This is a genomic window from Bacillus sp. JJ1562 (assembly GCF_036962705.1).
Lineage (GTDB): Bacteria > Bacillota > Bacilli > Bacillales > Bacillaceae_L > Ferdinandcohnia.
Genome location: NZ_JBALOQ010000002.1, coordinates 54,218 through 135,194 on the forward strand (window position 1 = coordinate 54,218; position 80,977 = coordinate 135,194).

An 80,977-nucleotide genomic window follows, 5' to 3' on the forward strand; every position below is an offset into this window, starting at 1 on the left:
TCACTCGGGCTAAGGCAAGTAAGTGAGGGTACGAAAAAGTGTTAATCATACCTTCACTCGGGCTAAGGCAAGCAGGTGAGGGTACGAAAAAGTGTTAATCATACCCTCACTCGGGCTAAGGCAAGTAAGTGAGGGTATGAAAAAGCAATATTCATACCCTCGCTAAGGCTAAGACAAACGAATGAAGGTACAAATAAGAGCCTCTAGTAGGGTCTTACGATACATGAAGCAGAGAATAGCGTAAGCCTGTCCTCCAACTCAACCCCAAAATTATATTTCGAACGGCAAAATAGTTTGTCAAATTTAGGTGAAACGGCTTATAATTCGAAATAGGTATATGTCATAAGGAGAGAGTAGGATGATTCAACGTTTTTTTACATATTACAGGCCGCACCGGACGCTGTTCCTAATTGATTTTAGCTGTGCGGTGATTGTTGCTCTTTTAGAGCTTGCCTTTCCGCTTGCGGTGCAATGGTTTATCGATGAACTCTTGCCAACCAATAACTGGTCCACAATCGTATGGGTGAGCATCGGGTTGTTAGTTTTATATATTGTCAGCTCAGGTCTTCAATTTATCGTGGGCTATTGGGGCCACAAGCTTGGAATCAATATTGAAACCGATATGAGGCAGCAGCTGTTCCAGCATGTGCAACGGCAATCGTTTCGCTTTTTCGATAACACAAAAACGGGTCATGTTATGAGCCGGATTACGAATGATTTGTTTGATATCGGGGAGCTTGCCCATCATGGTCCTGAGGATTTGTTCATTGCCATCATGACCTTTGTCGGGGCGTTTTGGATTATGCTCACGATCAATGTGAAGCTAGCTTTAATCGCGATTATTGTTGTGCCATTTTTAATTTGGCTGATTGCATTTTCGAATGTTCGTATGAATCGTGCGTGGAAGGCGATGTATGGCAATATCGCCGATGTCAATGCACGGGTGGAGGACAGTGTTGCAGGTGCGCGTGTTGTCCAATCCTTCACAAATGAAGAATTTGAAATTTCTAGGTTCAAGGTAGACAATCGCAAATTCCGTCGCTCTAAGCTAAGTGCTTATAAGGTAATGGGATCAACATCTGCAGGTATTTATTTCATGACACGCTTGTTTGTGCTAATCGTTCTAGTTGTCGGTGCATGGCTAAGCTTTAACAACCAGCTTACCTACGGGGAACTAGTTGGATTTGTCCTTTATGTCAATGTTCTTTTTAAACCGATTGACAAAATAAGTGCCTTATTGGAGCTTTATCCAAAGGGTATGGCAGGCTTCAAGCGCTTTACAGAGCTGCTCGATATGGAACCAGAGGTGGAGGATGCAAAGGATGCAGTGGCAGTTCCATCCCTCCGTGGCGATATCGTGTTTGACCATGTAACATTTGGTTATGATGAAAAGCAGGGATCTGTCTTAAAGGATATTAATCTAAAGGTTCATGCAGGAGAAACGGTCGCTTTTGTCGGACCATCTGGAGCGGGGAAAACAACGATTTGCTCATTAATTCCGCGTTTCTACGATGTTAATGGCGGTGCCATATCAATTGACGGCATGGATATTCGTAAAATGACCAAACAATCATTGCGTTCGCAGATTGGAATTGTGCAGCAGGATGTTTTCCTTTTTACAGGAACATTAAAAGAAAATATTGCTTACGGGATGCTAGGAGCAACCGATGAACAAATAGAGGAAGCTGCAAAGCGCGCCCATTTAGAAGACTTTATTGCTGGACTACCAGATGGCTATGAAACACAGGTTGGAGAACGGGGACTTAAGCTTTCAGGTGGCCAAAAACAACGGATTGCGATTGCCCGAATGTTTTTGAAGAACCCACCAATCTTAATCTTGGATGAAGCCACTTCTGCATTAGATACAGAAACTGAACAAATCATCCAAAAAGCACTTACAGAGCTTTCGAAAAATCGCACTACTCTTGTCATTGCTCACCGTTTGGCAACCATCCGTAATGCAGACCGCATTGTAGTGGTAACGGAAGACGGTATTGCTGAACAAGGTGGACATGATGAACTGCTTGAAAAAGGCGGTATCTTTGCGAATCTACATCAGGTTCAATATCAATCTTAAATTTGGGACGAGGGACCTGTCCCCTTGACCCAAAAAGAAGACTCGTGCAACATCCAATTGGGGTGCACGAGTCTTTTTTCTATAATTTAAATGAACTTTTTAATGAAACAACTCGGTTAAAGACGAGATGGTCTTCAGTTGTGTGTTTAGGGTCCACATTGAAGTAGCCATGTCTAAAGAATTGGAATTTATCCTGCGGTTTCACATCTTTCATGTTAGGTTCAACGAATCCATTCAAAATCGCAAGTGAATTTGGATTGACATAATCGAGGAATGTTTTGTCTTCTGCTTCCTCATTTTCTTCTGCATCTAAAATAAGCGGCTCATAGAGACGGAATTCAGCAGGAACCGCTTGAGTTGCTTCAACCCAGTGAATCGTACCCTTTACCTTACGACCGGTAAAGCCAGTACCACTCTTTGTTTCAGGGTCATAGGTGCAACGAAGCTCAACCACATTTCCTTCCTCATCCTTAATCACTTCTTCACATTTGATGAAGTACGCATGCTTTAGACGAACCTCATTACCAGGGAAGAGACGGAAATACTTTTTCGGTGGATTTTCCATGAAATCCTCTTGTTCAATATAAATTTCACGAGAAAAGGGAATTCGTCTGATTCCCATATCCGGATTTTCTGGGTTAATTTCAGCATCCAGCATTTCCACTTGTCCTTCTGGATAGTTCGTAATCACGACTTTAAGCGGATTAATGATACCCATTGTACGTGGTACCTTTAGCTTTAAATCCTCACGAACGAAATGCTCGAGCATTTGTGTATCAACCGTTCCGTTATTTTTCGCTACCCCTAATTCACGGCAGAATGTACGAATTGCTTCAGGCGTATAGCCCTTTCTTCTAAGCCCTGAAATAGTAGGCATGCGAGGGTCGTCCCAGCCGTCCACAAAGTTTTCCTCAACAAGCTGCTTCAATTTTCGCTTACTCATTACGGTATTTGTTAAATTGATGCGGCCGAATTCAATTTGCTGTGGTGTATTTTCCATTTCACAATGCTCAACAACCCAATTGTAAAAAGGACGTTGATCCTCGAATTCAATCGTACAAACAGAATGGGTTACACCTTCAATCGCATCCTCAAGAGGGTGAGCAAAAGCATATAAAGGATAGATACACCATTTATCACCTGTGTTATGATGAGTCGTATGCGAAATTCGGTAAATAACTGGGTCACGTAAATTGATGTTCGGCGACTTCATATCAATTTTTGCACGTAATACTTTTTCACCATTTTCGTACTTGCCCGCACGCATGTTTTCAAATAACTCAAGGCTTTCTTCGATTGTACGGTCACGATAAGGACTTTCTTTTCCAGGCTCTGTTAGGGTGCCGCGATATTCACGGATTTCATCTGCACTTAAATCGTCCACATACGCAAGGCCTTTTTTGATTAATAAAACAGCACGGTTGTACATTTCTTCAAAGTAATCCGAAGCAAAAAATAGACCTTCCCAATCATACCCAAGCCATTTTACATCCTCTTTAATCGAGTTTACAAATTCTATGTCCTCTTTCAAAGGGTTTGTATCATCGAAACGTAGGTTTGTTCTGCCCTTGAATTCGTCTGCAAGGTCAAAATTCAATACGATCGATTTAGCATGTCCGATATGTAAGTATCCATTTGGTTCTGGAGGAAAGCGGGTAACGACATGATCGCGTTTACCTGTTTCTAAATCGTCGATTATGATATTCCTAATAAAATTTGAAACGTTATTATTCTCCACGGCCATAACCTCTTTCGTTATCCTGTACTGAAGGCTCAAAAAAATCTGTTTCTTTCGTTTCTTTTTGAACATCCTCTATAATGGATGAATATATCATAAATCCAGAATAATTACCATTAATCTCATGTTTACCAAAGTTTAAGTTGATTATGAGGTTGTCTTTCATATAAGCTTTACTGTATGTGAATTTTTTAACCATCGGAGCGATGTTTTATGGAAAAAAAGAGTGAAATTGTGGAGATCTGTCTGTTAGCGGGTAAAATAATGCTTGAGGGTGGGGCCGAGACGTATCGAGTAGAGGATACGATGGACCGGATGGCCGCAGCATTTGGGATTGTAACGTCCCAAAGCTATGTAACACCAACTGCGATTATGTTTTCAACAAATGGCGCAGAACCGACTAATTTAATACGAATCAATGAGAGGTCTACAGATTTAGAAAAAGTAACCTTGGTAAATAGCATATCGCGCAGAATTAGCAGCGGGGATTTAACGCTTCAAGAGGCAAAACGGGAGTTAGATGGTCTTTCAAAAAAGGATCTTTCCTATCCAATTTGGATTCAAATTTTTTCAGCAGCCATAGCTAGTGGCTGTTTTACAATCATGTTCCTTGGGACTTGGACGGATTTTTTACCAGCGTGTGTTGCCGGTGGAGTGGGCTTTGCCTTTTTCATCTTTATTCACTCGTTAATTCGAATTAAATTTTTTTCTGAGATAATGGCGTCTTTTGTAATCGGAATCGTTGCCTATGTCTTTATCATTACTGGGGTAGGGGCAGAGCTTGATAAAATCATTATCGGTTCTGTGATGCCACTTGTACCTGGTTTGTTGATTACAAATGCAATCAGGGATTTGATTGCGGGTCACCTTATTTCAGGAATCTCCAAAGGCGCGGAAGCTTTTTTGACTGCTTTAGCGATTGGCACAGGGATAGCAGTCGTGCTTGCGATTTTCTAAGATGAAAGGAGTTTAAAATGCTTTCCCATTTGATTACAAGCTTAGTTGCTTCAAGTACATTTGGAATCATCTTCAATGTTCCGAAAAGGTCACTGATAAAATGTGGACTAGTCGGAATGATGAGTTGGGTGTTATATATATTCTTATTTTTTAGAGGTTTTGATGCAGTTTATGCAACGCTTGTTGCCTCACTTTTGGTTGGGATCATCAGCCATATCTTTGCTAAAGTTTATAAAAATCCAGTTATTATTTATAGTATCGTAGGAATCATCCCATTGGTGCCAGGTGGAATTGCATACAATTCGATGCGGAACTTTGTGGAAAATGACTATTCTACAGCTTTATCACTAGCAGCGAAGGCATTCATGATTTCAGGTGCGATAGCGTTTGGACTCGTTATATCAGAGGTGCTGAATCAGTTAATTTTCAAAAGAAAAAAGAAAGTTTAGTTTGAAGCTTCCGGGAATTGGTTTCCAGGGGGCTTTTTATTTTTTTCACGGGGTTACATTTTGGCTAAAATCGATAGAATCGAAATAAAACCGATAGAATTGGATTAAAATCGATAGAATCATAATAAAGTCGATAGAACTGAAATAAAATTGATAGAGCCAAGCTCCGGCAAAAAAATTCCTCAATTATAAAGGAGTTTTTGCATATTCATAGAAAATAAGGATTAGAAAATCAGTTACCATCTCTTCAATATAGAAAGGAGACGTGTATGAGTAAACACGACGGCATTTACGATGATTTATCAAAGGACATGACGTATGGAGATTATCTTAAGTTAGATACATTGCTTTCAAGCCAGCATCAGCTTTCAAAGCATCATGATGAGATGCTGTTTATCATTATTCACCAAACAAGTGAGCTTTGGATGAAGCTTATTTTACATGAGGTGAACGCGGCAAAAGCGTCTATTTTAAAAAATGATCTTGAACCTGCGTTTAAAATGCTATCAAGGGTCTCAAGAATTCAGCAACAATTGATTCAATCTTGGGATGTTCTCTCAACATTGACTCCATCTGAATATATGGAATTTCGAGGAGAACTTGGAAAGTCTTCGGGCTTCCAATCCTATCAAAATCGGTTAATCGAGTTTGCACTAGGACATAAAAAAACAAATGTGCTCGGCGTCTATAAGCATCAACCCAAAGTATACAAACAGGTTGAGGCTGCGCTTAAAGAAAAAAGCATGTATGATGCGGCAATTCTAGCACTTTCAAAGAGAGGCTTTAAAATTGACAAATCGTGCCTTGAACGGGATTGGACGGAGGATTATAAGGCCAACGAAAGCGTTGAACAGGCCTGGTTACAGGTCTATCAAAATATTGAAAAGTATTGGGATTTTTACGAGCTTGCAGAGAAGCTAGTGGATATTGAATCCCATCAACAAAAATGGCGCTACAATCACATGATTACCGTTGAAAGAATTATCGGGTACAAGAGGGGAACAGGTGGCTCGGCAGGCGTCGAGTATTTGAAGCAGGTTATAAACCACCGCTTTTTCCCAGAGTTGTGGAGTATACGGACGAAACTATAGAGGAGCACTTAAAAATGCACATTCAAATTCAAGCTGTTTCTAAAGAGGAAGAAGAGGTTTTACATAATCTCATGCAATTTTATATATATGAATTTACGAAGTATATGAGTAGTATAAGGATAAATGATAATGGCTATTTTGATAGGTTTAATCTTGATGTCTATTGGACGGAGCGTAACCATCATGCTTATTTTGTAAGAGTGGATGGTTTGCTTGCAGGCTTTGTTTTAATGCAAAGTCAAACGGAAGAGGAACCTAATTCGATAGAAGAATTTTTTATAATGAGGGGCTATGAGGGCAAAGGAATCGGTTCATCTGTTGCCGAGCAAATCTTTGCTATGTTTCCTGGAAATTGGTATGTCAAACAATCAGAGAAGAATGAGCGTGCCCGGGTATTTTGGAGAAATATTATTTCAAAAAGTACAAAGGGGAATTATGAGGAACGATTTGATGAAAGAAACTGCTCGATTCAGGAGTTTATTATATAAGAAGTATAGATAAAAAGGAGTTTCCCAAAAGGCGAACTCCTTATTTTATGACAAATTTCTCAAACGGCAAGTAATAAACTGGGTAATGATTTAGCTGCTCAAAGCCAACCTTCTTCGCAATTACAATGGAGTCTTTGCGAAATGATTCTGTTGTCCAATGCGGGTTTCCGCCTCGACTTAGACATTCCTTGATAAAGGCTCTTGCCATTGCAGTAGCTAGCCCTTTACCCCGATGGCTTGAATCATATGTGTTAATCCCAATCTCGTATTCATTTTTCGATACAAAAACAGACAGGCAGGTTCCGATAATAGTTGAACCTTGAACGACGGTATATCCAAAGCCTTTTTGAAAAAATGACTCCAGGGATTCGCCCCAAAACTTCATGATTTCATTTTTAACGATGTGACTTTCATCCCATTCAATTAGCTCCTTGTTAATTAGCTTTACCTCATAACCATCAGGGATTTCCTTCGGATCGTTTGGGTTAAACCATTCTTTATGAAAAATAAACGGAACACGTTCACCTGTCTGAAGAGAGACTCGTGTAAAAATTGATTCAACGGATCTATTCCATTCATGGTTTGGATAAATTTCGAGATTTAATGTATCTTCCTCAGGGAGTGCTTCGTCACGAATCACAGATGCAATATAATCTTCAAGCTCCGAGTTAAACTTCTGATCATCAACCTTCCCGCAAAGATAGAACATTTCATTTTTTGCCCAAATAAAAGCTGTTTTGGGCAGATTCTGGTTGTCCACATAAATCTCGCCAAGATTATTGCTATTGATGACCCCATTTATAACTGGATGGTTCTCTAATCCATGAAGAAGTGGTTTTACTTTATTAAAGTTAACTAGTTCAAGCTTTTCAATCATTTACCCCACGACCTTTTCCGATTCATATCCTTGTATATTTGAGCCTATTATAATGGATTCCGACATCCTGAAGAACAAATATTTTTCGAAATTAATAAATTTCCTATTGTCCCTGAAAGAATTGTGTAAAATAAAGAGGAATGAAATGTACTGGAGGAAATGTCATGGTGACGATGAAGGAAATAGCGAGACTGGCAAATGTGTCGAGTGCAACTGTTTCGCGTGTGCTGAACAATTCAGGGTATGTGAGTGACGATGTTCGGAAGCGAATTTTAAAAATTATAGAAGAAACAGGCTATATTCCAAGTGAGCACGCAAAAGCATTGCGGACTAAGCAATCCAATGTCATTGGTGTCATTTTACCAAAGCTAAGCACAGAAACAGCAAGTAGGCTTGTCAGTGGAATCAGTGAAGAATTGGCAAAGCATGGCTATCAAATTTTACTTACAAACACAAATCTTGATCCGGAAAAAGAAATCGAGTATGTGAAGCTTTTAAAAAGTAAACAGGTTGATGGGATCATTCTTCTTGCTACCAATCGTGGCGAGGACCTGTTAACGGAAATCAAAAAACTACGTATTCCATTTGTCGCGACTGGTCAAGAGATGGAGGGGGTAGCTTCTGTCATCAACAATAACTTCCAAGCTGCAAAGGACATCACCAATCTATTAATTGAAAAAGGTCATCGTAACATTGCTTTTATTGGTGTAGACGAGGCGGATTATGAGGTTGGATACAAGCGGAAAGCTGGTTACTTAGCGGCGTTGGAGGAAAACCAACTACCTGTTGTCAACAAGTGGATTGAAAAAGCAGAATTTACAATTGAATCAGGCTATTCGATGGCGAAGAAAATTTTTGAAGTTTCTTCGGAGAAACCGACTGCAATTGTTGCTGTTACAGATCGATTGGCGATTGGAGCGATGGAATATCTAAAAGAACAGGGCTTGGAGATTCCGAATGATGTTGCTTTAACAGGAATGGGGGCATCCGATTTATCCAAGTATGTTGTTCCAAAATTAACAACGGTAGACTTTCTGAGTGAGCATACGGGAGCAGAAGCGGCTAAGACTTTGCTACAGATTTTACAGGTAGGGATTTCCTCAGAAAAAAAACAAATCGACTATAGACTAATAATTCGAGATAGTATATAATCAATCTCGTGATGGGTGTGTAATCGATTACACATGAACCATCTTAATTTTTACGCAAATATGTAATCGATTACCTATGTATATGTAATCGATACCATACGGACACTATTTTTATAGGGGTGATCATAAATGTCAGAAAATCGTCGAATTGCTGAAGAAATTATCGAGGCAGTTGGTGGCAAAGAAAATATTCTCTCCGCTGCACACTGTGCAACAAGATTACGAATAATGGTTCAAGACAAAGAAAAAATCAACCAAGAAAAGATTGAAAATGTAGATAAAGTTAAAGGTGCATTCTTTAACTCAGGCCAATTCCAAGTCATCCTTGGTACAGGAACAGTAAACCGTATTTATGAAGAGGTTGAAAAGCTTGGAATTGACACATCGACAAAAGCCGATCAATCAAAAGAAGCTGCGAAAAGTGGAAATGCGTTTCAACGTGCGATTCGTTCATTCGGTGACGTGTTCGTCCCAATCATTCCAGCACTAGTTGCAACAGGTCTTTTCATGGGTGTTCGTGGTTTAGTGATGCAAGAGCAAATTCTTGCGTGGTTTGGCTTAACACCTGCTGATATTTCTCAAAACTTTATTTTATTTACACAAATTTTAACGGATACAGCCTTTATTTTCTTACCTGCTCTTGTCGCATGGTCAACATTCCGTGTGTTTGGCGGTAACCCAACCATCGGACTTATACTTGGATTAATGCTTGTTAGTCCATCCTTGCCAAACGCATGGGGAGTCGCAGGGGGTGAGGTTGACCCGATTATGTTCTTTGGATTCATACCAGTAGTCGGTTATCAAGGTTCCGTTATCCCAGCGTTTATCGCAGGTATTGTAGGTGCAAAGCTTGAAAAATGGATTCGCAAACGTGTTCCAGAAGCACTAGATTTAATAGTTACTCCATTTTTAACACTACTTATCATGATTGCTTTAGCCCTATTTGCAATCGGACCTGTTTTCCATACAGTTGAAAGTTGGATTCTAGATGCAACAGTGGCAGTACTTGAATGGCCATTTGGTTTAGCGGGAATAATCATTGGATTCCTTAACCAAATTATCGTTATTACAGGTGTTCACCACGTCTTTAACTTATTAGAAATTCAATTACTTGAAAACTTCGGCTTCAACCCGTATAACGCAATTGTGACATGTGCGGTGGCAGCACAAGGTGGAGCAGCTTTAGCAGTAGGATTAAAAACAAAATCAGCAAAATTAAAAGCTTTAGCATTACCATCTACATTATCTGCATTTTTGGGTATTACAGAGCCAGCTATTTTCGGGGTTAACCTTCGTTATGTGAAACCATTTATCATGGGACTTATCGGTGGTGGTGTCGGTGGCTTCTTAGCTTCAATCCTTGGCCTTAAAGGAACAGGGATGGCAATCACGGTAATCCCAGGAACATTGCTTTATTTAAACGGACAAATTTTACTCTATATCCTCGTGAACGTAGTAGCAATTGCGGTTGCTTTCATTCTTACTTGGATGTTCGGGTACTCAGATAAAATGCAAGAAAAATAAGAAATGTACAAGGCGCCCGCAAATCGGCGACAAGCATAAGACAAGCGCTGAAAGAAGGTGTAATTTACCTTCCGAAGCGATTGGCTTATGACCAGAGAGCCGATGGCGCCTGGAACTAGACAAAAACAGAAGGCAAGTAATAACTTGCCTTCTTTACGTAAGGAGTTCATCATGAATCAGCAAAAATTAATTGAAAAAGCAAATCAGGAAGTTGCGCAAAATAGGGAGAAGGTCGAAAACGACCCGTACCGTCTGAGATTTCACTTAATGCCTCCGGTTGGTTTGTTAAATGATCCAAATGGGTTCATACAATATAAAGGTGTTTACCATCTGTTTTACCAATGGAACCCCTTTGAAACAGCACACGGTTCGAAATTTTGGGGACACTATACCTCAAAAGACCTTGTAAATTGGGAGCACCAACCGATTGCCCTTGCTCCAAGTGAATGGTTTGAGAAAAATGGCTGTTATTCGGGAAGCGCAGTTGAACATGAAGAAAAAATGGTCCTATTTTATACAGGAAATGTGAAGAATGAAGAGGGTGAACGTGAGTCCTACCAGTGCATGGCAGTCTCAAATGATGGTTTAACCTTTGAGAAAAAGGGACCAGTCATCCATCTTCCAGAAGGCTATACAGCCCATTTTCGCGACCCAAAGGTTTGGGAAAAAGAGGGTACTTGGTATATGGTGCTAGGTGCGCAAGATCTTAAAGAACAAGGGAAGGTTGTTTTTTATTCCTCTAATAACCTAAAAGATTGGGATTTTCACGGTGCGATTACGGGTTCGGAAATGAACGAATTAGGTCCGTTTGGTTATATGTGGGAGTGTCCAGACTTATTTGAGTTGGGGGGAAAAGATATTCTTCTCGTTTCACCTCAGGGACTTGAGTCAGAGGGTGATTTGTATCATAATTTATTCCAAGCGGGCTATTTTGTGGGAGAGTTGGATTATGATAAGCCATTCTACAAGCATGGTGCTTTTACTGAACTAGATCGAGGCTTTGATTTCTATGCCCCTCAAACCACTATTGATGAAAAAGGAAGGAGACTTCTTTTTGCGTGGATGGGAATTACAGATGATTATGAAAAGTATCAGCCGACCATTGAAAACGGGTGGATTCATGCAATGACATTGCCACGTGTTCTTACCCTCAAAGCAGAAAAAATAGTTCAGCAGCCTGTAGAAGAACTGCAGCAATTACGAAAAAATGAAGTTTCGTATGAAAATGTTCAAGTCAATAGAGAGATTGTGACGCTCGATAAGATACAAGGAACAACAATGGAAATGCTCATTGACGGACTTTCATATGATACAGATTCCTTTGAAATCAAATTCAGAGGCGCTGCAAGCTTCTTTTATTCCGCAAAAGAAAACAAAATGAGTCTCCATCGGAAGAACTTTAAAGATGGGCGTGTGGAATCGCGGCATTGTCAGATTTATGGGATTAAAAAGCTACACGTGTTTTTGGATACTTCCTCAATTGAGATTTTTGTGAATGATGGAGAGGAAGTTTTTACAGCGCGATTTTTCCCGGGTGCGAAAAATGAGTCCGTTTCTTTTATAGCAGAAGGCAAGCTTCAATTTAATATTAAGAAATGGGATTTAGATTAGGAAGTGAAGAGATGAAACAGGGAGTTATTTGTTTAGGAGAGGCTTTAATTGATTTCATTCCACTTGACGAAGACAATATGCAATTTTTAAAAAGTCCTGGGGGTGCACCGGCCAATGTAGCGGTTGGAGCAGCGAGGCTTGGTGCGAAGTCCTCTTTCGTTGGTAAGGTAGGGGACGATGTTCTTGGCAACTTTTTAAAACAGACCTTAACAAACTTTAATGTTCAAACGGATACGATGTATCTTTCAAAGGAATTTCGTACTGCAATTGTGTTTGTTACATTGGGAGAAGATGGTGAGCGCGAGTTTTCATTTTATATTGAAAAAAGTGCGGATCGCTTTTTAACTCCAGAGGAGATTTCAGCGTCTCTTTTTGATGAGCATAATGTGTTCCATTTTGGTTCAATTTCATTAATAGACGACCCGGCGGAATCTGCGACGAAAAAGGCACTCCAACTGGCGAAGGAAAATGGCCTAGTTGTTTCCTATGATCCGAACCTACGACAGATGCTTTGGAAGGATTTAGACACAGCGAAACAGAAAATTACTTCAATGCTTAGTGAGGCAGATGTGGTTAAGCTCTCAGAGGTGGAATTAGAGTTCATTACAGGTGAAACAGATATTGAACGTGGTGTTGAAAAACTAGCTGAATATAATATTCCACTCTTATTTATCACACTTGGCAAGGATGGAGTGCATGCATTTTACAAGGGTGAGTCCATTTTTGTGGAAGCAAGAAAGGTAAAGAGCGTTGACACGACAGGTGCCGGAGATGCGTTTGTGTCTGGATTGCTATACCAGTTCAGTGAAAGAGATAAAAAGATAACTGAGTATACACTGGATGAAATCAAGGAAATCGCTGCTTTTGCAAGTGTGTCTGGTGCGCTTGCAGTCTCAAAAAAAGGAGCCATGAGCGCATTGCCAACCATTGGACAGGTTCAAGCATTTTTAGCTGGAAAATAAGGTTCTAAATATCATAACGACGTAACCTAATGAAAGAATAAGTTTTTCATCGGTGTGGTGAAGTCCCGAACGTAGCCGGAGCCCGCGCTGAAAGTCCTTCATCGGTACGATGAAGTCCCGAATGCATCTAGAGCCTGCGCTGAAAGTCCTTCATCGGTGTGATGAAGTCCCGAATGCATCTGGAGCCTGCACTGAAAGTCCTTCATCGGTACGCTGAAGTCCCGAACGGATCTGGAGCCCGCGCTAAAAGTCCATCATTAACTCTTATTTCAAAAAAGGTGGATCCCAACCCGGGAATCCACCTTTTTCCTATAACGACTTCTCCAATTCAAACCAGTATGTGCATAGAGTTTCCAAGCCTTTGTCAAAATTCTCAAGGTGGAAGTGCTCGTTAGGCGCATGGAAGTTTTCAGTCGGAAGCCCAAAGCCCATTAAAACAATTGGAGCATGAAGCACTTCGTCCAAGGTCGCAATAATCGGCAATGAACCACCACCGCGAGTAAATGATGTTGACACCTTATATACTTCTTCATACGCACGGCTTGCCGCTTGAATCGCTGGATGATCAAATGGCGTAACATATGGCGCACCTTTGTCAAAAAGCTGAAGGTTAACTTCAACGCCAGCTGGTTTGTTTTTCTCGATATGTTGTTTTAACTGTTCGACAATTACGTCGGGATCCTGGTTTGGAACTAGACGACATGTGATTTTGGCATGGGCTTCTGAAGGAATAACCGTCTTGATGCCATCGCCTTGGAATCCACCGTAAATCCCGTTTATGTCAAGGGTTGGACGGACCCATGTTCGTTCAAGATAACTATAGCCCTTTTCCCCGTATAGAGTAGGGACACCTAGCTCTTGACGCTGTTTCTCCTCATCAAAGTTTAAAGCTTCATATGCTTGCTTTTCTTCATCTGTTAATGGAAGTACATCATCATAGAAACCTTCAACAGTAACTTTTCCGTCCTCATTATGAAAGGAGTCCAATAATTGAACAAGTGCATTGATTGGATTATGTACGCCGCCACCGTAAAGTCCAGAGTGTAAGTCGCTGTTAGATCCTTTTACATCAATTTGAAGACCTGCAAGTCCGCGTACACCATAGCAAATTGTTGGTTTTCCGCGTTCGTTCATGCTTGTGTCAGAGATAACAATAACGTCAGCAGCAAGCAATTCTTTATTTTCCTTAACAAAAGCGGGGAGGTTCGGGCTACCTACTTCTTCTTCACCTTCAATACAGAATTTGAAGTTAAGCGGTAATGTCCCTTCCGTCTTAAAAATTGCTTCGAGTGCTTTAAGATGCATAAAGGTTTGTCCTTTATCATCACTTGCTCCACGCGCGAAGATTTTATCGTCACGAATTTCTGGCTCAAATGGAGGGCTGTCCCATAAATGAAGTGGGTCAACTGGCTGAACATCATAATGTCCATAAATTAATACTGTAGGCTTTCCTTCTGCATGAAGCCAGTCCGCATATACAACTGGATGGCCTTTAGTTGGGTGAATGCTGACATTTTCCATACCGATTTTACGGAGTGCCTCAGCAACCCATTCTGCAGTAGCGTTGACATCTCCTTTATGATCGGGTAATGCACTTATACTCGGGATTTTAAGAAATTCAAATAGTTCTTGTAGATGAGATTCTTTGTTTTCAGTTAAGTAGTTTTGGATATGTTGATTCAAAGTATGTTCCTCCTTATGTTGAATACAATATTTATTTCGAGATTAATCGTAAAAATCCTGCAAAGAAAACAATGCTAGTACGCTTGGATACAAGATATTGTGATGACTTTCACAAAATGTTTGTAGTTTTTTGTCGAAATATGCTATAGTCGACGTGTAAACAATTCGCCCATTTTATCCAAAAGTGGAAAGTTCCCCCAATCCCCCAAATTTCGAAAAGTCGAACCCAAATATTAAAAATTTAACGCTTGAAAAAACCTATTTTTCAAACCGTCACAAGTTCATACGTTTACCAAAATTCAAATCAGTATGGTTTGTTTTTTTATTACTTAAAAGGAGGTGAATTAATAAAACGTACCCAAGCCATTAATGGAAGAGGATTAAAATAATCTCTCGGAGTTTAAACTCCATGGCAATGGGAAAAATGAGGGAGGAAGTTTCTAACATTTTTTAAAAATCAGTTCTTTTCTTATATTCCCAAATAGGGCGTTTTTATGTTCGAAAATTTAATAGGGAGGTTTATGGTATGCATTTGTTACCTCGAGAAATTGACAAGCTCATGATTGTTGTGGCAGCAGATCTTGCGAAGCGCCGGAAGGAAAGAGGCTTAAAACTAAACTATCCGGAAGCGGTCTCATTAATTACCTATGAAGTCATTGAAGGAGCAAGAGACGGAAAAACCGTTGCGGAACTGATGGAGTATGGCACCACCATCTTGTCACGGGAAGATGTGATGGAGGGAATACCCGAAATGATTGACGATATTCAGGTTGAAGTGACTTTTCCTGATGGTACGAAATTAGTCACTGTCCATAGCCCAATACGCTAACTTTTTTCAGCAAAAGTCGCTCTCACCTATAAGTAGGGATAATGCAAAACAATATATCATTCAGTCTGGGGACAAACCTGGGCTGAAAAAAGTTAAGCCTCCGGCGGATGCCACGATTTTTCAAAGGAAGTTTTTCGAGCAGTAAGATCAAAGACTAAAAACGCCACTTCCTGTGGCAACGTCTTTATGCCCCACTTCCTGTGGGCCTAAAAATCGGGCGCAAATACGCCAAGACGCATTTGATTATACAAGGAGGGATTTCATTATGATACCTGGGCAATATGTTTTAAAAGAAGAAGAGATTATTTGCAACGAAGGAAGAGAGATTTATTCCATTTCTGTTACAAATACAGGCGACCGCCCTATTCAAGTAGGATCACATTTTCATTTTTTCGAAGTGAATGAAGCTCTTCTTTTTAATAGGGAAGAAGCATATGGAAAACGATTAAATATCCCTGCTGGTGCAGCTGTTCGATTTGAGCCAGGGGATGAAAAAGAGATTCAACTCATTTGTTTAGCTGGAGAACGCAGAGTATATGGTTTTAATAATAAAGTAGATGGCTCTCTAGAAGGTGGGTGTAAATAATGAGTTTCAAAATGTCTAGAAAACAATACGCAGAAATGTTTGGACCAACAACAGGCGATTCAATCCGGCTAGCAGACACGGATTTATTTATTCAAATTGAAAAGGATTACACCACTTACGGGGAAGAGGTTGTATTTGGTGGCGGGAAGGTTATCCGTGACGGTATGGGTCAGCATCCACTTGCGACTCGAGGAGAAGGCGTTGCTGATACGGTAATTACAAACGTTGTCATTCTTGATTACACAGGCATTGTTAAAGCAGACCTTGCCCTTCGAGATGGAAAAATCTATAAGATTGGAAAAAGTGGTAATCCATTGGTAATGGATAATGTGGATATTATTATTGGTGCATCGACAGAAATAATCGCGGGAGAAGGCTTAATTGTTACCGCTGGCGCGATTGATACACATGTTCATTTTATTAACCCAGAGCAGGTTCAAGTGGCACTCACTGCAGGTACAACGACATTAATAGGTGGTGGGACTGGTCCTGTTGCTGGTTCGAAGGCTACTACGGTTACGCCAGGTGAATGGAATATCCACCGTATGCTCCAAGCAGCAGAGGGTCTTCCAATCAATGTCGGATTTACAGGCAAAGGACATGCTGCTTCTATGGCCCCATTAGCGGAGCAAGTGAAAGCCGGAGTTATTGGGTTAAAGGTTCACGAGGATTGGGGAGCGACGGGTTCATCCCTTGATTATGCCTTGAGAGTGGCTGAAGAATATGATATTCAAGTTGCTCTTCACGCAGATACATTGAATGAAAGTGGATTTATGGAACGTACGATGGCAGCGGTAAAAGACCGGGTCCTTCACATGTATCATACTGAGGGAGCGGGTGGGGGTCATGCGCCTGACCTGATAAAATCGGCTGGATACCCAAATATTTTACCTTCATCAACTAATCCAACACTCCCTTACACGGTCAATACAGTTGATGAACACTTAGATATGGTCATGGTATGTCACCACTTAAACCCTTCAGTTCCTGAAGATATCGCTTTTGCAGATTCAAGAATTAGAAGGGAAACAATTGCAGCAGAGGACATTCTACAAGACATGGGCGTCTTCAGTATGGTTAGCTCTGACTCCCAGGCGATGGGGCGTGTTGGTGAGGTCATCATACGTACATGGCAAGTGGCCGATAAAATGAAAAAACAAAGAGGGGCTATGCAGGGTGATGCTAAGTTCGCGGATAATAACCGGGCAAAACGCTATATAGCCAAATACACGATTAACCCTGCAATTACACATGGTATTTCCAAACATGTCGGCTCAATTGAAGAAGGGAAAATGGCGGACCTTGTCTTGTGGTCACCCAAGTTTTTTGGAGTAAAACCGGAAATGGTGATTAAGAACGGACTTGTTGTCACCGGTTTGATGGGAGATGCGAATGCGTCCATCCCTACTCCACAGCCATATATATACCGTCCGATGTACGCGCAATACGGAAAAGCATTGTCCAAAAGCTCAGTCACATTTATTTCTCAAGCGGCTTACGACGAAGGGGTCCATGAAAAGCTTGGACTGGAAAAAATTATTCTTCCTGTTGGTGGCATCCGCACCCTATCGAAAAAAGATATGAAATTGAATTCTGAAACACCGGAAATTACGGTTGATCCACAAACATATGAAGTAAGAGTTAACGGGGAGCTGTTAACATGTGAACCGGTTGATGTGGTTCCGATGGGGCAGCGATATTTTCTATTTTGAGGTGAACGTGGTTGATTATTGAAAGAATTATTACGAATTTAGAAGAAATGGATCGCAGTGAAATTGAAAAGCGCCATATCGAAAAAGTGTATTTAGAAAGCGCACATTTAGTGAAAAGAATTCAAAGGGTTAAAACCGATCATGGCAAAGAAATAGGCATTCGACTAAAGGAAACCCGGGATCTAGAAACGGGCGATGTGTTATACATGGATGACAAAAATATCATTGTCATTGATGTGCTCTCAGATGACCTGCTTGTCATCAGCCCTCGGAATATAAAAGAAATGGGAACGATTGCTCATCAGCTCGGAAATCGTCACCTCCCTGCTCAATTCGAAGATGAAGATATGCTCGTGCAATATGATTACCTAATCGAGGAGCTGTTGCAACAGCTTGAAATTCCGTATAAACGGGAAGACAGAAAGGTAAAACAAGCGTTTAGACATATAGGTCATAGCCATGGATAAAAACATCCTGTCCTTATTTCAATTATGTGACTCTAATCTACCGACTGGAGCATTCAGCCATTCATTTGGGTTAGAGACTTATATACAAGAGAACCTTGTAACGGATAAGAATACATTTTACAAGTGGCTTCAAGTATATGTTCATGAGCAGCTCATCTATACAGATGGGCTTTCATGTCGTCTCGTTTATGAGGCATTACTAAATGAGGATATAGGACAAATATGGGAACTTGATCGAAAGCTAACTGTTCAGAATCTACCGCGAGAAACAAGAGAAGGAACACAAATGATTGGGGATCGCATGCTTAAGCTTGCTATAACCTTATACGACATACCATCACTCGTACAGTACAACGAACAGATTAGGCAGAAGCAGGCATACGGCCACCCATCTATCGTATTTACAATGGTTGCTTTCGGGCTAGGGATAACAAAACCAAATACCATCCTGTATTATTTATATTCCACAACTTCGAGCCTTGTTCAAAATGCTGTTCGAGCCATTCCTCTTGGTCAAACTGCTGGACAGCAGCTAATTCATGATTTTCAATCTGAATTAACCACGGCAGCTGAAAAGATTCTAGAATTGCCGGAAGAGGATTTTGGAATTGTATCTCCAGGCCTTGAGTTATCCCAAATGAAGCATGAAAGAGTCAATATTCGAATTTTTATGTCTTAAATAAAAGGAGAGTAATAAATGGAACCAGTTAAAATTGGAGTTGGAGGACCTGTTGGAGCAGGTAAAACAATGCTAGTAGAAAAATTAACACGCCGTCTTGAGGGTGAAGTAAAGATGGCCGTTGTCACCAATGACATCTATACGAAGGAAGACGCAAAGTTTCTTATCGAAAATGGTGTGCTTCCTGAAGATCGAATCATAGGTGTAGAGACAGGCGGGTGTCCACATACAGCTATACGTGAGGACGCCTCGATGAACTTTGCGGCGATTGATGAGTTAGTGAACCGTCATCCTGATGTTGAGGTTATTTTCGTTGAAAGTGGCGGAGACAATCTTGCAGCTACCTTTAGTCCGGAATTGGTTGATTTCTCGATTTACATCATCGATGTGGCTCAAGGGGAGAAGATACCTCGTAAAGGTGGACAAGGTATGATTAAATCCGATTTGTTTATTATTAACAAGACCGATCTTGCGCCACATGTAGGAGCTAGCTTGGAAGTGATGGCTGATGATACGAGAGTATTTCGAGGAGATAAACCATTTGTTTTTACGAACTTAAAAAATGAAGAAGGACTCGATGAGGTCATAGACTGGATAAAGAAGCATGTATTATTAAAAGGATTAGAGTAAGATGACAGCTTGGACAGGTGAATTATCCTTGAATCTAGAAGACCGTAACGGAAAGACTGTTGCAAAGAGGGTTTATTTTCAGGGTGCCTTCAAGGTGATGAGGCCGGTGTATCATGATGATTCAGGGCAGGTTTGTTACTACCTTTTAAATCCAGGTGGAGGATATTTAGATGGCGATCGCTATAGGATGGAGATAGCAGTTGAAGAAGGTGCAAAGGTTACCTTAACGACTCAAGGCGCAACGAAAGTATATAAAACACCCAAAGACTATGTGTATCAAGAAACAGAGATTTTACTTAAGAAAGGGAGTTATTTGGAATATCTCCCTGATCCATTAATCGCCTATGAAAATGCTCATTATAAGCAAAAAAATGTGATTCATATGGAAACAGGTGCTACATTTCTTTATACAGACATCATAACCCCGGGGTGGTCTCCGAGCGGTGATAAATTCAGTTACAATACTATTCAATTAGTGAATGAGATTTATATAGACGCCAAACTCGGTGTATTTGATCATATTAAACTAACTCCTTCGCAGCAAACTTTAACAGATATCGGGTTTATGGAAGGTTATACTCATCTAGGATCAATGATTGTGATTGGCAATCAAACTAGTAACCATCTACTAGACGAGTTGTATGAAAGAATTAAAGGAAACGAATCTGACTTTACCTTTGGGCTATCAAGGTTAGCTGTACCAGGATTTAGTATTCGAGTGCTTGCCAATTCGACGCAACTCATTGAACGTATATTCTCAAATGTCCATATGGAAATTACGCAAAGATGGTTTGGAACAGTACCGAGTTCATTACGAAAGTATTAAATTTATTTAACAGAGGCCTCCACTCTTTGAAATTGAAGAATATTTAAGATAAACTTGGATATTACTTTAATTAGTGAATAAATGAGGGGGCTTCAAATGTCCAAGGAAAACAATGAAGAAAAACCCGTAATCGAAAACTTTGCGGTTGAACCACTTTTGGAGGATCATGTTCATCATCAAAGACATGCCTTTACATTTAAAATTCAAGGTGATGAATTCAAGGGGCACTTTCATGATGACGAAATCAAATGGCTTCATCCACATCCGAAACAAATGATTGGTGAGGAAAAGGTAGAAGCGATCGAAGCGGCAATCTACGACTCGATGAAGGAACATGGAATTACTACTGGGATTAAGGACTTTGAAATAAAGCAAGCCTTTGAGGACCGCACATATGAACGTAAGCAATTCATCCTACAAGTGCAAGGCGAGGAATTCAAGGGATTTGTACACGAAGGAGAAATCCGGTGGTTTCATCCACAACCACACCAAAAGCTTGAAGAAAAGCATGTTGAAGCCATTGAAGCAGAGATTCATGAAAAAATAGTGGAACCAAAGGAAGATAAATAAATACTAGTATTCAAAAAAAGGCCAGATGGCCTTTTTTTTATGAAAAGATAAGAAACTAGGTGATATGGTATTTTAGTTTTAATTTATCTTATTCATTATGAAAATGAAAGTTTATCGGCTATAATAAAAAGATAAGACCATGAAATTTTATTTCATTAAAATACTGATCGTAAAATCTATACTAGAGGTGTAAATAGAGATGAGTTCGTTACTGTTAAGAATTGAGCAACATTTGAGCAGACTATCAGAAGCCGAAAGGAAAATAGGAGAATATATTTTGAAACATCCTGAATTGGTGCCTAATATGACAACTAAGGATTTGTCAAAGAACAGTGAAGTAGGTGAGTCGACTGTTATAAGATTTTGTAAATCTATCGGAATTGGAAGTTTCAAATCCTTTAAACTAGAGCTTGTAAAAGACATTACCTTAACAGATATGAACTTGACCGATTTTAATATATTGCATAAAAAAGATGAACCGTATGACTTGTTTCAAAAGGTAGCATATGTAAATAAGGCTGCTATAGAAGTAACATCAGCCTCATTAGATCGGAAGGAATTTGAAAAGGCAGTAGACGTTTTAGTAAATGCAGAAAAACTGATGTTTTATGGGGTAGGTGGTTCTGCAATTGCAGCCTTAGATGGTTATTATAAGTTCACAAAACTCGGTTATCCATGTACCAATCACCATGATTTTCATTTTTTGCTTTCAGCAATTCCGCATTTAAACTCTTCGTCTGTATTTATTGCCGTAAGCATGTCAGGAAAAACAAAGGATGTCTTAGACTTATCAAGGTTTGCTAAATCAAAAGGTGCAACTGTTATTGCGATTACCAATATCGATAAATCGCCACTTTATAAAGAGGCGGATATAATTTTAGGTACCCCGAAGGTAGAGCATGATTATCGAATCGGAAGCATTCCCTCCAGAATGACACAACTAACTATAATTGATGCATTATATTTAAGTGTTTTCCATTTAAAAGGAGAAAGTGTGATTAATCAATATCATGAGGCTAGGGATGAGGTAGTCCGTTTACGTCGGTAGAAGGACTCTTTCTTTCTAATCCATGAAATTTAATTTCATATATTCATATAATTATATTGACTTTTAATTCCTAAAAGTTATAATCAAAGTAAGAAGTAAAATTTCAACTAAGAAGGTGAGATAATGCTCGATAAATTAACTACAGAATTGAGAAACCCTAATAGCATGGATTTAGATAAAAAGTCTGTTAAAGAAATTTTAATGTTGATGAATGAAGAGGATTCAAAAGTTCCGTTAGCTGTAGGGAATCAGATTGACAAAATAGAAAGCGTTGTCAACCTAACTGTTCAAGCATTCAGAAATGGCGGTAGACTCATTTATGTTGGTGCAGGGACAAGTGGTCGTCTTGGTGTATTGGATGCCTCGGAATGTCCTCCAACTTTTGGAGTGGATTCTAGTTTAGTAGTTGGTATTATCGCGGGTGGAGAGAAAGCGATTACAACTGCTGTTGAAGGTGCGGAGGATAATGATATTTTAGGAAGTGATGACTTAAAGGCTATTTCGTTAACGGAAAAGGATGTAGTTGTCGGGATAGCTGCCAGTGGAAGAACTCCGTATGTTATAGGTGCATTAAATTATGCTAAACAAGTCGGTGCAGCCACTGCAAGCGTAAGCAATAATAAAGATTCAGTAATAGGTAATATTGCAGATGTAGCAATCGAGGTAGTAACAGGTCCAGAAGTTGTAACCGGTTCAACTAGATTAAAGGCTGGCACAGCACAGAAGCTTGTGTTGAATATGATTACAACAGCATCCATGATAGGGATTGGAAAAGTATATGAAAACTTAATGGTGGATGTCCAACCGACAAACAAGAAATTAATAGAGCGCTCTAAGAAAATCATAATGGAAGCAACTGGTGTTGATTATGAAGCGGCGCAATCCTATCTCGAAGAAGCGCACCAGCAAGTAAAACCTGCTATTGTCATGATCTTACTAAATTGTTCATATGAAGAAGCTTTAGTCAGATTAGAGACATCAAAAGGCTTTATTAGAAATACAAAATAGATAGTGTCAAAGTTTTATATAAAGTTTTGACAATAGAAAAAGATAGGGGGAGTAACGATGAAGAAGGAAGAATTACTGGCAAGAGGTATTTTGGAACGCATTGGTGGTGGAGAAAATATCGGTTCCTTCACCCATTGTATGACTAGGGTCCGAATTAATTTAAAGGATGAAGGCAAGGCGAGTATTAAAGAATTAAAAGAGCTGGACGGTGTCATGGGAGTCATTGAAGATGACACACTGCAAATTGTAGTCGGACCAGGTACTGTTAATAAAGTTTCTGATCACATTACTCAAATTACAGGTATTAAAATGGGCGAAGCAATAGATGCCAATGATGATGACCTTGTCAGTATGAAAAAGAATGATCTTAAAAAGAAAAATAACACTCCTGTTAAAAACTTATTAAGGAAAATTGGAAGCATTTTCATTCCGCTTATCCCAGGACTTGTTGCATCTGGTATTATTAACGGGGCTGCTGGTTTTGCAAAAAACGCAGGTGTTGATCCAACTTTAACTTGGATGCAAATCTTAACGGTTCTTGGTGGAAGTATTTTCGGATATTTGGCAATCGTTGTTGGTTGGAATACAGCGAAAGAATTTGGCGGCACACCTGTTCTAGGTGCTATCGCTGGTATCATTACTATGCACCCTGGTTTAGCAGAAATTGTTCTATTTGGACAAAACTTAATTCCAGGACGGGGCGGATTGTTTGGAGCGATGTTTGCCGCTTGGTTAATGGTATTTTTCGAGAAAAGGTACAGAAAGTTTGTTCCAAATGCAGTCGACATTATTATCACGCCATTATTAACAGTTTTAACAGTGGGTATTTTAACTATTGCAGCTGTTCAACCTTTTGCAGGATTACTTTCAGATCTTATTACAAGTGGAATTCATGTTGTTTTAGATGTTGGAGGAGTGGTAGCTGGTGGATTATTGGCAGGTTTCTTCCTACCACTAGTTATGCTAGGTCTTCACCACGGTTTGACACCAATTCATATGGAGTTAATTAACTCTGTTGGATCAACCGCTTTACTTCCGATTTTAGCAATGGCTGGTGCAGGTCAGGTTGGTGCTTCCATCGCTATTTTAGTAAAAACGAAAAATAAACGCATTAAGAACGTTATCAAAGGTGGTCTTCCTACAGGTTTCTTAGGAATTGGTGAACCGTTACTATACGGTGTTACATTACCATTAGGTCGTCCGTTCATTACAGCATGTTTAGGTGCTTCGGTCGGTGGTGCATTCCAGGCGGTTATGCATACTGCTGCAGGTGGAATTGGTGTATCTGGTATACCGTTGATTCCGTTAATTGTTGATAATAAATACTTGATCTACTTCTTAGGATTAGTGATCACTTATTCTGCTGGATTCTTATTCACTTACTTCTTTGGATATAAAAAGGAAATGGATGATAGCTTCTAAGAATTGGTAGTATCATAGATATAATGAAACAAATGGGGGGAGAGCATTAATTCTCCCCCTTTTAAATTTTGAGTAGATTTACACGAATAAGTATGGTCGAAAGGGGAAGAAAAATGCTTGGAATATCAATCTATTTAAACGAAGAATTATCGGAACAAAAAGAATTATATATTGAAAAAATGAGTAGACTCGGTTTTAAAAGTATTTTTACATCTCTTCATATTCCGGAGGATGACCCTAGTCTATATACGGACCGTTTAAAAGCACTTGGTTCATTCGCAAGAAAATATGATATGGAATTGTTTGCTGATATATCTCCTAAGTCACTAGAATATTTGGGATACACATGGGAAAATGCAGAGAAATTACAAGATTGGGGCTTATCAGGTTTAAGGGTCGATTATGGAGTTTCTGAGGAAGTGATTGCAAATCTTTCAAGAAAAATGAAGATTGCTTTAAATGCAAGTACCCTTACGAAAGAAAACATAAGCAAATTAAAAGAATATGGGGTCCAACTTGAATTTGTTGAGGCCTGGCATAATTTTTACCCTCGTCCAGAGACAGGTTTGGATATAGTTGAATTCAATCGTACGAATAAATGGCTGAAAGCTGAAGGGATCAAGGTTATGGCTTTTATTCCAGGTGACGGTGAAAAAAGAGGGCCACTTTTCAAAGGCCTGCCAACCATTGAGGACCATAGAGACTTTTCGACATTTGCAGCTTACCTCGATTTTCTGAATAATCCTTTTGTGGATAAAATCCTAATCGGTGACCCGACAATAAGTGAATGGTCAAAGAAACAATTTGAAAGCTTCCAAGGAGGAATAATAGAACTTAGAGCGATAAGCGTGACAACTGATCAAAAAATACTAGAGCAACTGACACGTGTACAATCCAATAGGCAAGATGCTGCAAGGGATGTGATTAGATCCGCAGAATCCAGATTATATGGGCTCATTGGAGATTTTCCTGTAAAACCTGAAAACACTGTTGAACGTTCAGCGGGATCCATTACTGTAGATAACTGTGAGTATGGAAGATATCAAGGAGAAATCCAAATTACAAAATATCATCTACCTACAGATCTAAAAGTGAATGTTATCGGAAGAGTAATTGATGAAGACTTGCCGTTATTGGATAATATAAGTGGTGGAACTAAGTTTAAGATCCATTGGGTTACGGATTAAGTTCAATATAGTTAAAGACAAATGCAGAGGTAAATTGCCCAAACGTTGCGCGGGAGACAATTTATGGCCTCTGCTTTTTTGTTTGAGTCGGAGGGACACCATCATGCTTGGAAGGTCATCAACCCCATAGAAATATTCAACCAGGGACGGTCCGACGGGTTTGGAGAGTAGCTAATCTCTTGGAAATATACAATTGAGTGCCCTCCAATGAGCTTTACGCTATATAATTCCATATTTATACCAAAAGTTATAACATATAATGCTTATATGCATGAAGGTTTTCCTAAAATATCCAAAAGTCAGGTAATATAATGATTTTATATCATATCATTTTCCTATTTTATCTAAATGTCCGATCATATCGCGCTTTTATATTAGAACTTTTACTTAAAATTAACAAAAGTCAATTCGTATCATGTTTATATCCTATAACATTTTACAAAATCCCCCAAAAATGTACTCAAGTCCTATTCTTATAAAATTAGTTTTCCTTTTTCGCCCAAAACCCAACGATAAAAACTCACTAATTGAATCACAAATCCGAAACAAACAAATAATATAATAATAGTAAGAAAAATTGTCCACTGGGTATAAACAATTGATGAATAATGTGGTAAAGTATGAAGTATAAATGTTGATATAAAAGGGTTTATGAAAGAAATTTTGTATTTCTGGAAAATACACTTGTGTTTTGTAAACATACAAAGGAGGATTCTAATGTCGAAGGTATTGGACTCATTTTTGCATGAAAATCTGGAGGATTTAAAGAAGAAAGGTCTCTATAATGTGATTGATCCTCTTCAAGGGGCAAACGGACCTATCATCAAAATCAATGGGAAAGAACTGATTAACCTTTCCTCTAACAACTACTTAGGCTTAGCGACAGATGAGCGTCTAAAAGAGGTAGCCAAAGAAGCAATCAATACGTATGGGGTTGGAGCGGGGGCGGTTCGAACCATCAACGGGACACTTGATCTTCATCTAAAACTAGAAGAAAAGCTTGCGGAGTTTAAGCATACGGAAGCAGCTATTTCCTATCAGTCTGGCTTTAATTGTAATATGGCAGCCATTTCTGCTGTTATGGATAAAAATGATGCGATTCTTTCTGATGAGCTCAATCATGCTTCAATCATCGATGGATGCCGTCTTTCAAAAGCAAAAATCATTCGTTTTAATCATTCTGACATGGATGATTTGAGAAATAAGGCAAAAGAAGCTACTGAATCGGGCTTATACAATAAAGTAATGGTCATCACAGATGGTGTTTTCTCCATGGATGGTGACATTGCAAAGCTACCTGAAATCGTACAAATTGCTGAGGAATTCGATCTCATTACATATGTAGACGATGCCCACGGTTCAGGTGTGTTAGGAAAAGGAGCGGGTACAGTTAAACATTTTGGTCTATCCGACAAGGTTGATTTCCAAATTGGTACTCTTTCAAAAGCTATCGGTGTTGTCGGTGGTTATGTAGCGGGTAAGAAAGAGCTTATTGACTGGCTAAAGGTTCGAAGCAGACCATTCCTATTCTCTACTGCTGTGACACCTGCTGATGTTACAGCTGCAACGAAAGCGATTGAAATTTTAATGAGTAGTACAGAACTCCACGATAAGCTATGGGAAAATGCCAACTACTTCAAAGAGCAGTTAAAGGAACGCGGCTTTGATATAGGCCACAGTGAAACGCCAATTACTCCAGTTATTGTTGGGGAAGAAGTGAAAACACAGGAATTCAGTAAGAGATTAATTGAAGAAGGCGTCTATGCGAAATCAATCGTATTCCCGACTGTCCCTCAAGGAACAGGAAGGGTGCGAAATATGCCGACTGCCGCTCATACGAAGGAAATGCTTGATCAGGCAGTAGCGATTTATGAAAAAGTAGGCAAGGAAATGAACATTATCTAAAAGCTAGTCAATTGACCACCTCGGGGGAATGAATAATGGAGAAAATTGTTGTAACTGGAGCGCTTGGCCAAATTGGGTCAGAGCTTGTCACAAAGCTACGTAAGGTTTATGGTGCTGATAATGTTGTTGCGACAGATATTCGAAAAACGGATTGTGAGATTATCCAATCTGGTCCGTTTGAGCTTTTAGATGTGACAGATGGAAAAGCAATGTATGACATTACAAGAAAATATAATGCTGATACTTTAATTCATTTAGCCGCATTGCTTTCTGCAACCGCAGAGGCTAAACCACTTTTAGCCTGGAACTTAAACATGGGTGGGCTAGTTAATGCATTAGAGGTTGCTCGTGAGTTGCGCTGTCAATTTTTCACGCCAAGCTCAATCGGAGCATTTGGTCCGTCTACGCCAAAGGACGGAACACCACAGGACACCATCCAGCGCCCCACGACAATGTACGGTGTGAACAAGGTTTCAGGTGAATTGCTCTGTGATTATTACAATCATAAATATTGTGTTGATACGAGAGGACTTCGCTTTCCTGGACTGATTTCGTATGTGACCCCACCTGGTGGTGGTACGACAGATTATGCTGTGGAAATTTATTATGAAGCTCTAAAAAATAAAAGCTATACCTCATATATTGCCGAAGGAACATATATGGATATGATGTATATGCCTGATGCACTTCAAGCAATTATTGATTTAATGGAGGCTGAGGAGTGCAAACTGAAGCATCGAAATGCCTTCAATGTGACGGCTATGAGCTTTGCGCCAGAGGAAATTGCGGCAGAAATCAAAAAACATATCCCTGAGTTTACGGTGAAGTATGAGGTGGACCCGGTTCGCCAAGCTATTGCTGAAAGCTGGCCAAATTCAATTGATGCCACTACTGCGAAAGAAGAATGGGGCTTTAAGGCTAAGTACAATCTTGAAACGATGACAAAGGATATGCTCGATCAATTAAGTATAAAATTCGTAAAAAACGCAGGATGAATAAGTGGGAGTATGAATGAGCAATTTAATTCATACTCCTTTTTTCTTTTAAAATCACTACCAGCTGACAATCCTGGTAATACGTCTTTGGTGATTCTGTACGTATTAGACACCCATTTTTCTGCGAGTATTGCTTGGTTTCTTTGTTTGTTGGCTTTTCAATTTTTTTGTTGATAGGTCAGCATTCATTTTTCCTTTGCTAGCAGAAGACTGGGCTTTTTTGTTTTCAAGCTGTTGCTTCATGGCCTCCTGCAGGCTAATCTTCTTTTTTGGTGTTTCAGATTGATTATTCTCGGTCATAGGGGATTCCTCCTTATTGAATATTTAGTTAGTACAGTATAATCTATTTTCTTACATTTGTGAAACCAGTCAATTGTGATTGTATGCACCTGACAAAAAGAGTATGAATTTGAGGGGGAATTCATACTCTTTTTATTGGAAAAAGAAGGTGAATCTATTTGTTGTACTGAATAATAACGGGTATAGGAGGTCATATTATGGAATTTTTTAAATTTGATAAAAGTAGTGGTAAACAAATATCACAGTTTAATTCTGATTTTATGATGTCTCGTATTATTCAAACGAGTAAACCAGCTCACATTGGTTGTATGCACCTCGGGGAAAATGGAATTGTTGGGTATCACCAAGCAGTAGTGCCACAACTACTTTTAGTTGTAAATGGCGAAGGCTACGTTCGTAATGAAAAAGAAGAATATTTTAAAGTAGAGTCTGGCGATGCCGTTTTTTGGGAAAAGGATGAATGGCATGAAACAAAAACAGATATAGGATTAACAGCGATTGTCATTGAAAGTGAGGAACTAAATCCATCATTGTTCATGTCGGTAAAAAAGTCGTGATCTAAATGAATTGGAATGCACCGAAGCAGAAAAGAAAAAACCACTCAAAGTGGTTTTTTAATCGCGCATTGCTCCGGCTTCTCGGGAAGTTATGTCACCTTGTCCTTGGCTCACATCTGTTTGAATTTCTTGTTTTACTTTTTGCGGATCAGTTCCGGCAACATTTGTCTGCGTATTATTCTTTTTAGGTTGTTTTTGTGGCATACAAATCCTCCTTAATAAATTTTACAAGCTTAGTATTAACAAAAAACCTTATAAAATCCTTTGGATTATATATTAAGAGTGGGTGTAACGAATTGAGTTCAGTGAATGTTTGGAATCCAAATATGTACGATGAAAAGTTTACTTTTGTTTCGAATTATGGAAAAGGCGTCGTTGAATTATTGAATCCTCAGAAAGGAGAAAGAATCCTTGATTGGGGCTGTGGAACAGGAGACCTTACCTATCAAATCTCTCAAACTGGTGCACTTGTGACAGGAATAGATGCATCATCAGAAATGATTACAATGGCCCGTGAAAAATATCCTTCCATCCCTTTCATAGTTGGGAATGGCGAAACTTTTAGAACAACGGGAACGTATGACGCCGTTTTTTCGAATGCGGCCCTTCACTGGATGAAAAACGCTGAGAAAGTGGTTGAATCCATTCAAGGTGCATTGCGTCCAGGTGGCAGACTGGTAGCGGAATTTGGTGGGAAAGGTAATGTTCAAACTGTCATAAGCGGGATTTCAGAGGTGCTTTATCAAGAATTCGGAGTAAGTGTAGAGTCAAGAAACCCTTGGTATTTTCCTAGTATTGGGGAATATAGTGAATTGTTAGAGCGATATGGATTTGAAGTTTCATATGCTTCTCATTTTAATCGCCCTACCAAACTACCGGACGGAGAAAATGGATTGTCTCGCTTTTTAGATAGCTTTGGAGATGATTTCTTTCCTGAGTTTTCTGAGGATGAAAAAGTAGGAATTTATGAAAAGATAAAAGAGAAGATACAACCAGTGTTATTTAAAAATGGCATATGGGAAGCAGATTATAGACGGATTCGTATTCAAGCCATAAAAATATAAAATAGTTCTAAATTAAGAAGCATTTCTCAGCCTGAGGAATGCTTTTTTTTTGTTATAAATTTCAATAATATTTTATTGCAAATCGATAAATTTTATATTAGAATCAATATGAAAATAAATTGTGGGGCCAGATTGGACAATGTACCTGTCCCTCTGACCCACCCATAAAAATGGGGGCATAATTGATGAGAGCAGTAAAGCAGCTTGTTCGTTTTGGTTGGGAGCAGGCCCTATCGTGTTTGTTTCCTGTTGTTATATTTGCCTCATTGGCTATTACTCAAGTGATCTCACTTCCCTTCCTACCAAGGTATGACTGGCTGCTTATCATCTGTCTTCTTATGCAGTGGTTAATGGTGCGATCTGGGCTTGAAACACGTGATGAGCTGAAGGTTATTACCTTATTCCACCTTATTGGTCTAGCGCTTGAAGTCTTCAAGACACATATGGGGTCCTGGTCATATCCGGAGGAAGGATTTTTCAAGATTTTTGGAGTGCCTTTGTATAGTGGATTCATGTACGCAAGTGTAGCAAGTTACCTCTGTCAGGCGTGGAGGAGGCTTAAGGTCGAGTTGGTCAAGTGGCCACCATTTTTGATAGTAGTAACTCTTGCAGCTGCGATTTATTTAAATTTTTTCACCCATCATTTTTGGGTTGATATTCGTTGGTGGTTATCCGCCCTTGTGATTATCGTCTTTTGGAGATCATGGGTCACATACGAGGTTGGTGGAACTCGTTACCGTATGCCACTCGCGCTTTCTTTTGTCCTCATCGGGTTTTTTATATGGGTAGCTGAAAACATCGCAACCTTCTTTGGGGCGTGGCAGTATCCAAACCAAACCGAGGCTTGGAGTTTCGTTCATTTAGGAAAGGTGAGTTCATGGCTCTTGTTAGTGATTGTTAGCTTTTTGATCGTAGCTACGTTAAAACTGGTTAAGGGGAAAAGTCCAATAAGGGTCGATACGGTTCAATCCGTTGGTCGAGGTTAAATGTGAAAATAAGAATCCTGTTATTTCTGTTAATAATAGCCCTGATAGCAATAAAGTTTACTTATTATCCAAGTCTAAGTGGTCTTTCATTAGAAGGAGTACAAAAAATTGGTGAAATACCATCTCTAGATAACCAATACAAACTCAATGTTTATTTATACGGAGGAGTTCTACTTAAATCAGATTACAGCTATGTATATGAGTTGGAGGATTTAATTAATTCTGGGGAGAAAAAGAATATTCTATGGCTTGGACCTGGTAGTCGCAGCGTAACATGGAATGATAATCACACTTTGTTAGTAGACGAAATGAATGTAAATATTCGCAAAGACACATATGATTATCGATGGGATTTCAATGGGAATTAATCCAGGTAGATTACGCATAGAACTAGTCCAATCGAGAATATTATGTAAAAATAAGGTGAATACGAATTGCCAAGCACATTAGAGGGAGCGAGTAAAATGATTGAGAGTTTAAAAAGAATCAACGAGTTAGCGAAAAAAGCACGTGAAGAAGGACTAACACCAGCGGAAAAGGTAGAGCAACAAGTGTTACGTGAAGACTATTTGCGTGAAATTCGCGGACAGGTGAAGGATACATTCTCATCATTAAAGGTGCTTGATCCACTTGGAAATGACGTGACGCCTGAAAAAGTTCGGAAATTAAAAGCTGACGAATAAACCGAGTCAACTTTTTACTAAATAAACAAGCTAGGGACCAAGCATCCCTAGCTTTTTTCATGCATTTTAATTCATTTCAAGTTGTACTTTTTCCTTCTTCATTTTCATGGCATAGTACCCAATTGTAATTGCCATAAAAGCAACCATATAGGTTAGCAGAATTAAGTTGTTGTGCCACATGTAGGCAAAATCGCCACTTGAAATAACAGCCTTAAAGGACTGAACGGAATATGTCATTGGCAACAATGCGTTGATTGGTTGTAGTGCGTTTGGAATTAACTCAAGTGGGAAGGTTCCAGCACTGGTAGTTAATTGTAAAATTAATATGATGATCGCAATGAAGCGACCAGGGTCACCCATCATCGTTACCAGCATTTGAATTAAAGTTAAAAAGACAAAGCTTGTAATCAATGATGTGACAAAGAATAACGGAATACATGCGACTTCAATTTTTAATCCCTCTAGTAAAATGACATCAACTAGAACTGCCTGGATGATACCGACAATTGCTAACACGCCAAATTTGCTAAAGAACCAGCGGAATGCATTCTTTGGTTGGAAAACAGGTTCTTTAAGTTTAAACACGATGGACATAAGCAATGCACCAACAAATAGACCGAGTGAGATAAAATATGGTGCAAATCCTGTTCCATAGTTAGGCACTGTGTTAACTTCTTGCTTTTTAACAGTAACAGGTTCACCCATCATGTCATAGGTTTCGTCATTCGCTTTAACGGAATTTGCATGCTCAGCACCCTCTGCTAGTTTCTTGGCAAGCTCAGTCGAACCGTCAGTTAGCTGTACTGTACCCTCTTTTAGTTCCTTCGAGCCATCCGCAAGCTGTCCGGCTCCATTTTGTAATTGACCTGCGCCGTTTGTTAGTTGTCCCATTCCGCCTGATAAATCATGTGCACCATTTTGAAGTGCAGCAGAGCCATTATATAATTGGCCAATTCCTTGTTGTAAGTTGATTTGACCTTCATTAACCTGTTGTAGCCCGGATAATAGTCGATCAAAGGCTGGACTAGTTTGTGTTTGTAATTGGTCTGCTAAGCCAACTGTTGCCGTACCGAATTGTTGATGTAGATTGGTTTTGAATTGTGTGAAGCCTTGGTTTAGTCCATTAGCGATTCCTGCTGAGACACTTGGTTCAAACTGTTGGGCCAATTGTTGTTCAAGTTGTTCTTGAAGTTCATCTTTCGTTGGTTGGCCTTTAGACATTTCACTAATAATATCAGGAACTTGTGCCTCGTTTATTATCCCTTTTTTGACTAAAGTTGCTAAAAGACCCCCTGTATTTTCTGTTTGAGACGCAATCATTTGATCTGCCAACTTTTCAGACAGATTAGCCGAAATCCCGTTTGTAAGCTGTGATGATAGTCCAGTGCTGAGCCTTGTTTCCAGCTCATCAAGGCCAATTTCTACCTTGCCTACACTATCATTAAGGTGATTAGTTATACCTTCCGCAATTTGTTTTGGAAGTTCTTCCTTCATTTGCGCAACCCCGTCTTGGACTTGATTTGTCCCATCAACTAAAGAAGGAAGCTTCTCGTTAATCTCGCCAATTCCAGCTTTAACTTGATCCGTTCCAGAAGCAAGGTTAGTTGCACCCGATGCTGCTTTTTCAACTCCGTTTGTAAATTCAATTGATTTAGAAGCTAATATGGCTAGATTTTCTTCTAGTGTTTTTGATCCGTCATTTACTTTCGCAACACCTTCAGCAAGCTGTCCAGACCCGTCACTTGCTTGTGTTAAACCGTCTGCCAAGTCCTGAACCTTGTCAAACATGTTTTCTGTGTAAGTAGCTGTGACGTTCTTAGAAACTTCAGCTTTGACTTTCTCGATGGCTGTTTCTCCAATTTGTGAAGATAAAAAGTTTGTGCTTTCGTTAGGCACATATTTAAGCTCTAATTTTTGTGGATGGTTATCAAGTAAAGTAGTTGCATTCGTTGAAAAATTTTCAGGAATTTCAACTAGTACATAATAATCCCTGTTTTCAAGCCCCTTATAGCCGTCTTCCTTTGACACAATTTGAAAATTAAATGTGTGGTTATCCGAAAGCTTATCGGTCAGCTCTTTTCCAAGCTGTAATTGGTCCCCTTCAAATGCAGCTCCAACATCCTCATTTACAATGGCGACCGGTAAATCCTCCATATGGTCATATGGGTCCCAAAATGCCCAAAGAAACATTCCGGCATATAAGACTGGAACAAAGGCAACTGCCAAAATTGGGATAAGGACCTTTCGGTTGGAAAGGATACTTTTTAATTCAGCAAAAATGGATGATCCCTTCATATAAAATTCCTCCTATTTAAATAATCGACTGTTTTGTTCAAATGGTCATTTTTGACCAAATAAGATGGGTACTCAATTTGAGGACCCTTGACATGGCTACTTTTCTAATCCGTTGAAGAAATACAGCTTAAACAAATTTGAGATTTCTTCTTTTTCAAGTGGTTCGTGATGTCGTTCCCAATCAAAAATTAACGAAACATACAGCTTTAACATCACAAAAGCAGTAATTTCAGGATTGCATGGCTTAATCTCATCGCGTTCGATTGCCTCTTGAATAATGACTTTCATATAGTTGACTATGGCCTGCTCGACACGTTGTACGACTTCAACAACAGCTTGCGTCCCGATATCTCTTTCTTCCTGAAAAAGCTTGATTGTTAACTGGTGGGACTTTCGAAATTCAAGTAATCGGAAGAGCACTCTGTGTGCATTTTCATAAAAGGTACTGTTTTTGTCCATCGCTTCTTCGGCTACTACCTTCATGTCACGTATGAGAGTACTGATGATCACATCGAATAATTCCTCTTTATTTTTAAAAAAGGTATAGATCGTGCCTTTTCCGACATTCGCAAGCTTGGCAACTTGGTCCATTGTTGTCGCTTTGTACCCGAATAAAGAGAATGATTTTGTAGCAGCCTCAATGATGAGTTGTCTTCTATCAATCGCCACCTTCGATCACCTCATTTTTTATAGTATGACCAATTGAGAAATTTAGTCATTTAATTCACAACGAAAAATATATCACATCAAAAACTCCATTGCAAGAATAAATTGTTTTTAACTGTAAACCGTAATTCAAATAAGGAGGGTTTAAGAGTAAATGAAAACGATTAAACTTTTTAGTTGTAATTCTGATTTGTCCATGCTAAGATAAATCTTGTAAAAGGAATGCAACCGTTTGCGCAAAGTTGCGCAAAATACAAAAACACCTAAAACACATTAATATCAATGATTTTAATGATTAAAACATGGTGGTCGCGCTTTGTATAATATTAATAATATCGACAGAACATCTAATATTATGCAAACGATTTCCTTAACTGAAGCAACGGTTCCTTCCTTTAAAAAATGAACAAATGGGGGTTTTACCATGAAATCAAAGAAACTGTTCCCTACATTAATGGCACTATTAATCTTAATTACTGTTGCCCTTGTAGGATGTTCTTCAAAAGATGAAGGCTCAAGTAAAAGTGAAAGCGGTTCAAAGACAACCGTGGACATCTTTCAATTTAAAGTAGAATTTAAGGACCAATTTGAAGCAGTTGCCAAACAGTACGAGGAATCACATGATGGTGTGAAAATCAATATCACAACTGTTGGTGGTGGAGAAGATTACGGTGCAGCACTTCGTTCAAAGTTTGCTTCTGGTGAAGAACCAACGATCTATAATATTGGTGGACCTCAAGATGTTGCAGACTGGGTTGATAGTTTAGCAGACCTTTCTGACACAGCAGCTGCTGACGCGGCATTAGAAGGCACTCTTGAAGGAGTTTCTCAAGACGGTAAAGTATTAGGACTTCCATTTAACCAAGAAGGATATGGACTCATCTACAATACAGCAGTATTCGAAGAAGCTGGAATTAATCCAGATGACATTACAACTTTCGCTGCTTTAGAAAAGGCAGTTAAAACATTAGACAGCAAAAAAGACGAATTAGGATTAGATGCAGTGTTTGCGCTGCCAGGTAAAGAAAAATGGGTAACTGGCTTACACTTATCAAACGCATTCTTATCTCCTGAGTTTGAAGGAAATGTATTAGGAACTTTCGATGCAAAATCTGTAGGTTTTAAATATGGCGATGCATTTAAGAAGGTTTTAGATTTGCAAAATGAGTATTCTGTTCAACCAACAGTAAGCTTAGACTATGCAATGCAAGTAGAAGAGTTATTCTCTACTGGTCGTGTAGCGATGATTCAACAAGGGAACTGGGTACATGGTTCAATCGCAGGTATCGATGAAGAGCTTGCAAATAACGGCGTAAGTATTTTACCTATTCCTGTTGAAGGCTACAAAGAAGATTCAATCCCAGTTGGTATCCCAATGTACTGGGCAGTAAACAGCAACAAAGATGATGCAGAAGTAAAAGCTGCAAAAGACTTCTTGGATTGGTTATACACATCTGAAGAAGGAAAAACAGCTGTATTAGAAGACTTTAAATTCATCCCTGCGTATGAAGGGTTTGACGCTACAAAAGTTTCTGATCCACTAGGAAAAGCAGTGTATGAGTATTCAACTGAAGGAAAAACAATTCCTTGGGTATTCATGGGCTACCCAACTGGTTGGGGAGAGCAACAGCTTGGTGTTAATATTCAAAAATACATCAGCGATGAAATGAGTTGGGATGACCTTGTGAAGGAATCTCAAAAGGCTTGGGAAGACACAAGAAAATAATAGTTAAACTTACAATAGAAAACAAGGCAGCACATGTTGCTTTGTTTTCTATTTTAACCGAGCTTTAGCTCCCATCAAAAAAGTTTCGGGATTTCGAGCAAATGGAGGAATAATACTATGCGAAACCGAAATCTATGGTATTGGTTATTTTTAGCTCCAACCTTGTTGGCGCTTGCGGTTGTTGTAATCGTACCATTAATTTTTGGAACTTATTACTCTTTTACAAACTGGAATGGAATCAAGATTACTGAATTTGTCGGACTTGAACACTATCAAAAGCTAATTCAGGATAAAGAATTCATGAATTCCCTATGGTTTACCGTGAAATTCTCAGTCGTGTCCATATTCCTAATTAACTTTTTCGGGCTTTCATTAGCCTTACTTGTTACACAAAAACTTAAAACAAATAATATTTTACGTACCATCTTTTTCATGCCGAACTTAATTGGTGGACTAATCCTCGGATTTATTTGGCAATTTATTTTCATGAAGGTATTTGCGAGTATTGGAGATTTAACAGGTATTGCTGCTTTCAAGGGTTGGTTATCTACGGATACAACTGGTTTTTGGGCATTGGTTATTCTCATGAGCTGGCAAATGTCAGGTTATATCATGATTATCTATATTTCTTACCTAGAAAGTGTTCCACAGGAATTACTAGAAGCAGCAGAAATCGATGGAGCAAACAGCTTCCAGCGTTTTAGAAATATCACTTTCCCTCTTGTAGCACCAGCTTTTACGGTTAGTTTGTTCTTAACTTTATCTAATACGTTTAAGCTTTATGACCAAAACCTTAGTTTAACAGGCGGTGGTCCATATAACTCAACACAAATGGTGGCAATGGATATCTTTAAAACAGCGTTCTCTGTCAACCAATATGCATACGGACAGGCAAAGGCGATTATTTTCTTCCTAATCGTGGCCGCTATTTCATTAACACAGGTTTATATTAATAAGAAACGGGAGGTCGAGATGTAATGAAGAGTAAAAAAAGAAATTTATACTTGCTTGAAATACTGGGCATTGTACTTGGCCTGATTTGGCTCTCCCCTTTCTATTTAATGATCGTAAACTCATTTAAAACAAAACGTGAAATCTTTACAGATACATTAAAACTACCTGATGTTTTCACATTTGATAACTATGTTCAAGCATTTGAAGAGCTTGATTTTATTCGCACCTTTTTTAACTCCGTCCTGATTACGGTTTTAGGTGTAGTGGTGATTGTCCTTTTTTCATCAATGGCAGCATATGCGTTAAATCGCCGTAAAGGAAAAATCAGCGGTCTGATTTTCTTCCTGTTTATCGCGGCCATGCTGATCCCATTCCAATCAGTCATGATTCCATTAGTTTCGCTGTTTGGTAAGTTTGATTTATTAAATCGCTTTGGCATTATTTTTATGTATCTTGGCTTTGGAAGTAGTTTATCGATTTTCTTATATCATGGTTCCCTTCAAGGAATTTCAAAATCATTAGATGAAGCCGCCACGATTGATGGCGCAAACAGATGGCAAATTTTCTGGCACATCATTTTCCCGATGTTAAAGCCAATTTCAGTAACTGTGGCCATTCTAAATATTATTTGGATTTGGAATGACTACCTATTACCATCCCTTGTGATTAACCAAGAGGGAATGCACACTATACCGTTGAAGATGTTCTTCTTCTTTGGTCAATATACGAAGCAATGGCATTTAGCTCTTGCAGGTTTAACGATTGCCATTATTCCGGTTATTCTTGTGTACTTCTTCATGCAAAAACACATTATCAAGGGAATTGCAGAAGGATCTGTCAAATAAACTGGAAAAACGAGGGGACTCACCCCTTTTTCATATAAATGGAGGGTATGTATGGCTATTACAATTAAAGATGTTGCGAAAGAGGCTAATGTATCGCCTTCCACTGTGTCAAGGGTCATTGCTGATAACCCTCGAATAAGTGAAGAAACGAAAATACGTGTACGAGAAGCGATGGAAAAACTCGGGTATCACCCTAATTTTACAGCTCGAAGCTTAGCGGTGAAGAGCACAGCAACTATTGGGATTGTGATGCCATTCTCAGCGTCTCATGTGCTTCAGGATCCCTTTTTCCCGGAAGTCATTAGAGGAATTAGCGTACAAGCTCGTGAAAATAAGTACGGGATGTATCTTTTGGCAGGTGGCACCGAGGATGAAATCTTTGAGGAAGTTGTAGGAATGGTGCAAGGACGTCGTGTCGATGGCTTGATCCTCCTTTATTCTCGGACGGACGATCGTTTGATTCAATATTTACAGAAAAACGATTTTCCTTTTACCGTCATTGGTCGTCCAATTCATGGCGCAGAACGTGTAATCCATGTGGATAATGACAATATTTACATTACAAAGGTTGTAACAGACTACTTAATTGGATTAGGTCATACGAAAATTGCGTTTATTGGTTTTGATGGTGACTTCGTGTTTATGCTGGACCGCCTTGAGGGTTATAAACAAGCTCTAAGTGAGTCTGGTATTCCTTTTCATGAGGATTATATCGTTCATAAAAGCACACTAAGCGAAGGGAAAAAGGCAATCAAGTCGTTTTTAAAATCTGTTGAGCCCCCTACTGCATTAGTATGTACGGATGATTTTATCGCAATTGAACTGATGAGTCACTTTGAGGAAATGAATATTCGAGTGCCAGAGGATGTTTCAATCGCAAGCTTCAACAATGTGTTGCTTGCACAGTATTCAAAGCCTCCCCTCACTTCAGTGGATATTGATATTTTTCAGCTTGGAATGGAAGCTGCAAGCTGTTTACTTGAAAAAATAAAAAATCCGAATGTCCTACCGAAACGGATTACAATACCGGCTAAGTTAATTGAGCGAAAGTCGTGTGCACGGATTTTGTAGAAAGTAGGTAAATAGGAAATGGAAAACAAAGCATGGTGGAAAGAAAGTGTTGTATATCAAATTTATCCAAGAAGCTTTAATGATACAAATGGTGATGGAATTGGAGATTTAAAAGGGATTACGGAAAAACTTGATTACTTAAAGGATCTCGGTGTTGATGTAATCTGGCTATCTCCTGTCTATGAATCTCCGAATGATGACAATGGGTATGACATAAGCAACTATCGTGAAATCATGAAGGAATTTGGTACGATGGCAGATTGGGATGAATTGCTATCACAAATGCATAAACGCGGGATGAAACTGATGATGGACTTGGTCGTAAATCATTCCTCCGATGAGCATGAATGGTTTAAGCAGTCACGAAAATCTAAGGACAATCCGTACCGAGATTACTATATTTGGCGCCCTGCCAAGGATGGAAAAGAACCGAATAATTGGGAATCAACTTTTAGCGGTTCAGCGTGGCAATATGATAAGCAAACTGATGAGTATTTTTTACATCTTTTTAGTAAAAAACAACCAGATTTGAATTGGGAGAATCCAAAGGTTCGTCAGGAAGTCTATGATCTGATGACATTCTGGCTGGAAAAAGGAATTGATGGCTTCCGAATGGACGTGATCAATTTTATTTCAAAAGCACCTGGATTACCAGATGGAGAGCTTCAGGAAGGAAAAAAATATGCTTCTGGTTCAGCCCATTATATGAATGGACCACGGATTCACGAGTTTTTACAGGAAATGAATCAACAGGTTTTATCAAAATATGACATCATGACTGTTGGTGAAATGCCGGGTGCTACGATCGATGAGGCGAAGGCGTATACAGGGGCTGACCGAAATGAACTCAATATGGTCTTCCAATTCGAGCATATGGATTTAGACTCTGGCCCAACTGGAAAATGGGATTTACGTCCATTGAATTTACTAGATTTGAAGCAAAATATTACGAAGTGGCAAAAGGGTCTTGAAGGCTCTGGCTGGAACAGTTTGTATTTAAACAACCATGATCAGCCGAGAATGGTGTCCAGGTTTGCAGATGACGGTGAGTATTGGCTTGAATCAGCAAAAATGCTCGGAACATTTTTGCATATGTTACAGGGAACCCCATATATATATCAAGGTGAAGAAATCGGGATGACGAATGTTCAGTTTGATTCGATTGACGATTACAAGGATATTGAAACCCTTAATATGTATAAGGAAAAAGTCGAGGCTGGTGTTGAACGGGAACAAATCATGCAGTCAATCTACGCAAAGGGAAGAGACAATGCGCGTACACCGATGCAGTGGGATAAAAGTGAGAACGCTGGGTTTACAACTGGAACACCTTGGATTTCCGTAAATTCAAATTATCGAGAGATTAACGCAGCAAAACAAGTTGGGGATCCAAATTCTATTTTTACCTATTATCAGAAATTAATTAAGCTACGTAAACAGCATGAGATTATGGTGTATGGCACCTATGATTTGCTGTTGCCGGAGCATCCAACGATTTATGCGTATACTAGAATACTAGATGATGAAAAGTTACTTGTAGTATCGAATTTTTCAAAAGAGAATTCATTATTTGAGTTACCGGTAGAATGTAGCTACAAAACACAAGAGTTATTGATTAGCAATTATGATGTAGACTGCAATGAATCTATTGAAATAATCGAACTAAAGCCATATGAGGCAAGAGTGTATCGGTTAACGACCTAAATAGAAAAGCAAAAGAAGAGAGGATAAAAAATGAAGCAGGTATGGTGGAAGGAAGCTGTCGCCTATCAGATTTATCCAAGAAGCTTTATGGATTCAAATGGTGACGGGATCGGTGATTTACAGGGAATTATTTCAAAATTGGATTATGTAAAAGACCTTGGCATTGATGTTATATGGATTTGCCCTGTCTATAAATCTCCAAATGACGATAATGGATATGATATTAGCGATTATCAGGACATTATGGCTGACTTTGGAAATATGGCCGATTTTGATGTGCTTCTCGAGGAAACCCATAAGCGTGGGATGAAGTTGATTATTGACTTGGTTATTAATCATACAAGTGATGAGCATCCTTGGTTTGTTGAATCCCGTTCTTCAAAGGATAATCCAAAGCGGGATTGGTATATTTGGTGTGACGGAAAAGACGGAAAAGAACCAAATAACTGGGAAAGTATTTTTAGTGGTCCAGCTTGGGAATTTGATGAGGAAACGGGTCAATATTACATGCACATTTTCTCAACAAAGCAGCCTGATTTGAATTGGGAAAATAAAGAGGTTCGTGATGAGCTATACAGCATGGTCAACTGGTGGCTAGACAAAGGAATCGACGGTTTCCGTGTCGATGCAATCAGCCATATTAAAAAACTTCCAGGCTTCCCAGACATGCCAAATCCAAAGGGATTAAAATATGTCCCATCTTATAAGGGGCATATGAATCGTCCGGGAATCCAAGAATTTTTACAGGAATTAAAAGAAGAAACCTTTGCGAAATACGATATTATGACCGTTGGTGAAGCAAATGGTGTAAGTGCGGATGACGCAGATGAATGGGTTGACGAGGAGCAAGGGAAGTTCAATATGGTCTTCCAATTTGAACACTTAGGACTTTGGGATATTTCAAGGCGTGAATTAGATCTGATTAGTCTTAAGAAGGTACTTACGAGATGGCAAAAAGGCCTTGAAAACAAGGGCTGGAATGCGTTGTTTATCGAGAACCATGACCAACCTCGTGTCGTTTCAACATGGGGAAATGACCAGGATTATTGGAAAGAAAGTGCTACAGCGCTCGGTGCAATGTATTTCTTCATGCAAGGAACTCCGTTTATTTATCAGGGTCAAGAACTTGGGATGACAAATGTTGAGTTTCAGTCGATTGACGAATATAACGACGTTGCGACGAAAAACCTTTATCGAGAAAAGCGAAATGAAGGCGTTTCACACAAAGAAATCATGAACACAATTTGGGCGACAAGCCGTGATAACTCACGGACGCCAATGCAATGGTCTAGTGCGGAAAATGCTGGTTTTACAACAGGTAAGCCATGGATGGGTGTAAATCCAAACTTTGAAGAAATTAACGTTGAAAAGCAGTTGGCTGATAAGGGTTCCGTGCTACATTTTTATAAAAAAATGATTGCACTCAAAAAGAACAATAAGGTATTCACATATGGTGTGTATGATTTGCTATTAGAGGAAGACCCTCAATTGTATGTGTACACACGAACTCTTGGTGATGAGAAAGTGATTGTGATCACAAACTTGTCTACCGATACTGCGGTATGTCGAGTGCCTAAGAGGGAGTTTAAGCATGATGGGCTGATGCTAGCTAATTATCATGTTGAAGCACACGAGAGTACAGATGAGATTCAATTAAGACCGTATGAAGCGAGAATGTATCGTTTGGGCTGATTTTGGTTTGGAGAACCTCTGTCGTTGAGGCGAACGGAGGTATTTGTAAGGTGAGTAACATGAAACATAAGGTAGTGCACAAGATTTTTCAAACTGATTTCACACTATATACACATTCAAGGGCTTAGAGGCATAAATTCTCTAAGCCCTACTTTTTTACAGTTTAATATTCGACTAAAGCACCTTTTTCGTGTAACTCTTCAAGAGAGGATCCATCATTTCAAAAAAGTCCTAATGATTATGTGCAGAAGGTCTTTAAATGTGATTTATTATTGATTCTTCTTCCTTATTAATTTATCTCTATCTGAAGCCATTGGAGGTTGTTCCAACCATCCATTTTTTATCATGATATTAGCTCCATCTTCAGAATACATCTGGACTTCTAAGGATAGCCTGTTATACATTACGGTAATATCACCTCTAGGACTTTGGCTTACAGCTGTACCGTAATAGCCTACGCTCAAAGAAATCAAACCAGATGTCAAGAACATCATCAGTTTATCTGAAAATGTGTGAGTGGTACTATTTGTTATTTCGGAATCCCACCCCATTGGTACAGGGAGTTTACTTTCCTCTAGCTTACCCCTAAATAATTTAATATGTTTATTCCCAATTTCTAATCCTTTTAAAAAGAATTGTTTTACATCTTTATCTTGTGCAACCTGACTAAATCCAGTAAGTACAGCAACTCCCAATGCGTTTCGTTGAAGATTCGCAAATAAATTAGCGATTTCAGCCGCCGTTAATGGTCTTTTCTCACCAACCACATCTAACATAAACCATTGCTTTTTCACAAATTCAACCTTTTCCAAATTAGGTAAGCTGGGTGGCCTGACAAGCAATCCTTTTGATAATAGTAGGTCTGTTGAATTTTTATATAATTGCATTGTTTCAGTGAGGCATTCCGAGTAATAGGTTCTAATGTCATCTCTAACAGATGCTGCTACACTACCAGCATATGATGTAAGTCCAATTTTAGCCATTTGGTTAATGAAATTAAGTGCAAAACTGTCTGAGTAAAGCCTAGAAGCAGTTAAGTCAACATCCTCTTTTAGACTAAAACCATATGGGACAACATTTTTTTCTTCCTGTAAAATTGCTGTAATTTTTTGAATGTGTGATTGAGACAAATCTAAAGCGAATTTAATGATAGGCTTAATTTCTTCATCCTCAGCTTTTTCTAAAAAATACGAAAGAACACAGATGCTTGCACTATCATTTAAGTATTGAATCCAAAGTTGAGCAATTTCACCTGCTGTTAGCCTGATCTGGCTTCCCTTTCCCTCCATAAGTGACCTCCAAAAAAGATATACTATAAACTAAATTTCCCATAAATTGCTTATAGTATGTATTTGTTCCATTAACCGTTTTTGAGAGGCTTAGGGGGTTTAGGCCCTTCTTATTTTCACGACTACCCCTTTACAGATCCTGCAAGGAGTCCGCGGACAAAGTATTTACCGAGGAAGATGTAAACGAGCAAGGTGGGTAGAGCTGCAAGTAAGGCTCCCGCCATTTGCACGTTCCATTGAACAATTTGACTTCCTGATAAATTTTGTAATGCGACCATGATTGGTTGTTGATCTGATGTCGTAATCGTAACCGCAAATAAGAACTCATTCCAAATATTTGTGAATTGCCAAATGGCAACGACAACAAAGCCTGAAATGGAGAGTGGGACCATAATATATCTAAAAATTCGCAGGAAGCCGGCGCCGTCTATTTTTGCTGATTCAATCATTTCATCAGGAATATTCGCATAAAAATTCCTGAACATGAGGGTGGTGATCGGAATCCCATACACCACATGGACAAAGACAAGTCCTGTAATCGTGTTATATAGTCCGACCTCTCGTAAAAATTGAATCATTGGTATTAAAATACTCTGGTATGGGATAAACATCCCGAATAAAATCAAAGTAAATAAAGTATTCGCCCCTTTAAAACGCCATTTTGATAAGACATATCCGTTCAATGCACCTAATAGGGCGGATAGCAACGTCGCAGGAACGACTAAATAAATGGAGTTAAGAAAATTAGGGACAAGCTTTTCAAAGGCGACCTGGTAGCTGCTAAAATCAAGAGTCGCAGGTAATGTCCACATCTCGCTTAATGAGATTTGATCAAGCGGCTTTAGGCTTGTCACAATAATCACGTAAATGGGCATTAAATAAAAAAGGCTGAGGCCAATTAAAACAAGATAAAGCAATGGTCGAGTGATTGTTTTAATGGTCATTAGGCTTCACCCTTTCGACTTGAGATTAAATACGGAACAATAAATATAGCAACAGAAATAAGCATAATAATCGCAATAGCAGCCCCGTTTGCATAATAATTACCGCGGAATGTTGTTTCAAACATGTATACTCCAGGAACGTCAGTGACAAAGTTTGCCCCTGGACCTGTCATCGCATAAATTAAATCAAATATTTTAAGAGAGATATGTGCCATGATAATCACGACACTCACCGTAATTGGACGTAGAATTGGCAGAATAATCTTTGTGTAGATTTGAAACTCCTTCGCTCCGTCCATGCGTGCAGCTTCTCTCACTTCTTCAGGTATTCCGCGAAGCCCCGCAAGGTACATTGCAAGCGAGAATCCCGTCATTTGCCACACCGCAGCAATGATCACAGCGATGATAGCGAAAGGAATCCCAAACTCAATTTTTCCCCAATTAAAACCAAATAGGATTTCGGTATTGGTATACCATTTTGAATCAAGCCCGATTTTTTCTAAAAATAAATTGACCCCAGTGGAGGGGTTTAATAGCCATTGCCATACGACTCCCGTTACAACAAAGGATAAGGCCATTGGGAAAAAGAAAATGTTTCGGAAGATGGACTCCCCTTTTAATAGACTTTGGTCTAGTAATATGGCTAAAAGCTGTCCAATCACGATAACTACTCCGATAAATAAAACGGTAAAAACAAGCGTATTTCGTAAGTCCGCTTGGAAGCGGAAGTCTCCGAATAAATAAAGATAGTTTTTTAATCCGGCAAACGTCATATCAGGAACAAGTGAATTCCAATTGCTAAGAGAAACGTACCCTGTCCATCCGATAAACCCGTAAACAAAAATGGTAATTAAGAGAATAGAGGGCAAAAGGAAGGCAATTGCCAATAATTGATCTGTATTGAACACACGTTTCTTTTTCGGAAGGATTTCTGCTTGTTTTTGGGTGGATTTCTTCGACGGTTTTGCTAGTTCCATTGATAATCCTCCTCTGCAATTTATAGTGAAAAAAGGGGGTGAGAGCTCTCATCCCCTTCATAAGCTTATTTCAATTCAGCTGCAGCCGATGTAAGTGATTCAGTAAATTGATCAACATCTAGCTGTGTGACGAAGATGTTAATGGCTTGGTTTACCTTTGTTAGGAAGCCCTCTGCAGCAGCAGACCCGTGTGCTAAGCTTGGTGCTAGCTTCGCAGATTTGAAGTCTTCCATTGTATCTTTTCCGTATTGGTCGTATTTGGATACATCAGCATCTACACGCGCTGGAATAGACCCTTTTAGCGGGTTAAATGCATCCTGTCCTTCCGTAGAACCTAAAACAGATAAGAATTTCTTCACATCTTCAGAGTTTGAGAGTCCCTTCGGTAATCCAAATGTATCTGTAATAACCATGAACATTCCATCTGTTTCTGGAGTTGGGATATACCCAAAGTCCTCATTGACTCCTAGCTTTAGGTCGTTTACGAAGTAACCCTTAGCCCAGTCACCCATGACATTCATTGCAGCATCCCCATTTGCCACTAACTGTGAAGCATCCTGCCAGTTACGAGAAGCATGGTCATCGTTAATATATTCAAGCATTTTCTTGAAAATCTCAGTAGCCTCAACTACCTTAGCATCATCAAAAGCTAAATCCCCTGTCCAAAGCTTGTTATAATCGTCTGTACCAAGAACTCCTAAAAGAACCGTTTCATATAGGTGAGTTGCTGTCCAAGGCTCTTTATCCCCTAATGCTAATGGTGTAATTCCTTTAGCTTTTAGGCTATCTGCAACCTCGAAAAATTCGTCAAAGGTTGTTGGCGCTTCAAGGCCATTTTCTTCAAAGACATGCTTGTTGTACCAGAGCACATTTCCGCGATGAATATTCACTGGGACTGAATAGATATCGCCATCTTTACTGACCATATCAATCAAGTCCTGTGGGAATTTATCATTCCAGCCTTCAGCTTCATAAAGGTCGTTTAGTGGTTCCATTTTTCCAGCTGCAACCCAGCCATCGTTAAGCTCAGCGCCACCGTGAACCTGGAATGTAGCCGGTGGGTCATCCCCTTGCATCCGGCTTGCGAGAACAGCCTTTGCGTTTGTGCCAGCCCCGCCAGCAACAGCTGCGTTTTCAATTGGCACATCTGGATATTTTTCTTCAAACAATGCTATTAAGGCCTTTAATCCATCTTCCTCACCAGCACCTGTCCACCAACTGAAGATATCTAGCTTTGCTTTGTCTCCATCATTTTTCTTTGAGCCTTGCTCAGAGCTACATGCGGTCATTGCAAAAACAAATACAAGCAATAGTGATATAAGAAAACCTTTTTTCATGAAAATCCCCCTTTGTTTTTATTGAAAGCGTTAACAAATAAAATGTATCATGAATAAGAGGGACGGAGAGAAAATACCATCTGCACTTTATTGCGAATACCTTCACTTTATTGTGATGGTCATACGAAAAGCGCAAGGCGCCTTGAGCTAGTTCAAAATCCCACAAAAAATCAGCTTAAACGTTAAGCTGATTGGATGGTTATACCTATGTGATACTTCGATATTCTGATGGTGACATACCAGTGTATTTTTTAAATACTCTGCTAAAATAATTGGGGTCCTTGTAACCAACGGAGTAGCAGATTTCCTTTAAGCTTTTACTTGGGTCACTCATTTCCTTTTTCGCATGATTGACCCTTACTGTTGTGACATAGTCAATGAATGTGATGCCCATTTTTTCTTTAAAAAGCTTACTAAAATGGTATGGACTAAGCTCCACATATTCGGCTACTTCCTCGAGTGTGAGAGATTCATAGTAACGTAAATCGATATATTTCTTGGCTTTTGTTAACAATCCATGGATTTGATTGTTCTTCCAGAGATCGGTTGAATGCGGATGCTCCTCACTAATCGATGTGATTCCTTCCTTTTGAGCAAGGGCAAGTAATTCCTTCATTCGGTTTTTGAGCTCGATTTGCGCTTCAGCCTGTCGTCTTTCTTCCTCAATTTCCGCTTTCACTCTACCAATTGCGGCTAAAATATCGGCTTTACGACTAGGCTTTAAAATATATTCCTTCACACCCAGCTGCATCACTTCTTGTGCATATTCGAACGTGTTAAAGGCGGATACCATAATGAATTTAATATCAGGGTGCAATTGTTTAATTTGCCGAACAGCTTCAACTCCATCAATACCGGGCATTTTAATGTCCATGAGCATCAAGTCTGGCTGGAGCTGTGTAGCCTTCTCAATCGCAACCCTTCCATTGGTAGCCTCACCGATAACTTCAACATCAGTACATTCCGTTTTAATAATTTTTGAAATTGCCTTCCGTTCAAATAATTCGTCATCGACAATAATAACTTTAATCATGGTAAGCCCCCTCCTTTATGGTCATAAGGAAGCAAAAGTCGAAAAGTGGTTCCACAATCTTTTATTGACTCAATCTCTACAATGTCAATTCGCTTATAAAATAGCTGAAGCCTTTGAATGACATTTTTTACCCCAATCCCAGTTGAATGGCCGGTTGATTTTTCAAGTTGGACAATATCCTCTTGTGAAGTTCCTTCTGCCATCCGTCTAAGCTTAATTAGCGTGTTCTCATCCATCCCGGCCCCATTATCCGAAATCTCCACGCATATCCGATCAGACTTCTTAAACACCCTTAGCTTGATGATGCCACCCTCCTCTTTTGATTCGATCCCATGAATAAAAGCATTTTCGATGATTGGCTGGAGGGAGAGTGATGGTATTTCAATGTCCAAGCAATCGGGGTCAACCTCCATTTTAAAATCAATCCGTTCACCAAATCGAGTACGTTGAATATAAAAATATTCTTTTACAATCTTGACTTCGTTTAAGAGTGTAGAAGATTTATGTAAATCACCTAGATTATAACGAAGTAATGCAGCAATGGCCTCGATTAACCGAGATGTGTTTTGTGCCTCTTCTAGGTACGCCATCTTTGAAACCGTATTAAGTGTATTGAACAGGAAGTGAGGGTTGATTTGGTTTTGAAGACTTTTTAATTCTAATTCCTTAAGCAGCTTATCAAGCTCAGATTGCTGCTTAATTTCACTTACCAACTGGCGAATATTGAGTCTCATTTGATTAAATGTGTTTGTTAACAATTTTAACTCATCATTGGTTGTGACCTTGATTTCATCACCAGAAAAGTTTCCTTCTGAGATTTCAGTAGCTGCCTCTGATAAATGGCGAATCGGTTTCGTAATGCCACCCGATAACCATAAGGCAAGCAGCAAACTCAATAAAAATGTTGAACCAAACAAAAACATCCCCATTAAATTAAAATAACGGTTTTGTTGTTCGATTTCTTCGTAAAATATTTGATAATCAGTAAGTTCGTTATTGACTAATGACAAAGTTGTCTCTTGAATAAAGCCCGCAAATTTAGTAGCTTCATTAAGGTGTGCAGAGTACCGATTAATCTCCTTTTTCTGGAACATGCCAATCGTTAAATCAGTAGCCTCAATGTAGCTACTAATCATATTTTTATAATTCGAAAGAGTGATGGTATTTTTTTCATTGGAAAGCACACTGATTAATTGTCCCTGATAGGATAAAAGCTGTTTTCTGGCTGAAAAATAATCTTTAAGGAAGATATCTTCTTCTTCCACGATATAGGATTGCACTTTTTCGTGGACGAGGTTAACCTGCTGTGAAATATCATTCAATAATAGAAATTTTTCAAAGCTATTATCATATTCTGAAACAATTTTCTCACTGCTTTTATAAAACAAAAAGGCAACTGCATTCAAAATCATAAAGACAATCATAAAATAGAGAAGTAATTTCGTACGGATTCGAATCATCATGATGGATCCATCCTTATAATGCTCTTTGAATCCAGTGGCAGATCTTGTACCCGAATGACCCTGGTCTCAGTATGTACCGTATCTGGAACATTTCGTCCTTCAATTAAGTCAATCATCATTTGAACGGATCGATAACCCATTTGATAAGGCTCCTGCATGATAGTAGCGTCTATCGTGCCTTTTTTCATATAGTGTATGGTGTCCTCGATGGTATCAAATCCAAGAATATAGACTTGGTCTTGTTTTTGATAATGTTCAACAACTTGCGCAATTCCGATACCATCTAAGGCACTTGTTCCATAAAAGGCTGTGACCTCTGGATGTTCTTTAAGAATTTTGTTAGCTGCCTCTGCAGCGCGAACTCTTGTGATATTTGATTCTTCAATCGCAATAATATGAATCCCTTCTTCATGCTGAATGGCATCTTTAAAGCCTTGAACACGTAGCTGTTGATGAGAAGCATAGAAATGTCCAGTGATAATCGCCACATTTGCTTTCCCGCCTGTATCTTGAATCAATGCTTGGCCTGCGATAAAACCTGAATAATAATTGTCAGTTCCGACATAAGATAACCGCTTACTTGAAGCTGCATCGGAATCAATGGTAATCAGGGGGATTCCTTTTTCGACAATTTGATTAATCAGTGGGGTAAATTGTTCTTCCTGAAGACCTTGTGTTAAAATGCCATCCACCCTTGAAGCAGTGGCCATTTCGAGAGTCTTAATATGCTCTTCTGTATTGGCTTGTTTAGGTCCGGTATATTCAAGGATAACATTAAAATGTTTAGCAGCTGCTTTTGCTCCATCTTCAACAAGTCGCCAATAATCATTATCAAGCTCCTGTGGAACGAGGATGAAATGATAGAGAGGCGCTTCTTTTGTTGCTGTTTCAGCTTTATGCCCAAAATAAAAAATTTGATAGGCAAAATAACACGTAAGCGAAAAGGTAATGAGTAATAACAATACCCCAATTCCATATAGGAATTTTGAAAGGTTAGACACTGTAAAAACCCACCTCCACATTGAAAGCGTTGTATACCCCATTTTAGCGATAATTGGTTGGGGTGTATATGCATTTCTTGGTAAAAAGAAAAACTGCCCATTATTTTGGACAGTTTATAGATGATTTATTTTTTCTATTTATTGGCGTTTATTTAAATTTTCCTGTGCCATGCGAATCATTTCTTTAACCATATTGCCACCAATATTTCCGCCTACTTTGCCGGCCTGTTTGGATGTAAGGTTGCCATTGTATTCATCATTTAATGGGATGCCTAATTCTTTTGCGACCTCATATTTTACCTTGTCGGGATTGGCAGGGTCTATTTTATACCCTTGTTTTCTCATGACGTTTGCTTTTAACTGGTCAAGTTCTTCTCTTGCTTCTGGAACGAGTGGTCGACGTTTTCTTCGAGCCATTTTGAGCTCTCCTTTCATATTGCATTTTTTCTAGTATTTCCAAGTATAAATACTAGAATTTCGGTAAAACTTGGTAGTAACAAAATATTTTTAAATATTTATTGAAAATTAGTTTGAAATGCTTGTTTTTTGGCTAATCTAGTGATGTAATAGCTTATACGTAAGTTTAATAGGACGAATTTAGCCGAAAATCTTGCGAACCAATGAAAAAAGTGGTAAAAAGAATATGTGCTTATTTGGAGAGGAGAATTGAACAATGAACAAAACAGAATTAGTCAGTGCAGTTGCTGAAAGTGCAGAACTATCTAAAAAGGATGCAACAAAAGCTGTAGACGCAGTATTTGAAGCAGTTCAAAATGCATTAAGTAGCGGAGATAAAGTACAATTAATCGGATTCGGTAACTTCGAGGTTCGTGAGCGTGCAGCTCGTAAAGGCCGCAACCCACAAACTGGTGAAGAAATCGAAATCGCAGCTAGCAAAGTACCTGCATTCAAACCAGGTAAAGCTCTTAAAGACGCAGTTGCTGGTAAGTAATTTTACATAATTCCTGCGTAAATGCCCCTCAGAGACGATCTGAGGGGTTTTTTTGTACCTTAAGATACAAATTGCTAGAATGTAAAAATGTGAGTTTGACGCTTTTCCTTCCTCATGGGAAAATAGGGTTATCAATTGTAAGGTAGTGAAGGGATGCAGAAGCGAGTCAATTGCTTAAAATGCAAACATTTTTACACGACATGGGATCCGAAATTTCCTCGCGGCTGTCGCGCCTTTAACTTCAAGACGCAGGCGATGCCTTCTGTTACGGTATTTCGTTCCTCTGGCGCTCATTGTATGAAATTTGAGGAAAAACAGCTGGAGACCACCCAAAAGCCTTCCTACAACGTAGATATTCGGGCATAGGAGCTGAAATTTGTGAATATATCAGTAAGTAAGATTTTAGATAAAATGCAGCAGGAATTGCAGTCGGCAAAGAGTGAAGCGAGTGAACAAAAGGTGAGAGAGCGATTAATGGCAATTCGGACTTTATGTGACCTTGTTTTAGATGAATCGCCTGTCGAGACGAGGCGCGTTGAGGCTGTGCAAGTACCGCCGATTCAGAAGGTTGTGCAGCCAATTCCGACGATACAGCCAACGACGATTCAAAATATAGTGAAATTAGAAGAAGAAGATGCGAATGGAGACTCTCTATTTGATTTTTAACTTTAATAAGCAGAAGTCAGCCACTTCCGCTTATTAAAGTTAAAGCCTCCGGCGGAGACATGCGATTTTCAAAGGAGACTTTTGGAGCATAGGATCAAAGACTAAATACGCCCCTTCCCGTGGCAACGCTTTGTGACCCACATCTTGTTTTGGCCTAAAAGATCTGGGCGCAAATACGTCAAGGCATATTTGATTTAGAGTGTCTTCTTTTTTTGTGTAAATTTTTGGCTTTGTCCGATATATTGTAAGTTTTTGGCGAAATCTGGTTTGGAATGTCCGATATTTTCAATGTTTTGTCCGATAAAAATGGAATAGTGTCCGATATAATTAGATTTACGTCCGATATCCTAAACAATAGCGCCCTCGACCGTACATGAATAAAAAATACCTCCAAGGCTAGTTACCCCTGAAGGTTTTCAAGAAACTTTTCTCTTTTATTATAGAGTTCATGGGCAGTTTTAATGCTGCAGCGTTCAAATTGGATCGTCCCACCTGGTGGCAGTTGGGCAATTTTATAAATATCAACAGAAATGACTGTCGCAATTCGGGGATAGCCCCCTGTAGTTTGCCGGTCGGCTAAAAGGATAATGGGTTCTCCGCTGCTTGGAACCTGGATACCACCAAGCGGGATGGCGTCAGATTCAATTTCTGCCTTATCCTTATGCTGTAACGGTATTGCCCCTTTTAATCGGTAACCCATTCGATCCCCTTGGACGACTCGATAACGGTCTGAGAAAAATTGATCGATGGCATCTTCGGAAAAGTAATCTTCATGCGGACCGGGGATGACACGGACTGTAACCTCTTTTTCAAACTTTGGAATAAGGTGCCGCGAGAGCCCTGTATTTTTTCGAAAATTACTAGTTCCGTAAAGTATATCTCCATCTTTGATTTCTGTACCGAGCTTTGCCTTCGCGTAATACGACTTACTTCCAAGTACTTCTTCAGCATTGAAACCACCGGCAACCGCTATGTATGCTCGTGTTCCCGAGACTGGTTTGCCAAACTGAATCATGTCCCCTTTTTTCACGACAAAGGATTTCCATAACGTCGCTTTATTTCCGTTCACGGTTATGCTTAAGTCAGCACCGCAAACAGCGATTGTAATCAAGTCTGCTTCTACTCGTAATGTTGGTCCCAGCATGGTGATTTCGACTACAGCCTCACCTCTCGGGTTGCCAACAAGAATATTTGCTATCTGGCTTGAATATGAATCCATCGTGCCGCTTGTGACGACGCCAAATTGTCGATATCCAAAGCGACCTAAGTCCTGAAATGTCGTATAGAGCCCTTTTTTAAGAACGGTAAAAAGTGGTTGTCCCATTTTAATCACCTAATTGCCTTAATTGTGATGCCTTCATTAGTTAATGCGTTACGTAATTCCTGTACGAATTGGAGTGCATGACTGTTGTCACCGTGAACGCAGATCGAGTCCGCTTTGATTGCAATAACTTCACCAGTGATTGCTTGAACGGTTTGTTCTTTTACCATTTGCAAAACTTGTTTGATGGCATCATTGCTGTCATGAATAACTGCGTTTGGCTGAGTCCTTGGTGTTAAGGTTCCGTTAGGTTGATAGGTTCGGTCAGCAAACACCTCGGAAACGGTTTTAAGGCCGTATTTTTCCCCTGCTTCTATTAGCTTGCTACCGGAAAGTCCATATATCGCAAGGGAGGAGTCAAAATTGGCGATTCCCCTTGCGATAGCCTCTGCAATGCTTGTGTCGACAGCAGCCATATTATAAAGGGCACCATGTGGTTTTACGTGTGTGAGCTTCACATCCTGCGCCTGGCAAAAGGCAGAAAGGGCGCCAATTTGATAGAGAAGGAGATCATAGACGTCTTTTGGCGAAACAGCCATGGCTCTCCTGCCGAACCCTACAAGATCCTGGAATCCAGGGTGGGCCCCGATGGCAACGTCATATTTTTTCGCAAGCTGAACGGTTTGATTCATTACATGAGGGTCGCCCGCATGAAACCCACAAGCGACATTTGCGCTTGAAATAAAGGAGAGGACCTGCTCATCATTTCCAATGTTGTAGGCGCCAAAGCTTTCTCCTAAATCACAATTTAAATCAATTGTTTTCAATTTTTTTCACCTCAATAATCAAATGCGCCTTGGCGTATTTGCGCTCAGATTTTTTCGTGCTTGCACGAAAAGATTCCTTTGAAAATCGCATGTCTACGCCGGAGGCTTTAACTTTATTCAGAAGAAGTGTGGAACTTCTGCTGAATAAAGTTATATTGATTTTCTTTTACTAGATTTTCAACTTCCTTATATTCTTTGACCGAGATCGGAGAAAAACGGAGGTAATCCCCTGCTTTAAGTAAAAATTGATTCGGTTCTTCTGGCTCGAAAATAGGTACTGGGGTTCGTCCGATGAGGTTCCACCCTCCCGGTGAATCGAGCGGGTAAATTCCTGTTTGGTCACCGCCGATGCCCACTGCCCCTTTTGGAACTTTGAGCCTTGGGCTTGATAGACGTGGTGTTGCGAGCTGCTTTGGGAGCCCTTTTAAATATGGAAAGCCCGGTAAAAACCCAATCATGTAGACAAGATAGTCGATGCTACTATGTATGGAAATAACCTCTTCGGTTGACAGCCTGTGCCCACGAGCGACATTTTCAAGGTCTTCACCATCGTAACAGGTTGGAATTACGATTACCTCTTTTGATGAGGATTTTTCTATTATGGAAATCCCTTTGCAAATCTCTGAAACCTTTGACATGAGATTTTTATAGGAAGTGAGAATAGGATTATAGTAAATTGTGATTGATTGAAAGGCAGGTACAAGCTCCACTACCCCTTGTATCTTCATTTTTTCAATTTGTTTCGTGGTATGCTGGATTTGGCGCTGCAGGGCGTCTGAAGCAGACTCTTTATAAAAAATTTGCAAGGCCATGTCACCGACTGGTAAAATCTCGTAGCTCATGATAAAACTCCTTTGTGGTATTGAGTCTTACTACTATCTTATAATGAATATGTTAAAATGAAATAGGAATTTTCAAAAAAGGATGGTGAACAAGTATGAAACTATTTTTAATATTGGGAGCGATTAATGCGTTTTTGGCAGTTGCGCTCGGTGCCTTTGGTGCACATGGATTAGAAGGAAAGATTTCAGAAAAATACTTAAAAACATGGAATACAGCTGTTCAATATCAAATGTTTCACGCGATCGGATTATTCGTTGTTGCATTTTTAGCTGACAAGTTTTCGCAAGTGAGCCTCATTACGACGGCTGGGTGGAGTTTGTTCGTTGGGATTATTTTATTCTCAGGAAGCTTGTACGTTTTAAGTATATCTGGAATCAAAATTCTTGGAGCTATCACACCACTTGGCGGTGTAGCCTTTTTACTTGGCTGGGTGTTATTGATGGTGGCGACTGCCAAACATCTATAAGGCGAGCATAAGACAAGCCCAAGGCTTATGAACTCGAACTGATGATGCTTGGAGCTAGATTCTAATGCAAAAAGGAGCCTCCATCGACACTAACAGGCCCCGTAATCTATCTTTTGCACAAAAAGAGTGAATCTCAAATGCACCGCCAAATGCGGTGCTCTTTGCATATACAAATAGCTCAGTGGCATTCATTGAGTGTAATAGTAATTGGTTATTAGAATAACTGTATTACCCCATTTTTATGGTAAGAACAATCTTCCCCTTTGTACGCCCACTTTCAATGTGCTGGTGAGCCTCTACAATCTGTTCTAAAGGATAGCATTTCTCAATAACGGGTCTTAATTTTTCTTCCTCAACAAGACTTCTTAAGAAATCTAGATCTCTATCGTTTGGTTTCGCAAGATGAGCCTTCGCTTTCTTGCGGCCTATTAATGTACTTATCATCAATTGAACAGGGTGGTACTTAGGGTAAAATAGGTGTTCTGTAATATAAATACCCATCTCCGTTAAAGATCGTAAACAACTGTAAAAGGTCCGTTTACCAACTGCATCCAGAATAACATCGTACTTATTTCCATTATCGGTGAAATCCTCCTTGGTGTAATCAATAACGTGATCTGCACCAAGTTCCTGAACCCAATCAAGATTGGAGGTGCTACAAACAGCAGTTACCTCGGCCCCAAAGTATTTTGCAAGTTGAACAGCAAAGTGCCCTACCCCGCCTGACGCACCATATATTAAGACTCTTTGTCCTTGTTTTACCTGTGCAACGTCTCGCAATGCTTGTAGCGCAGTTTGGCCCGCACACGGTATAGCAGCTGCCTCCTCAAAAGTTACGTTTTTCGGCATATGACTTAGGGAATTCTCACGTGGAGAGACATATTCAGAATGGGATCCGAAACAACTCCCGAAAACATGATCACCCACCTTAAATCTGTGTACGTTCTTACCGACTGCTTCAATCGTACCCGCAACATCTATGCCCAGTACGGAATTTTTGGGTTTTGTTAGTCCATTACCTAACCTTGTAGGCAAATAGCCCTTTCTGTACAAATAGTCTAAAGCATTGACCGACGCGCTGTGTACTCTAATCAGCACTCTATCATCTTCCTTGATGGATGGCTGTTCGACATCCTTTATCTCCATTACTTCAGGGGGACCATAGGTCGTATAAACAGCTGCCCTCACCTGTATTACCTCCTAAAAAATTCTTTTTTACTTTGGCACTATCGAAAATTAAAGCCCAAAAGGAATAATCCGATATATCAACAAAAAATGCCTATCAAATTTCCATACAATTTGATAGGCATTTTAACTTGCATTATTAATGTTTGCGAAAGGATACAAGAACCCGTTACGCTTACACCCCTTTGTTAATTATCTTGGTGGGTAATTTACTAGGCCTTGGCCTCCGCCTCCACCTCCACCAAATGGATATTGGTACTCGATTTCTTCGTCAAAAGTTATATATTGTAAGTAGACCATTAACAATAGATAGCGCATGCCTGTTTGTGGGTCGCTCAAAATAATATGGTCACGACCTGCAGCCTCAATTATACCTTTAAATACCTTTTCTTTGTTCGTGCTATCAAAGCCCATGTATACAGTCGCAAGCTTTCCTTTGTTCAGGCGAAGTATGTTTTCGATATAGGATTCTTCAAGCGGAAGCATCCCCGGTACATTTTGCGCGATACCACCCGTTTGAGGGAAGGTTGGCGGAACGAAAGTTGGCGTTTGTGGTGCCTGAAAGCCCCCTTGTTGTTGCTGATACGGATTGGTCATGCCGAATTGGCGTGGATCATAGTAGCCTCCAAACTGCTCATAGCTTTGAGGGATATACCCATAAGCTGCATATGGATTTTGCATTTGTTGATTGTCTTTACTCAATGTAAGCCCTCCTCAGAATGTGTGTTTTAATCTCTCTCTAAAACGGAGATTGCCTTAGAATACGTAAGGACAATCCTCCTGTGTAGGTTGGCAGTAGCAGTGTGCTTTAAACCTCCCTACGTTCCACTGGTTATACCATTGTGCCGGACAGTTTCCTGGTGGTTCAAAAAACCACAAAGAAAACCTGGCAGGGTGAGTTCTTTCCCCTTTTAGTCCCCTGCATGTAAGTGTGATCTCGATTGGTTGAGACCCGTGGTAGAAATAGCCCTTTTGGGTTGCTTCAAAGCCTCCGGGACTTTGAAAGCCCATTTTTCGAATGGTGTTAATGTCTATAAAATCCAGACAACGAGATCTCGCGCGGTTTACCCCAACATTACCTACTAATAGCATGCCTTGCTTGCCTTCACCTTCAGTCTCTGCACGACAGTCTTGCTAACAGCTTTACATCTTCCTCCGTGTGCGCAACTACTGTCATCTTTTCACCTCACTTACAAAAGAAGACATGTTAATGAAAAAAGTCTCTTTACTACCTTATTGTTGAGGTGAAAAATGGGTTCCAACTTTCTAGTTCCTTTTTGGGATATTTTATTAGACTTCTGGTTGATGTGCTTGGTGGATTCATCATTGAATTGTATGAGCGAGGAAAAAGGATTATGAATATGGATGAAAAAAAAAAGAGAGAGGTTGCCCTCTCTCTTACTTAGTTAATGTGTAAAAATTGTGGAACTTTTTCTTCCGTTAAAATGTTTCCTACGAAGAATGCTCCGAATTCACCGTAACGTGCACTAACTTCATCAAAGCGCATTTCATAGACGAGCTTCTTGAATTGAAGTACATCGTCGGAGAATAGGGTTACGCCCCATTCGTAATCATCAAAGCCCACAGAGCCACTGATGATTTGTTTTACGATTCCAGCATATTGGCGGCCAATCATACCATGGCTTCGCATAAGCTCTTTGCGCTCTTCCATTGAAAGCATGTACCAGTTGTCATTACCGTCACGGCGCTTGTCCATCGGATAGAAGCACACATATTTGTTCTTTGGTAGGATAGGATATAAGCGTCCGCGTACATAAGGATTTTGGTATGGATCCTCATTACTTTCGCCTGCCAGATAGTTACTTAATTCAACAACAGATACATAAGAATAAGTAGGAATCGTGTATTCAGCTAGCTTTGTTTTGTTGAATTCGTTTTCGATTTCATTCAATTCTTCCATCGTTGGACGAAGTATCATCATCATGAAATCAGCTTTTTGACCAACAATTGTGTATAATGCATGACTTCCTTGACTTTCACTTTGTGTCTTATTCCATTTCTCCACTAAACCAAGAAATTCATGAATTGCTGCTTGGCGCTCGTCACTTGAAAGAGTCTTCCAAGATGTCCAATCAATAGAACGGAAATCATGTAGGCAATACCAACCATCAAGCGTTTGTGCTGCTTCAGCCATTACTATCACTCCTTGTATTTTCGCATTATATGTATTCAACCATTACTATATCATAGTTTCCCCTATACCCATCGTAGTAAACTCGGAACAATTTTGTGAACAATAGCAAGATGAGTAATTTATAGGGTTGTTGGGAAAATTGAGGTTAGTGTCAAAATACTGTCACAGGTTTTTCAAGGCTTTTTGGTTTTCATTTTGTGAAAAAAGCCGTATCCTTATGGTTGGCAGTTTTAAGTCTATTCAATTGGGATTAACCCCGAATGAATAAAGTTAAAGCCTCCGGCGGATGCCACGATTTTGCAATGGCAGTTTTTCGAGGTTAAGAACGAAGACTAAGAACGTCACATCCTGTGGCAAGATCTTTGTGACCCACCTCGTGCGGACCTAAAAAAATCGGTCGGCAAATACGCCAAGGCGCATTTGAACGGGTAATGATGCCCAATTTACATAAAATGCTTTAGATAAGGCTAGGAGGAATAAAAAGTGAGCGATTTATTTACTCAATTAAAGGAAAAGGTATCTGGAAAAAACATGAAAATTGTATTTCCAGAAGGACTAGATGAGCGTATTTTAAAAGCAGTAAGCCGTTTAGCAAGTGAAAAAGTACTTGTGCCAGTTGTAATTGGCGAACAGGCTGCGGTTGAACAGAAAGCAAACGAACTTGGCGTATCTCTTGACGGCGTGGAAATTTATGATGCCAATACGTACCCAGAGTTCGATCAGCTTGTTGCTTCATTTGTTGAAAGACGTAAAGGGAAAGCAACTGAAGAGGATGCGCGTAAAATCCTTAAGGACGAAAATTACTTTGGAACCATGCTTGTATACACTGATAAAGCACACGGGCTTGTAAGTGGCGCAGCACATTCTACTGCCGATACTGTTCGCCCAGCTCTTCAAATCATTAAAACAAAGCAAGGTGTGAAGAAGACTTCTGGTGTATTCATCATGGTTCGTGATGATGAGAAATATGTATTCGCTGATTGTGCGATCAATATTAATCCGGACAGCCAGGATTTAGCGGAAATCGCAGTAGAGAGTGCGAATACTGCGGATATGTTCGATATTGAACCAAGAGTGGCGATGCTTAGCTTCTCAACAAAAGGATCTGCGAAGTCTCCTGAAACGGAAAAGGTAGTCGACGCGGTTAAAATTGCAAAAGAAATGAATCCTGCATTAGTATTGGACGGAGAATTCCAATTTGATGCGGCATTTGTTCCATCTGTAGCTAAGAAAAAAGCGCCAGATTCCATCATTAAGGGTGACGCAAATGTATTTGTTTTCCCAAGCCTTGAAGCGGGTAATATCGGATACAAAATCGCACAACGCCTTGGAAACTTTGAAGCGGTCGGTCCTATTTTACAGGGCTTAAATCAGCCGGTTAACGACCTTTCACGCGGATGTAATGAAGAAGATGTTTACAAGCTTGCCTTGATTACAGCAGCGCAAGCCTTATAGGAATGAGAAATGGCCATGTCGTGGGACATGGCCATTTTTTGTGGTTGTATTTTGCTAGTGACAGTATTTTTGAATTAGTGGCAGTATTTCTGGATTAGCGACAGTATTTCTAAAATAGTGGCAGTAAATTGCTGATGAAGGGGAATTTGATGGTGTTCATGCGTCGATTTCCCCTTCATAGTGCCGATGAAGAGGATTATGCTGATGTACATGCCACGATTTACTCTTCATAGAGCCGATGAAGAGGATTATGCAGGTGTTCATGCGTCGATTTCCCTTTCATAGTGCCAATGAAGAGGATCTTGCTGTTGTACATGCCTCGATTTCCCCTTCATAGTGCTAATGAAGAGGATTATGCTGAAGTACATGCCTCGATTTCCCCTTCATAGTGCTAATGAAGAGGATTATGCTGATGTGCATGCTGCGAATTGCTCTTCATAGTGCCGATGAAGAGGATTTTGCTGAAGTACATGCGTCGATTTCCCCTTCATAGTGCCAATGAAGAGGATTTTGCTGAAGTACATGCCTCGAAATCCCCTTCATAGTGCTAATGAAGTGGATTTCGATGGTGTTCATGCCTAAAATTACTCTTCATAGAGCTGATGAAGACCATTTTGTCCGCAATCTTGGCTCGGTTTGACTTCATTCTGCTGAGGTCACGGCACCTAAACCTAATATCAAATTCCCCAATCCATTTTTAATACGTTTTTAAGAAGCTCTACTTGTTCTTCCCCAATTTTTTCAGCGAGTTGCTTTTCAATCTTTGCTTTAAGTTCCTCGTTTTTCTCGTAGCATTCCTCACCAAGCGGTGTTAGTTCAATCGATTTTTCCTTTTTATTGTGTTCAACATCCATCACGTTAACTAGCCCTTTAGTCTTCATGTTTTTAATAAACTTATGAGTAGCCTGCCTTGAGATGTCTACATTTTTTGAAACATATGCAATAGTTGGTTGCTTTTTATATATTCTAGACATGATGTACCATTCTGAGTTTGAAATCGCGATGTCGCTAGTCTCGTTCCACGATTTTTCCACAATACCTCGAAGTTGACCATGCCTTTCGCTTAAAAGGTCAATAAAATCTAAATGTTGAAGTACAGGATCCATATATTCCACTCCCGTTTTTATAATCGCAATTACTATACAAAAAATCACCTTCATTGTCAACTAAGTTGACAAATTGTAAAATAATAGTTAAACTAAATATTGTAAACCAGGTTGACAATCGATGGGATGGGGGAAATAAAAATGTTTAAAGTAGGGGATTTGGTTGTCTATTCATCGCTTGGAATTTGTGAAATAAATGATATTTGTGAGGAAACATATTACGGTAGAACCCGAAAGTATTATGTATTACACCCAATTGAGGATAACAGTCTAACAATACGTAATCCAGTTGATAATGATAAAGTCCTAATGTTAGGAATCATTGACCTTAGTGAAGCCGAAGACATGCTAGAATCCTTTAATCGTCCGGGAATAGCTTGGATTGAGAAAGGAAATGAGCGAGGCAAGATATACCACGATATTGTAATGTCTGGTGACAGGAAGAAAATCGCGGGGATTGTGAATACATTGATGTGTAGAAAATATGAGGTGGAGATGACTGAAAAGAAATTAGGAGACCCTGACCGCAGGCTGCTCCTACATATACAAAATATATTGTACAAAGAGCTAGCCATTTCATTGGATACTACATTCGATGAAATAGCTAATCAGGTAGATAGAAACATTAAATATAAGATGAGTGAACTCTTATTAAGTAAGTAAAGTTAAGCTAAAGGAACAACGAGATGCAACAGGGATGGAGCATGTGGAAACAGAAATTCAATCATATGATGAGACGCAGTTTCAAGGATGTAAAATGGGAAATGGTCATGTTAGAAGCATGGTTATTTTTTATTACTTGGTATACATAAGATACGTTCAAACGTCAACCAGGTTGACATTTTGTGAAAATTGGAGTATGATGAATATAGTCAATTAAGTTGACAATCCGTTGATAGGAGACTGGTAAAATGTTTAATATTGGGGATTTAGTTATTTATTCAACAATGGGAATTTGTAAAATAGATGACATATGTGAAAAAACATATGCTGGTACGACTCGAAATTATTATATAATGCACCCAATTGAAGACGACACTTTAATTATCCAAAACCCAGTGGATAATGACCGAATCATGATGAAAAAAATCATCGGCCGAAACGAGGCAGAGGAGGTTTTAGAATCTTTCAAATTACCAGGAATTCAGTGGATTGAAAACGGAAATGAGCGTAACAGAAACTATTCTGATATTGTTTCATCGGGTGATAGAAGAGAAATTTCAAATATAATTAATACATTGATGTGTAAAAAATACGAACTTGAAATGGCTGATAAGAAAATAAGTGAACATGATCGAAAACTTCTTCTTCATAATCAAAAAATATTGTTCAAAGAGTTAGCCATAACGTTGGAGACAACAGTTGATGCAATATCGAAAAAGGTAAATACAATGATTAGTCAGAAAATGAGTAAATCCTCACCCCTTGAAATTGCGAAATTTATTAACTAACAAACTGGGCTATAATGGCTCTTTTTTTGATTTCTATATTTTAATTTACAGTGCATTTTTAAGAACAGTTTCCGAGTTGTGTTATAATAAAGTCCTATTACATAATAGGAGTATGCCGTATGACCGAAAGTCTTTTACACCAGCCGAGCTGGCGGATTATTGATCAATCTAGTCTAGGCTATCAATTTGATGCGTTACAATCGTTTGCGATAGATGACACACTTTGTGCGTTTGTGGGTAAAGGCGAATCACCAGCCACAGCGCGATCTTGGGTTCACCACCAGACCATTGTGCTTGGGATTCAGGATACGAAATTGCCTTTTCTTGAGGAAGGGATAGAGCTCCTCGAATCAATGGGCTATCGTGTGATCGTACGAAATTCGGGTGGGCTAGCAGTGGTGCTTGATGAAGGAGTACTAAACATTTCGCTAATTTTTCCTGAAACGGAAAAAGGAATTGATATCAATCGTGGCTACGATACAATGCTTGAGCTGATTCGAAAAATGTTTGAAGGCTATGAAGTTGATATCGTGGCACGCGAAGTTGTCGGATCGTATTGTCCTGGCAGCTATGATTTAAGTATAGATGGAAAAAAATTTGCGGGGATATCCCAACGCCGCCTTCGTAACGGAGTGGCTGTGCAAATTTATCTAGGTGTGACCGGAAGTGGTTCTGAACGAGCAGAAATAATCAGAAGATTTTACGAGATGGGGCTACAGGGGGCTGAAACGAAATTTGTCTACCCGGATGTGAAGCCGGAAACGATGGCTTCCTTGACAGAATTGATCGACCCTAACCTCACTGTACAAACCGTCATGCTACTATTACTTCAAACATTAAAAAAAGAAAGTGAGCACATCTTCGCTTCACAGCTTTCGGCAGAAGAAATGCCATTATTTGAACAAAACTTTTTACGAGTACTTAATCGGAATGAGAAGGCATTATAAAGGATCCAGGGGGGACGGTTCTCCTGGTTCCTTTTTTTTATGGGGGAACTTGGAGGGGGAGCGCGTAATTGCGCATGAATCATCCGGAAATGCGTTTTAAATAAGATAATTGCTTCATAGTCAATTGCATTTGCATCCTCGTACAAAAGGTATCTTACAACTTTTAAAAACTTTTCCATTATTAAAATATTTTTTATAATAAAAATATTGAATTTTGTTTTTTTGCGTGGTATGATTCTCGTCAAGTAAGTTAAATGAATATGATTGCTGTACTTTCTCTTATCAAGAGTAGGCGGAGGGATTTGGCCCGATGACGCCCAGCAACCGACCGTAATTCCATTGTGAAATGGGGCGAATTTTTTCGCCGGGTATTGACCCGCAAGGCACGGTGCTAATTCCAACAGAAGGATGATTCTTTCTGGTAGATAAGAGGTGCGAAGACTTTTGTATGCTTCAAGCCTCTTTCTGATAAGAAAGAGGCTTTTTAATTTTTTAAAAAAACCTCAAATAACAGGAGTGTGATGACTTCCAGCTTGAGTAGACAGATGTGAAAAATAAGATTACATACAAAATAGGGGGAGAAAAACAATGAAACTAACAAAACTATTATTTACTACATTATTAATTATCGCAGTATTAGTTGGCTGCCAACCGAAAGTAGCAGATGAAACAGCAAAAACTGATGGCGAAGAAGTAAAGAATTCAGATCATCCATTAGCAAACAAAAAAATCGCGTTAATCATGCAACAAAACTTAGGAACTTTTTCAGCGCAATATATTGAGGGTGTTGAAGAACAAGTGAAAAAGTTCGCAGGAGAAACAACCGTTTTTACATCTGAAGGAGACCTCGCTAAAATGGCGTCAAACGTTGATGCAGCAGTAAACCAAGGCTTTGATGCGATTTTAATTGACCATGGAACAAAGGAAGCTCTTCAAAGCTCTGTACAAAAAGCGGTCGACAAAGGAATCCCAGTCGTTGTGTTTGATGCAGAAGTGGAAGTTGACGGTGTAACTGTTCTTGAGCAAGGCGACCAGCAAATGGCACAAATGACCCTTGAAAAATTAGCGGAAGACGCTGGTGGTGAAGCAAATATCGTTAAAATTTGGGTTGCGGGCTTCGCGCCAATGGAGAGACGTCAGCTGGCATACCAAGAGTTTCTTGATAGCAACGATGGCATTAAAGAAATCGCAACATTTGGTGCAGCAACAGCAAACACTGCTCTTGATACACAAGCACAAATGGAAGCTCTATTAAAGCAGTATCCTGAGGAAGGTCAAATTACAGCGGTTTGGGCAGCATGGGATGAATTTGCGAAAGGTGCTGTTCGTGCCATCGAACAAGCAGGTCGTACAGATATTAAGGTTTACGGAATTGACATGAGTGATGAGGATTTACAAATGATTCAAGCAGATAACAGCCCATGGGTTGCGTCTGCAGCGGTTGATCCAAAAGATATCGGACGCATCCAAGTTCGTTTTGCCTATCAAAAACTAAACGGTAATGAAACACCTGAACGCGTAAAATTAGAGCCAGTTTTCGTAACAAAGGATGCACTTCCAGCGGAAAAAATCACAACTGCGGAGCTTGACCAGTACATTGAAGGCTGGGGTAAAAGCGAACAGGGCTACACAGACGAGTTGAAAAAGCTTGAGGCTGGTGAGTAAAAAAGAGGACCGCCCGTGGTCCTCTGTAAAGGAGGATATGTAGATGCCTTTACTTGAAATGAAGGAAATGACAAAAAGCTTTGGAAAGGTGATTGCTCTTGAGCAGGCTTCTTTTGAACTTGAAAGTGGTGAGGTTCATGCCTTACTTGGTGCAAATGGAGCAGGCAAAAGCACGCTGATGAAAATTCTATCGGGTGCTTACGAGCTTGACACAGGAGTAATTACCCTCGAAGGAGAGCCAATTGACATTCGTTCTCCGAAGGATGCGAAAACATACGGTATCCACTGTGTCTATCAAGAGGTTGACACTGTGATTGTACCGCAGCTTACCGTTGCCGAGAATATTTTACTTGATACTTTTTCGACCGAGAAAGGCTTGTTCATCAATAAAAGTAAGCTTCGAGAAAAAGCAGCCTCGATCTTAAAACTATTGAATGTAACGGATATTCCGATGACAAAGAAAGCGTTGGAACTGTCCCTTGCTGAAAAACAATTAGTGCTAATCGCCAGAGCTCTTGCTCATGAAGCAAAGGTAATCATTTTTGACGAACCAACTGCGCCTTTATCGATAGAGGAAACAAAGTACCTTTTTGATATTGTAAAAACGTTAAAGGAAAAGGGAGTCGGCTGTATTTTTATCTCACATCGCCTTCCTGAAGTGTTTGAAATCTGTGATCGGTTAACGATTATGCGCGATGGGAAGACGATTACCACTTTTTCCACAAAAGAGGTTACACAGAAAACCGTTGTCGAAACGATGCTTGGAAATTCCTATACGGAACAATCCGTGAAACGGAAGGCAGTGAGAGGGGACCTTCTTTTAGAGGTGAATGGGCTTGATGACGGGGAAAAGCTAAACGATGTAGCGTTTACTGTTTCAGAAGGAGAAATCGTTGGGGTTGTTGGATTGGTTGGTGCCGGGAAAACAGAGCTTGCGAAAACATTATTTGGCCTCCGTTCCTACGAACGTGGTGAAGTGAAAGTAAAGGGTAAATCGCTTCGTTTTACCCATTCACAGCAGGCCATTGAAGCAGGTTTGGCACTCATTTCAGAGGAGCGTCGTAAGGAAGGCTTGTTCATTCACGAGTCAATCTCTACGAATCTATCCTTTGCCAATTTGAAAAAATTCTCACCGTTTTTAGTAATGAATCGGAAGGCTGAAAAAAGCTATGCCAGCTCCATCATTGAGCTGCTGGGGATTAAGGCGAATGACACGGAAGTTTTGGCTGAGCATTTAAGCGGAGGAAACCAACAAAAAGTTGCGATTGGTAAATGGGTGTCTCGTAATGCAAGCCTCTATTTGTTTGATGAGCCGACAAAAGGGTTAGATGTTGGTGCAAAGCAGGATATTTTCCAGCTTATTTATTCCCTCGCCGATGAGGGGAAAGGGATCCTCTATTTTTCTTCAGAGATTGATGAAATCATCCGAATTTCGGACCGAATTCTAGTCATGTATGACGGGGAAATTGTAAAAGAGCTTTCGGGAGAAGAGGCAACACAGGATAAAATCCTCTTGTATGCTAGTGGTGGAAAGGAAGACGTACATGAAAGGAAATCTCATCAGCTTCCTGTTTAAATACGGGGCAATTTTATTAATGGGCTTTATCTTAATCTATTTTAGTTTTATCAATGATGCATTTTTTTCATATGGAAATCTATCCGATATCTTAAGGTCGATCTCGATAGTGACACTTCTTGCGTTAGGGGTTACGTTCACACTTGTAGTTGATGGCTTTGACCTATCGGTTGGGTCAACTATGTCATTGTCGGTCGTCATCACGGCGTCGTTAATGGTCTGGTATGAGCTGCCGCTTTGGGTGGTCCTGCTTTTACCACTTTTAGTTGGAGTTGCGGTTGGTCTTGTAAATACCTTTTTAATTGTAAAAATAGGAATACCGGATTTACTCGCGACACTTGGGATGATGTATATCGTGTCAGGTCTACACCGGACCTATACGGAAGGGTATTCCATCTACAACCATATGCCATTAACAAGCGGCGGAACCGCACCTGGTGAGTTTAGCTCTGCGTTTTTATGGATTGGGCAAGGGAAGATGCTAGGACTCCCTGTTCCGGTTTGGATTATGCTAGTTTTCGTGCTTCTTGCCTATGTGATTCTGAACCATACGAGATGGGGAAGGATTTTATATATGACAGGTGGAAATGCTGAGGCTGCTAGATTATCAGGTATTAACACAAATAAGGTGAAATTGATTGCTTATACCATATCTGGTGTGTTCGCGTCAATGGCGGGGATTTTGTTTACGGCCCGTGTCGGCTCAGGGCAAATTGATGCTGGTGCTTCGCTGTTAATGGAATCTGTTGCCGCTGTGTTTGTTGGATTTTCCGTACTTGGTGCCGGAAAACCAAATGCACTCGGGACATTCTTTGGTGCAGCTCTCATCGGGGTCCTACTAAATGGACTAACAATGCTGAATCTACCATACTATGCATTCGAAATCGTAAAAGGCTCTGTACTTGTCTTGGCGCTTGCAGTGACGTACATCGGAGTAAAATATCGACCAAAAGTCATACGGAAAAGGAGAGAGCAAAATCATGCCACTTAAAAAACTAGAACATGTCGGAATACAAGTAAAGGATTTAGATACAACGATCGAGTTTTATACAAGAGTACTAGGCTTGGAGTTACTAGAAAAGCAGGATCATGTCGATCCAAACCTAAAGCTAGCTTTTCTAGGATTTAGCGACTCAGACGAAACGGTGATTGAGTTAATTTCAGGTTACAATCCAAACCTTCCAACAGAAGGAAAGGTCCACCATATCGCATTTACCGTTGAAAATATCGAAGAAGAAATTGCAAGAGTGAAGGAGCATGGTGTTCAGTTTGTTGATGAAAACATTACGACCTTGCCAAGCGGAGCTAAATACGTCTTCTTCAACGGGCCAGACGGTGAATGGATTGAGTTGTTTCAAAAATAATAGAGTTGATTTGTTGACCAGGGGAGATTCCTCTGGTTTTTTTGATCTTCTGATCCCGTGTCTTTTGTAATAATCAGTGGAAATGCGTCTGGGGATGGATTTATGCGTCGAATCTCCGAAATATGTGTCTAAGCCCCTGATATTTGTGTTATTTCACGATTATTAGCACATTAATGTTCCACAGATTTTGAAACCTTTCATTAGTCCTTCCCGTCTTATATTATGGGTATTTTTTGAAAATAACATATATGGTAATCTATAGGTATAAGTTCCTGTTTTTTACAATTGCTAATCTGGTAAGGGGTGATTTGGTTGCTTAAAAGATTAAGAGTATTTAGTGAGCGCGATGTAATTTCGATTCTCTACTTCGGCCTTGTTGTTTTTGGGATTGCTTATTTTTTAGGGGAAAGGGATGTTGCAAAGTTTTTCTCAACGATAAAAACGATGCTACCTGCCTCTGATAGCTGGGACACGATCAAGCAATTTATAAGCAATGTCCAAACCGAAGGAAGTCTTGGTGCAACGAAAAATAAGGAGCCATATGAAGAAATCGTCTTTGAATATTTTCCGAGAAGTTTATCTGTAATTGCGACAGCCTTTTTGTTAGCGGTTACTTTAGGGATAGCGAAGGGGATTTTTGATTATCGAAATCGTTATACATACTTGAACCTTTTAGGAACAGGAGTAACCTCTATCCTCAATTCTTTACCGGATTTTTTCATGATTATCGTGTTGCAATGGGTTATTTTGATTCACTTTAATTTTATTGATTTTTTTGGTCATGACCAGTGGTTTAACTTCATTTTACCGGGGATTCTTGTGTCCTTATACCCGATGATGTATTTTGCTAGAATCACCTTTACTGTCCTCGCTAATGAAGATGGGGAGATGTATATTCAATATGCACGAGCAAAGGGGTTGGCACAAAGGTTTGTCATACATAAGCATATCCTGAAAAAATGCTTACGCTCGATCCTACAGCATCTTGGCGTTGTCATGACATATGTCGTTTCGAATCTATTAATTGTTGAGTGGCTGATGGAGTATAAGGGTGCGGCTTGGAGAATGATGCTATCGATTAAGCGGCTAGATTCAAGTAAAAACGAGAATTTACCATTTATCGACTTTCCGGAAATAGGTTTAATCGTGGAGATATCTTTCTGTTTCGTTGTGCTTCTATTAATCACTCAAATCGTGTCGGTGGTTTGGCAAAACAAGTACGAGGTTGAGAAGCGCAATATTTGGACCCAAATCACAAAAGTGATTTTTCGGTATGCATTTATTTGGTTGTTTGTGCTTTTTATTATATCGTACTTAAAGCCAGGACCTTAGGGAGGAGGAGTGTGAATGAAAAATTGGTCGCTTTGGACAGGGTTGATTCTTTTCGGATTTATGTTATTTATTAGCTTTGTTGGACCACAGCTTTCGTTTGTTGAGCATACTCCTCCTGAGCATAGAATGAGATTTTACGATGGTGGCGAAATTGGAAGAGCGCCTTTCCCACCATCTAAAGAGGATCTGCTTGGGACAGATCGTGAAGCCAGGGATATTCTAAGTATGATTATCCTTGGTGCGAAGGATACACTAAAAATTATCGTGTTAATCACATTGATTCGGTACATTATTGCGATTCCGATGGCCTTTTTGGCCTCCACTAAAAAAGGAATTGCTTATATGGTGTCAAATGGATGGTACTCCTTGTTCGGAAGTATCCCAACTATTTTTGCAGCAATTTTGCTATTGGAAATTGTCTCGGTGGGTGGTCTTGAAAACGGTGTGTATTGGAAGGTCCTCTTAATTGCGCTCATTGAAGTTGGACGGGTTAGCTATATTTTTGCCCATGAAATTTACGAGGTGTCTCAAAAGGAATTTGTGCATGCAAGTGTAACAGTGGGAAGCACACCGTTTCAATTATCGGTGATGCATTATCTGCCATCGGTTTCTCAAAGCTTAGTAGTGAACTTTTTTAATGATTTGGCAAGGGTAACTCTACTGTTGGGGCAGCTTGCATTATTCCAGTACTTTATTGAACATGCGATCAACTATATCCCAGGTGGTGGGGTATTCCAAGATGAATCCGGTTATGATTCTGCGACTGGATTTTTTGATTGGCCAGGGTTATTGTCAGCGGCACGGTATGAGGTTATAAAGGCCGTGTGGATTCCGCTGTTCCCGGCGATTGCTCTTACGTTACTCCTACTAACATTCCAATTGCTAAGTGAAGGGTTTAGGAAGTTGTTTGAAAGAAGGACGTCGAGTGGGAAAAATAGGGTCGTGCATCGAATAGCGGATCGAGTAGGAGAAGCATTTGTTGCCAGTAAAATGCTAGGACCAGTAACAATTATTGTGTTTGTGGTTGCGATTGGTGCGGTTGTTATTACTGGGACTATGAAAAACTCAACCGAAGCAGATGCACCAGCTGAGGAAGAGGTAGAGGAAGTCAATGAAGATGACCCGTTTGGTGACGGGAAGTATACCTATTATAATAAAAAACTTGAAGCAAAGACTATCGCAACTACGGCCAAAGGTGGTTTTTATGATAAATTAAACTATCTTGCGCACCATATGGAAAAACAGTCAGATCGGGATTATGAGGCAGATGCCTTAGTTCTTAAATGTAGAACAATTGGAGCGGGGCGGTGTGAGCTTCCAATCATCACATTTAAAGAACCTGTTGCTACAGTAGAGGAAGCCTATCAGCTATTGATGGATCATCTACCCACGGATGCGGTGATCCAAAAGGAGTTTCAAGATAATGAAAGTGAATATGTCTTTAATATCACGAGCTCAATCTTAGAGAAAAGCTATTATTTTGAGACTAAATATACCGAAATTTATAAGATTTCTGTGGTTTTACACATGACACCTGAAAAGACAATTGAAAAAGCCTCATTGGAAGCTGGAACTCACAGATATTAAAATAAACCCCTGAACTGAATAGTCAGGGGTTTATCTAAATTATTCCGCCATCTTCTCCAAATTACCATTACGGTCCATTTTAAAGGAAGTGGCTGGGCGTTCTTCTTCTTCGAATAAGACGAGCTTTCGTGCACGGTTCATGATCTTCATTAATGTTTCGTAGTCCTCTTGGATGTTCACAGCGCTTTGTTCAAGCAGCGCGATTTTCTTTTCGAGATCTTCATTTTTAAGAAGTATCTCATTCTTTTCTTTTTTCAATCTCTCATTCTCAGATTTAAGTGCTTCAATTCCGAGACTTGTGTTACCCATGGATTGAAGATAGGAAATCACGGAATCCATCGTCACTGTCGGTCTAGAAGAATATTGTGGCATTTTAACTTCCGGACGAACACTGGTAGATTCAGATGGAAATAGCGGAAACTCGTCAGCAAATTCTTCGAGACTTGGAGTTGGTGGTGTATACAAAAGCTGCTTTTTCACAGGTTGAGTTTTGCTAAGTGCACGTTGACGTTGTTTCCGGTGCTTTTTCGCCAGTTGAAGATCCTTCTCGTAGCTATGGCGCACAACCGCGTTCCAGCGGAATCCACATGCAGCAGAAGTACGGTTTAATTTGTCACCAACCTCTTCAAATGCGTTTAATTGTGTGCTTCCTTCTCTTACGTGTTTTAGTACAGTTTCAGCTAATAAGAGGTCATTTTCCTCTGTCCAAGCATCTTGTCTTTCCTTCATATTGATTCATCTCCCAATATATATGTTTATAATTGCGTTAGGTTATTACATATATTGGTCAATAGATTCAAACTTTATACCTCTACATAAAAGGATAGTAGATATATTTATTTAAAAATATTTCAAAATCTCAAACTTGTACTTGTGGAGAATTTTTGAAACTTATTCCGTTCCCTTGCAAATACCGTAGGGGAAGAGTAAAATACCGTGTAGTGTAATTAAACAGCTAAATCGGCATGCTACACATGACCGATCCACATATTGAACAAACTAAGAATTACAGGATGAAGGGATTGTACACGAAATGGCAAACGAATTTCGCATTTGTGATGATTGCCAGGCAACAAATATTCAAACCTTAGTGCCACGTCTAAAAAAAGTTGATGGAGAGGCAACAATTGACATTCGCTGCCAATCATACTGTGGACCAGGTAGAAAAAAATCATTCGCATTTGTCAACAATCGCCCTGTTTCAGCTCCAACAGAAGACGAATTAATCGAAAAGATTGATAAGAAGCTGAAAAAGGACTAATATCGCCTTTCTCCCCTAGAGAATAGGTGATTTTTTATTTTCTTCAAGCAGGAGTTTCCAGACTCTACCTCGAAACTTTCATTCATGTCGAAAAATTTTCCAACCCTTGATATGACTTGCTTACGCCGATTTATGGAGAATTTTAGGTTTTTTTGTCAAAGATAAATATATATAATAATAGCATGCCAGTATGGAAGAGGTTGAATACATGACAAATTCCAATGGAAAATTAAGTGAAGAAAAGGTGTTTAAAGACCCTGTACATAGCTATGTGCATGTTCAGGATCGAGTGATTTGGGAGCTTGTTGCAACATCGGAGTTTCAAAGACTACGTCGAATTCGCCAATTAGGGACAACCTATTTTACCTTTCACGGGGCGGAGCATAGTCGTTTCAACCATTCATTAGGTGTATATGAAATTGTCCGAAGAATAATTGATGATGTGTTTCGTGAACGACCATTGCTAAATGAAGAGGAACGCCTATTAGCCTTAAGTGCAGCCCTTCTTCACGACCTTGGCCACGGACCATTTTCACATTCATTTGAAAAAGTATTCCATTATGATCATGAAGAATTTACACAGGCGATAATAGTAGGGGACACCGAGGTAAATCGAGTCCTTAAGCAAGTTGGGGATGATTTTCCGAAAAAAGTGTCCGAAGTGATTGCCAAAACATATAAAAATAAATTAGTTGTGAGTCTCATCTCCAGTCAAATTGATGCAGACCGTATGGATTATTTATTGCGCGACGCATATTATACGGGAGTTAGCTACGGAAATTTTGACATGGAACGGATATTGCGTGTAATGAGACCTCAGGAAGATCAGGTTGTTTTTAAAAGCAGTGGGATGCATGCGGTTGAAGATTATATTATGAGTCGATACCAAATGTATTGGCAGATCTATTTCCATCCAGTTACACGGAGTGCAGAAGTCATTTTAACGAAAATTCTCCATCGTGCAAAACAACTGTACAAGGAAAACTACGAATTTCAAACGGCCCCTATCCATTTTATTTCCATTTTTGAAGATACGCTAACACTAGAGGATTATATTAGGTTAGATGAAGGGATTTTTTCCTTCTATTTTCAAGTGTGGCAAGATGAGGATGATGCGATTTTAAGTGACCTATGCCGTCGTTTTCTTAATCGTAATCTGTTTAAATATGTGGAGTTTGATCCAAGTTCACAAATGATGAAGATGATGGAATTAAGAACGCTTTTTGAGGAAGCGGGGATTGACCCAAATTATTATTTAGTGATCGATTCATCATCTGATTTACCGTATGATTTTTATCGGCCGGGAGAGGAAGAGGAACGAATTCCAATTAACCTATTGATGCCAAATGGCGAGATTCGCGAATTATCAAGGCAATCTGAAATTGTAGATGCCATTTCCGGTAAAAGGCGAACCGATCATAAGCTTTATTTTCCACAAGATATGATTGAAAAACTATCAGATGATAGTAAAAAACAGAAAATAAAAGATGTTTTAGATATATAAATAGATCTTTAATTTGGTCGATTTTGGTGAGGAGATGAAGGGGTTTTGTTAACAGAACATGCAAAAGTAATGAAGGCATTTGCTGCTGCAGGGGAAATCACAGGTCGCAAAAAGCTGCAAAAAATGATTTATATCGCGAAAAAGATAGATTATCCGTTTTACGAAAAGTACAACTTCCACTTTTACGGTCCATACTCAGAGGAGTTAACTTTACGTGTGGAGGAGCTTTGCAACCTAGGATTTTTAGATGAGGTCAAAGAGAAAAAGGGTGGCTATTATCAGTATTGTTACTCGTTAACAGAAAAAGGTGAGCAGTTTTTAGGCCACTATCAGTTGGACATGCCACCATTAGATGACTGCATGCAAGCTTTAAATAACCAGTCAGCAAGGTTTTTGGAGCTGGTATCTACCGTTTTATACTTTGAAGGACTTGAAAAAGATGAGGTCAAAGAAAAGGTATTTACATTAAAAGCGAAGCAACGTTATACAGACGAAGAGGTAGAAGAGGCTTATCAATATATTGATTCTCTTCGTCACCTAGTAAAACATTAAAAGGAAACTCGGCAGCTCAAAAGTCTGCCGAGTTTTTTTAGTGCGGTAAATAGGCAAGCTGGTAGAAAAACAGTAATGCAAAAAGATAAAGGAGCGGATGAACTTCTCTCCATTTTCCTCTGACAACCTTCATCAGTGGGTATGAAATAAAGCCTAATGCAATCCCAGTTGCGATGCTTGATGTAAGTGGCATGCTTAGGATGATTAAAAATGCAGGAAAGGCTTCATCGATCTCATTCCACCTGATGTCTGCAATGCTTCCCATCATCAAGGATCCCACAATGATTAAGGTAGGTGCTGTAATCGCAGCAATCCCAGAGACAGAACTAACTAATGGGCCGAAAAAGGCAGCTAGTATAAAAAGGAACGCAACTGTTACGGAAGTTAGACCCGTACGTCCACCTGCAGCAACACCAGTCGTTGATTCAATATAGGCAGTTGTAGGGCTTGTCCCAAACATCGACCCAACTGTTGTCCCAATTGAGTCAGCTAATAATGCTTGTCTTGCACGTGGCATTGTTTTCCCCTTCATAAGCCCAGCCTGCTCGGCAACTCCAATCATCGTCCCTGTCGTATCAAAAATAGTAACAAGTAAAAAGGAGAAGACGACAGCATACAGCCCATACTGAATCACATCGCCAATAGCAGTGAATGGATTTGCGATAATCAGCCCCTCTGGTAGAGATGGCGCATTAACGAATCCATCTTTAAACTCAAGCTGTCCAGTAAAATAAGCAATTATAGCAGTGATGATCATTCCGTAAAATAGGGCACCATTTATTTTTCGTGCCATGAGAATAAGTGTGATAGCTAATCCAGCCAGTGCTAAAAGGACTGGTGGCGAATGTAAATCACCTAGAGTCACTAAATTAGTTGGGTGTGCGGTAATAATTCCCGTAAGCCTTAGACCAATAAAAGCAATAAATAAACCAATTCCAGCTGTGATTCCATGCTTTAGATTTGGTGGAATCGCCTCTATTAGTTTTTCTCGAAAAGGCGTTAATGACAAAATCACAAATATGATACCTGCTACAAATACAGCAGCAAATGCAGTTTGGTAGGTGATATTTTCATTGGCGCCAACAACAGAATAAGCAAAAAAGGCATTTAACCCCATTCCTGGTGCGATTGCAATTGGGTAATTTGCAAATAGTGCCATCCATAGTGTTCCAACAACAGTTGCAATAATCGTTGCTAAAAATACCTGCTCAAACGGAACACCTGCATCTGATAAGATAACCGGGTTTACGACGACAACATACACCATTGTTAAAAAGGTCGTAATCCCTGCGAGAATTTCCTTTTTTACACTCGTATTAAGCTCTGTTAATTTAAACATCGTTTTATGTACCTCCAAAAGACGAACAATTTAAAAATCCTTTTCTATAATATTCGTTTTCGATATAGACTGCAAGACATATTTGAAATTGAGTTAGGTTGGGATAAAGTTTAATAATGTTAAGAATTTTACTGTGTCCCCTCTAAATGTTAGGAAATATGGTTTGTTTTCATCATCAAACACCATTAAATATGGATTTTCCTGATCAGTAAAAATTATGGTTACTTCATCCAACAGGTCATCAAACCATTGGTTTCTCACCATAATATTCGGTTCTAAAGGAATTCTTATCATAGTTCCTTTATTAGGTATCGGATTGAATTTAGCATACACCCCTGTTATCCCTTCAAGAAGGTTCTCAACTTCTTGTTGTATATCTGTGTTTATAGGTAAATGTTTTATAACCCTATCTTGGTTAATATCGAATATTATTATTTGTTGGTTTGTTTCGGCCATAACATTTGTAGAGATTAGTTGAAAAATAAAGATATGTAGTAAAACATTTTTTAGCATTTGAACCACCTCAGTTGGTATTATTCCCAAAAATATGGTGGTGATGTTTTTAGAAAAATGAAACTTCTCCTGACAATTATTCGTAAATATTATTTAAAGAGGGGGAGGGCGAGTACATGTTGCAACGAATTGATAAAGGCTATTGGGTAGTATTACTGATAATCAGCATTATCATAGGTGTTATAGTTGGATTTATAGGTCCTAGCTTAATTCACCACTTTTTCTTCAAACATGGTGACACCTTTCTAGTTTTAACACCATTCATTTCAAGTATCTTGATGTTTGTTGCTGTCGGCTTTTTTATTTTGTTTTGTATTGGTATGATATTTGAAAATAAAGTTTGGAACTATATCGGTATATTATTTTTAGTGTTTTCAATTTCAATGGGTTATTACGCTAGTTTTGGAAACTATACGCTTATCTCAAAAAACGAAATAACATTTAAGAAGTCGATGTCTGAAAGTATATACAAATGGGATGAAATTAAAGAAGCAGCTTATATTAATGAAACTCAGGAACCTGTTAAAAGGATACATTTGGTTTTTGAAAATGGTAAAGAAGAAACCCTAGAAATTAACAGACAATATGTTCAAGAAATCAATAAAATACAACAGACGTTTATTCAGAATGATATTCAGTTCTATTAAGTAAATAGGAGGAAACAAACGTGACAAAAGGAAATAAAAAGGAATTATCGCAAGAACAACGAGAAGAATTAATTAAGACATTGAAAGCCCGTTTTGAGAAAAATATGATCCGCCATGAAGGTTTTGAATGGGCAAAAGTTGAAGGAAAATTGGAAGACAATCCTGAGAAACTGTGGTCACTCAATGAGATGGAGAGAACTGAAGGCGAACCAGATGTTGTGGGTTATGATGAAAAGAAGGAAGAATACATATTCTTTGATTGTTCAGTGGAAAGTCCTAATGGTCGTAGAAGCTTTTGTTACGACCGAGAAGCACTGGAATCAAGGAAAAAGCATAAACCAGAAAATAGTGCTATCGATATGGCAAATGACATGGGTATTGAGATGTTAACGGAAGAACAATATCGAGCATTACAGGAGCTTGGTAATTTTGATTTGAAAACATCAAGCTGGGTGCAAACACCGGCTAATATTAGAAAACTCGGTGGGGCAATCTTTTGTGATCGTCGCTATGACACTGTATTTTTATATCACAATGGAGCAGACTCCTACTATGCTGCGAGAGGGTTTCGTGGTTCGCTAAGGGTATAAAAAAAGGAGGATTGTTCAAACTTTGGACAACCCTCCTTTTGAATTTCTAATTATGGGCCTTTTCTAAGGCTAGTTTTATACCAAAACCGATCAGTATAGTACCCGTAATTCCTTCAATCATCTTTTGTGCATTCGGTTTTTTCATAAAAGTACTAATTTGATTAAGTAAATAGACATAAAGCAAAAACCAAATGGCAGTTAATACAGTATAGGTCAAACCCATTATAAGAAACGGTAGAATGGTATTGCTTCCAACGTCCACGAACTGAGGTAAAAAAGTTAAGAAAAAGACAGCAACTTTGGGATTTAGGATGTTGGTAAGGAATCCATGTTTAAAGCAAGATGTGTGTTCGTACGAGCTTTTTGTGCTCATCTCAATACTTGCTGCTTCTTTCTTTTTCCACAATGACCATAATGTCTTAACTCCTAAGTAAATTAAGTAAATAGCACCTACGTATTTGAAGATAGAAAATAATAGTGCTGACTTCACGATGATAGCTGATAATCCTAATACAGCAGCAGAAGTATGGATAAGCAGGGCGCAACATGTTCCTAAAGCTGTTTTTAGACCTCCGACTCTCCCAACCGTGAGAGTGTTTTTCGTAGCAATGGCAGTATCGGGACCAGGTAAAATAATAAGCAAAATACACATAAAGACAAATAGATAAAAGTTCTCCATTTTAAGATCCCCTCAACTTTTCATATGTGATTCTTATACTGTATTATATATAAATGGTGTTGTTAATTGAACATAAATCTTTATATAAAAGTAAAAACCCGTAGCTCATTCGCCACGGGTTTAACCAACTCTATTATTTATCGCTTAAACGTTTGCCGCCTTCTGCGTAATGATTTTTCGTCATTTCCTCAATGAAAACAACGATTTTCTCTTCCGCTGCTCCTGTTGTTTCAGATACAGCTGTTGTTACTTTTTCAACGAGCGCCTTTTTTTGTTCTTCAGTGCGTCCTTCTAGCATTTTGACTGTTACGTATGGCACAATTGATCTCTCCAATCTGTGATTTCTAAAGCTTTAAGAATATTGTATACTGAAAATAATAACTTTTCTAGAAAAAGGAGAAATTTGGTGGAACAATTAAGTCGATTTTTAGCATTTGATTTAGCTTTGATACCGTATGTGGTTATAACTCTATTAGTTGCATTTACGGTGCACGAATTTGCGCATGCCTATGTGGCTTACAGGTTTGGTGATGACACGGCAAAACGGCAGGGGAGATTAACGTTAAACCCAATTGCGCATTTAGATCCTTTTGGGACGATTCTTATTTTTCTTGCCGGGTTTGGTTGGGCGCGTCCTGTGCCGGTGAATCGATTTCATTTTAAAAAGCCACGGCTTGCCGGGATTCTTGTTTCGGTTGCAGGGCCTTTAAGTAATCTGGTCGTTGCAGCGTTAGCATTGCTCATTTATATCATCCTTATTCGGGTAGGCGTGTTTAATGCCATACCTCAAGGCTTTGGAGAAGGCTTAGAAACATTCTTTAACCTGTTTGTACGTCTTAACATTATGCTATTCATTTTTAACCTGTTGCCGTTTCCACCGCTTGATGGGTATCGTATCATTGAGGACCTTGTACCAGCGCGGATTCGCCCGAGATTGACACAATATGAGGGACTTGGAATTGTGCTCTTTTTAGTATTGGTCATTACGCCACTAGGGGACCGATTTTTATTCCCGTTCCTTTATGGTGGAGTCTATGCCGTCACAGATATGCTGGTTGCGATATTCCGACCAATCCTGCAATTATAGAATTTGACAACCTTATGTTAAAATAGTTGGTAATGAGTAAAAGGGAAAGGTGGATGTATGATGGATCAAAGTAAGAAAAAGGTTGCCTTTAATATCATTAAAAATGATCCAACAGATGGACATAAGGGATATGGGATTGGTGCGCTTAGTCTCGAAAATATTTCACCCGTATTCATTGATATAGAAGATGAAGATGTATTCGTTGACGTCGGTGCGATGCACGCAAGAAGCGTCGTCGAAAAAGGGATTAAGTTTCTGCCGAATAAAGAGGATGTTCCCAATGGAAAGCCGTTTTGGCTAATTTGGGTAACGATTGATCGCAAGGAAGAGGGGCCTTATTATGCGGGTGTCACAGCTTGTGAAATGACAGTCGACCGCTCGATTCGACGCGGCTACAAATCATTGCCGGATCATGTGAACAAAATGGATAAATCGTTAAAACGTCATATCATGGTTGATTTTATGGACGATAAATCAAAGAAGCTATTGACGGATTTCCTAATCAACCACAACAAAGAAATTTGGGATAACTCAGGTGATGAGCTAAAAGAGGGACTAAAGGTCGAATAGAGCCCTTCCAATTGTGACATTTTAGTGAACAAACTGACTTATGCTTGAGCTTTTTTAATAAAATAAAGTACACTAAATTTACAATGTACACACATTGAAACTAGGACACGCGAAACCCCCAGGACGTACACATCCTGGGGGTTTCGCTTTTTTTGTTGATTAAAGAAGCTCACGTACTCAGGATCTATCCTTAACTGTTATTTGGATACAGTATCTCCAAATTTAGCAAGAATTCTCCAAATCAAACACCCATACGGACACCGAACGATGAAAATCAGCAAAAGCAGTCCGAATCCAGTCGTCATTTGGACACCGAGCAATGAAAATCAGCAAAAGCA

The 80,977-nt window shown here is 39.4% G+C and carries 81 protein-coding genes, 1 pseudogene and 1 riboswitch; of the genes and pseudogenes, 54 read left to right on the forward strand and 28 right to left on the reverse strand.

What is annotated here, in order from left to right; translation table 11 throughout:
* The first annotated feature begins 358 nt into the window (after positions 1-358).
* Complete coding sequence (locus tag V7097_RS00310; protein ID WP_335701592.1) at positions 359-2,077, forward strand: ABC transporter ATP-binding protein; 1,719 nt, start codon at positions 359-361, stop codon at positions 2,075-2,077.
* 79 nt (positions 2,078-2,156) lie between these two features.
* Here V7097_RS00310 and V7097_RS00315 read toward each other — a convergent pair whose 3' ends face one another.
* The gene (locus tag V7097_RS00315; RefSeq protein WP_335701593.1) at positions 2,157-3,821 is read right to left on the reverse strand and encodes a glutamine--tRNA ligase/YqeY domain fusion protein; all 1,665 of its coding nucleotides are present in this window, start codon (positions 3,819-3,821) and stop codon (positions 2,157-2,159) included.
* Positions 3,822-4,028: 207 nt separating this feature from the next.
* On the opposite strand from V7097_RS00315, the gene V7097_RS00320 reads away from it, so the two are divergent.
* The 4 genes from V7097_RS00320 (at position 4,029) to V7097_RS00335 (ending at position 6,800) form a co-directional block, all read left to right on the forward strand.
* Positions 4,029-4,772, forward strand: a complete 744-nt coding sequence (locus V7097_RS00320) for a threonine/serine exporter family protein (RefSeq protein ID WP_335701594.1) — start codon at positions 4,029-4,031, stop codon at positions 4,770-4,772.
* Positions 4,773-4,789: 17 nt separating this feature from the next.
* Positions 4,790-5,221, forward strand: coding sequence for a threonine/serine exporter family protein (locus V7097_RS00325; protein ID WP_335701595.1), 432 nt, complete (start codon positions 4,790-4,792; stop codon positions 5,219-5,221).
* A gap of 269 nt (positions 5,222-5,490) precedes the next feature.
* Positions 5,491-6,312, forward strand: coding sequence for a tryptophan 2,3-dioxygenase (gene kynA, locus V7097_RS00330; RefSeq protein WP_335701596.1), 822 nt, complete (start codon positions 5,491-5,493; stop codon positions 6,310-6,312).
* Between the two features lie 14 nt (positions 6,313-6,326).
* Positions 6,327-6,800, forward strand: coding sequence for a GNAT family N-acetyltransferase (locus V7097_RS00335; RefSeq protein WP_335701597.1), 474 nt, complete (start codon positions 6,327-6,329; stop codon positions 6,798-6,800).
* Between the two features lie 40 nt (positions 6,801-6,840).
* Here V7097_RS00335 and V7097_RS00340 read toward each other — a convergent pair whose 3' ends face one another.
* Positions 6,841-7,677 (reverse strand): GNAT family N-acetyltransferase, encoded by an 837-nt coding sequence (locus V7097_RS00340; RefSeq protein ID WP_335701598.1) that lies wholly within the window; start codon positions 7,675-7,677, stop codon positions 6,841-6,843.
* Positions 7,678-7,841: 164 nt separating this feature from the next.
* On the opposite strand from V7097_RS00340, the gene V7097_RS00345 reads away from it, so the two are divergent.
* From V7097_RS00345 to V7097_RS00360, 4 genes are all read left to right on the forward strand, one after another.
* The gene (locus tag V7097_RS00345) at positions 7,842-8,828 is read left to right on the forward strand and encodes a LacI family DNA-binding transcriptional regulator (protein ID WP_335701599.1); all 987 of its coding nucleotides are present in this window, start codon (positions 7,842-7,844) and stop codon (positions 8,826-8,828) included.
* Positions 8,829-8,957: 129 nt separating this feature from the next.
* Entirely contained in the window at positions 8,958-10,352 is a 1,395-nt protein-coding gene (locus V7097_RS00350) for a sucrose-specific PTS transporter subunit IIBC (RefSeq protein ID WP_335701600.1), read from the forward strand.
* Positions 10,353-10,523: 171 nt separating this feature from the next.
* Positions 10,524-11,963 (forward strand): glycoside hydrolase family 32 protein, encoded by a 1,440-nt coding sequence (locus V7097_RS00355; protein ID WP_335701601.1) that lies wholly within the window; start codon positions 10,524-10,526, stop codon positions 11,961-11,963.
* 11 nt (positions 11,964-11,974) lie between these two features.
* Positions 11,975-12,925 carry an aminoimidazole riboside kinase gene (locus tag V7097_RS00360; RefSeq protein WP_335701602.1) on the forward strand — a complete coding sequence of 317 codons (951 nt, stop codon included), beginning with the start codon at positions 11,975-11,977 and terminating at the stop codon, positions 12,923-12,925.
* Positions 12,926-13,234: 309 nt separating this feature from the next.
* On the opposite strand, the gene V7097_RS00365 is transcribed toward V7097_RS00360, so the two are convergent.
* Positions 13,235-14,608: a dipeptidase gene (locus V7097_RS00365; RefSeq protein ID WP_335701603.1), complete on the reverse strand. Its 1,374-nt coding sequence runs from the start codon at positions 14,606-14,608 to the stop codon at positions 13,235-13,237.
* A 526-nt stretch (positions 14,609-15,134) separates the two neighbouring features.
* On the opposite strand from V7097_RS00365, the gene V7097_RS00370 reads away from it, so the two are divergent.
* The 14 genes from V7097_RS00370 to V7097_RS00435 all read left to right on the forward strand — a co-directional run bounded on the left by V7097_RS00370 (position 15,135) and on the right by V7097_RS00435 (position 28,472).
* A complete protein-coding gene (locus tag V7097_RS00370; RefSeq protein WP_335701604.1) occupies positions 15,135-15,437 on the forward strand; it encodes an urease subunit gamma in 303 nt (100 codons plus the stop codon).
* A 265-nt stretch (positions 15,438-15,702) separates the two neighbouring features.
* Positions 15,703-16,023, forward strand: a complete 321-nt coding sequence (locus tag V7097_RS00375; protein WP_335701605.1) for an urease subunit beta — start codon at positions 15,703-15,705, stop codon at positions 16,021-16,023.
* On the forward strand, positions 16,023-17,735 hold the full coding sequence (ureC, locus tag V7097_RS00380; protein ID WP_335701606.1) for an urease subunit alpha: 1,713 nt from the start codon (positions 16,023-16,025) through the stop codon (positions 17,733-17,735). Before V7097_RS00375 ends, ureC begins: the two co-directional genes overlap by 1 nt.
* A gap of 11 nt (positions 17,736-17,746) precedes the next feature.
* A complete protein-coding gene (gene ureE / locus V7097_RS00385) occupies positions 17,747-18,202 on the forward strand; it encodes an urease accessory protein UreE (RefSeq protein ID WP_335701607.1) in 456 nt (151 codons plus the stop codon).
* Positions 18,195-18,881, forward strand: a complete 687-nt coding sequence (locus tag V7097_RS00390) for an urease accessory protein UreF (RefSeq protein WP_335701608.1) — start codon at positions 18,195-18,197, stop codon at positions 18,879-18,881. Before ureE ends, V7097_RS00390 begins: the two co-directional genes overlap by 8 nt.
* 18 nt (positions 18,882-18,899) lie before the next feature.
* Positions 18,900-19,511, forward strand: a complete 612-nt coding sequence (gene ureG / locus V7097_RS00395) for an urease accessory protein UreG (protein ID WP_335701609.1) — start codon at positions 18,900-18,902, stop codon at positions 19,509-19,511.
* Position 19,512: 1 nt separating this feature from the next.
* Positions 19,513-20,337 carry an urease accessory protein UreD gene (locus tag V7097_RS00400; RefSeq protein WP_335701610.1) on the forward strand — a complete coding sequence of 275 codons (825 nt, stop codon included), beginning with the start codon at positions 19,513-19,515 and terminating at the stop codon, positions 20,335-20,337.
* A gap of 96 nt (positions 20,338-20,433) precedes the next feature.
* Positions 20,434-20,907 carry a hypothetical protein gene (locus tag V7097_RS00405; protein ID WP_335701611.1) on the forward strand — a complete coding sequence of 158 codons (474 nt, stop codon included), beginning with the start codon at positions 20,434-20,436 and terminating at the stop codon, positions 20,905-20,907.
* A gap of 199 nt (positions 20,908-21,106) precedes the next feature.
* Positions 21,107-21,955, forward strand: coding sequence for a MurR/RpiR family transcriptional regulator (locus tag V7097_RS00410; RefSeq protein ID WP_335701612.1), 849 nt, complete (start codon positions 21,107-21,109; stop codon positions 21,953-21,955).
* A gap of 123 nt (positions 21,956-22,078) precedes the next feature.
* Complete coding sequence (gene murQ, locus V7097_RS00415; protein ID WP_335701613.1) at positions 22,079-22,963, forward strand: N-acetylmuramic acid 6-phosphate etherase; 885 nt, start codon at positions 22,079-22,081, stop codon at positions 22,961-22,963.
* 57 nt (positions 22,964-23,020) lie between these two features.
* The gene (locus tag V7097_RS00420; protein WP_335701614.1) at positions 23,021-24,385 is read left to right on the forward strand and encodes a PTS transporter subunit EIIC; all 1,365 of its coding nucleotides are present in this window, start codon (positions 23,021-23,023) and stop codon (positions 24,383-24,385) included.
* A gap of 113 nt (positions 24,386-24,498) precedes the next feature.
* The gene (locus tag V7097_RS00425) at positions 24,499-25,572 is read left to right on the forward strand and encodes a DUF871 domain-containing protein (RefSeq protein ID WP_335701615.1); all 1,074 of its coding nucleotides are present in this window, start codon (positions 24,499-24,501) and stop codon (positions 25,570-25,572) included.
* A gap of 717 nt (positions 25,573-26,289) precedes the next feature.
* Entirely contained in the window at positions 26,290-27,477 is a 1,188-nt protein-coding gene (locus tag V7097_RS00430; protein WP_335701616.1) for a glycine C-acetyltransferase, read from the forward strand.
* A gap of 35 nt (positions 27,478-27,512) precedes the next feature.
* Positions 27,513-28,472: an L-threonine 3-dehydrogenase gene (locus V7097_RS00435; RefSeq protein ID WP_335701617.1), complete on the forward strand. Its 960-nt coding sequence runs from the start codon at positions 27,513-27,515 to the stop codon at positions 28,470-28,472.
* A gap of 105 nt (positions 28,473-28,577) precedes the next feature.
* On the opposite strand, the gene V7097_RS00440 is transcribed toward V7097_RS00435, so the two are convergent.
* Positions 28,578-28,772 (reverse strand): hypothetical protein, encoded by a 195-nt coding sequence (locus V7097_RS00440; protein ID WP_335701618.1) that lies wholly within the window; start codon positions 28,770-28,772, stop codon positions 28,578-28,580.
* A 197-nt stretch (positions 28,773-28,969) separates the two neighbouring features.
* On the opposite strand from V7097_RS00440, the gene V7097_RS00445 reads away from it, so the two are divergent.
* Positions 28,970-29,329 carry a cupin gene (locus V7097_RS00445; RefSeq protein ID WP_335701619.1) on the forward strand — a complete coding sequence of 120 codons (360 nt, stop codon included), beginning with the start codon at positions 28,970-28,972 and terminating at the stop codon, positions 29,327-29,329.
* Positions 29,330-29,386: 57 nt separating this feature from the next.
* On the opposite strand, the gene V7097_RS00450 is transcribed toward V7097_RS00445, so the two are convergent.
* The gene (locus tag V7097_RS00450) at positions 29,387-29,533 is read right to left on the reverse strand and encodes a hypothetical protein (RefSeq protein WP_335701620.1); all 147 of its coding nucleotides are present in this window, start codon (positions 29,531-29,533) and stop codon (positions 29,387-29,389) included.
* Between the two features lie 92 nt (positions 29,534-29,625).
* Between V7097_RS00450 and V7097_RS00455 the strand changes: the two genes are divergently transcribed.
* The 4 genes from V7097_RS00455 (at position 29,626) to V7097_RS00470 (ending at position 32,062) form a co-directional block, all read left to right on the forward strand.
* Complete coding sequence (locus tag V7097_RS00455) at positions 29,626-30,393, forward strand: class I SAM-dependent methyltransferase (protein ID WP_335701621.1); 768 nt, start codon at positions 29,626-29,628, stop codon at positions 30,391-30,393.
* 185 nt (positions 30,394-30,578) lie between these two features.
* A complete protein-coding gene (locus V7097_RS00460; protein ID WP_335701622.1) occupies positions 30,579-31,379 on the forward strand; it encodes a DUF817 domain-containing protein in 801 nt (266 codons plus the stop codon).
* Between the two features lie 2 nt (positions 31,380-31,381).
* Complete coding sequence (locus V7097_RS00465) at positions 31,382-31,747, forward strand: DUF5412 family protein (protein WP_335701623.1); 366 nt, start codon at positions 31,382-31,384, stop codon at positions 31,745-31,747.
* Positions 31,748-31,843: 96 nt separating this feature from the next.
* Positions 31,844-32,062, forward strand: coding sequence for a DUF896 domain-containing protein (locus tag V7097_RS00470; RefSeq protein ID WP_335701624.1), 219 nt, complete (start codon positions 31,844-31,846; stop codon positions 32,060-32,062).
* Positions 32,063-32,128: 66 nt separating this feature from the next.
* Here the strand turns inward: V7097_RS00470 and V7097_RS00475 are convergent, their stop codons facing one another.
* Positions 32,129-34,357, reverse strand: a complete 2,229-nt coding sequence (locus V7097_RS00475) for a YhgE/Pip domain-containing protein (protein ID WP_335701625.1) — start codon at positions 34,355-34,357, stop codon at positions 32,129-32,131.
* Positions 34,358-34,453: 96 nt separating this feature from the next.
* Positions 34,454-35,026 (reverse strand): TetR/AcrR family transcriptional regulator, encoded by a 573-nt coding sequence (locus V7097_RS00480; RefSeq protein WP_335701626.1) that lies wholly within the window; start codon positions 35,024-35,026, stop codon positions 34,454-34,456.
* A gap of 421 nt (positions 35,027-35,447) precedes the next feature.
* Between V7097_RS00480 and V7097_RS00485 the strand changes: the two genes are divergently transcribed.
* The 6 genes from V7097_RS00485 (at position 35,448) to V7097_RS00510 (ending at position 43,015) form a co-directional block, all read left to right on the forward strand.
* Complete coding sequence (locus V7097_RS00485) at positions 35,448-36,749, forward strand: ABC transporter substrate-binding protein (protein ID WP_335701627.1); 1,302 nt, start codon at positions 35,448-35,450, stop codon at positions 36,747-36,749.
* 117 nt (positions 36,750-36,866) lie between these two features.
* Positions 36,867-37,727: a carbohydrate ABC transporter permease gene (locus tag V7097_RS00490; protein ID WP_335701628.1), complete on the forward strand. Its 861-nt coding sequence runs from the start codon at positions 36,867-36,869 to the stop codon at positions 37,725-37,727.
* Positions 37,727-38,548 carry a carbohydrate ABC transporter permease gene (locus V7097_RS00495; protein WP_335701629.1) on the forward strand — a complete coding sequence of 274 codons (822 nt, stop codon included), beginning with the start codon at positions 37,727-37,729 and terminating at the stop codon, positions 38,546-38,548. Before V7097_RS00490 ends, V7097_RS00495 begins: the two co-directional genes overlap by 1 nt.
* Before the next feature lie 51 nt (positions 38,549-38,599).
* The gene (locus V7097_RS00500) at positions 38,600-39,619 is read left to right on the forward strand and encodes a LacI family DNA-binding transcriptional regulator (protein ID WP_335701630.1); all 1,020 of its coding nucleotides are present in this window, start codon (positions 38,600-38,602) and stop codon (positions 39,617-39,619) included.
* A gap of 18 nt (positions 39,620-39,637) precedes the next feature.
* Positions 39,638-41,323 carry a glycoside hydrolase family 13 protein gene (locus V7097_RS00505; RefSeq protein ID WP_335701631.1) on the forward strand — a complete coding sequence of 562 codons (1,686 nt, stop codon included), beginning with the start codon at positions 39,638-39,640 and terminating at the stop codon, positions 41,321-41,323.
* Positions 41,324-41,353: 30 nt separating this feature from the next.
* Positions 41,354-43,015, forward strand: coding sequence for a glycoside hydrolase family 13 protein (locus tag V7097_RS00510; protein ID WP_335701632.1), 1,662 nt, complete (start codon positions 41,354-41,356; stop codon positions 43,013-43,015).
* Between the two features lie 269 nt (positions 43,016-43,284).
* On the opposite strand, the gene V7097_RS00515 is transcribed toward V7097_RS00510, so the two are convergent.
* The 8 genes from V7097_RS00515 to V7097_RS00550 all read right to left on the reverse strand — a co-directional run bounded on the left by V7097_RS00515 (position 43,285) and on the right by V7097_RS00550 (position 51,476).
* The gene (locus V7097_RS00515; protein WP_335701633.1) at positions 43,285-44,304 is read right to left on the reverse strand and encodes a DUF3231 family protein; all 1,020 of its coding nucleotides are present in this window, start codon (positions 44,302-44,304) and stop codon (positions 43,285-43,287) included.
* A 122-nt stretch (positions 44,305-44,426) separates the two neighbouring features.
* Positions 44,427-45,248, reverse strand: a complete 822-nt coding sequence (locus V7097_RS00520) for a carbohydrate ABC transporter permease (RefSeq protein ID WP_335701634.1) — start codon at positions 45,246-45,248, stop codon at positions 44,427-44,429.
* A complete protein-coding gene (locus tag V7097_RS00525) occupies positions 45,248-46,225 on the reverse strand; it encodes a carbohydrate ABC transporter permease (RefSeq protein WP_335701635.1) in 978 nt (325 codons plus the stop codon). The genes V7097_RS00520 and V7097_RS00525 overlap by 1 nt, the downstream gene beginning before the upstream one ends.
* Positions 46,226-46,290: 65 nt before the next feature.
* Positions 46,291-47,562 carry an ABC transporter substrate-binding protein gene (locus tag V7097_RS00530; protein WP_438824173.1) on the reverse strand — a complete coding sequence of 424 codons (1,272 nt, stop codon included), beginning with the start codon at positions 47,560-47,562 and terminating at the stop codon, positions 46,291-46,293.
* A 205-nt stretch (positions 47,563-47,767) separates the two neighbouring features.
* The gene (locus tag V7097_RS00535) at positions 47,768-48,595 is read right to left on the reverse strand and encodes a response regulator transcription factor (RefSeq protein WP_438824174.1); all 828 of its coding nucleotides are present in this window, start codon (positions 48,593-48,595) and stop codon (positions 47,768-47,770) included.
* The gene (locus V7097_RS00540; RefSeq protein ID WP_335701636.1) at positions 48,592-50,058 is read right to left on the reverse strand and encodes a sensor histidine kinase; all 1,467 of its coding nucleotides are present in this window, start codon (positions 50,056-50,058) and stop codon (positions 48,592-48,594) included. The genes V7097_RS00535 and V7097_RS00540 overlap by 4 nt, the downstream gene beginning before the upstream one ends.
* On the reverse strand, positions 50,055-51,080 hold the full coding sequence (locus V7097_RS00545; protein WP_438824175.1) for a sugar-binding protein: 1,026 nt from the start codon (positions 51,078-51,080) through the stop codon (positions 50,055-50,057). Before V7097_RS00545 ends, V7097_RS00540 begins: the two co-directional genes overlap by 4 nt.
* A 117-nt stretch (positions 51,081-51,197) precedes the next feature.
* Complete coding sequence (locus tag V7097_RS00550; protein WP_335701638.1) at positions 51,198-51,476, reverse strand: alpha/beta-type small acid-soluble spore protein; 279 nt, start codon at positions 51,474-51,476, stop codon at positions 51,198-51,200.
* Positions 51,477-51,732: 256 nt separating this feature from the next.
* On the opposite strand from V7097_RS00550, the gene V7097_RS00555 reads away from it, so the two are divergent.
* Together V7097_RS00555 and V7097_RS00560 are read left to right on the forward strand one after the other, a co-directional pair.
* Entirely contained in the window at positions 51,733-52,011 is a 279-nt protein-coding gene (locus tag V7097_RS00555; protein ID WP_077619983.1) for an HU family DNA-binding protein, read from the forward strand.
* A 378-nt stretch (positions 52,012-52,389) separates the two neighbouring features.
* A complete protein-coding gene (locus tag V7097_RS00560; protein ID WP_335701639.1) occupies positions 52,390-52,677 on the forward strand; it encodes a YwdI family protein in 288 nt (95 codons plus the stop codon).
* Between the two features lie 400 nt (positions 52,678-53,077).
* On the opposite strand, the gene V7097_RS00565 is transcribed toward V7097_RS00560, so the two are convergent.
* From V7097_RS00565 to pxpB, 3 genes are all read right to left on the reverse strand, one after another.
* Positions 53,078-54,001 carry a biotin-dependent carboxyltransferase family protein gene (locus V7097_RS00565; protein ID WP_335701640.1) on the reverse strand — a complete coding sequence of 308 codons (924 nt, stop codon included), beginning with the start codon at positions 53,999-54,001 and terminating at the stop codon, positions 53,078-53,080.
* 5 nt (positions 54,002-54,006) lie between these two features.
* A complete protein-coding gene (pxpA, locus tag V7097_RS00570) occupies positions 54,007-54,765 on the reverse strand; it encodes a 5-oxoprolinase subunit PxpA (protein WP_335701641.1) in 759 nt (252 codons plus the stop codon).
* 113 nt (positions 54,766-54,878) lie between these two features.
* Entirely contained in the window at positions 54,879-55,607 is a 729-nt protein-coding gene (gene pxpB / locus V7097_RS00575) for a 5-oxoprolinase subunit PxpB (RefSeq protein WP_335701642.1), read from the reverse strand.
* 95 nt (positions 55,608-55,702) lie between these two features.
* Between pxpB and V7097_RS00580 the strand changes: the two genes are divergently transcribed.
* Positions 55,703-56,074, forward strand: coding sequence for a DUF423 domain-containing protein (locus tag V7097_RS00580; RefSeq protein ID WP_335701643.1), 372 nt, complete (start codon positions 55,703-55,705; stop codon positions 56,072-56,074).
* Between the two features lie 228 nt (positions 56,075-56,302).
* On the opposite strand, the gene V7097_RS00585 is transcribed toward V7097_RS00580, so the two are convergent.
* The 4 genes and pseudogenes from V7097_RS00585 to hemQ form a co-directional block, all read right to left on the reverse strand.
* Complete coding sequence (locus V7097_RS00585; RefSeq protein WP_335701644.1) at positions 56,303-57,262, reverse strand: NAD(P)-dependent alcohol dehydrogenase; 960 nt, start codon at positions 57,260-57,262, stop codon at positions 56,303-56,305.
* Between the two features lie 189 nt (positions 57,263-57,451).
* Entirely contained in the window at positions 57,452-57,940 is a 489-nt protein-coding gene (gene gerQ / locus V7097_RS00590; protein ID WP_438824179.1) for a spore coat protein GerQ, read from the reverse strand.
* Between the two features lie 75 nt (positions 57,941-58,015).
* Positions 58,016-58,436 (reverse strand): annotated as a pseudogene (locus tag V7097_RS00595) (cell wall hydrolase).
* A 225-nt stretch (positions 58,437-58,661) separates the two neighbouring features.
* On the reverse strand, positions 58,662-59,414 hold the full coding sequence (gene hemQ / locus V7097_RS00600) for a hydrogen peroxide-dependent heme synthase (RefSeq protein WP_335701646.1): 753 nt from the start codon (positions 59,412-59,414) through the stop codon (positions 58,662-58,664).
* 483 nt (positions 59,415-59,897) lie between these two features.
* Between hemQ and pta the strand changes: the two genes are divergently transcribed.
* Complete coding sequence (gene pta / locus V7097_RS00605; protein WP_335701647.1) at positions 59,898-60,869, forward strand: phosphate acetyltransferase; 972 nt, start codon at positions 59,898-59,900, stop codon at positions 60,867-60,869.
* A 677-nt stretch (positions 60,870-61,546) separates the two neighbouring features.
* Here the strand turns inward: pta and V7097_RS00610 are convergent.
* Entirely contained in the window at positions 61,547-61,975 is a 429-nt protein-coding gene (locus tag V7097_RS00610) for a MarR family winged helix-turn-helix transcriptional regulator (RefSeq protein WP_335701648.1), read from the reverse strand.
* A 141-nt stretch (positions 61,976-62,116) separates the two neighbouring features.
* Here V7097_RS00610 and V7097_RS00615 point away from each other — a divergent pair, with 141 nt between their 5' ends.
* From V7097_RS00615 to V7097_RS00655, 9 genes are all read left to right on the forward strand, one after another.
* Complete coding sequence (locus tag V7097_RS00615) at positions 62,117-62,638, forward strand: CarD family transcriptional regulator (RefSeq protein WP_335701649.1); 522 nt, start codon at positions 62,117-62,119, stop codon at positions 62,636-62,638.
* 248 nt (positions 62,639-62,886) lie between these two features.
* A complete protein-coding gene (locus V7097_RS00620; RefSeq protein ID WP_335701650.1) occupies positions 62,887-63,426 on the forward strand; it encodes a CarD family transcriptional regulator in 540 nt (179 codons plus the stop codon).
* Between the two features lie 119 nt (positions 63,427-63,545).
* Entirely contained in the window at positions 63,546-64,373 is an 828-nt protein-coding gene (locus V7097_RS00625) for a lipoate--protein ligase family protein (protein WP_335701651.1), read from the forward strand.
* A 276-nt stretch (positions 64,374-64,649) separates the two neighbouring features.
* Positions 64,650-64,805: riboswitch (SAM riboswitch) on the forward strand.
* Positions 64,806-64,961: 156 nt separating this feature from the next.
* Positions 64,962-66,038 carry a sugar ABC transporter substrate-binding protein gene (locus tag V7097_RS00630; protein WP_335701652.1) on the forward strand — a complete coding sequence of 359 codons (1,077 nt, stop codon included), beginning with the start codon at positions 64,962-64,964 and terminating at the stop codon, positions 66,036-66,038.
* Between the two features lie 43 nt (positions 66,039-66,081).
* Positions 66,082-67,614 carry a sugar ABC transporter ATP-binding protein gene (locus V7097_RS00635; protein ID WP_335701653.1) on the forward strand — a complete coding sequence of 511 codons (1,533 nt, stop codon included), beginning with the start codon at positions 66,082-66,084 and terminating at the stop codon, positions 67,612-67,614.
* Positions 67,583-68,605: an ABC transporter permease gene (locus tag V7097_RS00640; protein ID WP_335701654.1), complete on the forward strand. Its 1,023-nt coding sequence runs from the start codon at positions 67,583-67,585 to the stop codon at positions 68,603-68,605. The genes V7097_RS00635 and V7097_RS00640 overlap by 32 nt, the downstream gene beginning before the upstream one ends.
* Entirely contained in the window at positions 68,595-68,978 is a 384-nt protein-coding gene (locus tag V7097_RS00645; RefSeq protein ID WP_335701655.1) for a VOC family protein, read from the forward strand. The genes V7097_RS00640 and V7097_RS00645 overlap by 11 nt, the downstream gene beginning before the upstream one ends.
* 312 nt (positions 68,979-69,290) lie before the next feature.
* Complete coding sequence (locus tag V7097_RS00650) at positions 69,291-70,310, forward strand: ABC transporter permease subunit (protein ID WP_335701656.1); 1,020 nt, start codon at positions 69,291-69,293, stop codon at positions 70,308-70,310.
* A gap of 15 nt (positions 70,311-70,325) precedes the next feature.
* Positions 70,326-71,897: an ABC transporter permease subunit gene (locus tag V7097_RS00655; RefSeq protein WP_335701657.1), complete on the forward strand. Its 1,572-nt coding sequence runs from the start codon at positions 70,326-70,328 to the stop codon at positions 71,895-71,897.
* A gap of 39 nt (positions 71,898-71,936) precedes the next feature.
* Here V7097_RS00655 and V7097_RS00660 read toward each other — a convergent pair whose 3' ends face one another.
* Positions 71,937-72,626 carry an RsfA family transcriptional regulator gene (locus V7097_RS00660; RefSeq protein ID WP_335701658.1) on the reverse strand — a complete coding sequence of 230 codons (690 nt, stop codon included), beginning with the start codon at positions 72,624-72,626 and terminating at the stop codon, positions 71,937-71,939.
* A 304-nt stretch (positions 72,627-72,930) separates the two neighbouring features.
* On the opposite strand from V7097_RS00660, the gene V7097_RS00665 reads away from it, so the two are divergent.
* The 3 genes from V7097_RS00665 (at position 72,931) to V7097_RS00675 (ending at position 75,214) form a co-directional block, all read left to right on the forward strand.
* Positions 72,931-73,158: a DUF1450 domain-containing protein gene (locus V7097_RS00665; protein WP_335701659.1), complete on the forward strand. Its 228-nt coding sequence runs from the start codon at positions 72,931-72,933 to the stop codon at positions 73,156-73,158.
* 208 nt (positions 73,159-73,366) lie between these two features.
* The gene (locus V7097_RS00670; protein WP_335701660.1) at positions 73,367-74,662 is read left to right on the forward strand and encodes an HD domain-containing protein; all 1,296 of its coding nucleotides are present in this window, start codon (positions 73,367-73,369) and stop codon (positions 74,660-74,662) included.
* Positions 74,663-74,707: 45 nt separating this feature from the next.
* A complete protein-coding gene (locus V7097_RS00675; protein ID WP_335701661.1) occupies positions 74,708-75,214 on the forward strand; it encodes a YwgA family protein in 507 nt (168 codons plus the stop codon).
* 37 nt (positions 75,215-75,251) lie between these two features.
* Here V7097_RS00675 and V7097_RS00680 read toward each other — a convergent pair whose 3' ends face one another.
* Both V7097_RS00680 and V7097_RS00685 read right to left on the reverse strand, forming a co-directional pair.
* A complete protein-coding gene (locus V7097_RS00680; RefSeq protein ID WP_335701662.1) occupies positions 75,252-76,553 on the reverse strand; it encodes an NCS2 family permease in 1,302 nt (433 codons plus the stop codon).
* 93 nt (positions 76,554-76,646) lie between these two features.
* Positions 76,647-77,066, reverse strand: coding sequence for a hypothetical protein (locus tag V7097_RS00685; RefSeq protein WP_335701663.1), 420 nt, complete (start codon positions 77,064-77,066; stop codon positions 76,647-76,649).
* Between the two features lie 116 nt (positions 77,067-77,182).
* On the opposite strand from V7097_RS00685, the gene V7097_RS00690 reads away from it, so the two are divergent.
* Positions 77,183-77,713, forward strand: a complete 531-nt coding sequence (locus V7097_RS00690) for a hypothetical protein (RefSeq protein WP_335701664.1) — start codon at positions 77,183-77,185, stop codon at positions 77,711-77,713.
* 20 nt (positions 77,714-77,733) lie between these two features.
* A complete protein-coding gene (locus V7097_RS00695) occupies positions 77,734-78,303 on the forward strand; it encodes a DUF4256 domain-containing protein (RefSeq protein WP_335701665.1) in 570 nt (189 codons plus the stop codon).
* Between the two features lie 46 nt (positions 78,304-78,349).
* Here the strand turns inward: V7097_RS00695 and V7097_RS00700 are convergent, their stop codons facing one another.
* Together V7097_RS00700 and V7097_RS00705 are read right to left on the reverse strand one after the other, a co-directional pair.
* Entirely contained in the window at positions 78,350-78,982 is a 633-nt protein-coding gene (locus V7097_RS00700; protein ID WP_335701666.1) for a LysE family translocator, read from the reverse strand.
* 133 nt (positions 78,983-79,115) lie between these two features.
* Positions 79,116-79,301, reverse strand: coding sequence for a 2-hydroxymuconate tautomerase (locus V7097_RS00705; RefSeq protein WP_335701667.1), 186 nt, complete (start codon positions 79,299-79,301; stop codon positions 79,116-79,118).
* 87 nt (positions 79,302-79,388) lie between these two features.
* Here V7097_RS00705 and V7097_RS00710 point away from each other — a divergent pair, with 87 nt between their 5' ends.
* Both V7097_RS00710 and V7097_RS00715 read left to right on the forward strand, forming a co-directional pair.
* Complete coding sequence (locus V7097_RS00710; protein ID WP_335701668.1) at positions 79,389-80,069, forward strand: site-2 protease family protein; 681 nt, start codon at positions 79,389-79,391, stop codon at positions 80,067-80,069.
* A gap of 57 nt (positions 80,070-80,126) precedes the next feature.
* Positions 80,127-80,639 carry a YwhD family protein gene (locus V7097_RS00715; protein WP_335701669.1) on the forward strand — a complete coding sequence of 171 codons (513 nt, stop codon included), beginning with the start codon at positions 80,127-80,129 and terminating at the stop codon, positions 80,637-80,639.
* Positions 80,640-80,977: the final 338 nt, after the last annotated feature.

Bases quoted from the DNA above. Each gene is read 5' to 3' on its own strand.
- V7097_RS00310 (WP_335701592.1), top strand. From the start codon at position 359: ATGATTCAACGTTTTTTTACATATTACAGGCCGCACCGGACGCTGTTC.
- V7097_RS00315 (WP_335701593.1), bottom strand. From the start codon at position 3,821: ATGGCCGTGGAGAATAATAACGTTTCAAATTTTATTAGGAATATCATA.
- V7097_RS00320 (WP_335701594.1), top strand. From the start codon at position 4,029: ATGGAAAAAAAGAGTGAAATTGTGGAGATCTGTCTGTTAGCGGGTAAA.
- V7097_RS00325 (WP_335701595.1), top strand. From the start codon at position 4,790: ATGCTTTCCCATTTGATTACAAGCTTAGTTGCTTCAAGTACATTTGGA.
- kynA (WP_335701596.1), top strand. From the start codon at position 5,491: ATGAGTAAACACGACGGCATTTACGATGATTTATCAAAGGACATGACG.
- V7097_RS00335 (WP_335701597.1), top strand. From the start codon at position 6,327: ATGCACATTCAAATTCAAGCTGTTTCTAAAGAGGAAGAAGAGGTTTTA.
- V7097_RS00340 (WP_335701598.1), bottom strand. From the start codon at position 7,677: ATGATTGAAAAGCTTGAACTAGTTAACTTTAATAAAGTAAAACCACTT.
- V7097_RS00345 (WP_335701599.1), top strand. From the start codon at position 7,842: ATGGTGACGATGAAGGAAATAGCGAGACTGGCAAATGTGTCGAGTGCA.
- V7097_RS00350 (WP_335701600.1), top strand. From the start codon at position 8,958: ATGTCAGAAAATCGTCGAATTGCTGAAGAAATTATCGAGGCAGTTGGT.
- V7097_RS00355 (WP_335701601.1), top strand. From the start codon at position 10,524: ATGAATCAGCAAAAATTAATTGAAAAAGCAAATCAGGAAGTTGCGCAA.
- V7097_RS00360 (WP_335701602.1), top strand. From the start codon at position 11,975: ATGAAACAGGGAGTTATTTGTTTAGGAGAGGCTTTAATTGATTTCATT.
- V7097_RS00370 (WP_335701604.1), top strand. From the start codon at position 15,135: ATGCATTTGTTACCTCGAGAAATTGACAAGCTCATGATTGTTGTGGCA.
- V7097_RS00375 (WP_335701605.1), top strand. From the start codon at position 15,703: ATGATACCTGGGCAATATGTTTTAAAAGAAGAAGAGATTATTTGCAAC.
- ureC (WP_335701606.1), top strand. From the start codon at position 16,023: ATGAGTTTCAAAATGTCTAGAAAACAATACGCAGAAATGTTTGGACCA.
- V7097_RS00390 (WP_335701608.1), top strand. From the start codon at position 18,195: ATGGATAAAAACATCCTGTCCTTATTTCAATTATGTGACTCTAATCTA.
- ureG (WP_335701609.1), top strand. From the start codon at position 18,900: ATGGAACCAGTTAAAATTGGAGTTGGAGGACCTGTTGGAGCAGGTAAA.
- V7097_RS00400 (WP_335701610.1), top strand. From the start codon at position 19,513: ATGACAGCTTGGACAGGTGAATTATCCTTGAATCTAGAAGACCGTAAC.
- V7097_RS00405 (WP_335701611.1), top strand. From the start codon at position 20,434: ATGTCCAAGGAAAACAATGAAGAAAAACCCGTAATCGAAAACTTTGCG.
- V7097_RS00410 (WP_335701612.1), top strand. From the start codon at position 21,107: ATGAGTTCGTTACTGTTAAGAATTGAGCAACATTTGAGCAGACTATCA.
- murQ (WP_335701613.1), top strand. From the start codon at position 22,079: ATGCTCGATAAATTAACTACAGAATTGAGAAACCCTAATAGCATGGAT.
- V7097_RS00420 (WP_335701614.1), top strand. From the start codon at position 23,021: ATGAAGAAGGAAGAATTACTGGCAAGAGGTATTTTGGAACGCATTGGT.
- V7097_RS00425 (WP_335701615.1), top strand. From the start codon at position 24,499: ATGCTTGGAATATCAATCTATTTAAACGAAGAATTATCGGAACAAAAA.
- V7097_RS00430 (WP_335701616.1), top strand. From the start codon at position 26,290: ATGTCGAAGGTATTGGACTCATTTTTGCATGAAAATCTGGAGGATTTA.
- V7097_RS00435 (WP_335701617.1), top strand. From the start codon at position 27,513: ATGGAGAAAATTGTTGTAACTGGAGCGCTTGGCCAAATTGGGTCAGAG.
- V7097_RS00440 (WP_335701618.1), bottom strand. From the start codon at position 28,772: ATGACCGAGAATAATCAATCTGAAACACCAAAAAAGAAGATTAGCCTG.
- V7097_RS00445 (WP_335701619.1), top strand. From the start codon at position 28,970: ATGGAATTTTTTAAATTTGATAAAAGTAGTGGTAAACAAATATCACAG.
- V7097_RS00450 (WP_335701620.1), bottom strand. From the start codon at position 29,533: ATGCCACAAAAACAACCTAAAAAGAATAATACGCAGACAAATGTTGCC.
- V7097_RS00460 (WP_335701622.1), top strand. From the start codon at position 30,579: ATGAGAGCAGTAAAGCAGCTTGTTCGTTTTGGTTGGGAGCAGGCCCTA.
- V7097_RS00470 (WP_335701624.1), top strand. From the start codon at position 31,844: ATGATTGAGAGTTTAAAAAGAATCAACGAGTTAGCGAAAAAAGCACGT.
- V7097_RS00475 (WP_335701625.1), bottom strand. From the start codon at position 34,357: ATGAAGGGATCATCCATTTTTGCTGAATTAAAAAGTATCCTTTCCAAC.
- V7097_RS00485 (WP_335701627.1), top strand. From the start codon at position 35,448: ATGAAATCAAAGAAACTGTTCCCTACATTAATGGCACTATTAATCTTA.
- V7097_RS00490 (WP_335701628.1), top strand. From the start codon at position 36,867: ATGCGAAACCGAAATCTATGGTATTGGTTATTTTTAGCTCCAACCTTG.
- V7097_RS00495 (WP_335701629.1), top strand. From the start codon at position 37,727: ATGAAGAGTAAAAAAAGAAATTTATACTTGCTTGAAATACTGGGCATT.
- V7097_RS00500 (WP_335701630.1), top strand. From the start codon at position 38,600: ATGGCTATTACAATTAAAGATGTTGCGAAAGAGGCTAATGTATCGCCT.
- V7097_RS00505 (WP_335701631.1), top strand. From the start codon at position 39,638: ATGGAAAACAAAGCATGGTGGAAAGAAAGTGTTGTATATCAAATTTAT.
- V7097_RS00510 (WP_335701632.1), top strand. From the start codon at position 41,354: ATGAAGCAGGTATGGTGGAAGGAAGCTGTCGCCTATCAGATTTATCCA.
- V7097_RS00515 (WP_335701633.1), bottom strand. From the start codon at position 44,304: ATGGAGGGAAAGGGAAGCCAGATCAGGCTAACAGCAGGTGAAATTGCT.
- V7097_RS00520 (WP_335701634.1), bottom strand. From the start codon at position 45,248: ATGACCATTAAAACAATCACTCGACCATTGCTTTATCTTGTTTTAATT.
- V7097_RS00525 (WP_335701635.1), bottom strand. From the start codon at position 46,225: ATGGAACTAGCAAAACCGTCGAAGAAATCCACCCAAAAACAAGCAGAA.
- V7097_RS00530 (WP_438824173.1), bottom strand. From the start codon at position 47,562: ATGAAAAAAGGTTTTCTTATATCACTATTGCTTGTATTTGTTTTTGCA.
- V7097_RS00535 (WP_438824174.1), bottom strand. From the start codon at position 48,595: ATGATTAAAGTTATTATTGTCGATGACGAATTATTTGAACGGAAGGCA.
- V7097_RS00540 (WP_335701636.1), bottom strand. From the start codon at position 50,058: ATGATGATTCGAATCCGTACGAAATTACTTCTCTATTTTATGATTGTC.
- V7097_RS00545 (WP_438824175.1), bottom strand. From the start codon at position 51,080: ATGTGGAGGTGGGTTTTTACAGTGTCTAACCTTTCAAAATTCCTATAT.
- V7097_RS00550 (WP_335701638.1), bottom strand. From the start codon at position 51,476: ATGGCTCGAAGAAAACGTCGACCACTCGTTCCAGAAGCAAGAGAAGAA.
- V7097_RS00555 (WP_077619983.1), top strand. From the start codon at position 51,733: ATGAACAAAACAGAATTAGTCAGTGCAGTTGCTGAAAGTGCAGAACTA.
- V7097_RS00565 (WP_335701640.1), bottom strand. From the start codon at position 54,001: ATGGGACAACCACTTTTTACCGTTCTTAAAAAAGGGCTCTATACGACA.
- pxpB (WP_335701642.1), bottom strand. From the start codon at position 55,607: ATGAGCTACGAGATTTTACCAGTCGGTGACATGGCCTTGCAAATTTTT.
- V7097_RS00580 (WP_335701643.1), top strand. From the start codon at position 55,703: ATGAAACTATTTTTAATATTGGGAGCGATTAATGCGTTTTTGGCAGTT.
- gerQ (WP_438824179.1), bottom strand. From the start codon at position 57,940: ATGCAAAATCCATATGCAGCTTATGGGTATATCCCTCAAAGCTATGAG.
- hemQ (WP_335701646.1), bottom strand. From the start codon at position 59,414: ATGGCTGAAGCAGCACAAACGCTTGATGGTTGGTATTGCCTACATGAT.
- V7097_RS00610 (WP_335701648.1), bottom strand. From the start codon at position 61,975: ATGGATCCTGTACTTCAACATTTAGATTTTATTGACCTTTTAAGCGAA.
- V7097_RS00615 (WP_335701649.1), top strand. From the start codon at position 62,117: ATGTTTAAAGTAGGGGATTTGGTTGTCTATTCATCGCTTGGAATTTGT.
- V7097_RS00620 (WP_335701650.1), top strand. From the start codon at position 62,887: ATGTTTAATATTGGGGATTTAGTTATTTATTCAACAATGGGAATTTGT.
- V7097_RS00625 (WP_335701651.1), top strand. From the start codon at position 63,546: ATGACCGAAAGTCTTTTACACCAGCCGAGCTGGCGGATTATTGATCAA.
- V7097_RS00630 (WP_335701652.1), top strand. From the start codon at position 64,962: ATGAAACTAACAAAACTATTATTTACTACATTATTAATTATCGCAGTA.
- V7097_RS00635 (WP_335701653.1), top strand. From the start codon at position 66,082: ATGCCTTTACTTGAAATGAAGGAAATGACAAAAAGCTTTGGAAAGGTG.
- V7097_RS00640 (WP_335701654.1), top strand. From the start codon at position 67,583: ATGAAAGGAAATCTCATCAGCTTCCTGTTTAAATACGGGGCAATTTTA.
- V7097_RS00645 (WP_335701655.1), top strand. From the start codon at position 68,595: ATGCCACTTAAAAAACTAGAACATGTCGGAATACAAGTAAAGGATTTA.
- V7097_RS00655 (WP_335701657.1), top strand. From the start codon at position 70,326: ATGAAAAATTGGTCGCTTTGGACAGGGTTGATTCTTTTCGGATTTATG.
- V7097_RS00660 (WP_335701658.1), bottom strand. From the start codon at position 72,626: ATGAAGGAAAGACAAGATGCTTGGACAGAGGAAAATGACCTCTTATTA.
- V7097_RS00665 (WP_335701659.1), top strand. From the start codon at position 72,931: ATGGCAAACGAATTTCGCATTTGTGATGATTGCCAGGCAACAAATATT.
- V7097_RS00670 (WP_335701660.1), top strand. From the start codon at position 73,367: ATGACAAATTCCAATGGAAAATTAAGTGAAGAAAAGGTGTTTAAAGAC.
- V7097_RS00680 (WP_335701662.1), bottom strand. From the start codon at position 76,553: ATGTTTAAATTAACAGAGCTTAATACGAGTGTAAAAAAGGAAATTCTC.
- V7097_RS00685 (WP_335701663.1), bottom strand. From the start codon at position 77,066: ATGCTAAAAAATGTTTTACTACATATCTTTATTTTTCAACTAATCTCT.
- V7097_RS00690 (WP_335701664.1), top strand. From the start codon at position 77,183: ATGTTGCAACGAATTGATAAAGGCTATTGGGTAGTATTACTGATAATC.
- V7097_RS00700 (WP_335701666.1), bottom strand. From the start codon at position 78,982: ATGGAGAACTTTTATCTATTTGTCTTTATGTGTATTTTGCTTATTATT.
- V7097_RS00715 (WP_335701669.1), top strand. From the start codon at position 80,127: ATGATGGATCAAAGTAAGAAAAAGGTTGCCTTTAATATCATTAAAAAT.